This window comes from Streptomyces sp. NPDC047022 (genome assembly GCF_040644155.1).
Lineage (GTDB): Bacteria > Actinomycetota > Actinomycetes > Streptomycetales > Streptomycetaceae > Streptomyces.
In genome coordinates this window covers 1-107128 of sequence record NZ_JBEYVV010000026.1, presented here as the reverse complement: position 1 = coordinate 107128, position 107128 = coordinate 1, and the positions used below count along the sequence as shown (strand labels likewise).

The 107128-nt window shown below is 69.7% G+C and carries 100 protein-coding genes, 5 tRNA genes and 2 pseudogenes; 48 read left to right on the top strand and 59 right to left on the bottom strand.

What is annotated here, in order from left to right:
- Window positions 1-188: 188 nt before the first annotated feature.
- From efeB to ABZ845_RS24035, 6 genes are all read right to left on the bottom strand, one after another.
- Complete coding sequence (gene efeB / locus ABZ845_RS24060) at window positions 189-1619, bottom strand: iron uptake transporter deferrochelatase/peroxidase subunit (RefSeq protein ID WP_360982936.1); 1431 nt, start codon at window positions 1617-1619, stop codon at window positions 189-191.
- Window positions 1620-1627: 8 nt separating this feature from the next.
- Window positions 1628-3733 (bottom strand): copper resistance protein CopC, encoded by a 2106-nt coding sequence (locus ABZ845_RS24055; protein WP_360982961.1) that lies wholly within the window; start codon window positions 3731-3733, stop codon window positions 1628-1630.
- A gap of 103 nt (window positions 3734-3836) precedes the next feature.
- Window positions 3837-4280, bottom strand: a complete 444-nt coding sequence (locus ABZ845_RS24050) for a copper chaperone PCu(A)C (protein ID WP_360982959.1) — start codon at window positions 4278-4280, stop codon at window positions 3837-3839.
- A gap of 50 nt (window positions 4281-4330) precedes the next feature.
- Complete coding sequence (locus ABZ845_RS24045) at window positions 4331-5005, bottom strand: SCO family protein (protein ID WP_360982934.1); 675 nt, start codon at window positions 5003-5005, stop codon at window positions 4331-4333.
- A gap of 101 nt (window positions 5006-5106) precedes the next feature.
- Window positions 5107-5853: a YcnI family protein gene (locus ABZ845_RS24040; protein ID WP_360982932.1), complete on the bottom strand. Its 747-nt coding sequence runs from the start codon at window positions 5851-5853 to the stop codon at window positions 5107-5109.
- A gap of 179 nt (window positions 5854-6032) precedes the next feature.
- Window positions 6033-6872, bottom strand: coding sequence for a hypothetical protein (locus tag ABZ845_RS24035; protein ID WP_360982930.1), 840 nt, complete (start codon window positions 6870-6872; stop codon window positions 6033-6035).
- Window positions 6873-7136: 264 nt separating this feature from the next.
- Between ABZ845_RS24035 and ABZ845_RS24030 the strand changes: the two genes are divergently transcribed.
- Both ABZ845_RS24030 and ABZ845_RS24025 read left to right on the top strand, forming a co-directional pair.
- Entirely contained in the window at window positions 7137-7592 is a 456-nt protein-coding gene (locus ABZ845_RS24030) for an ATP-binding protein (RefSeq protein WP_360982928.1), read from the top strand.
- 196 nt (window positions 7593-7788) lie between these two features.
- On the top strand, window positions 7789-8295 hold the full coding sequence (locus ABZ845_RS24025) for a hypothetical protein (protein WP_360982926.1): 507 nt from the start codon (window positions 7789-7791) through the stop codon (window positions 8293-8295).
- Here ABZ845_RS24025 and ABZ845_RS24020 read toward each other — a convergent pair.
- The 3 genes from ABZ845_RS24020 to ABZ845_RS24010 form a co-directional block, all read right to left on the bottom strand.
- Window positions 8285-8764: a hypothetical protein gene (locus tag ABZ845_RS24020; RefSeq protein ID WP_360982924.1), complete on the bottom strand. Its 480-nt coding sequence runs from the start codon at window positions 8762-8764 to the stop codon at window positions 8285-8287. The two genes, ABZ845_RS24025 and ABZ845_RS24020, sit on opposite strands and share 11 nt — an antisense overlap.
- 86 nt (window positions 8765-8850) lie before the next feature.
- On the bottom strand, window positions 8851-10335 hold the full coding sequence (locus tag ABZ845_RS24015) for an aminopeptidase P family protein (protein WP_360982922.1): 1485 nt from the start codon (window positions 10333-10335) through the stop codon (window positions 8851-8853).
- Between the two features lie 155 nt (window positions 10336-10490).
- Window positions 10491-12008, bottom strand: a complete 1518-nt coding sequence (locus ABZ845_RS24010) for a PP2C family protein-serine/threonine phosphatase (RefSeq protein WP_360982920.1) — start codon at window positions 12006-12008, stop codon at window positions 10491-10493.
- Window positions 12009-12503: 495 nt separating this feature from the next.
- Between ABZ845_RS24010 and ABZ845_RS24005 the strand changes: the two genes are divergently transcribed.
- Entirely contained in the window at window positions 12504-13169 is a 666-nt protein-coding gene (locus ABZ845_RS24005; protein ID WP_360982918.1) for a bifunctional DNA primase/polymerase, read from the top strand.
- A gap of 56 nt (window positions 13170-13225) precedes the next feature.
- The gene (locus tag ABZ845_RS24000) at window positions 13226-13909 is read left to right on the top strand and encodes a hypothetical protein (RefSeq protein ID WP_360982916.1); all 684 of its coding nucleotides are present in this window, start codon (window positions 13226-13228) and stop codon (window positions 13907-13909) included.
- A gap of 297 nt (window positions 13910-14206) precedes the next feature.
- Here the strand turns inward: ABZ845_RS24000 and ABZ845_RS23995 are convergent, their stop codons facing one another.
- The 3 genes from ABZ845_RS23995 to ABZ845_RS23985 form a co-directional block, all read right to left on the bottom strand.
- Window positions 14207-15172, bottom strand: a complete 966-nt coding sequence (locus tag ABZ845_RS23995) for a DUF5926 family protein (protein ID WP_360982914.1) — start codon at window positions 15170-15172, stop codon at window positions 14207-14209.
- 237 nt (window positions 15173-15409) lie between these two features.
- Window positions 15410-15952 carry an ATP-binding protein gene (locus ABZ845_RS23990; RefSeq protein WP_360982912.1) on the bottom strand — a complete coding sequence of 181 codons (543 nt, stop codon included), beginning with the start codon at window positions 15950-15952 and terminating at the stop codon, window positions 15410-15412.
- Window positions 15953-16276: 324 nt separating this feature from the next.
- A complete protein-coding gene (locus tag ABZ845_RS23985) occupies window positions 16277-17086 on the bottom strand; it encodes a glycerophosphodiester phosphodiesterase (RefSeq protein WP_360982910.1) in 810 nt (269 codons plus the stop codon).
- A gap of 292 nt (window positions 17087-17378) precedes the next feature.
- Between ABZ845_RS23985 and ABZ845_RS23980 the strand changes: the two genes are divergently transcribed.
- The gene (locus ABZ845_RS23980) at window positions 17379-18872 is read left to right on the top strand and encodes a trypsin-like peptidase domain-containing protein (protein ID WP_360982908.1); all 1494 of its coding nucleotides are present in this window, start codon (window positions 17379-17381) and stop codon (window positions 18870-18872) included.
- 217 nt (window positions 18873-19089) lie between these two features.
- Window positions 19090-19174 (top strand) — tRNA-Ser (locus tag ABZ845_RS23975).
- 138 nt (window positions 19175-19312) lie between these two features.
- Here ABZ845_RS23975 and ABZ845_RS23970 read toward each other — a convergent pair.
- The 3 genes from ABZ845_RS23970 to ABZ845_RS23960 form a co-directional block, all read right to left on the bottom strand.
- A complete protein-coding gene (locus tag ABZ845_RS23970) occupies window positions 19313-19465 on the bottom strand; it encodes a hypothetical protein (protein WP_360982906.1) in 153 nt (50 codons plus the stop codon).
- The gene (locus ABZ845_RS23965) at window positions 19462-20310 is read right to left on the bottom strand and encodes a hypothetical protein (protein ID WP_360982905.1); all 849 of its coding nucleotides are present in this window, start codon (window positions 20308-20310) and stop codon (window positions 19462-19464) included. The genes ABZ845_RS23970 and ABZ845_RS23965 overlap by 4 nt, the downstream gene beginning before the upstream one ends.
- Window positions 20311-20571: 261 nt before the next feature.
- Window positions 20572-21288 (bottom strand): GntR family transcriptional regulator, encoded by a 717-nt coding sequence (locus ABZ845_RS23960; RefSeq protein WP_360982903.1) that lies wholly within the window; start codon window positions 21286-21288, stop codon window positions 20572-20574.
- Window positions 21289-21344: 56 nt separating this feature from the next.
- Here ABZ845_RS23960 and ABZ845_RS23955 point away from each other — a divergent pair, with 56 nt between their 5' ends.
- Window positions 21345-22166: a methyltransferase domain-containing protein gene (locus ABZ845_RS23955; RefSeq protein ID WP_360982901.1), complete on the top strand. Its 822-nt coding sequence runs from the start codon at window positions 21345-21347 to the stop codon at window positions 22164-22166.
- A 329-nt stretch (window positions 22167-22495) separates the two neighbouring features.
- Window positions 22496-23617 carry a beta-propeller fold lactonase family protein gene (locus ABZ845_RS23950; protein ID WP_360982899.1) on the top strand — a complete coding sequence of 374 codons (1122 nt, stop codon included), beginning with the start codon at window positions 22496-22498 and terminating at the stop codon, window positions 23615-23617.
- Window positions 23618-23646: 29 nt separating this feature from the next.
- Here the strand turns inward: ABZ845_RS23950 and ABZ845_RS23945 are convergent.
- Window positions 23647-23820: pseudogene (locus ABZ845_RS23945) on the bottom strand (site-specific integrase); the annotation flags it as partial.
- Window positions 23821-24346: 526 nt separating this feature from the next.
- On the opposite strand from ABZ845_RS23945, the gene ABZ845_RS23940 reads away from it, so the two are divergent.
- Both ABZ845_RS23940 and ABZ845_RS23935 read left to right on the top strand, forming a co-directional pair.
- Entirely contained in the window at window positions 24347-24652 is a 306-nt protein-coding gene (locus ABZ845_RS23940; protein ID WP_360982897.1) for an SH3 domain-containing protein, read from the top strand.
- Window positions 24653-24895: 243 nt separating this feature from the next.
- Window positions 24896-24982: transfer RNA gene (locus ABZ845_RS23935), tRNA-Ser, on the top strand.
- 140 nt (window positions 24983-25122) lie between these two features.
- On the opposite strand, the gene ABZ845_RS23930 is transcribed toward ABZ845_RS23935, so the two are convergent.
- From ABZ845_RS23930 to ABZ845_RS23915, 4 genes are all read right to left on the bottom strand, one after another.
- Entirely contained in the window at window positions 25123-26268 is a 1146-nt protein-coding gene (locus ABZ845_RS23930; RefSeq protein WP_360982895.1) for a hypothetical protein, read from the bottom strand.
- A gap of 301 nt (window positions 26269-26569) precedes the next feature.
- A complete protein-coding gene (locus ABZ845_RS23925; protein ID WP_360982893.1) occupies window positions 26570-27199 on the bottom strand; it encodes a hypothetical protein in 630 nt (209 codons plus the stop codon).
- A 539-nt stretch (window positions 27200-27738) separates the two neighbouring features.
- Window positions 27739-28071 (bottom strand): hypothetical protein, encoded by a 333-nt coding sequence (locus tag ABZ845_RS23920; protein WP_360982891.1) that lies wholly within the window; start codon window positions 28069-28071, stop codon window positions 27739-27741.
- A 181-nt stretch (window positions 28072-28252) separates the two neighbouring features.
- A complete protein-coding gene (locus ABZ845_RS23915) occupies window positions 28253-29128 on the bottom strand; it encodes a bifunctional DNA primase/polymerase (RefSeq protein ID WP_360982889.1) in 876 nt (291 codons plus the stop codon).
- A 342-nt stretch (window positions 29129-29470) separates the two neighbouring features.
- On the opposite strand from ABZ845_RS23915, the gene ABZ845_RS23910 reads away from it, so the two are divergent.
- From ABZ845_RS23910 to ABZ845_RS23885, 6 genes are all read left to right on the top strand, one after another.
- Window positions 29471-29782 carry a hypothetical protein gene (locus tag ABZ845_RS23910; RefSeq protein ID WP_360982887.1) on the top strand — a complete coding sequence of 104 codons (312 nt, stop codon included), beginning with the start codon at window positions 29471-29473 and terminating at the stop codon, window positions 29780-29782.
- Window positions 29783-29983: 201 nt separating this feature from the next.
- Window positions 29984-30898, top strand: a complete 915-nt coding sequence (locus tag ABZ845_RS23905; protein WP_360982957.1) for a bifunctional MaoC family dehydratase N-terminal/OB-fold nucleic acid binding domain-containing protein — start codon at window positions 29984-29986, stop codon at window positions 30896-30898.
- Between the two features lie 55 nt (window positions 30899-30953).
- Entirely contained in the window at window positions 30954-31355 is a 402-nt protein-coding gene (locus ABZ845_RS23900) for an acyl dehydratase (RefSeq protein ID WP_360982955.1), read from the top strand.
- Window positions 31352-32518, top strand: a complete 1167-nt coding sequence (locus ABZ845_RS23895) for a lipid-transfer protein (RefSeq protein ID WP_360982886.1) — start codon at window positions 31352-31354, stop codon at window positions 32516-32518. Before ABZ845_RS23900 ends, ABZ845_RS23895 begins: the two co-directional genes overlap by 4 nt.
- Window positions 32519-32721: 203 nt before the next feature.
- The gene (locus tag ABZ845_RS23890; RefSeq protein ID WP_360982884.1) at window positions 32722-33276 is read left to right on the top strand and encodes a SigE family RNA polymerase sigma factor; all 555 of its coding nucleotides are present in this window, start codon (window positions 32722-32724) and stop codon (window positions 33274-33276) included.
- A gap of 132 nt (window positions 33277-33408) precedes the next feature.
- Window positions 33409-35064 carry a long-chain fatty acid--CoA ligase gene (locus ABZ845_RS23885; RefSeq protein ID WP_360982882.1) on the top strand — a complete coding sequence of 552 codons (1656 nt, stop codon included), beginning with the start codon at window positions 33409-33411 and terminating at the stop codon, window positions 35062-35064.
- Between the two features lie 118 nt (window positions 35065-35182).
- Here the strand turns inward: ABZ845_RS23885 and ABZ845_RS23880 are convergent, their stop codons facing one another.
- Together ABZ845_RS23880 and ABZ845_RS23875 are read right to left on the bottom strand one after the other, a co-directional pair.
- Complete coding sequence (locus ABZ845_RS23880) at window positions 35183-39352, bottom strand: PAS domain-containing protein (protein ID WP_360982880.1); 4170 nt, start codon at window positions 39350-39352, stop codon at window positions 35183-35185.
- A 186-nt stretch (window positions 39353-39538) separates the two neighbouring features.
- Entirely contained in the window at window positions 39539-40015 is a 477-nt protein-coding gene (locus ABZ845_RS23875; protein ID WP_360982878.1) for an SSI family serine proteinase inhibitor, read from the bottom strand.
- A gap of 296 nt (window positions 40016-40311) precedes the next feature.
- On the opposite strand from ABZ845_RS23875, the gene ABZ845_RS23870 reads away from it, so the two are divergent.
- Window positions 40312-40402 (top strand) — tRNA-Ser (locus tag ABZ845_RS23870).
- 213 nt (window positions 40403-40615) lie between these two features.
- Window positions 40616-40688, top strand: a tRNA-Arg gene (locus ABZ845_RS23865).
- A gap of 100 nt (window positions 40689-40788) precedes the next feature.
- Here the strand turns inward: ABZ845_RS23865 and ABZ845_RS23860 are convergent.
- Window positions 40789-41814, bottom strand: a pseudogene (locus tag ABZ845_RS23860) (site-specific integrase); the annotation flags it as partial.
- Between the two features lie 630 nt (window positions 41815-42444).
- Between ABZ845_RS23860 and ABZ845_RS23855 the strand changes: the two are divergent.
- Complete coding sequence (locus ABZ845_RS23855; RefSeq protein ID WP_360982876.1) at window positions 42445-43530, top strand: hypothetical protein; 1086 nt, start codon at window positions 42445-42447, stop codon at window positions 43528-43530.
- Between the two features lie 515 nt (window positions 43531-44045).
- The gene (locus ABZ845_RS23850; RefSeq protein ID WP_360982874.1) at window positions 44046-44345 is read left to right on the top strand and encodes a hypothetical protein; all 300 of its coding nucleotides are present in this window, start codon (window positions 44046-44048) and stop codon (window positions 44343-44345) included.
- 244 nt (window positions 44346-44589) lie between these two features.
- Here ABZ845_RS23850 and ABZ845_RS23845 read toward each other — a convergent pair whose 3' ends face one another.
- The 6 genes from ABZ845_RS23845 to ABZ845_RS23820 all read right to left on the bottom strand — a co-directional run bounded on the left by ABZ845_RS23845 (window position 44590) and on the right by ABZ845_RS23820 (window position 50565).
- The gene (locus tag ABZ845_RS23845; RefSeq protein ID WP_360982872.1) at window positions 44590-44817 is read right to left on the bottom strand and encodes a hypothetical protein; all 228 of its coding nucleotides are present in this window, start codon (window positions 44815-44817) and stop codon (window positions 44590-44592) included.
- A gap of 144 nt (window positions 44818-44961) precedes the next feature.
- Entirely contained in the window at window positions 44962-46338 is a 1377-nt protein-coding gene (locus tag ABZ845_RS23840) for a hypothetical protein (RefSeq protein WP_360982870.1), read from the bottom strand.
- A 514-nt stretch (window positions 46339-46852) separates the two neighbouring features.
- The gene (locus ABZ845_RS23835) at window positions 46853-47263 is read right to left on the bottom strand and encodes a hypothetical protein (protein ID WP_360982868.1); all 411 of its coding nucleotides are present in this window, start codon (window positions 47261-47263) and stop codon (window positions 46853-46855) included.
- 270 nt (window positions 47264-47533) lie between these two features.
- Window positions 47534-48427 carry a 2-dehydropantoate 2-reductase gene (locus ABZ845_RS23830; RefSeq protein WP_360982866.1) on the bottom strand — a complete coding sequence of 298 codons (894 nt, stop codon included), beginning with the start codon at window positions 48425-48427 and terminating at the stop codon, window positions 47534-47536.
- A gap of 130 nt (window positions 48428-48557) precedes the next feature.
- The gene (locus ABZ845_RS23825) at window positions 48558-49748 is read right to left on the bottom strand and encodes an acyltransferase (RefSeq protein ID WP_360982864.1); all 1191 of its coding nucleotides are present in this window, start codon (window positions 49746-49748) and stop codon (window positions 48558-48560) included.
- A 1-nt stretch (window position 49749) separates the two neighbouring features.
- Entirely contained in the window at window positions 49750-50565 is an 816-nt protein-coding gene (locus tag ABZ845_RS23820; protein WP_360982953.1) for an SGNH hydrolase domain-containing protein, read from the bottom strand.
- 260 nt (window positions 50566-50825) lie between these two features.
- Here ABZ845_RS23820 and ABZ845_RS23815 point away from each other — a divergent pair, with 260 nt between their 5' ends.
- Together ABZ845_RS23815 and ABZ845_RS23810 are read left to right on the top strand one after the other, a co-directional pair.
- On the top strand, window positions 50826-51665 hold the full coding sequence (locus ABZ845_RS23815; RefSeq protein ID WP_360982951.1) for an SGNH hydrolase domain-containing protein: 840 nt from the start codon (window positions 50826-50828) through the stop codon (window positions 51663-51665).
- Window positions 51666-51689: 24 nt separating this feature from the next.
- Window positions 51690-52016 (top strand): hypothetical protein, encoded by a 327-nt coding sequence (locus ABZ845_RS23810; RefSeq protein WP_360982862.1) that lies wholly within the window; start codon window positions 51690-51692, stop codon window positions 52014-52016.
- A 92-nt stretch (window positions 52017-52108) separates the two neighbouring features.
- Here the strand turns inward: ABZ845_RS23810 and ABZ845_RS23805 are convergent, their stop codons facing one another.
- Entirely contained in the window at window positions 52109-52339 is a 231-nt protein-coding gene (locus ABZ845_RS23805) for a DUF397 domain-containing protein (protein WP_360982860.1), read from the bottom strand.
- A 267-nt stretch (window positions 52340-52606) separates the two neighbouring features.
- On the opposite strand from ABZ845_RS23805, the gene ABZ845_RS23800 reads away from it, so the two are divergent.
- The 3 genes from ABZ845_RS23800 to ABZ845_RS23790 all read left to right on the top strand — a co-directional run bounded on the left by ABZ845_RS23800 (window position 52607) and on the right by ABZ845_RS23790 (window position 54505).
- Complete coding sequence (locus ABZ845_RS23800; protein WP_360982858.1) at window positions 52607-53281, top strand: enoyl-CoA hydratase-related protein; 675 nt, start codon at window positions 52607-52609, stop codon at window positions 53279-53281.
- A 75-nt stretch (window positions 53282-53356) separates the two neighbouring features.
- Window positions 53357-53749 carry a VOC family protein gene (locus ABZ845_RS23795; protein ID WP_360982856.1) on the top strand — a complete coding sequence of 131 codons (393 nt, stop codon included), beginning with the start codon at window positions 53357-53359 and terminating at the stop codon, window positions 53747-53749.
- A 45-nt stretch (window positions 53750-53794) separates the two neighbouring features.
- The gene (locus ABZ845_RS23790; RefSeq protein ID WP_360982854.1) at window positions 53795-54505 is read left to right on the top strand and encodes a nucleotidyltransferase domain-containing protein; all 711 of its coding nucleotides are present in this window, start codon (window positions 53795-53797) and stop codon (window positions 54503-54505) included.
- 41 nt (window positions 54506-54546) lie between these two features.
- Here ABZ845_RS23790 and ABZ845_RS23785 read toward each other — a convergent pair whose 3' ends face one another.
- Window positions 54547-55545 carry a trypsin-like serine protease gene (locus ABZ845_RS23785; protein ID WP_360982852.1) on the bottom strand — a complete coding sequence of 333 codons (999 nt, stop codon included), beginning with the start codon at window positions 55543-55545 and terminating at the stop codon, window positions 54547-54549.
- 183 nt (window positions 55546-55728) lie between these two features.
- On the bottom strand, window positions 55729-56754 hold the full coding sequence (locus ABZ845_RS23780; protein ID WP_360982850.1) for a pyridoxal-phosphate dependent enzyme: 1026 nt from the start codon (window positions 56752-56754) through the stop codon (window positions 55729-55731).
- Window positions 56755-56928: 174 nt separating this feature from the next.
- On the opposite strand from ABZ845_RS23780, the gene ABZ845_RS23775 reads away from it, so the two are divergent.
- The 7 genes from ABZ845_RS23775 to ABZ845_RS23745 all read left to right on the top strand — a co-directional run bounded on the left by ABZ845_RS23775 (window position 56929) and on the right by ABZ845_RS23745 (window position 65512).
- The gene (locus ABZ845_RS23775) at window positions 56929-57795 is read left to right on the top strand and encodes a DUF2797 domain-containing protein (protein WP_360982848.1); all 867 of its coding nucleotides are present in this window, start codon (window positions 56929-56931) and stop codon (window positions 57793-57795) included.
- A gap of 69 nt (window positions 57796-57864) precedes the next feature.
- On the top strand, window positions 57865-58257 hold the full coding sequence (locus ABZ845_RS23770; protein WP_360982949.1) for an antibiotic biosynthesis monooxygenase: 393 nt from the start codon (window positions 57865-57867) through the stop codon (window positions 58255-58257).
- Between the two features lie 214 nt (window positions 58258-58471).
- Entirely contained in the window at window positions 58472-59212 is a 741-nt protein-coding gene (locus ABZ845_RS23765; protein ID WP_360982846.1) for a response regulator transcription factor, read from the top strand.
- Window positions 59209-60807 (top strand): HAMP domain-containing sensor histidine kinase, encoded by a 1599-nt coding sequence (locus ABZ845_RS23760; protein ID WP_360982844.1) that lies wholly within the window; start codon window positions 59209-59211, stop codon window positions 60805-60807. Before ABZ845_RS23765 ends, ABZ845_RS23760 begins: the two co-directional genes overlap by 4 nt.
- 14 nt (window positions 60808-60821) lie before the next feature.
- The gene (locus ABZ845_RS23755) at window positions 60822-62222 is read left to right on the top strand and encodes a bifunctional glycosyltransferase family 2/GtrA family protein (protein WP_360982843.1); all 1401 of its coding nucleotides are present in this window, start codon (window positions 60822-60824) and stop codon (window positions 62220-62222) included.
- The gene (locus tag ABZ845_RS23750) at window positions 62219-64471 is read left to right on the top strand and encodes a glycosyltransferase family 39 protein (protein ID WP_360982842.1); all 2253 of its coding nucleotides are present in this window, start codon (window positions 62219-62221) and stop codon (window positions 64469-64471) included. Before ABZ845_RS23755 ends, ABZ845_RS23750 begins: the two co-directional genes overlap by 4 nt.
- A 159-nt stretch (window positions 64472-64630) precedes the next feature.
- Entirely contained in the window at window positions 64631-65512 is an 882-nt protein-coding gene (locus ABZ845_RS23745) for a TetR/AcrR family transcriptional regulator C-terminal domain-containing protein (protein ID WP_360982840.1), read from the top strand.
- Here ABZ845_RS23745 and ABZ845_RS23740 read toward each other — a convergent pair.
- Window positions 65442-65915, bottom strand: a complete 474-nt coding sequence (locus ABZ845_RS23740; RefSeq protein ID WP_360982838.1) for a PPOX class F420-dependent oxidoreductase — start codon at window positions 65913-65915, stop codon at window positions 65442-65444. The genes ABZ845_RS23745 and ABZ845_RS23740 overlap by 71 nt on opposite strands.
- Window positions 65916-66098: 183 nt before the next feature.
- Here ABZ845_RS23740 and ABZ845_RS23735 point away from each other — a divergent pair, with 183 nt between their 5' ends.
- Window positions 66099-66395 (top strand): hypothetical protein, encoded by a 297-nt coding sequence (locus ABZ845_RS23735; RefSeq protein WP_360982836.1) that lies wholly within the window; start codon window positions 66099-66101, stop codon window positions 66393-66395.
- 50 nt (window positions 66396-66445) lie between these two features.
- Here ABZ845_RS23735 and ABZ845_RS23730 read toward each other — a convergent pair whose 3' ends face one another.
- From ABZ845_RS23730 to ABZ845_RS23720, 3 genes are all read right to left on the bottom strand, one after another.
- Entirely contained in the window at window positions 66446-67270 is an 825-nt protein-coding gene (locus ABZ845_RS23730; RefSeq protein WP_360982834.1) for a YceI family protein, read from the bottom strand.
- Window positions 67271-67392: 122 nt separating this feature from the next.
- Window positions 67393-69978: an MFS transporter gene (locus tag ABZ845_RS23725; RefSeq protein ID WP_360982833.1), complete on the bottom strand. Its 2586-nt coding sequence runs from the start codon at window positions 69976-69978 to the stop codon at window positions 67393-67395.
- 22 nt (window positions 69979-70000) lie between these two features.
- Window positions 70001-70525, bottom strand: coding sequence for a MarR family transcriptional regulator (locus ABZ845_RS23720; RefSeq protein WP_360982831.1), 525 nt, complete (start codon window positions 70523-70525; stop codon window positions 70001-70003).
- Window positions 70526-70752: 227 nt separating this feature from the next.
- Here ABZ845_RS23720 and ABZ845_RS23715 point away from each other — a divergent pair, with 227 nt between their 5' ends.
- Window positions 70753-70947 carry a hypothetical protein gene (locus ABZ845_RS23715; protein WP_360982829.1) on the top strand — a complete coding sequence of 65 codons (195 nt, stop codon included), beginning with the start codon at window positions 70753-70755 and terminating at the stop codon, window positions 70945-70947.
- 157 nt (window positions 70948-71104) lie between these two features.
- On the opposite strand, the gene ABZ845_RS23710 is transcribed toward ABZ845_RS23715, so the two are convergent.
- The 9 genes from ABZ845_RS23710 to ABZ845_RS23670 form a co-directional block, all read right to left on the bottom strand.
- Complete coding sequence (locus tag ABZ845_RS23710; RefSeq protein ID WP_360982827.1) at window positions 71105-71821, bottom strand: hypothetical protein; 717 nt, start codon at window positions 71819-71821, stop codon at window positions 71105-71107.
- Between the two features lie 38 nt (window positions 71822-71859).
- Window positions 71860-72771, bottom strand: coding sequence for an RNA polymerase sigma factor SigF (locus ABZ845_RS23705; protein ID WP_360982825.1), 912 nt, complete (start codon window positions 72769-72771; stop codon window positions 71860-71862).
- A gap of 245 nt (window positions 72772-73016) precedes the next feature.
- Window positions 73017-74123 carry a SigB/SigF/SigG family RNA polymerase sigma factor gene (locus ABZ845_RS23700; protein ID WP_360982823.1) on the bottom strand — a complete coding sequence of 369 codons (1107 nt, stop codon included), beginning with the start codon at window positions 74121-74123 and terminating at the stop codon, window positions 73017-73019.
- Between the two features lie 173 nt (window positions 74124-74296).
- Window positions 74297-74608 carry a Dabb family protein gene (locus ABZ845_RS23695; RefSeq protein ID WP_360982821.1) on the bottom strand — a complete coding sequence of 104 codons (312 nt, stop codon included), beginning with the start codon at window positions 74606-74608 and terminating at the stop codon, window positions 74297-74299.
- Between the two features lie 71 nt (window positions 74609-74679).
- Window positions 74680-74856, bottom strand: coding sequence for a hypothetical protein (locus ABZ845_RS23690; RefSeq protein WP_360982819.1), 177 nt, complete (start codon window positions 74854-74856; stop codon window positions 74680-74682).
- A gap of 446 nt (window positions 74857-75302) precedes the next feature.
- Window positions 75303-75387, bottom strand: a tRNA-Ser gene (locus ABZ845_RS23685).
- Between the two features lie 90 nt (window positions 75388-75477).
- Window positions 75478-75906, bottom strand: coding sequence for a tRNA adenosine(34) deaminase TadA (tadA, locus tag ABZ845_RS23680; protein ID WP_360982947.1), 429 nt, complete (start codon window positions 75904-75906; stop codon window positions 75478-75480).
- 77 nt (window positions 75907-75983) lie between these two features.
- Window positions 75984-76517: a hypothetical protein gene (locus ABZ845_RS23675; protein WP_360982945.1), complete on the bottom strand. Its 534-nt coding sequence runs from the start codon at window positions 76515-76517 to the stop codon at window positions 75984-75986.
- A gap of 263 nt (window positions 76518-76780) precedes the next feature.
- The gene (locus tag ABZ845_RS23670; RefSeq protein ID WP_360982817.1) at window positions 76781-76966 is read right to left on the bottom strand and encodes a hypothetical protein; all 186 of its coding nucleotides are present in this window, start codon (window positions 76964-76966) and stop codon (window positions 76781-76783) included.
- 156 nt (window positions 76967-77122) lie between these two features.
- Here ABZ845_RS23670 and upp point away from each other — a divergent pair, with 156 nt between their 5' ends.
- Window positions 77123-77758 carry a uracil phosphoribosyltransferase gene (gene upp, locus ABZ845_RS23665; RefSeq protein WP_360982815.1) on the top strand — a complete coding sequence of 212 codons (636 nt, stop codon included), beginning with the start codon at window positions 77123-77125 and terminating at the stop codon, window positions 77756-77758.
- 259 nt (window positions 77759-78017) lie between these two features.
- On the opposite strand, the gene ABZ845_RS23660 is transcribed toward upp, so the two are convergent.
- From ABZ845_RS23660 to ABZ845_RS23635, 6 genes are all read right to left on the bottom strand, one after another.
- Window positions 78018-78662 carry a LytR C-terminal domain-containing protein gene (locus ABZ845_RS23660; protein WP_360982813.1) on the bottom strand — a complete coding sequence of 215 codons (645 nt, stop codon included), beginning with the start codon at window positions 78660-78662 and terminating at the stop codon, window positions 78018-78020.
- A 153-nt stretch (window positions 78663-78815) separates the two neighbouring features.
- Window positions 78816-79112, bottom strand: coding sequence for a type II toxin-antitoxin system VapB family antitoxin (locus tag ABZ845_RS23655; RefSeq protein ID WP_003986294.1), 297 nt, complete (start codon window positions 79110-79112; stop codon window positions 78816-78818).
- Between the two features lie 645 nt (window positions 79113-79757).
- The gene (locus ABZ845_RS23650; protein ID WP_360982812.1) at window positions 79758-79985 is read right to left on the bottom strand and encodes a hypothetical protein; all 228 of its coding nucleotides are present in this window, start codon (window positions 79983-79985) and stop codon (window positions 79758-79760) included.
- 53 nt (window positions 79986-80038) lie between these two features.
- Complete coding sequence (locus tag ABZ845_RS23645) at window positions 80039-80419, bottom strand: hypothetical protein (protein ID WP_360982810.1); 381 nt, start codon at window positions 80417-80419, stop codon at window positions 80039-80041.
- 93 nt (window positions 80420-80512) lie between these two features.
- The gene (locus ABZ845_RS23640; RefSeq protein ID WP_360982808.1) at window positions 80513-81196 is read right to left on the bottom strand and encodes an HdeD family acid-resistance protein; all 684 of its coding nucleotides are present in this window, start codon (window positions 81194-81196) and stop codon (window positions 80513-80515) included.
- A gap of 101 nt (window positions 81197-81297) precedes the next feature.
- Window positions 81298-81891, bottom strand: a complete 594-nt coding sequence (locus ABZ845_RS23635) for an HhH-GPD-type base excision DNA repair protein (RefSeq protein ID WP_360982806.1) — start codon at window positions 81889-81891, stop codon at window positions 81298-81300.
- A gap of 108 nt (window positions 81892-81999) precedes the next feature.
- Here ABZ845_RS23635 and ABZ845_RS23630 point away from each other — a divergent pair, with 108 nt between their 5' ends.
- On the top strand, window positions 82000-84786 hold the full coding sequence (locus ABZ845_RS23630) for a GNAT family N-acetyltransferase (RefSeq protein ID WP_360982943.1): 2787 nt from the start codon (window positions 82000-82002) through the stop codon (window positions 84784-84786).
- On the opposite strand, the gene ABZ845_RS23625 is transcribed toward ABZ845_RS23630, so the two are convergent.
- Window positions 84760-85659, bottom strand: coding sequence for a PhzF family phenazine biosynthesis isomerase (locus tag ABZ845_RS23625; RefSeq protein ID WP_360982942.1), 900 nt, complete (start codon window positions 85657-85659; stop codon window positions 84760-84762). The genes ABZ845_RS23630 and ABZ845_RS23625 overlap by 27 nt on opposite strands.
- 382 nt (window positions 85660-86041) lie before the next feature.
- Between ABZ845_RS23625 and ABZ845_RS23620 the strand changes: the two genes are divergently transcribed.
- From ABZ845_RS23620 to ABZ845_RS23590, 7 genes are all read left to right on the top strand, one after another.
- Window positions 86042-86524 carry a cupin domain-containing protein gene (locus ABZ845_RS23620; RefSeq protein WP_360982804.1) on the top strand — a complete coding sequence of 161 codons (483 nt, stop codon included), beginning with the start codon at window positions 86042-86044 and terminating at the stop codon, window positions 86522-86524.
- Window positions 86512-87285, top strand: a complete 774-nt coding sequence (locus tag ABZ845_RS23615; RefSeq protein WP_360982802.1) for a glucose 1-dehydrogenase — start codon at window positions 86512-86514, stop codon at window positions 87283-87285. The genes ABZ845_RS23620 and ABZ845_RS23615 overlap by 13 nt, the downstream gene beginning before the upstream one ends.
- Window positions 87286-87480: 195 nt before the next feature.
- Window positions 87481-89343 carry a copper resistance protein CopC gene (locus tag ABZ845_RS23610; RefSeq protein WP_360982940.1) on the top strand — a complete coding sequence of 621 codons (1863 nt, stop codon included), beginning with the start codon at window positions 87481-87483 and terminating at the stop codon, window positions 89341-89343.
- 296 nt (window positions 89344-89639) lie between these two features.
- Window positions 89640-90971: an ABC transporter substrate-binding protein gene (locus ABZ845_RS23605; RefSeq protein WP_360982800.1), complete on the top strand. Its 1332-nt coding sequence runs from the start codon at window positions 89640-89642 to the stop codon at window positions 90969-90971.
- 134 nt (window positions 90972-91105) lie between these two features.
- On the top strand, window positions 91106-92050 hold the full coding sequence (locus tag ABZ845_RS23600; protein WP_360982938.1) for a sugar ABC transporter permease: 945 nt from the start codon (window positions 91106-91108) through the stop codon (window positions 92048-92050).
- The gene (locus tag ABZ845_RS23595; protein WP_360982798.1) at window positions 92047-92940 is read left to right on the top strand and encodes a carbohydrate ABC transporter permease; all 894 of its coding nucleotides are present in this window, start codon (window positions 92047-92049) and stop codon (window positions 92938-92940) included. Before ABZ845_RS23600 ends, ABZ845_RS23595 begins: the two co-directional genes overlap by 4 nt.
- A gap of 300 nt (window positions 92941-93240) precedes the next feature.
- Entirely contained in the window at window positions 93241-94800 is a 1560-nt protein-coding gene (locus ABZ845_RS23590; protein WP_360982796.1) for an FAD-binding oxidoreductase, read from the top strand.
- A 78-nt stretch (window positions 94801-94878) separates the two neighbouring features.
- On the opposite strand, the gene ABZ845_RS23585 is transcribed toward ABZ845_RS23590, so the two are convergent.
- From ABZ845_RS23585 to ABZ845_RS23575, 3 genes are read right to left on the bottom strand one after another with little or no spacing between them, the layout of a single operon-like run.
- Window positions 94879-96117: an ABC transporter permease gene (locus tag ABZ845_RS23585; protein WP_360982794.1), complete on the bottom strand. Its 1239-nt coding sequence runs from the start codon at window positions 96115-96117 to the stop codon at window positions 94879-94881.
- On the bottom strand, window positions 96114-96845 hold the full coding sequence (locus tag ABZ845_RS23580; protein WP_360982792.1) for an ABC transporter ATP-binding protein: 732 nt from the start codon (window positions 96843-96845) through the stop codon (window positions 96114-96116). Before ABZ845_RS23580 ends, ABZ845_RS23585 begins: the two co-directional genes overlap by 4 nt.
- Window positions 96842-98317: a hypothetical protein gene (locus ABZ845_RS23575; protein ID WP_360982790.1), complete on the bottom strand. Its 1476-nt coding sequence runs from the start codon at window positions 98315-98317 to the stop codon at window positions 96842-96844. The genes ABZ845_RS23580 and ABZ845_RS23575 overlap by 4 nt, the downstream gene beginning before the upstream one ends.
- Before the next feature lie 91 nt (window positions 98318-98408).
- Here ABZ845_RS23575 and ABZ845_RS23570 point away from each other — a divergent pair, with 91 nt between their 5' ends.
- Both ABZ845_RS23570 and ABZ845_RS23565 read left to right on the top strand, forming a co-directional pair.
- On the top strand, window positions 98409-99152 hold the full coding sequence (locus ABZ845_RS23570) for a response regulator transcription factor (protein WP_360982788.1): 744 nt from the start codon (window positions 98409-98411) through the stop codon (window positions 99150-99152).
- The gene (locus tag ABZ845_RS23565; protein WP_360982786.1) at window positions 99149-100957 is read left to right on the top strand and encodes a HAMP domain-containing sensor histidine kinase; all 1809 of its coding nucleotides are present in this window, start codon (window positions 99149-99151) and stop codon (window positions 100955-100957) included. Before ABZ845_RS23570 ends, ABZ845_RS23565 begins: the two co-directional genes overlap by 4 nt.
- Window positions 100958-100970: 13 nt before the next feature.
- On the opposite strand, the gene ABZ845_RS23560 is transcribed toward ABZ845_RS23565, so the two are convergent.
- Window positions 100971-101579, bottom strand: a complete 609-nt coding sequence (locus tag ABZ845_RS23560) for a hypothetical protein (RefSeq protein WP_360982784.1) — start codon at window positions 101577-101579, stop codon at window positions 100971-100973.
- Between the two features lie 252 nt (window positions 101580-101831).
- Here ABZ845_RS23560 and ABZ845_RS23555 point away from each other — a divergent pair, with 252 nt between their 5' ends.
- Complete coding sequence (locus tag ABZ845_RS23555; protein ID WP_360982783.1) at window positions 101832-102101, top strand: hypothetical protein; 270 nt, start codon at window positions 101832-101834, stop codon at window positions 102099-102101.
- Window positions 102102-102112: 11 nt separating this feature from the next.
- On the opposite strand, the gene ABZ845_RS23550 is transcribed toward ABZ845_RS23555, so the two are convergent.
- Window positions 102113-102508, bottom strand: a complete 396-nt coding sequence (locus ABZ845_RS23550) for a DUF3592 domain-containing protein (protein WP_360982781.1) — start codon at window positions 102506-102508, stop codon at window positions 102113-102115.
- Between the two features lie 94 nt (window positions 102509-102602).
- Between ABZ845_RS23550 and ABZ845_RS23545 the strand changes: the two genes are divergently transcribed.
- A complete protein-coding gene (locus ABZ845_RS23545) occupies window positions 102603-102743 on the top strand; it encodes a hypothetical protein (protein WP_360982779.1) in 141 nt (46 codons plus the stop codon).
- A 290-nt stretch (window positions 102744-103033) separates the two neighbouring features.
- Here the strand turns inward: ABZ845_RS23545 and ABZ845_RS23540 are convergent, their stop codons facing one another.
- Complete coding sequence (locus tag ABZ845_RS23540) at window positions 103034-103201, bottom strand: hypothetical protein (RefSeq protein ID WP_360982777.1); 168 nt, start codon at window positions 103199-103201, stop codon at window positions 103034-103036.
- Between the two features lie 569 nt (window positions 103202-103770).
- Here ABZ845_RS23540 and ABZ845_RS23535 point away from each other — a divergent pair.
- Window positions 103771-104325: an SMI1/KNR4 family protein gene (locus tag ABZ845_RS23535; protein WP_360982775.1), complete on the top strand. Its 555-nt coding sequence runs from the start codon at window positions 103771-103773 to the stop codon at window positions 104323-104325.
- Between the two features lie 1235 nt (window positions 104326-105560).
- On the opposite strand, the gene ABZ845_RS23530 is transcribed toward ABZ845_RS23535, so the two are convergent.
- Entirely contained in the window at window positions 105561-106925 is a 1365-nt protein-coding gene (locus ABZ845_RS23530; protein ID WP_360982773.1) for a hypothetical protein, read from the bottom strand.
- Window positions 106926-107128: the final 203 nt, after the last annotated feature.

The window sequence follows — 107128 nt, the reverse complement described above, 5'->3', positions numbered from 1 at the left end:
AAGTCGACTGGCACTTCACCACCGACGACGCACGCGTGAAACTGCGCCACCTCTACCCAACCACACGGCAAAATTAAGCCGCGACAATCTACTAGTGGTCCCCGGCCGGAAGCGTTGTGCTCCCAGAGGAAGGGCCCCTTTCCGGGGGACATCCGCGCCAGGGGCGCCGGGGGGTGAGCGCCCGCAGGTCAGCCCTCCAGCAGCCGCTGCCCCACGTACTCCCCTTCCGCCGCGCCGCCCGGCACGGCGAACAGGCCGCTCGCCTCGTGGCGGGTGAACGTCGACAGCGCGTCCCCCCGGTCCAGCTTGCGCTGCACCGGGACGAAGCCGCGCAGCGGGTCCGCCTGCCAGCAGACGAACAGCAGGCCCGCGTCCGGAGCGCCGTCCGCGTCGAAGCCGTCGTGGAAGGAGAACGGGCGGCGCAGCATCGCCGCACCGCCGTTCTGGTCGGGGCGGGTGATGCGCGCGTGCGCGTTCAAAGGGACGACCGGGCTCCCGTCGGGGCCGGTCTTGTCCAGGTCCATCGCGGTCGTCTCGCTGCCGCCGCTGAGCGGTGCCCCGGTGGACTTACGGCGCCCGATGACCTGCTCCTGGGCGGCGACGGAGAGCTTCTCCCAGTCGTCCAGGAGCATGCGGATCCGGCGTACGACGGCGTAGGAGCCGTTCGCCATCCAGCCCGGGTCGCCGGAGGCCGGTACGAAGATCCGCTGGTCGAAGTCGCCATCGGACGGCTTCGGATTGCGGGTGCCGTCGATCTGGCCCATCAGATTGCGGGCCGTCATGGGGTGCGCGGTCGCCCCCGGGGACCGGTTGAAGCCGTTCATCTGCCAGCGCAGCCGGGCCGCGCTCCCGGCGTCCTTCTGGATCGCGCGCAGCGCGTGGAAGGCGACGAGTGCGTCATTGGCGCCGATCTGCACCCACAGATCGCCGTTGCTGCGCGCCTTGTCGAGGCGATCGGAGGAGAAGTCGGGCAGGGGGTCCAGGGCGGCGGGACGCTGCTTCTCCAGGCCTGTACGGGAGAAGAAGCCGTACCCGAAACCGAAGGTGAAGGTCAGGGACGAGGGCCCGGCGTCACGTGCGACGTCGGTGTCGTCGTGCGCCGCGCTCGCGCCCGCCATCAGCCGCTCGGCCGTGGCCGACCAGCGGCGCAGCAGGGCGGCGGCCTCCTTGCGGCCGGTGCCTCCCGCCAGGTCGAAGGCGACGAGATGACCGCGGGACTGGAGGGCGTCGGTGATGCCGGGCTGATGTTTCCCGTGAAACATCGCCCGGTCCGCGCCGAGCGACGTCAGGGGTGCGGTCTTCTCGGAGGGCGCCGCCGCATACCCGGCGGCCCCGCCTGCCGCGCCCAGCGCGAGCCCGGTGGCGCCCGCCGTGGCGAGGAGCCGCCGCCGCGAGACCCGGGCGGTGGCGGTCGCGTCGTCGGAGACGGCGCCCCCGGACACGGTCCCGTCGGGGACGCGCGACTGCCGGGGGGCGCCCTTCGCGACGGTGCGGCCCTTGTCCGGTGTGCCGGCTGCGCTTGTCTTGCTCGCCTTGTCCGTTCTGTTTGTCTTGTTCGCCGTGCTCGTCCGGGGAGGGATGTCCTCGGACGGCGCCTGAGGAGTGGAACGGTCAGCCATGGTGGGGTTCAGCCGATCTTCGCGTTCTTGGTCACGGTCGTTTCATCGATGTCGGACGTCCGCACGGTCACCGCGACCTCCCAGTCGCCCGCCATGGGGATCTGCACACCGGCCGCCGACCAGTGGCCGGTGGCGACGCGGTCCGGCACGACCGGCAGCGGACCGATGGACTTCGCCTTCAGCGTGAGGGCGAGCTTCACCTCGGGGACGTCGAAGGCCTTGCCGTCCGGCCGCACCACATAGACGTGCAGCTCGTCGGCGCCGACGCGGGCCGGGTCGAGGGTGACCTGCACGGTGCCCTTGCCGTCCTGGCCGCCCGTGTCGAAGGGCATCTTCACCGACAGGGGTCCGGACCGCTGGGACGTGGTCGTGCCGATGGCCTTGACGGCCTCCTCCGTGCGCCCGGGTTCGGTGGTCGTCAGGGCGGTGGTGACGGCGAGCACCACGACCGCGATGGCCGCCTCGGCGAGCACGGAGCGGCGCAGCCCCGACCGTACGGGATCGCGGTCCCGCAGCCGCTTGGCCCGCGCGGCGGCCATCGCCGCCTGCTGCCGGGCGAGCTGAGCCGCACGCCCGGAGTCGCCGGACGCCGAGGAGACCGCGGTCCCGGAGCCCCTGGTACCGGCGGACGCAACGCCCTCGGCCGAGGCGTGCGCCGCCACCGTCGCCCGCTCCCTCCCGCTCTGCTCGTCCTTCGCGTCCTCCTCGCCCCTCTCGTCCGTTTCATCGGTTCCGTCCGCATCACGGGCCGTCTCCGCCGCGGTCGGGGCGTCCGCCAGCCGCGCCGTCCAGCGCCGTGAGAACCAGGCGACGCCGATGAGTACGGCGACCAGAGCGACCTTGACGAGCAGCAGTTGTCCGTACGCCGTCCCGGTCAGCGCCGACCAGGAGCCGAGCTGCCGCCAGGACTGGTAGACCCCGGTCGCGACCACGGCGAGGACGCTGCCGAACGCGACGCGTGAGAAACGGCGCACGGCCGCCGGCTCGATCGAAGGCGCCCGGTACAGCGCGACCAGCAGCGTCGTGAGTCCGCCCAGCCAGACGGCGACCGCCAGCAGATGCAGGACGTCGACCGGCATCGCGAGGCCGGTCTGGATCCCGGTGGACGCGTGCTCGGCCATCGCCCAGGTCGCCGCCAGCCCCGCCGCGATGACGGTCCCGCCGATGGCGAGCCCGAAGGTGAGGTCCTTCTTCTCCGCGGCGAGGTCGAGATCTTCCGTTGCCCGTGCAAGACCTTCGGGCTCCGGGCCAGGGCTTTCCGGCTCCGGGCCGATGCCTTCCGGCTCCGGGCCGAGGTCCGCCTTCTCCGCCTCCGGCCCCTCGGCCTCCGGGCCGGCTTCGGCGCCTTCGACGCCCCGCTTCACATACGCGCCGAACATCACCGCGATGAACAGCGCCCCTGCCGCGAGCAGCAGCAGCCGGGAGACCAGCGCCGCGCCCGTCTTGGTCTGGAGGACCTGTCCGAGCAAGGAGAGGTCGAAGATGTCGGCCACCTTCCCCGAGCCGGTGTACGAACCGCGCAGAAGCAGCAGCGCGAGCGTGGCGGAGGTGAGCGCCAGCCACCCCGAGACCACGAGCCGCTGCACCGCCCGCACCCCGGCGCCCCGCTGCCAGCAGGCCAGCACGAAGGCCGCGCCGCCGGTCAGCACGATGAATCCGGCGTAGGACACGTACCGCGCGAACCCGTAGAGCCCGCCGACGACACCGCCGCCCACGGCCTGGCCGGAGGCGCTGACCGAGGTCGCGGACGGGGCGCCGACGGAGAAGGTGAAGGCGCCGGAGACGGGGTGGCTGTCCGCCGAAACCACCTTGTAGGTGACCGTGTAGGTGCCGCGGGACAGTCCCGGGCGTACCTGCACGCCGTACATCGTGCCGGTCAGATTGGATGCCTCACCGGTGTCGACGCGCTGCCCTTTCGGATCGAGGACGCGCAGCGAGCCGTCCGAGAGTGCCACCTTCTCGGAGAAGGTCAGGGTGACCTGGGTGGGTGCCGTGTCGACCACCGATTCCTGAGCGGGGTCGCTGCCCAGCAGCGCGGCGTGCGCGGAGGCGGGGGCGGCCCCGCCGAGCAGCGCACCCGCGACGCCGATGACGCCGAGCAGAAGCGCCAGCAGGGCGCGGGCCGCCCGGGTCCTGAGCGTGCGCGGGGGCGCCGTCCGGGCGGTGCCCTGGACGTGCCCGTCGGGAGCGATGGCCTGCGTCACGGTGATCCCTCTTTCAGTGCCCGGTCTCAGGGTTGTACGTCGGTGACTTCACCGGCATCTCGACCGTGACGGTTCCGGACTTGGCAAAGTGCAGCCGCACAGTGACCTTTTCGCCCTGTTTGGGCTTGTGGGTGAGCTTCTCGAACATGACATGGTTGCCGCCGCTCGCGAAGTCGAGCCTGCCGTCCGCGGGCACGGCGAACGACTTCTCCTCCTCCATCTCGCCGTTCTTGGTGGAGTGCAGCGTGATGTCACCGGCGAGTGAGCTGGTGACGGAGATGAGGGTGTCGGCGCCGCCGGAGTTGGTGACGGTGAAGAACCCGGCCGCCATGTCGTTCGTGACCGGGGCGGGCATGTAGGAGCTGGTGACCTTGAGCCGAGGCTCGGCCGAGGACGATCCGCCCTGCCCGCCGCAGGCCGCGAGGGCGAGGGCCGTGCCTATCGCCGTGGCTGTCATCGCGGCTGTCTTCCTGGACGTCATGGCGGCGGAGCCGCCGGGACGGTGGTTCACGGGTTCTCCCCCTTGATGATCTTGGGGAGGTCCTTGGTGTAGTCGTCGACGGTCGCGCTCTGGGTGTACAGCACATAGCCCCCGTCGTTCTTCGGGGAGAACGCGATGACCTGGCTGCCGTGAGTGGAGACGATCTTGCCGTCCTTCTCCTTCCGCGGCGCCTCGATACTGATGCCAAGGCTCCGGGCACCGGCCTGGATCTTGGTGAAGTCCCCGGTCAGGCCGATGACATCGGGGTCGATCTGCTTGAGCCAGGTGCCGAGGGACGAGGGCGTGTCACGCTCCGGGTCGGTGGTGACGAACACGATGCGCAGCGAGTCCTTCTGCGCCTGGGTCAGCTGCGTGCTCTTGTCCACCTCCTTCTTGGCGACGGCGAGGTTGTTCATGGTCAGGGGGCAGACGTCGGGGCAGTGGGTGTAGCCGAAGTAGATGAGCGTCGGCCTGCCCTTGGTCTCGGCGCGGAGGTCGTACTTCTTGCCGTGGGTATCGGTGAGCACGAGATCCGGCTTCGTGAAGGGCGGATCGAGCACGGTTCCGGCCTTGCCTGCGCCGTTCTCGGCGGAAACCGAGACGACCGGCTTGTCGCCGTTGCCGCCCGATCCGCAGGCGGAGAGGGCCAGCGTGGCGGAGGCGAGGAGGGCCGCCGCGGCGAGCGTCTTCTTCTTTCGCATGGAGAAATGTCCCAGATGTGAGTGCTTCGGTGTGCGCGGGGGCCGCGCGCCGACGGTACGGCGCCGGCGGTCGGCCCCCGCGCGGGCCCGGATCGGACCCGTCAGACCTCGGTGGTGCGTCGGCGGCCGGCCAGCACGCCGTACGCCACACCCGCGGCGCCGACGACGATGCCCACGACGCCGAGCACGCGGGCGGTGGTGTCACTGTCGCCTGAGGAAGCCTGGGCAGTGGTGTCCTTGGGCGCCGAGGCGTCCTCGGCCGGGGTGCCGTGGTGACCGGACCCGGCGTCGGAGGCGCTCGTCAACTGGAGCACGGGGGCCGGGTTGTCCGGCTCTTCCTGGCCGGACTTCTGCGGTTCGATCCAGCGGACGACCTCGTTGTTGGAGTACGTCTGCAGGGCTTTGAAGACCAGCTGGTCGGTGTCCTCGGGCAGCATGCCGATCGACAGCGGGAACTTCTGGAAGTAGCCCGGCTCGATGCCCTTGCCGGTGGTGGTCCACGTGACCTTGGTGACGGCCTGGTCGATCTGCTTGCCGTGCATCGTGATCGGCTTGTCGAGCTTGGACTTGGTGATGTCCACCTTCCAGCCGTCGACCGGCTGGGGCATCACAGAGGCGAGCGGGTGGTCGGCCGGGAGGTTGACCTCGACCTTGGTGGTCGAGGCGTTGTCGCGCTCGTTGGGGACCTTGAAGTCGACGACCGCGAACGAGCCCTTCGCCGCACCGTTCTCCGGCTGCACGGTGACGTGCGCGAAGGCGGGAACGGACAGGACGAGGACGGCCGATGCCGCGGTGGCGCCGACGACGGCGACGCGGGACGCCTTCAGGGAACCCTTGATGGCCTTCATGACTGAGAGCACTCCACTCCGAGTGAGAGTCCGTTGAGGAAGAGGTACGCGTGCGCGGGACGGCCACGGGTGTGGCACATGACGGGCACGCGCGCGTGCCGCACGACGGCGGCAGCTCCTCTGAGAGGTCTCGAAGAGGTCTCGAGGAGGCCCCGAGGACAGTGGAGTCGCGCGTCGTGTCAGGCAGCGAGGAGGTGGAGGGCGGGGGACGGCGGTCCGCGCCGGATCACGGTGTGCTGCAGAGGCGCCGTGCGCGGTGCGGACGGTATGAGGAAAGTGAGGTGCGGGGCGCGCGGCCCCGCTCCCGGTGCCCCGGGAAGCCCGGCCAGCAGGGCGCGTACGAGCGCGAGCGCCGACCGCAGCGAGCGTACGAGCGCCCCTTCCGCGACTCCCTGCGCCGACAGTCGCGTGATCCGCAGCAGCGCCATGTCTCCGTGGCGCAGCACCCATCCGGCGGCCACGGCAGCGAGGACGTGGCCGAGCAGCATCGGCACCGAAGGCAGCAGCGACCACCAGGAACCGGGGGCGGTCGACATGGCGTCCGCCGGGTGGTGCATGGCCGCCAGACCCGTACCGGTGCCGAGCCGCGCGTCGGAGAGGAGCTTCTGGGCCTGTACGGGGGAGATCGTCGCCGCGGTGGCCCCGCACAGGAGGTGGGCGGCCCGTGCCACGAGCGTGGCGTCGGACCCGGACGCCGAGTCCGCCGCCATCCGCATGGCGCCCGCCATCGGCATGGTGCCGGAGTGCTGTCCGAGCCCGAACAGCGTGTGCAGCACGGCCTGGCCCACCGCCAGAACGGCGGCGATGCCCGGCAGCGAGCGCTCCCGCCCCGCGAGCGGGGCCGTCACGGCGAACACACACAGGAACCCGGCGCCCAGCGTCCACAGCGGAATCGTGCCGCAGGAGGCGACCTCGTGCCCCGCCGCGGCCAGCACGACGCAGACCGCGGCGAACACCGCGGCCCGCAGGACCCGGAGTCCGTATCCGGTGCGCGCCGTGCGCGGGTGGGGGGCACTCATGGCGGCCCCATCATCCCACTGGCGTCAACGCCGCCCTGCGGCAGGTCCGGAACGCGGCATTCGCCAATGCTGCGCCGGACACGACCAGTCGGTCGGACAGGCGATCCGGAAGATCACGTTCTGGTGGAGGGCGCATGCCCATACACCGGTCCGGGGTCCGGGCGCATCCCCCGAGTGGGCGGGATCTCGTGCAGGGGGTGATTGCACCTGTGCGGTGGTGGCAATACGTAACGGTATGTCGAGCCGCGGCCAGGAGGCTGGAGCATGAGCATCTGGTGGTCACTCCATCTGCGCCGTGAAGCCGCGAGCGTGCCACTCGCCCGGCGACTGCTTATGGGAACGATGGAGACCGCGGGCGTCGACCCGGACATCTCCTACGATCTCTCCGTCGCCCTCAGCGAGGCCTGCGCCAACGCGGTGGAGCACGGCGGCGGCACGGTGCACGGTGGTGTGTCGGAGGCGTACCGGGTCACGGCCTACCTCGACGGCGAGAAGTGCCGTATCGAGGTCGCCGACTCGGGCCCGGGATTCCCCTGCGGCAGTTCGCGTCCCGTGATCCGTCCGGCTCGCACCGATGCCGAGGGCGGCCGGGGCCTCTGCCTCATCCAGGAACTCGCCGATCACGTCCACATCGGGAACACGCCGGACCGTGGCGGCGCGGTGGTGTGCTTCGACAAGACCCTGAAGTGGAGAAAGGACGCGCCTCTGATGGCGGTGTAGCGCGCGGCGGCGCGCGGGTTCGTGGTGGGGCCGTGAGCGACATGCCCATACCAGGGCCGTCCGGGTATGACACGCACCTCGTTGCCGGTCTGAAGCGGCCGGTGGCGTGACGGTGACCGGACGCTGACATGGGCGCGGCATTTCATGTGACACATGGTCACCTGACCGCCCCACGGATCTCACCAGGAGACGCATCATGCGCCGAATCAAACGTCTGGGTCTGAGCGTGGCCACCGGTCTGGCCGCCGCTCTCTGCTGCGCCCCACTCGCCTCGGCCGCCGCACCCACCGTCGCGGGTCCCCCGCTGACCCGTGACCGTGGAGAGGTCATTCACCTGACGTCGGTGGTGACGCAGGTCACCGGCATCGATCAGCCCCCTCCTGGGCCCAGTCAGGGAGACGAGCTCATCGTCGCGGGAGATCTCTCGCACGGCAGCTTCCAGGTGGGTACGTTCGACGAGACCCTGACCACGACCCGTCTCAATATGGACGGCTCGATCACCGTGCAGGCCGTGATCACCCTCACGCTGCCCGGGGGAAACATCACCGCGCAGGGAGTCTTCATCATCGGCGGCAGCGGACCCACCGACGTCACCCTGGCGATCACGGGAGGCACGGGTGTCTACAGCACCGCCCGGGGCTACATCCACGCGGTGAACACGAGCGCCACCACGTCTCAGGTCTTCATCCACCTCATCCGCTGACCGGCCGGCGCCGGTCCCGTGCCGGGCCGGACCTGTCGAGCTCGCCCACAGCCGCGCGGACGCGGGCGAGCCCCCGCTCGCCCGCGCACCACCAGGACAGCCGGCCGTCGGCCGCACGCGGATGCATGCCGAGGCCGTGCTCCGCGCACAGCGGCCACGCCTGCCGGAGCTGTTCACCGACGGTCTCCTGCGCGGCGTCGGCGACGGCCGCCAGGGCCTGGGCGAGGTCCGCCGCCGAGCCCGGATGCAGGGGATTGCCGTGCCACTCGCCGTCGGACAGAACCACGTAGACGTCCTCAGGCACGTCCACGTCCTCGCGCAGCGAGGTCAGGGCGATCAGCCGGAAAGGCCGCTGCCTGGGCAGGGTCGCCGTCAGATCGGCGTTGAGCAGCGCAAGTGCCTTGTCCCACAAGGGGAATTCGCCGGTCGAGACCTCGCGGGGCGCGAAGCGGCCGAGCGGACTGTCCATGCCGGTCGTCCTGCACCACACACATGAACGGCCGGGCACCCGATCGCGGTGCCCGGCCGTCGTCTCTGTTCGTCCGTCCTGCCGGCTCAGCCCTTCAGGGCCGCCATCCACGCCTCGACCTCGTCGGAGCGCCGGGGAAGGCCCGCCGAGAGGTTCCGGTTGCCGTCCTGCGTGACCAGGATGTCGTCCTCGATGCGCACGCCGATGCCCCGGTACTCCTCCGGGACGGTCAGGTCGTCCGTCTGGAAGTACAGACCCGGCTCGACGGTGAGCACCATGCCCGGCTCCAGGGTGCCGTCCACATACGTCTCGACACGCGCGGCGGCGCAGTCGTGGACGTCCATGCCGAGCATGTGGCCCGTGCCGTGCAGCGTCCAGCGGCGCTGCAGACCCAGCTCCAGGACGCGCTCCACCGGGCCCTCCACCAGGCCCCACTCGACCAGCTTCTCGGCCAGCACGCGCTGGGAGGCGTCGTGGAAGTCGCGGAACTTGGCGCCCGGCTTCACGGCCGCGATACCTGCCTCCTGGGCCTCGTACACGGCGTCGTAGATCTTCTTCTGGATCTCGCTGTAGCTGCCGCTGACGGGCAGCGTGCGCGTGACGTCCGCGGTGTAGTACGTGTGCGTCTCCACGCCGGCGTCCAGCAGGAGCAGGTCGCCGGAGCGGACCGGGCCGTCGTTGCGCACCCAGTGCAGCGTGCAGGCGTGCGGGCCCGCCGCGCAGATGGAGCCGTAGCCGACGTCGTTGCCCTCGACGCGTGCGCGCAGGAAGAAGGTGCCTTCGATGTAGCGCTCGGAGGTGGCCTCCGCCTTGTCGAGGACCTTCACCACGTCCTCGAAGCCGCGCACGGTCGAGTCGACGGCCTTCTGCAGCTCGCCGATCTCGAAGGCGTCCTTGACCAGGCGGGCCTCGGACAGGAAGACGCGCAGCTCCTCGTCGCGCTCGCCGGTGACCTTGTCGTGCAGGGCCGCCTCGACGGACGCGTCATGGCCGCGGACGACCCGGACCGGGCCGGTGGCCTTCGCAAGCCGCTCGGGCAGTTCGCGTACGTCCGAGGCCGGGATGCCGTACAGCTGCTCGGCCTCGGTGAGCGAGTGGCGGCGGCCGACCCACAGCTCGCCCTGGCCGGAGAGCCAGAACTCGCCGTTCTCACGGTTGGAGCGGGGCAGCAGGTACAGCGTCGCCTCATGGCCCTCGGCGGCCGGCTCCAGGACGAGGACGCCGTCCTCGGTCTGGTTGCCGGTCAGGTACGCGTACTCGGTGGAGGCGCGGAAGGCGTACTCGGTGTCGTTCGAGCGCGTCTTCAGGTTGCCCGCGGGGATCACCAGGCGCTCGCCCGGGAAGCGGGCGGAGAGCGCGGCGCGGCGGGCGGCGGTCTCGGCGGCCTGGGCGATCGGGCGCAGGTCGTGCAGCTCGGTGTCCGCCCAGCCGGACTTCATGTTCTCGGCCAGCTCGTCCGACACGCCTGGGTACAGGCCGTTCTTGCGCTGCTTGATCGGCTCTTCGGTCTCCTCCGGGGCCGCTGCGTCAGCAGCGGAATCGGACACGGCCGGCGTGAGCTCGTCCGCCACGGTCATCCTCCTTCACTACGGCACTGGGCCTCGTCCATCGTACGGTCGCACCGGTCGTACTGAAGGGGGCCCACGGCCGGAAGGCCCATTACCGCGGCACTCGCGCCCTCACCCGCCCCACCACCCCGGCCCGACTCCCCGGCTCGCTCCTCGGCTCACTCGAAACGTGCCGCCAGCAGGACCACGTCCTCGGCGCTGTCGGTCCGGTCGAGACCGTCCGGGAGCACCGTCCGCAGGACGTGGTCGGCGACGGCCCCCGGGTCGCCGCGCAGCGGTCTCGGCACGCTCGCGGCCGCCGCGTGCAGGCGGGCGAAGGCACGGTCCACCGGATCCCCGGTGCGTTGCAGCAGTCCGTCGGTGTAGAACAGCACGGTCTCGCCGGCCCCCGCGGTCATCTCGACGCTCGGCGCCTCCCAGCAGGCCAGCATGCCCAGCGGTGCCGACAGCGAGGTCTCCACGAACTCCGTGCGCCGTGGGCCGATCACCAGCGGCGGGCTGTGCCCGGCCCCGGCGAGCGTGAGCTTGCGCAGCGAGGGCTCGCAGTACGCGAACAGGGCGGTGGCGGAGCGCGCCGGCTCGGTGAGCCTCAGCAGCAGCTCCAGATCCGAGAGGACCGCCACCGGGTCCTCGCCCTCCATCACGGCGTACGCGCGCAAACTGGCCCTCAGTCGCCCCATCGCGGCGACGGCACTGGGCCCCGAACCAGTGACGGAGCCGACCGCCAGCCCGAGCGCGGCGTCGGGCAGCGGCAGCGCGTCGTACCAGTCGCCGCCCCCGCGCGGACCGCTGCGGTGCCGTGCGGCGAGCTGGACGCCGGGGACCCGGGGAAGCCGGGTGGGGAGCAGCTCTTCGGAGATGGTGGTCATGCACGTGCGCGTGCGCTCCATCTCGACCATCCGCGCCACGTGCTCCGCCGCATAGCGGATGTAGAGGCCGGCGAGATGGCGCTGACGCTCGGCCGGCTCGGCCGGCTCGTCGTAGAGCCAGACGGCGGCGCCGAGCCGGCCCGCCTTCTCGGTGGCCAGGGGCAGGGTGTAGCTGGCGGCGTAGCCGAGGCGGGCGGCCACCTCACGGTGGCGTGGGTCGAGCCCGTCCTCGGAGAGCAGGTCGGGCTGGGCGATCTCGCGCTCGCCGCCCGGCAGTCCGTCCAGGATCCTTCCGTACGGCATCGAACTGCGCGGCACGGTCTCGATATGACCCAGGTCGGCGCGGGCCAGGCCCAGACCGGTCATGGAGTCGGGGCCGAGGCCGTCGCTGGGTTCCACCACGACGAGTCCGCGGCGGGCGCCCACGAGGGCGGCTCCGGCGTGCAGCAGTTCCTCGAGCGCCGTGGGGAGGGAGTCCGTGCGTGCCAGACGTTCGGTCAGTTCGTGGAGAGTCGTGAGATCCGAGACCCAGCCGGCGAGCCGGTCCTGGAGGAGTGCTCCGGGGTCGGCTGGGGCGGGCGAGGTGGCCGGTGGGACACCCGGGGCGGCAGGTGTCGGCGCGACAGTGTGTGCGGGCAGCGGAACCGTCGAATCGATTCCGGCCACTTTCGGAGGGTGAGGGGCGTTCATGGTGTCCGGCTTCCGGACCGGCGCGTATTGCTCGATAGCATCGCAAACCCCCATGTCAATCTGCGCCGCTAGCAGTGGCTCCACATGTACACGCACTCGTGAGGGGATGTCCAGCATTGTCCTGCGGGGATTCCTGGTGTCCGTGGGGCTCTCCTTACGGTCTTGCGGACTGTCGTACCGAAGAGCAAAGTTGGCTTAAAACAGCCTCGGGTATCCCCATATTGCGGTCGACTGGCCTCGTTCGACGGAGCGTCACAGCGGTCGTGATGGGTACGTACTCGGTAAGGGCCAGGGGTGGTTGGGGGCACCCGGAACCTGGCGCCGGACCCGGGCGTCTTAACCACCGACGATCGACCCCATCCTCCCTTGGTGGAGGCGGCCGGTATGTGCGGGACGGCAAATCGCCAGGTGCCGCCACCCCACGCCATGCCCATGCTCGTGGTGGGCGCAGTAATGGACGCGGACGCAGCCGATGCTCGGCCTATATGGGGTTCCCCTTGTTTCAGTACATGGGTGTGATGCGCCAGCAGGTACGCAGAGTGAAGTGATCGACACATGGTGTGATGTGGTCCTCGGTGTTGCCAGGCGTGCAACGGAAAGGAACGAGCGCTCATGCGCGAGATCCTCGGAAGGCGACGCAGGCTCCTGTCCAGGCGGAACGGCGGGGGGTCTGAGATGATCGGGGCGGCCCTGACCGTCGCGACCGAATGGCAGTGGCCGATTCTCCCGGGCGTGGCGCCGGACCCGCAGGGGCGTGCCCGCTGCGGATGCCCCGACCCGGAATGCACGGTGCCCGGTGCGCACCCCTTCGACCCCGGGCTGCTTGCGGCCACCACCGACGAGCGCATGGTGCGCTGGTGGTGGACCAACCGGCCGTACGCGCCGATCGTGCTGGCCACCGGGGGCGGCGCGCCCTGCGCGGTGAGCCTGCCCGCCCTCGCGGCCTCGCGCGCACTCGCCGCGCTCGACGCACAGGGCATGCGCCTCGGCCCGGTCGTGGCGACGCCGCACCGCTGGGCGATCCTCGTGGCCCCGTACTCCATGGAGCAGTTGGGCGAGCTGCTCTACGCCAAGGACTTCGTCCCCGGGGCGCTGCGCTTCCACGGCGAGGGCGGCTATCTGGCGCTGCCTCCGTCCGCGACCGGCCATGGGGAGGTCCGCTGGGAGCGTGCACCGCTGGCCGGCTCCGCCTCGCCCTGGGTCCCCGACGTGGAGGCGGTCGTGGACATCGTCGTGGAAGTCCTCACTCGTACGGGTGTGAGCGCGCCCGAGTTGTAGGGGTGTCGACCGTGCGGCGAACGCGACGCCCGCGATAGGCCGATATCTTCGTCATCATGCTGATTCGTCCAGGGGGACAGGGGGGACGGGGGCACGGGGAGGCCGCCGAAACCGCCGCGGAAACCGCCCAAGCCACAGCCGAAGCCGCCCAAGCCGCCTCGGCCGCCGCCGCGCAGGCCGGCAGCCGGTCGGATTCCTGCCGGATCCGGTTGCTCGCGCTCATGGGTACGGTGCTGGCGGTGGCCGCGCTGCCGCTGGCCGTCGCGTCCGCGGGGCCGGCCGGTGAAACGGAGCGGGTCGCGATCCGCACGCCGGGGCCCGATGACGGCCGCGTCACCGGCGACGGGCCGCGGGGGGTCTTCGCCCGCTCCCCGCTGTCGCGCTTCGGCCTCGCCACGGCCACCAGCTGTGGTCCCCAACTTTCCTCCACCGACGGCATCGAGGCGCAGACCTGTGTCATGAGGCAGGGGTGGCAGACCTGGGCGCGTACGTACTACCGCAACGTCACCGGCGAGGAGTTGAGCTCCGTGCTGAGCTTCATGGGGCCTGACGGACACAGCGTCCAGATGCGCTGCGCGGTGGCCTCCGCGGACGAACCGGAGACCTGCGAGACGCCTCGGCAGCGGCTGCGGGGCGCGCCGGGAGCGTATTCGGCGGTGGCGGAGTTCGCCGGGGCGGACGGCGACGGACCGCTGCTGCTGCGCTGCGGAAGTGATGTCGCCGGGATGCCCGGGCGATAGCTCGCCGACAACTCGGTGGATCCGTGGGAGAGTTGGCGGAGGCTCCCGCCGCACACCGGGCGGCACGCACACAAAGACCCGGTTGCTGGCGACGGGGGATGCACCAGCAACCGGGCTAATGGAACGGTAACAAGAGATCGGCGGTTCGCAAATTCGATCTCGCCTATTCGGACACGGATTTAACTGTCACAGCGCAGACTTGTGACGGGTGTCACCCGCGACGAGGCCCTTCGATCCGCTGAACGGCCGTTCAGGAGGGGCCCCCGGGTCGGCAGCCGGGAGCCCCCGAGGCGGCGGTCAGGTGAGCGTCACCTGGCGGTTGGTGAGCCCGCCGCGCGCCCGGCGCTCGTCCGCGGTGAGGGGCGCGTCGGACGCGAGGGCGGTCGCGAGGCGCTCGGCGAACTCGGCCGCCGGCTTCTCCACGTCCTCCGCGCTCATCGCGCTCGGCAGGTCCCAGACCGGCACCGTGAGTCCGTGCGCCCGGAATGAGCCGACCAGGCGCGTGCCCTCGCCGAGGCTGGACTGCCCCGCCGCGTGCAGCCGCGCGAGAGCGTCCAGAAGCTGCTCCTCCGGGTGCGGCATGACCCACCGCAGATGGTTCTTCTCGGGGGTCTCGCACCAGTACGCGGCGTCCACGCTGCCCAGCTTCACGGTGGGGATCGCCGCCGCGTTGGCCCGCTCCAGGGAGGCGGCCACGTCCGGCGTCGCGTTCTCGGCGTCCGGGACCCAGAACTCGAAGCCGCTGTGCACGACCGGTTCGAAGACGGCCTCCGGATCCAGCAGGTCCTGCAGCCGCGGGCCGTCGGCGGGCGCGCGGCGCCCCTGGATGGGTGTGCCGGGCTCGGTGACCAGAGCGCGCTCGAGGGTGTCCGCCAGGTCCCGGCTGATGTCGCCCGACGCCGTGTCGTTCTGCAGGCCGAGCAGGATCGAGCCGTCGTCGCGGCGCAGCGCCGGCCAGGCCATCGGCAGGACCGTGGCGAGCGTGACCGACGGGATGCCCTCGGGCAGTCCGCCCCTGAGCTTCAGCTCGACGGTCGCCGCCGGCACCAGTTCGCGCAGCGCCACCCAGTCGCGCTCGCCGGTGAGTCCCTCGAACGGGCGCTGCACCAGCTCGGTCACCGCGTGCGAGGCGGCGCGGCCGTGACAGGCCTTGTAGCGGCGGCCACTGCCGCAGGGGCAGGGCTCGCGGGCGCCGACGACCGGGATCTCAGCATCCGTGAGCTGCGGGCGCTTGGCCTTGGTCTGGGGTCGCTTCTTGGCCATCGTGGGTCGTCTCCCGGGTACGGCTCGTTTCGTATGGCGTGAGCCTAGTCGCTGGCGAGTCGGTCGACGGGATCCTGTGGACAACGCACCGAGTCGTCCCCGAAGGGGGGCGTCGTGCCAGGCGGGTGGCGGTGTCTTCGGCCGACCCGTCCTTGTCGGCGCGCCATGCGGGTGGCGGTGCCCGGGGCGCCTGCCCGGGTGCTCCGGCCGTCCCGTCCCGGGAGGGACGGAACGGTCTCAGTCCACGTCGTCGAACGCGTCCGCGAAGTCCAGGCCGTTCATCTGCGACACGGAGGGCGCTGTGACGCGCGTAGCGAAATCGTCGCGGCGGTGCGCGGATGCGACATCGCCCTGGACGACGACCCAGACCGTGACCTCACCGTGGACGTCGTCCCGAACACCCCAGTCCTTGGCCAGCGCCGTGATGATGTTCAGCCCCCGGCCGCCGCGCGCGGTGACCGACGGGGTCGCCGGCACCGGACGTGTGGGGCCGCCGCCGTCCGTCACCTCGACCGTGATCCGCCCGGAGAGGTCGACGCGCCACGCGGCCCGGACGTCCCCGTCCCCCGCGAGACCGTCGCCCAGGGGCCTGCCGTGCCGGCAGGCATTGCTGAGCAGTTCCGAAAGGATCAGTACGGCATCGTCGATGACCGATTCCGACACGCCACCCGTGCGCAGTTGATCGCGCATCCGATGCCTTGCCTTCCCCACGCCCGCAGGACCATGGGGTACGGCCATGCTCGACGACGTGGGCACCTCCTGTGCCACCACCAACGCCACCCCCGAGACCTCCTTCGCCCCACGCCACGGTGTGAATGCCCCATCGGATTGGACCGGAAACCGACCCCGTACGTGTGCTGACGCACTCGTAATGATCGGACACGGTCCATATGCGCCGGAGCACTCCCCGTAGTCGTATGGCCGAATCCCCGCCCTGGGGCATGTTCTTAGGGCATGGCCCTGTGACGCGGCTGTGATGCGGCCCACGGACATGCCCCTGTGGCAGTCCCTGATGACAGTCCCTATGACATGTCCTTGTGGCATGTCTCACGGTGTGTCCCGGTGGCAGAAGACAAGGGGCCGGGGCACGCACCGCTCAGCGGTTCACCGGCCCAGCTGGCGCAGCACGGCGCGCGGACGGTTGGTGATGATGGCGTCGACGCCCAGCTCGACGCAGAGATCCACGTCCTCCGGCTCGTTCACGGTCCACACGTGCACCTGGTGGCCGGCCTGCTTCAGCCGCTGGATGTACGCCGGGTGACTGCGCACGATCCGCATCGAGGGCCCGGCGATCCGGACACCCGCGGGCAGCCGTCCGTCGCGCAGCCTGAGCGAGAGGAACTGCAGCAGATACACCGTGGGCAGCGTCGGGGACGCGGCCCGCACCCGGTGCAGCGAACGAGCCGAGAAGCTCATGACCCGCACCGAGGAGGCGCCCGGGGACTTCGGGGCGTCCAGGCCGAACCGCTTCAGCAGGAGCAGCAGCCTCTCCTCGACCTGGCCCGCCCAGCGCGTCGGATGCTTCGTCTCGATGGCCAGGTCGATGGGGCGCCCGGCGTCGGCCACGAGTTCGAGCAGGCGCTCCAGGGTGAGGACGGAGGTGTCCCCGGGGTCCTGTGGGCGGCGCTCCCAGTCCGGTTCCTCGTCGCGGCTCTTCCAGGAACCGAAGTCCAGGGCGGCGAGATCGGCGAGCTCCAGGGCGGAGACCGCGCCGCGGCCATTGGAGGTACGGTTGACGCGCCGGTCGTGGACACAGACGAGATGCCCGTCCGCGGTCAGCCGGACGTCGCACTCGAGAGCGTCGGCGCCGTCCTCGATGGCCTTCTTGTACGCGGCCAGGGTGTGCTCGGGGGCCTCTTCGGAGGCGCCTCGGTGGGCGACGACCTGGACCGGGTGCTGTCGTGCATGGGTCACCGCGTCATGGTGCCACCGTTACGGGAAACGTGTGAGGTCGGGAGGCGACGCGACGGCATCGGCTAGGTGTCGGGAATGCATATGTTTGTTCGGGCGTGTCCGATATAAATGATGGACGAGGTCCCCACAGCTGCCGCTTATGGTGCTCTGACGCCCCGTGGGAAAAGCTTGACGGCGTACAAAGGGGCACGCGTAGCTGTAGACGCCCGGCGCCATGCGGGGCGAGTGAGCGTGACCGAGTGCGATCCGTGCGACCCAAGAAGACAGCAGCCGTGGAACGAGGAGAAGAGCTGTGAGCACCGAGAACGAGGGCACTGCAGTACCCCCGGCCCCGTCTGCACCTCCTGTGCCGGTGGACGCTCCCGCTTCCGCGCCGGGCGCCGCTCCCGAAGGGCACGCGCCGACCGCGGGGGCCCAGGGTCCGGACGCGGGGAGCGCTCCGCACACATCGGACTCACCCTACGGGCCCGGAGCCCCGCACCCGGAGGGCGCGCCGACCACGCAGATGCCGTCGGTACCCGCGGGGCAGCAGCCCGGGGCGCCCACGGCCGCCGAGGCGGGCTGGCCGCCGCCGGCGCCGACCATGCCCGCCTACGCGGGCGGCGGCGGTGCCGCGGGCGTCTGGGGTGCCTCGTACCAGCAGCCCGCCCCGAAGCCGAAGAACGGCAGGGGCGGACTGGTCGCGGCGATCCTGGTCGCCGCGCTGGTCGCGGGCGGCGTCGGCGGCGGGATCGGCTACCAGCTGGCCAAGAACACGGACTCCAGCGGCTCCACGACGGTCTCCGCCGCGACCACCGGCGGCGATGTGAAGCACGACAACGGCTCGGTCGCGAGCGTGGCCGCCAGGGCGCTGCCCAGCACGGTGACCATCGAGGCCGAGAGCACGAACGGCCAGGGCGGCACCGGCACGGGCTTCGTCTTCGACAAGCAGGGCCACATCATCACCAACAACCACGTCGTGGCCGACGCGGTCGACGGCGGCAAGCTCACCGCGACGTTCCCGAACGGCAAGAAGTACGACGCCGAGATCATCGGCCACGCGCAGGGCTACGACGTCGCCGTCATCAAGCTCAAGAACGCCCCGTCGGACCTCAAGCCGCTCGCCCTCGGCGACTCGGACAAGATCTCCGTCGGCGATTCGTCGATCGCGATCGGCGCGCCTTTCGGCCTGTCGAACACGGTGACCTCGGGCATCATCAGCGCCAAGCACCGTCCGGTCGCCTCCAGCGACGGCAGCTCCGGCAGCAAGTCGTCCTACATGAGCGCCCTTCAGACGGATGCCTCGATCAACCCGGGCAACTCCGGCGGCCCCCTCCTGGATGCCGAGGGCGCGGTCATCGGCATCAACTCGGCGATCCAGTCGTCCGGCAGCGGCAGCGGCCTGGGCGGAGCCGGCGGCCAGGCCGGCTCGATCGGCCTGGGCTTCGCGATTCCGATCAACCAGGCGAAGTACGTCGCCCAGCAGCTGATCAGCACGGGCAAGCCGGTCTACGCGAAGATCGGCGCCTCCGTGTCGCTGGACGAGACCACCAGCGGGGCGAAGATCACCGATCAGGGCGCGAGCGGTTCCGCCGCGGTCGAGGCGGGGGGCCCCGCGGACAAGGCGGGCCTCAAGCCGGGTGACGTGATCACCAAGCTGGACGACACGGTGATCGACAGCGGTCCGACCCTGATCGGCGAGATCTGGACCCACAAGCCGGGCGACCAGGTCACGATCACCTACCAGCGTGGCGGCGCCACCCACACGACCACGGTCACCCTGGGTTCCCGCGCCGGCGACAACTGACGGGCCTGTTCACCCTCTTCACCCTTGTTCCGTCGCCTCGGACGCCTGCGCTCTCCACTCACTGTGGGGAGCCGTCCGGAGCGACGGGGCCTGAGCCGAGAACTCCCGCGCCGCGCGTGGAGCGCGGCCCGTGGGCCCGGTGCGGACCATGCCCCCCCGGCCGACGCCCGTTCCCGGTACGCTGTACCCGCTCCGCCCCAGGTGGGCAGGGGCGCCAGGTGGGTTGCCCGAGCGGCCTAAGGGAACGGTCTTGAAAACCGTCGTGGCGCGAGTCACCGTGGGTTCAAATCCCACACCCACCGCTTCGCAGGTCAGAAGCTTGCAGGTCAGAAGGGGTGCCACCCTCCGGGGCGGCGCCCCTTCCGCATGCAGCCTGTCTCACCCTGATTCGGCGGTATCCCACCCCTGACCAGTGCGTGCGGCCAACCTGCGGCCAGGAATCAGGCTTCCTCGGCCTCCTCATCGTGCTCTGCCAACCCCCGCTCGATCAACGCGTTCATCTTGGCTTCCTCGCCGTCCAGGACCTTGGCGTAGTACCGCTGGAGCACGGCGACGCTCTGCCCAGCACGGCGGGCCGTCTCGGCCAGGCTCACCCCCGAGCGGAGCCAGAACGACACGCACGCGTGACGCAGGTCGTATGGGATAGCAGCGAGCGGAGAAGCCACCTGCGCCGCCGTAAGCGGGCCTCCTTCCACACCGCGCCATACTCCTGCGATCGGACGGGCCCGCCTCGCACGGCGCTGAACAGCCGCCCTTCAGCCGTGGTGCCGAACACGTCCAGGTGGGCCCGCAGGATGGAAACTAGGACCGGTGGGATGGGTACCGGACGCACCGCCCTGCGTGCCCTGTGCTTCAACTGCCTTTCCTCATAGGGCTTCCCGTCGTCCGTCCAAGCGGACCCCACCTGCGGGCGTGCACCAGAGAGCAGGAGCCGCCCCCACCCCTCCTCGGCCAGTTCGCACTGATCGGCGCTCAGCATGGACACCTCCTCCGGCCGCATGGCGGCGTAGTAGATGCATGCGAAGAACGCGACCAGGTGAGCGCCGCGCGGCCCTTGAGCGCGTACCGCCATCAGCAGAGCCCGTGCCTGGGCCGGGGTGGCGACGCTGCGCACGTCCAGTTCCTCCACAGCCTTGGGCGTCTCCCAGTGCACCCGGTTCAAGGGGTTCCCTGGCAACAACTCGTGTTCCACGGCCAGACGCAGGCAGTTACTCAGCACCGCACGGCGCCGTCGGAAAGTGTTCGCGGCGGCTGGCTTGCCGTCCTGGCGCTTGGCCAGGTGTTCCAGGACCGTGCGCACGCGTTTGGCGTGGTCCAGGTCGACCACGGCCGGCGCGTTCCGCTCGACCCATGTCAGCGCCTTGGCTTCTGCCTCGGGCGGCGTCTGGCCGTGGCGTCCAGCGTTGAAGCCCCACTGATAGAGCGCCCGTCGCAGCACTTCGTCGTCGGGGCGCCCCTTCCCGGACGGGCAAAGAGCCGTGGTGGCAATGGTCAGGCTCTCAGCGATGCTCGCCCGGTGCTTTGCTGCCGCTGTCGGCCACTTCCGCGCGGCATGCGAGCGAGCGTGTGGACCGGTCCAGTCAAGCGATGAATCTGGAGTTGCCGAACAATGCGGCTCATTTCCGCAGGTCAAGGCACTTGACGGTGCATCAAAAAAGCTGGACCGGCGGACCGGTCCAGCTCTGAATGGAGTGCTTTTCTACATCGCGTAGGTGTCCACCTGCTCGAAGAGCGAGGCGGGAGTGACGCCCTCTTCGCAGACCAACGGGTGCCCTTCCTGGTCGTGTGCCGTGTGGAGGAGGACCGCGACCGCGCTCCCTTCTGCAACCCCCAACCGTTCCGCCTCCACCTCGGTGGCCAGGCGCACGGTGGTGACATCCACCCCTTCGACCGGGAACCGTCCGGTCTGCCGACGGACGTAGCGGGTCGTGCCCTCGGCAATCGGGGCGATGTCAGCGAGGCGGGGAGCCGCCTCGCCGATCTCGGGCGGAAACCACGCTTCCACGCAGCTATTGGGGCTCCCATCCGGAAGCTGAAGGACGCGGACGCGTCGGAGCGCCAAGACGCCGGGCGCGAGGCCAAGCGCGTTGGCGACGCGCGTGGGAGGCTCGGCCCAGTCGGGCGTACCGATCCGCAGGAACGGCATCCCGCCCAAGATGCGCGCCGACCCGGCCCGGCGGGCGCCGGCAGGGCGCGCCACGGGTGTCTCCGTGACGACGAAACCGGTCCCCTGCTTGGCCACCACTACGCCGTCGTTGCGGAGCACATCTACGGCTTTGATGGCGGTGGCCCGCGACACGTCCCACTGCTCGGCCAGGTCGCGGCCGGAGGGGATGGTCTCGCCAGGGGCGAATTCACCTGCGGCGATGCGGGTCCGAAGCGATTCGGCGATCTCCTCGTACTTCAGAACAGCCATGGCTTCCTCTACCTCGCGCGCTGGACTGGTCCACCGGTACACACGATACTGCGAGCATGTCGAATCTCGAATTGGCTCCCTCCGTGATGCGGTTCTATGGCGAGACAGTGAACGAAGACAGCCGTCTGCGCAGCTCGGCAGACGGACGGATGGAGCTGGTCAGGACGCAAGAGCTCCTCCGACGCTTCCTGCCCCCTGCGCCAGCCCGTGTACTCGACGTGGGCGGGGGGACCGGGATTCATGCCGAATGGCTTGTGAAGGACGGCTACGACGTCACGCTGGTGGACCCAGTACCCCGCCATGTCGAGAGCGCGTCAGCCGTGTGCTCAGCAGTCGTGGGAGACGCCCGCGATCTACGCGAGCCGGACGACAGCTTCGACGTAGTGCAGCTCCTCGGGCCGCTCTACCACCTGCCTGACCCCGAGGATCGGCGTACGGCGTTGGCGGAAGCCCACCGCGTAGTGAAGCCGGGTGGGCTGGTCGCAGCGGCAGCGATCAACCGTTACGCCTCGCTCTTTGAGCACGTGACCTACTCCCACCTCCACACCGAACGGATCCGCGACTCCGTCTCGAAGATTCTTGAGACAGCCGTCTATGACGGTGTGCGAGGGTTCACCCTGTCCTACTTCCACAGGGCTGAGGAGTTGGTCTCGGAGCTGGTGGCCTCCGGACTGACTGACGTGCAGGTCTTCGGGATCGAGGGGCCTGCATGGTCGCTCGTGAAGACAGCCGAGCAACAGCCGGGTGAGGGTCCTACGGATGAGCTGATCGCTTCCGCTATGGAGGCGGCCCGCATGGCAGAGCCGTACCCGGAATTGCTTGCTGCCAGTTCGCACCTACTGGCCGTGGGCAAGGCCCCACTGAACCTCGACGCCTGACGTCAACGGTGGCGAACATTGACGAACACACGCAGCCGTTCCACGGGCTGTCTGCGCCGCTGTAGGTAGGAGGGCAGGGTGCCTATTGACCACGCACCCGCCAGCGGATCGCAGCCACCCGTGCCCCTTGGATGCTGGGCCTCTCGGGCCCGCGCCGCGGACAGCACCCCGTCCAGCAGACCGGACCAACCGTCAAAAACGTGTCATACCACCATAATCACCCTGCCAATTACTAGGCTCACCCGCGGTCACAGTGAGTGGTCCGCGGTCTGTCGACGGCGCCATCGGCGTGGCCGGCGGCCGCTCCGATTCGTGAGGCGGAGATGCCGGTGATCCGACGCAGGAGCAAGCAGAGTGAGTCCCATCGCGGTCCGGGGCGCGAGAAGCACGGACGTCGACCACGACGGTGGACCTGGGCCTGGACGTGGCTGCGGGCCTGCGTCGCCGGGCTGGCCATGCTGGCGGGAGTGGCCCTGCCTGTCCTGGCCACGTCCCAGGCCTGGGCCACGTCCCCGGCCTATGCCACGTTCCTGGCCGGGGGCTCGTCACGCCAGTTCGCCTACGTCGCCAACTTCGGCGATGACACCGTGTCGGTGATCAACACCAGGACCAACACGGTCGTGGACACCATCCCCGTCGGCGACGAGCCGGAAGGCGTGGCGGTCACCCCGAACGGCAGGTTCGTCTACATCACCAACGAGGGCACGAACGATGTGTCGGTGATCGACACCAGGACCAACACGGTCGTGGACACCATCCCTGTCGGCGACCGCCCGGCCTCAGTCGCGATCACGCCGAACGGCAGGCGCGCCTACGTCGTCAACGAGGACTCGAACACTGTGTCTGTGATCGACACCAGGACCAACACGGTCGTGGCCACCGTCCCCGTCGGCAGCTTGCCGTTGGGTGTGGCGGTCACGCCGAACGGCCGGTTCGTCTACGTCACCAACCAGGATGACAACACTGTGTCTGTGATCGACACCAGGACCAACACGGTCGTGGCCACCGTCCCCGTCGGCAGCTCCCCGACCACGGTCGCGATCACCCCGAACGGCAGGCGCGCCTATGTCACCAACTTCGGCGATGACACCGTGTCGGTGATCGACACCAGGACCAACACGGTCGTGGACACCATCCCCGTCGGCAGTGAGCCGGGCGGCGTGGCGGTCACCCCGAACGGCAGGTATGTCTACGTCACCATCGAGGGCACGAACGAGGTGCAGGTGATCGAAACCAGGACCGACACGGTCGTGGCCACCATCCCCGTCGGCACCCGGCCGCGCCGTTTGGCGATCACCCCGGATGGCAGGCGCGTCTATGTCACCAACACCGACGACGGCACCGTGTCTGTGATCGACACCAGGACCAACACGGTCGTGGACACCATCACCGTCGGCAGTGAGCCGGTGGGTGTGGCGATCACCCCGGGACGAGGGCGAGGGAAGGGCTAGCGATCGTGGTGAGTGCTCCGGTTGCAGCACAGTCCGAGCGTTTCGCCCTGCCGCAATCCGAGGGCCAGTGCCAACATCCACCGGGCGCGGTTCCGGCGCTTGTTGGCTTCGAGCAACAGGCACTGAACCTCTTCCACGGAGTAGGGCTCAACCTCTGATTCGTCCTCTTCCATGCGCGGCGGCTTCGACAACGCGGCGGCATCACCGCGCAGAGCAGCCAGCGGTCACGACAATGCCTCCGGCGGGGGATCGGCCGGCACCGGGGGTGAGGGGCGCTGGCGGGGCTGAGGGCGAGGTGGCTGCGGCGCTGACTGCGGTCGGTGCTTCGCCCCTCATCCGTCAGCGCCGTCGGCGTCCTCTCGGACGCCGCTGCCGGGCCCTGGAAGTTCCTCACGCATCGTCTCCGAGGTGGAGTGGGTCTGAGGGCCTCCGCGCAGGACCCGTGCGGACGCCTGCTGGCTGGCCCCTGCGTCGCTGACGTGGGTGGCGACTCGTTGGAAGCTCTTGGCGCTTCGCGGCCGGAACGCGGCTGCGGTACGGCTTGTTCTACCTCGGTAAGCCCGGTTCACAAGTCTGGCAAGTGAACCGCAAAGCGCGAGGAAAACATGTGCGATAAGTGATCAACGCGGCTGTAGGGTCAAGCTCTTGATGATCATGAGCCTCGGTCGGGGGAGCGCGCTGTTCCTGTTCCGGAGTGCTGAGGCGTGCAGAACGGGGAGAGTTGTGCGAGTGAAAAAGCTTATGGCGGTGGCTGCCACGGCGGCCGCCGTGGTGGTGGGCGGACTGCCATTCGCGACGGCAGCGCAGGCTGCTCAGGTCCCCACGCGGTTCCTGCAGTCGGTGACGCTCAGGGCGAAGCCCACCACTTCGTCGACGGCGCTGGGAGTCATCCCCAAGGGCACGGTCCTCAGCATGACCGACATCGGCTATGTCTTTGGGGGAACGTACACGGCGTGCGGCGCCACCGAGAACGTCTGGTACCCCGCGACCTGGCACGGCGTCAAGGGCTGGGTCGTCGCCGCCTGCGAAACCTGATGTCCCCGGTCGTGCGCGAGACCAGGTGACCACCTGTCCGCAGGTGGTGCCGCTCGATCTGCCGGCGGGCGCGCTGGTGGCTGGGGCGCGGGCGATGAGCCATGGGCCCCCTTCTTCGTCAGTCTGCTGGGACACAGCCCGACAGGCGGGCGGTCAGCGGCATCGGAACAGTCTTCAGGCCGCCCTGCGGCCATCCTCTGGCCAGAGCGCCGCTCCCAAGGCAGACGTCTTGGGGAAAGAGGCAGGTCAGGGATTGTCTGACGAGTGAAGGCCAGGCGGTCTTGAAAACCGTCGTGGCGCGAGTCACCGTGGGTTCAAATCCCACACCCACCGCTTCGCACGTCAGAAACTTGCAGGTCAGAAGGGGTGCCCCTCTCCAGAGCGGCACCCCTTCCGCATACACGGGACGAAGAGGTCGTGGGTTCAGATCCCGCCACCCCGACAGCCCCCCGGCTTTGGTTCGTGTCGGGTCAGCCGACGCAGCCGGTGACGATGACGGGGCTGCCGTCGCAGTTGGTGGGGATGTTGTTCCGGATCCGGGACTGGTTCACGGTGAACTGGGTGTTGGTCCACACGCCGCCCGGTGCCGTGGTGGAGGCGTTGTTGTTCACCTCAGTGTGATCGAGCGTCACCGCACCGCCTTGGTTGTAGATGCCGCCGGCCTGTGAAGGGCCGGAACCGTTCGCACTGTTGCTGTCGACCTTGCTGTCCCGCAGCACCAGGGTGCCGAAGTTGAAGATGCCGCCGCCGTTGCCGTTGCTGGCTCCGACGACGTTGCCGGAGACCTGGGTCTTGATGAGCGTCAGCGAGGCGTTATTCCAGATCCCGCCGCCGACCCGGCCGGTGGTGGTGTTGTTGAGGATCTTGCCGTTGATGAACTGGACGGTCCCCTTGTCGATGTCGATCCCGCCGGCGTCGAGACCCGTGGTGTTGTTCTTGAGGGTGGTGTTGCGGTAGACGGCGTCACCACTGTCGTGGTCGATGCCACCGCCGTGATTGCCGGCGAAGTTGCGGGAGAACACGACGCCGTCGGTGGTGACGGTGCCGTCCGACTGCAGGCCCCCGCCCCTGTTGTCCGCGTTGTTGAAGGTGAACTCGCTGCGGGTGATGTACGCGGTGGCTCCTTGCTTGACAGCGACGCCGCCTCCCTCGAGGCCGGCGGTGTTGTTGTCGAGGGTGGCCTTGTCGAGCTTCAGCATGCCTGGGGCGTCGACGAGGATGCCTCCTCCGTCATCGGGTGCGTTGCCGCCGCGGATCGTGAGGTCGTCGAGCCGGAGGTCACCGGTGGAGGTGACGTGGAAGATGCGGAAGACGCCCGCTGTCGGTCCGTCGCGGACGATGGTGGAGTCGCGGCCCTCGATGGTGAGTTGCTCGTCGATGGGGGGCAGTCCGTCGTCGCCGCTGTAGGCGGTGGTCAGGTGGTAGGTGCAGTGGCGGGCGAGGACGAGCGTGGATCCCGCTGGCGCCGTCGCGATCGCGTTGATCAGGGCCGCGGTGTCGCACGGCACCGAAATCCGGCTTCCGTTTCCTCTTTCCGCGACGGCCGCTACCGCACTCACGCCGTTGACCACCAGCATGGCCAGGACGGCGATGCCGGACAGTGTGGTGTGTCGCATGGCTTTCCTTGAAGTGCAGGGACCGCCGGAGCACAGACAGCCCTCGTGCGTTTCCCGGACACTGGGAGCAAAGCCGCCTCCCCCGCCTCTCCAAGTGAGCCGCAAGTCCTCCTCACCCAGGCACAGCAGCAAATACGCCCAAGCGGCACAGCTCATCGTGCGACAGGCCCGCAAGGCGATGACACATCCCCGGTACACCCTCCCGGCGAGCGTTCAGCCTTCCTCACCGTTCCTCGCCTGTGTCCCGCGGGCCGCGCCGAGCTCTGACGGCGCGGCACCCGGTGTACTGCCGGCACGCTGCTCAACGATTGCAGGTGATCTGAAACAGCTGAGTGACGGAGGCCGAGCCGAGCGCCCATGTCGTGCCGTTCCAGATGGCGTAGGGAGTCGGGGCCATGCCGAGTGCCATCGTGCTCGCGACGCCCATACCGGTGATGGCATTACAGATGGCAGTCTCCTCGGCAGATCCGGCCAGAATGGAGAGACCGTTGAGGAGTGGCTGAGTGCACTGAGTGGTGTTCTGGGTCGTGATGGTGCTTTCACATGTAAGCGTCGCGGAGTGCACGATCTGGGTCCCGAGGAACTGGCCGAAGACCGGTTCGGTACCTCCCGGTCCCGCTGGTCCGGTGGCACCTGTCGCGCCGGTGGGTCCCGTTGGTCCGGTCGCACCTCTTGGCCCGGTCGGTCCGACTCCGCACTTGTCGTGGCTTCCGGGGCCGAAGGCCCCGAGACGGCTCGCGGCCCGCCGGCAGTCATTGCCGCCGACGGCACGCACCGAGGTCGTGGGTGCCGACGGTGAGCTCGGTGGGGCCGCAAGCGCGGGTTCGGCGAAACCAAGCACCACGACGGCCAGCGACGCCGCGGCACCGCCGGCGCGCCACTGCCTGGGCAACGGCCCCATGCCGGTCCGGGTGCGGTTCTCAGCGCTCATGTTGCGTGACTCCTTCGGAGAGGCGAAAAAGCGAACGAGGATTCCCGCTCTCGGGGCCCTTCTGATCAGCTTTTCGCCACGCCGGGCGAGCCGCGCGGCAGACGCGCCGGAAGATCAAACGTCGGTCTATCGGACTGGTACGGACGGGGACTTGGTCACCCTTCTCCGGCAGCCGTGGGCCATGTGTGGGCCAGGGATCCCGGGGTCAGCCGCGAATGGCGACCTGACCAGGGCGGACATACCGCAAGGTCGACGCTCTTGAAGAGGCCGGGCGGCGTCGGCAGGGCTGATCAAGCAGCCGTGGCAGCGGACTCCTGGCTCAGAGGACACGATCATGAGCCAGGGGCGCGCGGCGGGCACGGCGACGACGATGACGGGTCCGCCATGGCACTCGTGCGCCCACCGCCAGGTCGACGGCCTCTGATCAGGTGAAGCGGTCAGGGGCCGTTGTGCTGCGCGATGCCGGCGCGTCGAGCGGGAGCAGTGCCTTCGTCGCGGGCTTTCCAGCCGCTCGTGCTTTTCCTACCGTTCGTGTTCGCCTACTGCTCGTAGGGGTTGAAGCACTTGAGCGCGGACCAGCCGTAGATCACCTTGTGGTCCTTGCGGACCACCTTGCCGTAGATCCAGGCCTTGTCGACCTTGATGTCCTTGTAGCCCTTGTAGTCCACCTTTGTGCCGTACATGGTGTCGCCCTTGTAAGCGACGCCATTGATCTTCGCGCTGGTGTTGGAATTCGCTCGTATGTTGACCGAGCTGCATGTGGCCTTCAGCTTCCACGTGGAAGCCGCCGACGCGGACTCGGCGCTCAGCCCGAGCGCTCCTATCGCGAGGGTGGTAGCGCTCAGTACCGCCACCAGTGATTTCTTCAACATGGTCGTGCTCCTTGTCAGCGGAAAAGGCCGCGGATCGAATCCGGCCTGTAGATCCTGCGCGGGGTTGCGGCCCCGCGTCGTGTCCGCGTGGGCGGACACCGCTGCCTAGTAAACCCCCCTCATGACGCGCGAGTTTGACAGGTGGTCAACAGCATTTCGACAGATCATCAACGACGGTCCGTCAGGGCCGGCGGCCCGTCATCCGTGCCGCAGAGGCGAGCGTCGAGCGGGCCTCGTGGTGGGTGAGGCCGGTGCGGACGGCCGCCTCGGTCAGTGCGGGGGCCAGCTCAAGGCCGATGCCGTTCTCGTACGCACGGCAGGCGGCCCAGAAGAGGCGGGTGTTGCGCTGGCCCTGGTGCGCGGAGAGGACGAACTGGACCAGGCCCTGGCCGTGCCCTCCGGCCGCCGGGGGCGTGGGACGGCGGATGCTCGGCGGCGGGGGCACGAGCAGGCGCAGCAGGGCGGGTGGGCAGGGAGCGGGCGCCAGATGGGCGGTACCGGGCGCCATGCCGTAGAGCCCGTGAGCCGTGCGTGATCCAGGGCCGACGAGATAGCCGCCTGCCCCCCGGATGTCGATGCCGGGGGCCAGTCGGCTCGCGGAGTTGGGGACCACGACATCGGGCGGACCGCTCAGCCATAGATGGCGTCCGCCGCTCGGGGTCAGCACGACCACCGTCTCGGGGATGGTGAACAGATGGCGCAGCGCGAGTTCGCGCAGGGCCGCCGAGGAGTCGGTGCCGGACTTGGTGTCGAGGTCGACGCCGATCAGATGGTGGGGGCGCAGACCGCAGGCGATGCCGTAGCCGGTGGCCCAGGGTGCGGCTGCGAACAGTTCGCGGATACGGCGGGGGTCGGTGGAAGCGTCGTACACCCCGTGCCCGAAGCGACCGCAGGCGCCATGGCATGCCTGGGCCGTCGGATCCGGGTCGTCATGGTGGGGGGAGCGCAGGGCGGGCAGCTTCGTCCGGGACAGCGGGATCACCGCCAGTCCCCGCTCCGCGGCGGACAGGGCGTGGGCCAGGGCCAGGGTGGTGGCCTGCCGGTCGGTGGTGGCCATGGATCCATGTTCGTACGTACGTTCGAAAAAAGGAAGGCCGTTCTCGATGGATCTTGAATGCGGCCCCTGCCGGTCTTCCGGTCCGTGAGAGGGCCCCCTGTCGGGTGGCTCCGGCATGGCGGCCGACGGTGAAATATGCCGAAAGGGGTTTATCGATATTTGCTCACGCTTCAGGGCGAATCACGGCTTCCGGAGTGGTTCGGCGGCGATCCGCTGGGCAACCCTGAAGTCGCGACGTCGCGCATCGTCCGAGGTGGTTGGCCAACTGCCTTGGATCCAGACCCACTTCACGTGCGTTCAGTCCGGCGACCGGGCCGGAAGGCACCGTTCTGGAGGAAACACATGGCAACCATCCGTACCGCCCGCGTCCTCGCCGCTGTCGCGGCCCTGCCTCTCACCGCCGCCCTCTTCACGGGCGTCGCCACGGCGGACAACGGCGCGCTCGCGGACGACGGATCGAACGCGGCGTCCGCGAGCATCACCGGCAGCGGGGTCGGGCACGACAACAGCGGGAATTCCTCCACCACGCAGCAGCAGGCGGTGGGCTACGGCGCCTCGAACCGGAGCAACACCGCCCAGGTGAACCGCTCGGCGTTCACGGCCATCGACCAGAGGAACGAGACCGTGTTCGTCAACTTCACTCACCTGTGGTGAGCACGGGGCCGGTGCGCCGTCTCCGGCCCTGAATGTCTGCGGTGAGTGCTTCCCAGGGTCATCACACGTCCGTGCGGCGGTACTTCGGTACCGCCGCACAGACGTTTTCCGGGCCTTGACAGAGGCACCGAATCTGACGGACATTCAGGAACTGCCAGACGGTCGGCAGACGTTCGGCGGGATGCGGAGGAGGGGGCGGTGATGGAGACGGAGACGGCGATGACGGAGGAGTTCGCCGCGCGTCTGAAGGCGTACGAGGGACGCCCGGCCGCGGCCGGGGGGATCGGCAAGGACCACGTCAACGCGCCGATGATCCGTCACTGGTGCGAGGCGATGGGCGACACCAGCCCCGCGTACACCGGCCCGGACGCGATCGCCCCGCCCACCATGCTCCAGGTGTGGACGATGGGCGGGCTCTCGGGCCACACGGGAGGGCGCGCGGAGGCGTACGACGAGCTGCTCACACTCCTCGACGGCGCCGGATGCACCGCGGTCGTCGCCACCGACTGCGAGCAGGAGTATCTGCGCCCGCTGCGGCCCGGGGACGAGGTCGGGTTCGACGCGGTGATCGAGTCGGTGTCGGACCGGAAGCGTACGAAGCTCGGCACCGGGTACTTCGTGACGACGCGCATGGACGTACGCGTGGACGGCGAGCTGGTGGGGACCCACCGCTTCCGGATCCTCAAGTACGCCCCCGATCACGCGAAGTCCGGCGGCAGAAGGCCCCGCCCCGTGATCAACCGGGACAATGCCGGGTTCTGGGAGGGCGTGGCCCGCCACCGTCTGCTGATACAGCGGTGCGCCGGCTGCGGAACCCTGCGTTTCCCCTGGCTGCCGGGGTGCAACGCCTGCGGCTGCCTGGAGTGGGACACGGTCGAGGCGAGCGGCGAGGGCACGGTCTACTCGTACGTCGTCATGCACCACCCGCCCTTCCCCGCCTTCGACCCCCCGTACGCGGTCGGCGTGATCGAGCTGGCGGAAGGGGTGCGGATCGTCAGCAACGTGATCGGGGTGCCGTACGACAAGGTGCGCATCGGGATGCCCGTACGCCTCACGTTCGAGCGGTACGACGACGAGCTGGAGCTTCCGGTGTTCCGGGCCGGGGACGGAGGCTGACATGGACCTCACCGGGAACCCCGCGGAGCCCGGGAACGCCGCGGACACCGGGGCGGTGCGGGCAGGGGACCAGCTCCCGCCGCTGGAGATCGAGATCACCCGCACGCTGATCGTGGCCGGGGCCATCGCGTCCCGGGACTACCAGGACGTGCACCATGACGCGGACCTCGCCCGCGCCAAGGGCTCTCCCGACATCTTCATGAACATTCTGACGACCAACGGCCTGGTCGGGCGCTATGTCACGGACCACTTCGGCCCGGACGCGACTCTGCGCAAGGTGGCCATACGCCTCGGCGCACCCAACCACCCCGGCGACATGATGGTGTTGACCGGCACGGTCGAGGCGGTCGACGGGAACACGGCGACGGTGCGGGTGGTCGGGGTGAACGGCGTCGGGCGGCATGTCACCGGCACGGTCACGATCACGGTCGGGGTCCCTGGAGGCGATGCCCGATGAGCGCCCGGACGAGGGACGCCCTGGGCGGGCGGGCGGCGGTCGTCGGGATCGGGGCCACCGAGTTCTCCAAGGAGTCGGGGCGCAGCGAGCTGCGCCTGGCCGTGGAGGCGGTGCGGGCGGCGCTGGACGACGCGGGGCTCACGCCCGCCGACGTGGACGGCATGGTCACGTTCACGATGGACAACAATCCCGAGATCACCGTGGCGCAGGCGGCCGGCATGGGCGAGCTGTCCTTCTTCTCCCGGATCCACTACGGGGGCGGAGCGGCCTGCGCGACGGTCCAGCAGGCCGCGCTCGCGGTGGCGACCGGGGTGGCCGAGGTCGTGGTCTGCTACCGCGCGTTCAATGAACGCTCTGGCCGCCGTTTCGGCTCCGGTGTGCAGCGGCGCGAGCCGTCGGCGGAGGGTACGGCGATGGGCTGGTCGCTGCCGTTCGGGCTGCTCACCCCCGCGTCCTGGGTGGCGATGGCGGCCCAGCGCTATCTGCACACCTACGGCCTGACCTCTGAGGCGTTCGGCCAGGTGGCCGTCGTGGACCGCACGTACGCGGCGACGAACCCGGCGGCGTACTTCCACGGCAGGCCCATCACGCTCGCCGACCACGCCGCCTCGCGCTGGATCGTGGAGCCGCTGCGGCTGCTCGACTGCTGCCAGGAGACGGACGGCGCCCAGGCGCTGGTGGTCACCTCGGTGGAGCGGGCACGCGACCTGCCGCACCCGCCCGCCGTGATCACGGCCGCCGCCCAGGGCGCCGGACGCGCCCAGGAGCAGATGACCAGCTTCTACCGGGACGACCTGACCGGACTGCCGGAGATGGGCGTGGTGGCGCGCCAGCTGTGGCGGACGTCGGGGATGGGGCCCGGGGACATCGATGTGGGCATCCTCTACGACCACTTCACCCCGTTCGTGCTGATGCAGCTGGAGGAGTTCGGGTTCTGTGAGCCGGGCGGGGGCGCGGACTTCGTGGCCGCTCGGAGGCTGCCGCTGAACACCCACGGGGGGCAGCTGGGCGAGGCGTATCTGCACGGGATGAACGGGATCGCGGAGGCCGTACGGCAACTGCGCGGCACCGCGGTCAACCAGGTGCCGGGCGCCGCTCGCACCCTGGTCACCGCGGGGACCGGCGTCCCTACCTCCGGGCTCGTCCTGACGGCTGACGGCTGACGGCGGCCGGCCGGCCGCCGGGCCAAGGCCGGTGTGTTACCGGCCGGTGGGCTGTGCGGCGTTCCTCCGACCCTCAGGGGGTGGGGGCGGCCTCGTCCACCTTCAGGAGGTGGGGTCAGCCCCTCGCATACAACCTGAGGGGGATGCTGCTTCGGGACCTGCGGCCGATCCGCGCGGGCGGGGGGCGAACCTAGCGTGGAGCCATGACCACACCCGTCTGCACCAGCGCATCGAACGCCGCTGCACCAGCGAGGCAGACCCTTACCTACCCGTCGTTCGCCTCGTACATGAGGGACCGTCAGCCAGTGCTGCTGCGGACCGCCCGGTCGCTGACCGCGAACCCGAGCGACGCGGAGGACCTGCTGCAGACCGCGCTGACGAAGACGTACGTCGCCTGGGACCGGATCGAGGACCACCGCGCGCTCGACGGCTATGTACGCCGGGCTCTGGTGAACACACGGACGTCGCAGTGGCGCAAGCGCAAGGTCGACGAGTACGTGTGCGACGAACTGCCCGAGCCGGAGGAGCTGCCCGCCGGGGACCCGGCCGAGGCGCAGGCGCTGCACGACGCCATGTGGCGGGCGATCATGAAGCTGCCCGCACGCCAGCGGGCGATGGTGGTCCTGCGGTATTACGAGGACCTGAGCGAGGCCCAGACGGCACAGGTGCTCGGCGTCTCCATAGGCACGGTCAAGTCGGCGGTCTCGCGGGCCCTGGGCAAGCTCCGGGAGGATCCCGAGCTGGAGCCGGTGCGCTGAGCCCGCAGGGGCCCCGGGGGACCCGATGTGGGATCGATCATGCCCGGCCCTAGTGACATACCACTTGGTATGTGCGCAGAATCAGCGGAGCCCTCTACCCACGCGTAGGAACATGTCGCTCCGGAGGATGCCGTGCTGAGCACCATGCAGGATGTACCGCTGACCGTCACCCGCATCCTCCTGCATGGCATGCGGGTGCACGGGTCGTCCAGGATCTCCACCTGGACGGGAGAGGGCGAGCCGCAGCGCCGCAGCTTCGCCGAGGCGGGAGCCCGCGCGGCCCAGCTCGCGCATGCCTTGCGGGACGACCTCGGTGTCCGCGGTGACGACCGGGTCGCGACGCTCATGTGGAACAACGCCGAGCACGTCGAGACGTACTTCGCCGTGCCGTCCATGGGCGCCGTCCTGCACACGCTGAACCTCCGCCTGCCCGCCGAGCAACTGGTGTGGATCGTCAACCACGCCGCCGACAAGGTCGTCATCGTCAACGGCTCGCTGCTCCCGCTGCTCGCGCCGCTGCTGCCGCAGCTGCCGACGGTCGAGCACATCGTCGTCTCGGGCCCCGGCGACCGTGCCCTCCTCGACGGCACGCGCGCACAGGTCCACGAGTACGAGGAACTGATCGCGGGCAAGCCCACGGCCTTCGACTGGCCGGAGCTCGACGAACGCCGGGCCGCCGCCATGTGCTACACCTCCGGCACCACGGGCGACCCCAAGGGCGTGGTGTACAGCCACCGCTCGATCTACCTGCACTCCATGCAGGTCAATATGACGCAGTCCATGGGCCTGACGGACCAGGACACCTCGCTCGTCGTCGTCCCGCAGTTCCACGTCAACGCGTGGGGGCTGCCGCACGCGACCTTTATGACCGGCGTGAACATGCTGATGCCGGACCGCTTCCTGCAGCCCGCCCCGCTCGCCGAGATGATCGAGAGCGAGCGGCCCACGCATGCCGCCGCCGTCCCCACCATCTGGCAGGGCCTGCTCGCCGAGCTGACCGCCAGGCCCCGCGACGTCTCGACCCTCGGCCAGGTCACCATCGGGGGCTCGGCCTGCCCGCCCTCCCTCATGACGGCCTTCGACCGGCTCGGCATGCGGGTCTGCCACGCCTGGGGCATGACGGAGACCTCCCCGCTGGGCACGGTCTCCCGTCCCCCGGCCCACGCCGTCGGCACAGAGGAGGAGTTCGCCTACCGGCTCACCCAGGGGCGCTTCCCCGCGGGCGTAGAGGCCCGCCTCACCGGTCCCGACGGCGCACGGCTGCCCTGGGACGGCGAGTCCGCGGGCGAGCTGGAGGTGCGCGGCCCATGGATCGCAGGGGCGTACTACAACGGCCCCGACGCCGAACCCCTGCGCCCGGCCGACAAGTTCAGCGAGGACGGCTGGCTCAAGACCGGTGACGTCGGCACCATCAGCCCCGATGGCTTCCTCACCCTCACCGACCGGGCCAAGGACGTCATCAAGTCGGGCGGCGAGTGGATCTCCTCGGTGGATCTGGAGAACGCTCTGATGTCCCACCCGGACGTCGCCGAGGCGGCCGTGGTCGCCGTTCCGGACGACAAGTGGGGCGAACGCCCGCTCGCGACCGTCGTGCTGAAGGCGGGCGCCACCGCCGACTTCGCCACCCTGCGCTCCTTCCTCGAAGAGGAGGCCAGGATCGCCAGGTGGCAGCTCCCCGAGCGCTGGACCGTCGTCGAGTCGGTGCCCAAGACGAGCGTCGGCAAGTTCGACAAGAAGGTCCTGCGCCGGCAGTACGCCGCTGGTGAACTGGACGTCACGCACATCTAGGGCCGGTTGCCCCTCGTCGCGGCGCCAGGGCTGCGCGCGGACACGGAGAGATCAGAGAAGGGGTGCTGTTTCACGTGAAACAGCACCCCTTGTGTTATACGTCCCTTCCAAAGGGCGCTCAGTTGGTGCCGATCCGCGCCAGCAGATCCACGATCCGCTCCTGGACCTCGTCGCTCGTCGAGCGCTCCGCCAGGAACAGGACCGTCTCCCCCGAGACCAGCCGCGGCAGCTCCGCCTGGTCGACGGCGGTCGTGTAGACCACGAGCGGGGTGCGGTCGAGCAGCTTGTTGGCACGCAGCCAGTCGACGACTCCGGCCTGACGGCGGTGCACCTGCATCAGGTCCATCACCACCAGGTTCGGCCGCATCTGCGCCGCCAGCGTGACCGCGTCCGCGTCCGAAGCCGCCCGAGCGACCTGCATACCGCGCCGCTCCAGCGCCGCCGTGAGCGCCAGTGCGATCTCCGCGTGCTCCTCGATGAGCAGGACACGCGGCGGATGCTGCTCGGAGTCGCGCGGCGCGAGCGCCTTCAGGAGCACGGCCGGGTCGGCGCCGTACGCCGCCTCGCGCGTCGCCTGTCCGAGTCCCGCCGTGACCAGTACGGGCACCTCGGCGGCCACCGCCGCCTGGCGCAGCGACTGCAGAGCGGTCCGTGTGATCGGGCCGGTGAGCGGGTCCACGAAGAGCGCGGCCGGGAAGGCGGCGATCTGCGCGCTGATCTCCTCACGGGAGTTGACGACGACGGGCCGGTAGCCGCGGTCGCTGAGCGCCTGCTGGGTCGTGGCATCCGGCTCCGGCCACACGAGCAGCCGCCGCGGATTGTCCAGCGGCTCCGGGGGCAGCTCGTCGTCCATCGGCTGGGCCTGGGGCCGGTCGGCGACCTCGATGGCCCCGCCGGGTCCGTCGAGCGGCTCGGGGCCTTCGGCGGCGTTCTCGTCGGGGGCCCCTATGGCGTACGACCGGCCGGCGCCCTCGGTGGCTCCGGTCAGACGCGACTTTCCGGCCAGCGAGGGCTGCGCCGGGAGCGGAGCCGGCGTGGCCGCCGAGGCCGCCGTAGCGACCGTGGCCTGCGGATGCGGGCGGGCCGTCGTCTCGGGGTGCTGGCCCGTGGGCTCGGGCGGTGTGCCCAGCTTGCGGCGGCGACCCGAAGCGCTCGGCTGATGCGGGGGAGGCGTGGCCGACTGAGGGCGGGGCTGGACGGCCCCCGGCTGCGCGCTCTGACGTGCGAAGGGCACGCCCTGCCCGAGCGTCCGCACGCTGAACGCCCGTCCCTGTGTCGAGTTCGGGTCGACGGGCGCGCTCGCCTCGGCGGGCAGCGGCTGGGCGGCCCGAGGCTTGGCGGTACCCGGCCGGGGAGCCCCTGGTGCGGCACCCCGTTCCGGAGGCAGCGGGGTGCCCGCGGAAGGAGTGGACTGCCGAGTGGACTGCTGCGGTATGGGCGTCCCGGTTCCGGGGGTGTCCGCGGAGGCGGGCCAGGCCCCCGGGGGCACCGGAGTGCCGGTGGCGGGGGTGGCCGCGGCAGGTACGCCGCCCGCGGGGGTCCCCTGCGCGGGCACCGGCTGCGGCTGCGTCATGGTCCCCGGGGCGGCGACGGGCTGCCGGGGCAGGGGCTGGGGCGGCACGGTGGCGGGCACCGGCAGTGGCTGCCCGGATCCTCCCTGGCCTCCCGGCGTGTTCTGAGGCCTGAGCCCCTGCGGCGGAACGGCCTGAGCGGCCGTGGCGAGGCCGGGCACGCCTTGTGCGGGCACGGGCTGCGAGGCCTTCCGCGCGGGCGCACCCTGGGGCGGCACCGACGCGGTGGCCGGCACCGGGTGCGGCTGCGGCGGGGTGTGGTCCTCGGCTCGGTCGTGCGGGGCTGGGTCGTGGCGGCCCTCGACGGCCTGGCCGGGGGCGGGGATGCTCCGTTCCGGCACGCGATCCGCTTCGGCGGGCGGCAGCGCGAACACCGTACGGGGAGCGGAATCCGCGGCGGCGGCGCGCTCGTTCGCGGCGGCCAGGGCACGCCGGCGGCGCCCGGTCGGCGTGGCATCGGTGTCGGCGGCCGGATCGCCGCCGGTGTCGTCGTCCGAGGGCTGGGTGGCGGAGGCCGCGGGCAGCGCCGGCGGCAGGGCCTGAGGCTCGGCGTTGCGGCGCGCGCGTCGGCCGGTGGGGGCGACGGGGACACCCCCGGGCGGCACGGTCTCCCCCAGCCCGGCCGCCGGGGCCCCGGCGGCGTGCTCGGCGGCGGTCGTGACCGCACCCTCGGCAACGGCTTCGGCACCGTTCTCGGCCGGGCTCGGGCGTCCGCGCCGCCGTCCCGTGCCACCGGACGCCGGGGCTTCCGGGGCACCGTCACCCGGGGCGGCCGCCGTGAGGGCGGGTGTACCGGCGGCGGGCTCCTCGGCCGAGCGTCGCCTGCGCCGTCCGGTGGGTGCCGCTGCCGCCGTGTCGGATGCGGGCGCGGGGGCGGGCGCGGAGGCGCCGACCTCGCTCTCCAGGAAGGCGTCGACGGACGACCGTCGGGCCCGGCGGCGCCCGCCGCTCTGCTGCTTGGGGGCGGCCTGCTCGACCGGTGCGTTCTCGATCGGAGCGAGCTCGGCGCCGGGCCGGTCCGAGGCCACTGCGACCGCGGGCGCAGCCATGGCACCCGCACCGCCTCCGATCGGCACCTCGAGCACGTATGCGTTGCCGCTCATGCCCGGAACCTCGTGCGTCTGCAGCACACCGCCGTGCGCACGCACGATGCCGCCGACGATCGGCTGGTGCACCGGGTCTCCCCCGGCGTACGGGCCGCGTACCTCGATCCGGACGACCTCGCCTCGCTGGGCTGCCGCCACGACGACGGTGTTGTCCATGTAACCGCCCGCCGTGACGGGCGCGTTGCCCGTGGCATCGACGCCCGCCACGTCCGCGACGAGATGCGCGAGCGCCTGCGCGAGGCGCCGCGGGTCGACCTCGGCCTCGATGGGCGGGGCGTGCACGGCGAACTGCACACGGCCGGGGCCAATGAGTTCGATGGCGCCCTCGACACCGGCGGCGACGACCGCGTCGAGCATCACGGCGGTCCGTACGAGCTCGTCGGCGCCGGAGTCCAGCCGCTGGTAGCCGAGGACGTTGTTCACGAGGGTCGTGATGCGGGAGTAACCGGCCGCGAGGTGATGGAGCACCTGGTTGGCCTCGGGCCACAGCTGGCCGGCGTCGTCCGCCGCCAGCTTGGCCAGCTCACCGCGCAGCTCCTCGATGGGGCCGCGCAGGGACTGGCCGAGCATCGCGAGCAGTTGGTCGTGCCGGGCGGCCAGCGCCTCGTAGCGGTCCTTCTCGCGTTCCCCGAGCGCGGCGTAGCGCTCGTCACCGGCCGCGAGCTCCTCCGTGTGCTTCTCGTGCAGCCCGTCGAGTTCCGCGCTGTGCTTCTCGCCGAGCCGTTCCAGCTCCTGCCCGTGCTCCTCGGCGAGCCGTGCCAGCTCGTCCTCATGCCGCTTCACGGCATCGTCCCGCTCCGCGGTGAGCGACTCGAGCGGGCGCCGGTCCGTGAACGTCAGCACGGCGCCGACGAGCTGCTCCCCGTCGCGCACGGGCGCGGTCGTCAGGTCGACCGGCACCTGGTGCCCGGCCTTGGACCACAGCACCTGACCGCGCACCCGGTGCTTGCGCCCGGAGCGCAGGGTGTCGTGCAGCGGGGATTCCGAGTACGGGAACGGGGCGCCGTCCTCGCGGGAGTGCAGTACGAGGGTGTGCAGCTCCTTGCCGCCCAGGTCACTGGCGCGGTAGCCGAGTATCTGGGCGGCGGCGGGGTTGACCAGCACGATCCGCCCGTCGGTGTCCGTGCCCACCACGCCCTCGGCCGCGGCCCGGAGGATCATCTCGGTCTGGCGCTGGGAGCGGGCGAGTTCGGCCTCTGTGTCGACGGTGCCCGACAGATCGCGGACGACGAGCATCAGCAGCTCGTCGCCGGTGTAGCCGGAGCCGTCGTACGCCTGCCTGCCGTCCTCGAGGTGGGCGCTGGTGACCTCGACCGGGAACTCGCTGCCGTCCGTCCGGCGGGCCGTCATCCGCGTCGGCTTGGTGCGCCCGCTGGAGTCGGTGGAGTCCGGCCGCCGCATCGACCCGGGGATCAGCCGCGAGTCGAAGTGAGGCAGAAGATCCAGAAGGCCGCGGCCCACCAGGGCGGTTCCGGGCGCTTCGAAGGCCTCGAGGGCGATGGTGTTGGCGTTGACGACGGTTCCGTTGGCGTTGACCAGCACCAATGCGTCGGGAAGCGCGTCAAGTATGGCAGCGAGGCGAGCAGCGCCTCGGGATGGCCTGCTGCTCACGAGACGCTTCCTCCCTGTTACCGCACCTTGCCGACCGCGGGGCCATCTTGCCAATCGGCCCGCTGCGTGTCACGCGAGGGAGTCTACGGGCAGTGGCCCGGCCCCGGGCGCCGGATGAGAGGGAGGTCGCACGCGGAAGTGACGCAGAACCTGTGACTGGGCAGGCCGGCGCGCGGAAGCGGCATATCACCCGTGGCGCCACCCCGCGCCGATGGTGGCCCTGCGGGACGGGGTCTGCGAGCGCACGTCCGGCAGCAGCGGGACGAGATTGTCCCAGCGGGCGATCTGGCAGCCGTTGCTGCGGTTGTACCGGGCGTCGACCGGCCGGCCGGCCCAGATGCCGGTGACGCGCGCGGTGGCCGGACCGCCGTACTCCAGCGTGCACAGGCTGCGGGGCGGCACCTTGGCGAACGGGTCCCGGCCCCAGACGGTCCGCTGGTCCAGTGCCTGGCACGCACGAGCCGGGTCCGGGTGGCTGCCACTGCCCGGGTGGCAGCGCAGGACATACGTTCCGTCCGCGGGCCCCGTGTGGCGCACGGTGACGACGAGCCGGTCACCAGGGAAGGGGAGGCGGCCGTGGGCGTACGCGGTGGCGGGCGCCGAGACGGCCGACAGAAGGGCGACGGCGCCGAGGACCATGGCGCGCGAGGTGATCTGGAACATGCCCTGGTTAACGGCGGCACCAGGAGTCGGTTGCGCTCCGGGACCGGTGATCCGCCCGGTCGGCCGAGCAAGAGGTGGACCCGGTGAGTCGGGCGGGACGGACGGGGCGGGTGGGGTGCGACCCCGCCGGCGCTCCGTGGAACCGCGGGACGACGGCGAAGCCCCCGAGGCTCACGGCCCAGTGCTTTGCCCTGTGGCCTTCCCGCCTAGTACCGTAGGGGTCAATTGGTGACAGCCCGCTAGGCTGTGTCATCATCTGCACGCACCAATCGCGCGCTCGCGTGAGAGGTTGTGCTGGAGGCGTCGCCTAGTCCGGTCTATGGCGCCGCACTGCTAATGCGGTTTGGGCCTTAAAGCCCATCGAGGGTTCAAATCCCTCCGCCTCCGCGCTTGATCACCGAAGCCCCGGTCCACGCGACCGGGGCTTCGGCGTTTCCACCCTCGCCCCGGGGCGCCGCGCCCACCGTCCTGCGGTGCGTTTTCCCAGTTCACAAGGGGTGTGCCAAATGGATTTCACATGGCGGCGGCAGTCATGTAATGTTCTTCCTGTCGCCGCGAGCGGGCCGGAAGGGCCGGGAACGGCGAAGAAAAACAAAACAAGCACTCGTAGCTTAACGGATAGAGCATCTGACTACGGATCAGAAGGTTGCAGGTTCGAATCCTGCCGAGTGCACACAGGTCAAAGCCCCCTCGGGATCACTCCGGAGGGGGCTTTGTCGTGCCGTACAGCAGCGAAGTACAGCAACCGTGTCAGCCGGTACCGCCCATGGCAGTCGGGTGTTCCGCAGTGGGATGACCCGGACCCCGGCGCGGCGTGCCCGCAAGCCGAACATGCGGGTGAGGTTGCCTGGTTCGATCGGGGTGCCGTACTTCGTGGTGAAGACCAGACCGGCAGTGTCCTGCCAGAGATCTCCAGCCGCCTTCCGGTCGCCGATCTGCTGAGCGCGACGCAGGCGAAGCGCCTTCAGGCAGAGCGCTGGCACAGGAAGGAAGTCGTCGGATTCCTCGGTCTTGGTCTCACGGTGCAGGATCTGGCGTCCGGCCCGCTGGATCTGATGATCCACATAGAGTTCGCCGGTTTCGAAGTCGATCGACTTCCAGGTCAGGCCAAGCACCTCACCCCGGCGAAGGCCGAGGCAGAGCACGAGCATTCAGGCCGCGAACAGGTGATCGCTGCGAGCGGCGCAGTCGGCCAGGAACCGGCCCGCCTCGGCGACTGACCACGGCTTGATCTTCTTCCGCCGAGGCTTGGGGACCTTGACCAGAGAGGCCACGTTCTTGCTGATCTCCTCCTCCGTCACGGCATGGGTGAGGGCTGCACGGAGATCATCACGAGCCACCTGGACGACACGTCGCGACGGGTGCGCCTCACAGCACTCCCCGATAGCGCAGCAGAGCTGAGCCTCGCGTCGACGCTTAGCGTCCTTGCCTTGAGCACAGCACTGGCACGTGGCCACCAGCTTATTGATCCACTCGCGCACGTCCCGGACCGTGAGCTTGTCGATCCGCTTCGCTCCTAGGTACGGATCGATGTAGAGCCGCACCGAACCCTCGTACGAGACGTATGTCAGGGGCGCGAGGTTCGGCTTCACGATCTCGTTGAGCCAGTAGGAGAGGAAGACAGCGAGGGTACGGTGCCGAGTGGCTACCGGCCCATTCTTCGCCTCGGTGTGCAGCTTGATCCACTTGTCGTGAACCTCGTCGCGGGTCTTGCCGTAGACGTACTTCCGCTTGCGCTTACCGTCCGGGGTGTCGACCCAGACGTACGCGGCGAAGCCGTTCTTGTACGGGTAGATCAAGGCACCCGGCTGCGCTCCGCCTCGCCGGGCGCGCTTCCCGGCTCCGCTCCGGGCGACGCTCCTGCCTCCGGCCCGCTCCGCCCGCGCTGCGCCGACGCGCGCCCACACATCGATAGGGCCAGAGGCCATGAGTCGATCACCGCATAGAGCGGCCCACGGTCAAGACATTGCCTCCGGCGGGGGATCGGCCGACACCGGGAGCAGGGGGCGCCGTAGCCGACCGCGGCTCCATAGTGGCGTGCGCGGGGAGCTCCCATCCCGTACGCCATCGACCCAGGCAAAGCCGAGCAGACGCGGCCCAGGGCGTCAAGGTCGTTCGTACAGCGGCGCGCTCCACCTTGACGCCCTGAACCGCGCCCGCTCCACCGTGTGTGGGTCGACGGCAGACGGGATGGGAGCTGGGGAGTGTGGTGGGTTGAGCAACGAGTGCCCAGCGCGTGACTCCGTGGCGCCAGGCAGGGCCCCTTTGGCGTACTCGTCTGAGTACATACGGGGGAACAGGTGGCACGGCTGCCGCCTGGAAACGAACGGCGGTTCGTAGGTTGCGCACAATCGCCCCCGCGTTTCGGGCATTAGAGGCAGGGGCTTCAAACATGTGCGACCCCATCGCTGGAGAGAAGGCAGACACGCATGTTCACACTCCGGGCTCTTATCGGCGCGGCCCTTACGGTCGCGTCCGTCACTGTGGGCACCACGGCCCCGGCGACCGCCAATTCCGGAGGTGACCACGTCCGGTGCAGCGAGGCGGCCCTCAAGCAGGCGGTCTTCGACGTCAACGCCGCAGGCGGTGGGACACTGAGGCTTGCCAAGCACTGCACCTACACGCTCACCACGCCGGACAACGACTCCAACGGTCTGCCCGTGATCACCACGAAGATCACCATCCTCGGCAACGACAGCACCATCAGACGCGTCTCCGCGACCGACTTCCGCATCTTCCAGATCGACGGACCGAACGGAGACCTCACCCTCAAAGACCTCACCGTCCGGGACGGTCACACGTCGGGCCGGGGCGGCGGCATCTGGCTCCGCGCCAGCGGTGCCAGACTCACACTCGACGCGGTCACGCTCACCAAGAACTTCTCCGACCTTCAAGGCGGAGCGATCGCCAGCGACAACGGTAACGCGGTTACCGTCCGGGCCAGCAAACTCAGTTACAACACGGCGCGCTTCTCAGGCGCCATGGACCTGGAAAGCAGCATTGCAGAAGTCCGAAACAGCGACATCACCGGCAACACCTCTCGCAACAGCATCGGCGGGATCTACAGCAACGGCACCTTGACCCTCGACCACAGCAGGGTGACCGACAACTCCGCCGGACTCTTCGGCGGCGGCATCTACTCCGAGAAGATCGGGGCCGGGACTGCGACGGCGACCCTCAACGACACCGTCGTCCGCGGCAACACAGCGGCCGGCACCAACACCCTTGGTGGCGGTATCTACAACACAGGAGGCAGCACGCTTGTCCTCAACAGAACTCAAGTCTTCGCCAACAGGGTTATCGGCAGCGGCGGCCAGGGCGGTGGTATCGCCAACGACTTCGGCTCCATCGCAACACTCACGGACAGCTCGGTCACCTACAACTTCGCCAACACCGCTCCTGGCGGCATCTTCAACAGCGGCGCCACTACGACGCTGATCTCCACCGTCGTGACGAACAACAACCCCACCAACTGCACCCCCAGCGCCCCGCCGGTGACCGGCTGCGTCAACTGACTCGACCCACACCGGCCCGACGTTCGGCGCCCTCGTAGTGTCGGTACCCTCGCCCTGGTCGACGGGGCCGTTGATCGGAGAGGCCAGCGGCCCGTTCGTCTACTCCCCGATGCAGTGGAGCAGGGCCGAGGAAGCCTCCGCCTATGCGGCGACCCTCGCAGACTCCATGGGGCTTGTCTGCTTCGACCCTCAACAGAACCGGCTCAGACCGTGAAGCTGGAGGCGCGCCGCCGTCTCAGTTTCCGTCTCATTCAGCCCCGTTCACAGCCGTTCAGACGAGACCCCAAGCCAACCCCTCATCGGCAGCCAGCCGACCATGAACACAGGTGAACGACCCTGCACATGGCCCCACGAGCCACCAACAGACTTTGAAGGCGTGTGGGTCGACGGCGGACGGGATGGGAGCTGGGGAAGGTCGTGAGTTCCTGCCGGAACGGCAGTTCAGGGCGGTCTCGGATCCGTGCTCTGTGAGGCCACGGCCGCGATACGGTGCAACCTCCATGAAGGGGGCTGTGATGGAAGAGCAGGTTTGGCAGTTGCGTCGAGGTCATGAGGTCGTCGGTGTCCTCACGCTCGAAGCCGTCGACATGTTCTGGACCGACTGCCGGTTCGAGCCCTCAACTGGCTGGCCAGCCCTCAAGCCGTTCATTGACGCATCGCGGGCTGCATGGGAGCGGAAGGACGAGGACGCGGCCATCGCGGCCGACGAGGCCATCTATGCGCTTGGCCTTGAATTGGTGCCCGAAGGCGGGGGTGAGGTCATCAGAGACTTCCTGCTGAGGATCCACGGCGATACCGCACGCTTCCGGTACTGAGCCGTTGGGCCGGCGGTACAGCAGCGAAGTACAGCAACCCCGGCAACCGGTAGCGCCCCACGCCGACTCTCAGGGGCTTCCCGGCGGCCTGTATGACCGCTGATGACCGATCTCTGTAGAGCTACGGATCAGAAGGTTGCAGGTTCGAATCCTGCCGAGTGCGCACAAGGTCAAAGGCCCGTTGGGATCATGCCAACGGGCCTTTGACATCAGTCGGTGACATCAACGCGCCCGGAGTCGCCTCTCACTGATCGGCGTCCGGCTCCACCTCACCGTCCGATTTGGCGTCGGACCCGTCGAGATCGAGGGCGGCGTCCATCTGCTCGGCCGCTGCCCTCAGCGTCGTGTCCATTACGTGCGCGTAGGTGTCGAGCGTCATCGTGATCGTGCTGTGCCCCAGCGCCTCCATGATCGTGCGCGCGTCGACACCCTGCAGCTCACCCCGGCACATCCCCAGGACCAGGGCGAGCACGTGGAGCGCGTGCAGCCTGTCGTCCGGGGACTCAAAACCCCATGGCCCGGGGACTGCGGCGGTCCTGCCGCAGTCCCCGGCTTGCAGGGCGGTCCGGGGCGGACGGCGGTGAGCCGTCGGCCGGGGGTGTCACCTGTGGCGGTGCTAGCCGTGCCGGCGGTGGGCGCGGCAGTCGGAGAGCTGGAAGGAGGCGATACGGGTGTTCCAGTTTCCGGTGCCATCGGCCGGTTGGTACTGGTTGGTGTACCAGAACGTGCAGTTGTCCACCGGGTCGATCGCCATGGAGGTGTAGTCACCCCAGCGGTTGCTCCCGGTCTGGGAGCCTGCGCCGGTCCACACGGTGGTTTCCTGGAACGTCATCACGTTCCGCGGGTCGCGTGCCAGGCGCCCGGTCACACGGATCGAGGGATGGGTCTGGGAGGACGACTCCGAGTATCCCAGGGCGATGTCGCCCACCTTGTTCTGGGCTGCGGAGCCCATCCACCGGTACGTGGGCCCCGGAGCATAGGTGCTCTGCTGGTGGACGACCGGTTGGCCGTGGCGCAACCGCAGTTCGTACCAGCGCACGCCCACGCCGCCGAGGGCATCGACCGCTTGGTTGAAGACCAATGACTGGTGGTCGCCGAAGTTGCGGTAGGCGAATCGGTACATGGGTGAGTAGGAGAGCGAGTCCAGTTTCTGGTTGGTGCCGGCCTGAGGGACGCACTGGGTGGGATCGGTACTCTGACAGGCCGGGACGTAGGGGGCCACCTTGAGCTCCTTCGGGCCCGTGAAGGTGGTGCGGGCCTGGTTTCTCCAGTCGACGTGGAACCGCCAGTACTGCAGGCTGTCGTCGGTGGGACCGAGGTTGATCAGCAGGTTGGGCTCGCCCCGCGGGGGTGGGGTCTTGCCGTCGAGGTCCGAGCCGAGCGGGATGGTCGATGCCGGAACGGTGTAGCACTGCTGGTCGGCGTCGGCTCCGCGCAGCATCCTGTGCCGGTCCCAGGCGCACACCTCGAAGAGCGTCCCGGCGGCGGTGGCGGCCACGTAGTAGGCGTCCGGCCACACCGCGAACTTCGGGTGGTCGGGGAGGTTCTGATATCCGAATTCGTAGCGGTAGTACTCGCCGGTGGCGTCCGCGGTGCGGGAGACGCCCACGCACAGTCGATTCGTCGTGGTTCCGTCGTCGCTGGCGAACTGGTTGATGATCCAGCGATGAGCCAGGGAGTCCCAGCGGACTTCGGGGTCCCCGAGGAAGTCGCTCTGAGCGGTCTCGCACGGTCCGCCGAACCCGCTGAACAGGGTCTGGGTCGTCAGCGGCCCCAGTAGCGTGGCACCGGATTTGGAGTACACCGCGAGATCGAAGTTGGTGATCTCCACGACCTGACGGGAGCCTACCGAGGCGTTGGGGTCAGGAGGGACACCCCCGGCTTCCCGGATGCCCTCGAAATTGACGCCGAACCGGATCGGGCCCCGGTTGCCCTTGTGGTTCTGCACCACCCGGTCGGGACCCGTGGCCTTGGCGAGGGACGCGTGCGGCACCTTTCCGGGAGATGCGACGTGGGGGGCGCGCCGGAGTCGTCTGGATCCTTGGGCCAGGTCACGCAGCGGTGGCGAGGTGTCGTGGTGTACCGCGGGGCCGGAGTCGGGGGACCGAGTAGCGTGCGCGTGGACGGCCGGCCTGGGTGTGGCTCTGGCGGTGGGCGTGGCGGACCACGCCGAGGAGGCCACCAGCGCCGCTCCCACTGAGGCGACGGCAGCGATCGAACGCAAGGCACGGGCTACGTGCATCAAACCTCCGAACGGGTCGGTGAGCCGACCCGTTCGGCCGCCTGGTGACGGCGTCGTCCGAGGCAGTCCCCAACCGAGTGCGGGGGTGTCGGGACCTCGGGGCGACTCATCTGATTGCGTGGAAAACCTAGTTATCCACCCCGTCCGCTCGACGCGGGGGTGACCGGCGTCGTGTCGAGTGGGACTCAGTCTTTTGGCTGCCTGCATGACGGCCATTTGAGAACAGTGCCGCTGTCCTCACTGATCTCCAGCACTCGTCGCGGCTTCAGGTTCTGCGACGCAAGCTCCGCACGAAGAGCGGCACCGACAAAAGGAGCAGGGCTCCTTCGACGGCCAGGCTGACCAGCCCGAGCGGCTCAGTCCAATTGCCGATGTCATCGCTGTAGTCGGGCAGCCCTGGCCCTCTGGAGAGGATGTAGCCCACCAGGGGGCCGAGGGCGACCCCGACCGCCAGCAGCCATCCCAGTCGTACGACGCCGAGGAGGAGCAGCACCGCGGCGATCACGGCGGCGATCTCCAGGACGTGGTAGGCGACGCCCATGTAGGCGGGATCCCTCGTTGCCGTGATGCCGCCTTGGTCCACGACGTGGATGGCGGCCACCACGAGGCACAGCAGAGCTCCTGCCCACCTGGCCACCCAGGTGGCTTCCGGCACCATGGCAGTGCGGTGTGACATGCGAAGGTACCTTCTCCTTCCTTCAGCGGCGCGTCCTTCCCTCAGGGGCGCGTGCCTGTCGCGTCGTGATCCCCTCTGGGCGGCTCCTGAAGAGGCAACGCACGGCCCCTGTGTCAGCTCCCAGCCTCGGCGGGTGACCGTTCGCTGTCGATCCACGCAGTGCAGACGAGTGAGGTGGAAGGGGTGTCCGTCGCGGACCGAGCTCCTCCCGTCGGGGCGAAGAAGTCATGTCAGACGGGTCTCCGGCCCTTCTGCTCCGGGCGGGGGACGCTACGAAGGGTTCCCCGATGCGCTCACGGCTTCCAGGAGCGCGGTGACGGCCTCGTTGTACGGGGTGGGGATGCCCAGTCGGGCACCCGCCCGTACCACGGCGCCGTTACGGGCGTCGTATTCCAGTTCACGGCCTGCCAGGCGGTCCCACAGCATGCTGCTGCCGGACTCGGGCGGCATCGCTCGCAGCCGGGCGATGACCCGGTCCGCCAGGTCCTCGGGAAGGCGTGCGCCTGACGCGGTGGCGACCTGTCGTGCCTCTTCCACCAGCGCCAGTCCCAACTGGGTGATGCGCGGATTGGCGAAGACCGGCATCCGTTGCATCGTGAGCGCGGTGACGGCGCCGTTCGCCGCGTTCAGACACAGTTTCGACCAGGCCGCGGTGACAAAGTCGCTGGTTGATGTCACCTCGATACCGCTGCCCTGACACAGGGCCGCGAAGTCGGCGCCGTCGTCGTCCTCGGGCACGGTGAGCCGTGGCTGGTCGAACAGCCGGATGTGGCCGCGGCTCCGCGACTCGGCGGAGATCTCCACCACGGCCGGAAGGACGCGGGCGGCGCCGGCCAGCGGCACGACGCGCTCACGGTGTTCCACTCCGTTCTGCAGCACCACGACGCGGGTGCCCGCATCGCACAGCCGGCTGAGCCAGGGCTGCGCCGCGGCCGTCTGGTGAGCCTTGGTCGCCAGTACCACCCACTCCACCGCCGACATCTCGGCGGGGTCGGTGACCTCGGGAACCGAGGCCTCCAGAGCGGACCCGTCGGGCCGCAGGACGCGCAGTCCACCCAACGGCGAACGCACGCAAGCCGTCACCTCCACGCGCCCCGCCGACATCAGACCCGCGGCCACCACGCCGCCCACCGCTCCCACACCCACTACCGCAGCCCGTGTCATGTCCACCGACCCTACCCACACCGAGATCGGAGCGAGACCGCTGAGGGAAGCAGCTGCCGCGGGTGCAGTCGCTGGGGCGGCTCCTCAAGCTCGTGCGGTGACGCGCCCGCACCACGGGGCCTGATCCTCGTCAGTGTGCGTTCGGCCCCGTGACGATCGGGCCGTCGTGGGCGTCCACAGGTGCGGTCACGGGGGCCGCGGTGGTCAGGGCAACCAGGGCACCGCAGACGGCCAGAGCTGGAAGAAGCACACGGGGGCGCCACGACGAGGTTCGAACGGGACGTTCGACCAGCCGGTAGCCGGCCGCGGAGAGCAGGACCGATGCACAGACGGCTACGGGCACCTTCGTCCCCTGGCTCCACTCCGGGTGGTTGACACCGAGGTAGACCCATACCGGCCAGTGCCACAGGTAGAGCCCGTAGCTGCGGTGTCCCAGCCAGAGCAGCGGACGGGACGAGAGTGCCTTGCGGAACAGCTCTCCGTGCGCGACGGCATCGATCAACGCGACTGCCGAGATCCCTGCCAGAGGCAGCTGCCAGGCGTAGAAGGCGGCCGAGCCGATGTCCGCGGTGCACCACAGTAGGCCGAGGACCGCTGCCGCGGGCCAGGAGAGCCGGGAGAACAGACCGGGGCGGAACGCGATGACGGCCCCCAGCAGCAAAGCCCCGGCCCGGGTGTCGGTGCCCAGATAGGCGCGCTCATGGGCGCCGGGGAGGCTGAGGAGGTACGCCAGCAGGTAGCAGACCGCGGCAGCCGCGAGGAGCAGCCTGTCGGGACGGCGGATCCGTCCGGTACCCCAGGCGGTCAGCCCGATCAGCAGGACAGGCCAGAGGAGATAGAACTGCTCCTCGACGGCCAGCGACCACAGATGGTTCAGGGGGGCCTGCTCCTGGGCCACGTCCCAGTAGCCGACGTGTCCCAGGACCGCGTACCAGTTGGATGTGTACGTGAGAGCGGCCAGTGTCTGGGCGTTCACGGTGGGACGGAGTCCCGGAGGATCCTCCAGGAGCATCCACGCCTGGACGCCAGCGACCACGAGCAGGACGGTGGGGAGGAGTCGTTTGGCCCGCCTGAACCAGAAGCTCCCCAGTGAAGGGCGTGGGGTGCGGGCTCGTTCCGCCAGGAGCAGCCGGGTGATGACGAACCCCGAGATGACGAAGAACAGATCGACGCCGAGGAATCCGCCGTCCAGCCCGAGCCCGTAGTGGAAGGCCATGACCGCGGCGACGGCGACGGCCCGTAGGCCGTCGATCGAATCGATTCTCCCGTGCAGTGCCTCCCCTTCAGCTGTGGCCGGACGTTGTCCAAGGGCCGGCGACACCTCAGGCACCACCCCTGGTGAACATCGCATTCAGAGCCCAATTGGCCAGGCGTGCGCGGGCGGGTTTGGTGGGGTGGACGGTGGGGTCGTAGACCTGTGTTCCTGCGAGGACCCGGGGACACCCCTTGTCATTGCACAACTGGCCGCGCAGATCGAGGAGTCGCACACCAGGGTGTTTCGCTGAGGCCTCCCGGAGGACCCGGTTCATCACCAGAGCGGAGGCACGGTACTTCGGATTGCCGACCTGATGCGAAGTCATCAGGTACAAGGGGGTGTTCCGGCTGGTCAGAATGGAGATGGCCTGGTTCAGACGCTCCCGGAATGCCTTCTCATGGGCCGGAGAGGTGAGATCGAGCGGCTCCGCGTCGCCTGCCAGCCGCTGCGGGGTGACATCCCAGAAACCGACTGTCAGCAAGGTGGCATCGGGCTGGTACTTCTTCAGATAGGAGGGCCACTGGACCGGCCACTTGCGACAGGTCTCCGGGGTCTCTTTGCCCACGGGCAGCATGATTCCGCAGCCGCCGAGTCCCGCGTTCACGACGGTGTTGTGAGAGGCACCGACCTCGCTCATGCCCCGGCCGATGCTGGCGGACCAGGAGTCCCCTACCACCAGTACGGTCTTCCCGGTCACTGCGGGGGACAGCGAGGGGGAGCCGAGCGGGGGAACTGCTGTCCCGTAGTGGGGTTCACCCGCACTGGCCGGGCCTGCCTCGGAATGTGCCGCCGCCTTCTTTTCCGCATGGTGTGGAGAGCACCCGCACACCAGCACCGTGACCACTCCTGCGACGCCGAGCCGGCGAATTCTTCGTTGCACCATGATTACCCACCTGAATTCTAGGGAGTCCGACTCGGGAGCAATCGGATTGTCCATCGGGAGATTAGCCATCCGCCGCTACTGCCAGGTTCTGGCGCGCCCGTCGGTGCATCATCCGGAGGAAATCTTCCGGACGGCTTGGGCCGATCCGGTGAAGTACCGTACTGCCGACCCGTGTCGCGCGGTCGCCCGGCTCTCCCCAGGTACGTTCTGAGGTCGCAAATCCGAGTTCCAGGGACCTGTTGACGAAGGGACTGGTGATAATGCCTCTACGCCGAGCGATGAAGGGTCTTTCCCTGTGTCTGGCGGGCGGCATCTCGGGCTGGTCGGGCGGGGTCCCCGGAGTTGTTCAAGAATTCAGGTCTCCGCATTCTGATATTCCCTGCTATGCGGCTCCATGTTTTTTCCCTGAGACGTCCCGGTCTCTGCGTAACACCGGCCTGCCCCCTTGGGGGTCTCCTGCCCTGCTGCCGGGCGCCGAAGGGAAGAAGGTGCTGGTGGTCGGGGATTCCTGGGCAAGGGATGCGGCCACCGGGATCGCTGCGGCCTTCGGTGGAAAGGGGAAGGTCAAGGATGCCTCCGCACTCGCCTGCGGGATCCGTGAGCCGATCAATCCGATGCCGAACAAAAATTGCCCGAAATGGAACGTCGAGTGGCCTTACCTGATGGACAGGGTGCGTCCGGACGCGGTTCTGCTGAGCGTCCAGTGGGATGCGGCCGAGCAGCAGATCGACCGGGGTGGAAAGCCGGTGACGATTCGCGACGGCGAGGCGCGGAGAAGGTTCGTCACCAATCTTGACCGGGCCGTCCGTATCCTCTCCAGAAGGAGGACTCCGGTATATGTGTTCGGGTCTACCTTTGCGCATGTCCCGGGCTCGGTGGCGGTCTTGCTGTCCGGGATTCTCCTGGAATTCAGCAAGAAATATCCGGGGGTGCATTACCTGGATGTCTACCACCAGCTCTGCAATGATTTGAATAAATGCCCGCAGAAGATTTCCGGTGTGTCCGTCTATGGCACCGATGTGCACACCAGCAAGCAAACAAAAGTGCGCCTTGGGAATTGGATTCTCAATTCGATGTTTCATCGGAGGCGGCATGCGTGATAAATATTCGAAAGGCGGGAGTCCATGGAAATGATGGGTGGGGAGGCCGTGCGAGCGGCCGGCCCGGGACTGCTGGCGGCCGTTCTGCTGGCGCTGCCGGTGTCCGCGCACGCGGCTGACGGGGGCTTCTACTGGAGTACCTCCGGACTGGGTGGGCAGGACGGAGCGCTGTCCTCCCCGCAGTCGGGCCGCTGTTACTCCCTGAAGGGGGACAACCCCCCGTTCTATGCGTCGAACTACACCAGCCGGACGGTGCGTTCGTATCAGTCCAAGGGCTGTAAGGGCGAAGTCCAGAGCTCCATCGAGCCCGGCGCCGTGGGGCACGTCTACAAGTATGTGAAGTTCGGGTAGTGCTGGGGCTTCAGCATGATGCGACCACCCCGGCCCGGCCCACTCTCCGGTGCAGCCGGGCCGACGTGGCCCCTGGTCAAATGCGGGATCTTCTAGCCGAACTCGCCCTCGCGGACGCCCTCTCGGAACGCTGCCCATTCCTGCGCGGTGAACCGCAGCGGGGGCAGGTCCGTTCTCCTCGAGTCGCGGATCGCAACGGCTCCGCCACCGAGGTCTGCCACCTCTACGCAGTAAGGACTGGTGGTCATCGTGCTCTTGCTGCTCTTGACCCAGCGCGCATCCGTCAGGTCGAGCGTGTAGAGTTCAGCCTTCTTTTCAGTCATCGGACTATCCCTTCGATGCTCAATCGAGCTTCACTTCCCACCATCACCCCGGCCTATCGGGCGTGCAACTGACAACTGGGCAAGGGCAAGGGGCCGACCCGCGAAGCGCCTTCCGAGTGCGCGGATTCCGGTCGGCGTGACCGCTGCGGTCACGCCGATGGAGGCGGATCGATCATTCCTTTCCGGGGCGGAGAGGCACAGGCTGGATTCATCAGCCCGTCCGACTCCGACCTGGACATGGGGTCGGCACTACCCCGAGGAGCGCATATGCCCAGCCTCGACCGCCTGGACGACAACGTCTTCGTTCTGGATCTCGGAGACGGTGAGAACCGCTTCCACCCCGACTGGCTCGCCTCTGTCAACGCCGCCCTCGACGAGGTGGAGAAGGCGGAAGGACCGCGTGCCCTGGTGACCGCCGCGACGGGCAAGTTCTACTCCAACGGCCTGGACCTGGAGTGGCTGGGTGCCCACGCCGATCAGCAGGAGAGCTACCGCGGCTCCGTCCATGAACTCTTCGCCCGCGTGCTGTCCCTGCCCGTGATCACCGTGGCGGCGCTGCAGGGGCACACGTTCGCCGCCGGTGCGATGTTCTCCCTCGCTCACGACTTCCGTGTCATGCGCGCGGACCGTGGCTTCTGGTGTCTGCCCGAGGCCGACATCAACATCCCCTTCACGCCCGGCATGTCCGCCCTCATCCGGTCCCGGCTGGCACCGCAGACCGCGCACGAGGCCATGGTCACCGGCCGCCGCTACGGCGGGTCGGACGCCGAGGACGCCGCCATCGTCGACCGCGCGGTCGACGAGGATGCCGTGCGGTCCACGGCCGTGAAGATCGCGGAGGCGCAGGTCGGCAAGGCGGGCGACACCCTCGGCACCATCAAGGCACGCATGTACGCCTCGGTCCTGGCCACTCTGCGTAACACCGCCGACCCGCTCGGCTGACGCCGCCGTGCGGACCGCGGGGCCTGGGCCGGATATCCCTGGACGGCGGGAGGCGTCCATGGTCGGGTTGCGCGCATGACTTCCCTGATCCGCCATATCACCGTCGACGCCGCCGATCCCTATGCCCTCGCGGGCTTTTGGGCCCAGGCCCTCGACGGCTCTCTCGGTGACGACGACTTTCCAGGAGATCCGGAAGCCGTGGTCACCTCCGCCGGGGCCACCTTGCTGTTCATCAGGGTCGACGACCGCAAGTCGGTGAAGAACCGCGTGCATCTGGATCTCCAGCCAGGGGACCGCACCCGGGACGAGGAGGTCGAGCGCCTGCTCGCGCTCGGTGCCACGGTTCAGGGCGACCACCGAAGGCCCGATGGGAAGGGGTGGGTGACACTGCACGACCCCGAAGGCAACGAGTTCTGTGTGGAACGCGGCGTGGCGGAGCGGGCGAACGACGCCATCGGCAAGGGGTGAGACAACGCGGCGCCGTACGCCTGCCGACAGGGCGACACTGTCGGCATGGATCATGTGGAGATCGCCAGGGAACTGGTGCGCAACCGCTTCCCCGAGGCCCGGGCCGCCTTCCTGGCCGGCAGCGTGCTGACCCACCGCCGTACGCCTGCGTCAGACCTCGACATCGTGGTGCTGCTCACCGGGCCGCCCGCTCCGTTTCGCGAGAGCCTGGTTCACGAGAACTGGCCGGTGGAACTGTTCGTCCAGACCGAGGTGGACTGGCGTCGCTTCGCCGAGAGGGAGACGGCCGCCAGCAGCTCCCCGCTGCTGGCCATGTGCGCGGAAGGCATGCTGCTGACCGATGCGGACGGGCTCGGAGCCGTACTGCAGGCAGAAGCCCGGGCACGGCTGGCGGCGGGGCCGCCCCCCGCGTCGGCGGCAGAACTGGAAGACCGGCGGTATTTCCTCACCGATGCCCTGGACGACCTGCACGGATGCGCCGACCCGCTGGAGCGGGCGTACCTGGTGGCCGAACTGCTCCAGCAAGCCTCGGAGTTGGCCCTGCTGGCGGGCGGGCACTGGCTCGGCGGCGGCAAGTGGCTCTCACGGCGGCTCGCCGTGGCCGACCCGGGACTGCACAGTCGTCTGGCGGCGGGTGCGGCCGCGGCGATGTCCCCGGCCACCGGTGCGGCAGGCCAGTTCCGGGACGCGGTGAAGGAGGTCCTGGACGCGGTCGGCGGACCGTGCTGGGCCGGGTACACCCGCAGAGGAGACTGACCGGCGTCGATGGCGTTCCCGAGGACCGGTGATCCGCCGCCTCAGGCGTCGCCCGCGGCCCGCAGCGCGGACTGGAAGACCCGCCAGGACGTGTCGTTGAAGGCCGCTCCTGCCGCGGCGTTCTCGCTGTCTCGGCTGAACGTGCCGTGGTTGACGCCGACCAGAGTCAGGCTCCTGCCCTGCTGGATGAACCAGGGGCCGCCGGAGGCACCCTCGCCGAGGTTGGAGCAGGTGCTGGTGCCCCAGATGACCTGCGCCTCGTTGTGGCCGCGGTTGGGTTCCAGCGCCTGGGTGGGCTCGTCGCACACATGGGGGCGGTAGCGGTTGGCCTTGTTCTCCGGGTAGCCGACGATGGTCATCTGCTTGCCGGCCAGTGTCTTGTCGACCTTGCTGGGCACCCAGCCCGCCACGTCGCCGACGCTGCGGCCGTTCTTCTTCTGCAGGACGACGTAGGCGACGTCGTACGCGGTGTGCTCCCAGGAGCCCTCGGCGGCGGAGTACCGGGGGTCGACCAGCACCTTGGCGGAACGGAAGTACTCCCCCAGCTCGGGCGGCCGGCCCGCGTCGAGGCCCGGCCGGAAGAAGACCTCGTGGTCGCCCGCCTTCTCACCGCTGCTCTTCACCACGCAGTGGGCGGCGGTGACGATCACGTCGGGCGAGACCACGGTGGCGCTGCACTGTGTGTAGCGCGGGAGGAACGACGTGCCCCGATAGCCGAAGTCGGTCGCCAGATAGCCGATGGCGCTCTTCTGCAGTCCGGCGCCGCGTCGGCCGCTGCCGCTGTGACGCGGGTTCGTCGCCGTGGCGCCACGAGGGAAGGAATTCACCGTGACCGGGGTCTGGCGGCCGGTCGAACGGCGGCTGTCGTGGTGCCAGGCGGTGGCGGACCGCCCGCCCCGGGGGCTGTCGACGCAGGCGAGCGCCGAACCCGCGCCCAGGACGGTGATCGCCGCGCCGATGGCCGCCGCGATCCTCAGCCGGGTGCCGGTACGCGCGGCCCTGGAGTGGCGGGAACGCTTGGTGGCGCTGGTCTTGCCCATGGTCTTCCCATCGATGAGGATGATCCGCCGCGTCTCACCGCCGGCCGTGCGGGCTTCGCCCTCACCGGTCCCGGAGGCGGTTGGTCCAGGGCGAGCCTAGGAACCGGAACCCCTCCTGCCGAGGATCGAGAACACGCACTGAACCTCTCCTCGACGTCACCTGAGGCCGGGCCGCGAGGGGAGTCATGCGTCCGCGGGCGCATTTCTTGGGCCGTGCGTGTGAAGAAAGATGACCGGACCTCTGCCGAACCGGTGATCCGCCCCCAGCTTCAGAAGCGCGGCGAAGGCCTTGGCCGTGTATACGGGGTCGAGCCGAAGGTTCACCCGGGTGGCGGCGAGGGCTTGCGCGGCCGCGGCCTCCTCGGTGGCGTGTCCGTACCCGGGGCCCATCCATCCCCGCAGGATGAGGAGATCGGCCGGATCGAGGCGGATGGGCGGCAGCGGTGCCCCTCGCCGGCGCAGAAGGCGTGCGCACCGTCCAGCCAGAGCGACGACGGTGGGGGCGTCCAGACGCAGGGTGTGGTTGACGACGATGCCCACGAGTTTTGTCCTGAGCCCCGCCAGTTCCAGGCCGAGCGCCAGCCCTGCCGCGGTTCCCCCGGAGCCGACGGCGGTGACGAGATGGGTGGGACGGGGCAGGTCGTTCTGCCTGATCTGTTCTGCCAGTTCGAGGGCTGCTTCGACATAGCCGAGCGTGCCGACGGGACCGGAGCCTCCCGCGGGGAGGAAGTAGGGCGGACGCCCATGGTGCGTGTGACGGAGGAACAGCCAGGGTGCCGAGGCGACGGTACGGCGCTTGGTGTGGGTGAAGTGCAAGGTGGCGCCGGATTGCCGTAGGCGCTCGAGCTGCGCTCGTACGTCGTCGTCGAGGGGCTGGTCGATCAGGGCGAGCGCGGTGGACATGCCGTGTTCACGGGCGTAGAGCGCCGCGGCCAGACCCCAGTTGGTCGCCAGCCCTCCCACGGTCAGCAGGGTGCCGGCCCGCCTGCGCTTCGCCTCCGGGAGTATCCATTCCAGCTTCCGTACTTTGTTGCCGCCCCAGCCGCCGGTGCCGTACACGCTGTCGTCCTTGCACCACACCTGCGCGGGTATGCCCAGTGTTTCCAGTCGGCGCAGGGGTGTCGGACCGTTTCCCAGCCGGAGATGGGGAAGCGAGTCGATCAGCTCGGGCCATTTCCGATGCAGCAGCGGCATACCCACTTCGCTCACTTCGCCCACTCCAAGGAATCAAGGAATCAGGGAAACAGGGAACCGGAGAGACAGTCGACCGAACGGTCCGAGGGTTTCGCCGGTGCGCCGAGAACTCAAGCAGGGAGCGGGGATCGGGCTCCGTTGATCTTCGGCAGGCAGCGTTGTCAGTGGCACCGCCTAGTCTCGAAAGGGATGACACAGGCGTGGAGATGCACAGGTCTGCGGTGGGGGGACGGTGGGCCCCTGCTGGGCTGGGAAGGCGGGCGGCGCAGTGGTCTTGAACGGGGGAAGCGGGTCGCGTTCGCGGTCGCGGCCGGGGGTGTGCGGACCTGCGTGGGGGCGCGCGGACACGGGTGTCCGGCACGGGCCGAGGTGCCGGGACGCGGTACGGGCGCGCGGTGCGAGGAGTGCGCGCGACTGGACCGGGCGCATTCCGTCGCCGCCGATACCTTCGCCGACGATCCGCGTCCGTATCACGTGTATCTCGCGTGGTTCGGGCCCGGCATGGTCAAGGTCGGGATCACCGCAGTCGAGCGCGGCCCGGCGCGGCTGCTGGAGCAGGGTGCCGTCTCGTTCACCTGGCTTGGACAGGGGCCGCTGATGGCGGCGCGGCGCGCGGAGGAACTGCTGCGGGCCGCGCTGGGCGTGCCGGACCGCATCCCGTACGCCGACAAGCGGGCCGTGCGGACCGCGCTTCCGCCGGAGGGGGAGCGGGTGGCCGAGCTGGCGGAACTGCACGCTCGTGCCGTGGCGCTCGACGGCTGGCCCGAATCGCTGGAACGTGCCCCGTTCCGGGCCCTGGATCACGCCGGGGTGTTCGGGCTCGACGGGCTGCCCCGTGCGGACGGCGTGGTGCGCGAGCTCGTGGCGGGCGGGACGGTGAGCGGGGAGGTGCTGGCCGCCGCCGGGCCCGATCTCCATCTGGCGACCGTGCGCGGGGTCCTCGTGCTGGACACCCGGCTGATGACGGGCTGGGAGCTGACGGCCGCGGAGCGGGACGACGTGACGGTGCCGGTGCGGGAGTCGGGGGATACGGGGGTGCAGGACGGGTTGTTCTGACCGGAAGGTGAAAGGGGGTGGACCGGAAACACGGCAGACCCCATGGTGAGTGCCATGAGCGATCGCAGCATGGCGCCTGACACGCCCCTCGCCGCCCCGGCCACCATCTCCGCCGCCCCTCTCGCCGCCCCTGTTCCGGCTCACGAGCCCCCGTACTACGCGGTCGTCTTCACCTCCACGCGGACCCAGGACGACAGCGGGTACGCGGAGACCGCCGAGCGGATGGAAGACCTGGTGCAGGAGATCCCCGGGTTTCTCGGGATGGATCAGGCCCGTACGCCGGGTGGTCTTTCGATCACCGTCGGATACTTCCGGGACCTGGCCGCCCTCCAGGAGTGGCGGACCGACGCCGAGCACCGTGCGGCCCAGAAGCGCGGGCGCGCCCACTGGTACGAGTCGTACACGCTGCACATCGCCAAGGTCGAGCGCAGCCACTCGTTCCAGCGAACTGCACAGGACTGAGCAAGGGCGGCCCACCCTGTCCACAGGTCGTTCATGGCGGGTGGCCGCCCAGCGGCTCCCCGTCTCCACCCCGTGAGCGCGCTCCCGACCTGGGGCCGGATCGGGCCGTCTCGCGGTCTTCCAAGGAGCCCGCTGAGAGTTGCCTGTGAGATTCTCAGAGAAATCACAGGTTGGTGATAGGGGGCTCTCAGCCCCTCCGGACAAGGTTTCCCGCATGACTACCACCTCGCCCCAGGGGCGTACTGAACTGCTCCGGCCGGACGGCAGCCCCGTCCGCGTGCTGGTGGTGGACGACGAGCTGTCCATCACCGAACTGCTGTCCATGGCCCTTCGCTACGAAGGCTGGCAGATCCGCAGTGCGGGTGACGGGCAGGGCGCGATCCAGGCCGCGCGCGAGTTCCGCCCGGATGCGGTTGTCCTGGACATGATGCTTCCGGACATGGACGGCCTGACCGTCCTCGGACGGCTGCGGCGCGATCTGCCGGACGTGCCGGTCCTCTTCCTCACCGCCAAGGACGCCGTCGAGGACCGGATCGCGGGCCTGACCGCGGGCGGTGACGACTACGTCACCAAGCCGTTCAGCCTCGAGGAGGTCGTGGCCCGGCTGCGCGGGCTGATCCGGCGCTCCGGTGCCGCTGACCGCCGCTCGGACTCCGTCCTGGTCGTCGGGGACCTTACTCTGGACGAGGACAGCCATGAGGTCACTCGGGCCGGTGAGAACATCCACCTCACCGCCACCGAGTTCGAACTGCTCCGCTTCCTGATGCGCAACCCTCGGCGTGTGCTCAGCAAGGCGCAGATCCTCGACCGCGTGTGGTCGTACGACTTCGGAGGACAGGCCAACGTGGTCGAGCTCTACATCTCCTACCTGCGGCGGAAGATCGACGCCGGCCGTGAACCGATGATCCACACCCGGCGCGGCGCCGGCTATCTGATCAAGCCCGCTGTGTCATGAGTGAGCGACGACGGCCGCGCGCCCCGAAGCAGGTACGGCAACCGCGCACGCTGCGGTCGCGGCTCGTCGTCTCGGCGGTGGCACTGATCGCGGTGGTGTGCGCGGTGATGGGCACGGTGACGACGGTCGCGTTGCGGTCCCACCTCTACCAGCAGATGGATCACCAGCTCGAAGACACCGCGGGCGGCGCGGCCGGGCCGCCGCCGAACGCCCCGGCGCCCCGCGATCCGGCCGGCCTACGCTCTCGCCCGACCGACCTCGGTGACTTCGTCACGCGGAGCCCGCAGCCTCCTTCGGGGGGCTTGGTCGCGGCCAAGGTCGACGGTGGCGTCGTCACCGAGGGCAGAGTGAGTGAGACGTCCGACTACGCATTGAGCGACAAGGCACTCACCCCCGCGCAGCTGTCCGCGCTCGGCGCAGTCCCCCGCGACGGGAACAAGCACACGGTCCAACTACCCGGACTGGGCGAGTACCGGGTCCTTTTCGGCGTCGGTCTGAGGGGCGCCTACTACGTCGGTGTTCCCACCAAGCAACTGAACGACAACATCGGCACGCTGGTCATCGTCGAGGCCAGCGTCACCGTCGCCGGTCTCATCGCCGCCGGGATCGCCGGATCCGTGCTCATCGGGGTGGCCCTGCGCCCCCTGCGCAAGGTCGCCGCGACCGCCACCCGGGTCTCCGAGCTGCCGCTCCACAGCGGTGAGGTGACCCTCAACGAGCGCGTCCCGGACTCCGAGACCGATCCGCGCACCGAGGTCGGGCAGGTCGGCGCCGCCCTCAATCGCATGCTCGACCATGTCCACGGTGCCCTGCACGCGCGTCAGCAGAGCGAGACGCGGGTGCGGCAGTTCGTCGCGGACGCCAGCCATGAGCTGCGCACTCCGCTCGCCTCCATCCGCGGATACGCCGAGCTGACCCGCCGGGGACGCGAGGAGACCGGACCCGACACCCGGCACGCCCTGGGGCGGATCGAGTCCGAGGCCGGGCGCATGACCCTGCTCGTAGAGGATCTGCTGCTGCTGGCCCGGCTGGACGCGGGCCGTCCGCTCCAGTTCGAGGAGGTCGACCTCGTACCGCTGGTCGTGGACACCGTCAGCGACGTCCGGGCGGCCGGGAGCGCCCACAACTGGCGCCTCGAACTGCCCGACGAGCCCGCGCTGGTCGCGGCCGACGCGGCACGTGTGCAACAGGTGCTGGTCAACCTGCTCGCCAACGCCCGCACCCACACCCCGCCGGGCACGACCGTCACCGCACGCGTGCAGCGCCGCGGTACATGGCTGTGCGTGGACATCGAGGACAACGGCCAGGGCATCCCGCCCGAGCTGCTGCCGCATGTCTTCGAGCGCTTCGCACGCGGCGACTCGGGGCGTTCCAGGGCCACCGGCTCGACCGGACTCGGGCTCGCCATCGTGCAGGCCGTCGCGACCGCGCACGGCGGCACGGTGAGCGTCGACAGCGTCCCCGGACACACGGTGTTCACCGTGCACCTGCCCGCGATCGCCCCGCAGCCGCACGCGCCCGCCGCCGTGACGAACCGGCCCGAGCACTCACAGGTCCACCACAGCGCCACCACACGGGTGGAACAGGGCACCTGAGAAGAGTCGGTTCCATGCGAACCGACTCTTCTCCCGGCACCCTGCCGGCGCGGGAGCACCTCCCGGCCTCCGGAGCCCGAACCCCTGTCCTGGACGTTGTGATCCCCGTGTACAACGAGGAGACGGACCTCCAGCCTTGTGTGCTGAGGCTGCATGAGCACCTCGAGCGCACCTTCCCGTATGCGTTCCGCATCACGATCGCCGACAACGCGTCGACCGACACCACGCCCGAGGTGGCGGCGCGGCTGGAGCGGCAGATCCCGCAGGTGAGGTACTGCCGGCTGGAACAGAAGGGCCGCGGGCGGGCGCTGCGGACCGTGTGGTCCGCGTCGGACGCGCCGGTGCTTGCGTACATGGATGTGGACCTGTCGACCGATCTCAATGCGCTGCTGCCGCTGGTGGCTCCGTTGATATCGGGTCACTCGGATCTGGCGATCGGTTCCCGGCTGGCACGTTCGTCCCGTGTGGTGCGTGGGCCCAAGCGGGAGTTCATCAGCCGCACGTACAACCTCATTCTGCGTGGTTCGCTGCAGGCCCGGTTCTCGGACGCGCAGTGCGGGTTCAAGGCGATCCGGGCGGATGTGGCGAAGGTGCTGCTGCCGCTGGTGGAGGACACCGGCTGGTTCTTCGACACGGAGATGCTGGTCCTGGCCGAGCGCGCCGGTCTGCGTATTCACGAGGTGCCGGTGGACTGGGTGGACGACCCGGACTCGACGGTGCACATCGCGAAGACGGCGACCGAGGACCTCAAGGGTGTGTGGCGTATCGGGAAGGCGCTGACGACGGGTTCGCTGCCGCTGGACCGGCTGGCGCGGCCGTTCGGCGACGATCCGCGGGACCGCGACATCACCGATGTGCCGCGAGGCCTTGCGCGTCAGCTGCTGGGTTTCTGTGTGGTGGGTGGTCTGTCCACCCTCTTCTATCTGGCGCTTTACAGCCTGTTCAGGGAGTTCGCGGGTTCCCAGACGGCCAACGCGCTCGCGTTGCTGGTGTCCGCGGTGGCCAATACGGCGGCCAACCGCCGGCTGACCTTCGGGGTGCGGGGACGGGGCGGCGCCGTGCGGCATCAGGCGCAGGGCCTGGTGGTCTTCGGTATCGGTCTCGCCCTCACCAGCGGTTCGCTCGCCGCCCTGAACGCGGCGACCACCAACCCCGCGCACTCCACGGAACTGACGGTCCTCATCGCCGCCAACCTCGCGGCGACCGTCCTGCGCTTCCTGCTCTTCAGGGCCTGGGTGTTCGGTGACCAGCGCGACGACTCGCCGATGACGGCGACGACCGCGCGGCCCGCCGGTGCCCACTACGACCGGCCCGCGCCCGTCCGCTCCGAGGCCCCCCGGGCCACGTACGGGGACACGGACCGGTTCTCGGGCCGCCAGGACGCGGACCGCTCCTCCTGGAGGAACTCCCGATGACCTCTGTCCTTGGTCATCCGGGCCGGGAGGAGGGCTCAGGGCCCTCCTCCTGGGGGCCGCCGACGGCCGTGCGGGAGCCGGTGCCGATGCGGGAACGGGCCGCCGTGCGGGAGCCGGCGGCCCCGCCGGCTTCCGTTCGAGGGCCTGGTGAGCCGAAGCGGCCGTCCGCGCGCGGGATCTGGCGCGGCCGTCCGGAAGACCCGCGCTGGGTGCGTCCCGCGTTCCTCGGCCTGTTGCTCGCCACCGCACTGCTGTACCTGTACGGCCTGAGCGCCTCCGGCTACGCGAACTCCTTCTACTCCGCGGCGGTCCAGGCCGGCAGCACGTCCTGGAAGGCGTTCTTCTTCGGCTCGCTGGACGCGGGCAACGCCATCACCGTCGACAAGCCCCCGGCCGCCCTGTGGCCGATGGCACTGTCGGTACGGGTCTTCGGACTCAGTTCATGGGCGATCCTCGTACCCGAGGCGATCATGGGTGTGCTCACGGTCGCCGTCGTGCACGGGGCCGTCAGGCGCCGCTTCAGCCCCGCGGCCGGTCTGATCGCGGTCGCCGTGCTCGCGCTGACCCCTGTCGCGGCGCTGATGTTCCGGTTCAACAACCCGGACGCACTGCTCACGCTGCTGATGGCGCTCACGGTCTACCTCGTCGTACGGGGCCTGGAGGACGGCCGCACCAAGTGGCTGGTGTGGGCGGGCGCCGTGGTCGGACTCGCCTTCCTGACCAAGACCTTGCAGGCCTTCCTGATCCTGCCCGCGCTGGCGATCGTCTACGGCGTCTGCGCCCCGGTGACGCTGCGGAAGCGGCTCGGCCAACTCGCCCTGTCGGCGGTCGCGCTGGTCGTCGCGGGCGGCTGGTGGGTCGCGATCGTCGAGTTGTGGCCCGCGTCCTCGCGCCCGTACACAGGCGGCTCGCAGAACAACTCGTTCCTTGAACTGACCTTCGGTTACAACGGTCTCGGCCGCCTCAACGGCTCCGAGACGGGCAGCGTCGGCGGCGGGAGCGGGGGCCAATGGGGCGCGACCGGCTGGGACCGGATGTTCAACTCCGAGATCGGCGGCCAGATCTCCTGGCTGCTGCCGGCCGCGCTGATCCTGATCGCCGCGGGCCTCGTGCTCTCGCGCGGCGCGCGGCGCACGGACCTGGTCCGTGCCTCGTTCCTGGCCTGGGGCGGCTCGCTGCTGATGACCGCGGTCGTCTTCAGCTATATGGCCGGAATCTTCCACCAGTACTACACGGTGGCCCTGACCCCGTATATCGCCGCACTGACCGGCATGGGCGTCACGGTTCTGTGGGAGGAGCGGTCCAGGACGTGGGCGGCGCTCACCCTGGCGGCCACGGTCACGGCGACCGCGGTCTGGGGCTATGTGCTCCTCGACCGCACGCCCGACTACCTTCCCTGGCTGAGGTGGCTCGTCCTCATCGGTGGTCTCGCCGGTGCCCTCGGCCTGGTGTTCATGGCGCGGCTCGGACGGCAGTTCGCGCTCGCCGCGGTGGGTCTGAGCTTCGTGGCCTCACTCGCGGGCCCGGCCGCGTACACCCTCAGCACCGTGGACCAGGGCCACACCGGGTCGATCGTCACCGCCGGTCCGGCGGGCGCGAGCACGATGGGCGGACGGGGAGGTCCCGGAGGGCCCGGTGGCCCCGGCGGCCCGGGGGGTGCCGGAGGCGGTGTCCCAGGCGGCGGCCCCGGAGCTCCGGGCGGTACGGGCGCCTTCGGCCGCAACACCGCGCCTGGCCAGAACCCTCAGAACGGTCAGAACCCACAGGGCCAGGGACAGGGCCGGAGACAGGGACAGGGCGGCAATCAGCCGGGCGCGTTCCCCGGCCCCGGTGGCGGCGGCCGAAGGGGCGGTGGAGGCGGCATGGGCGGCCTGCTCAACGGCGCCGTCGTCAGCACCGAGGCCGGGAATCTGCTGAAGAAGGACGCGGGTGACTACACCTGGGTCGCCGCTTCGATCGGTTCCCAGAACGCCGCGAGCTACCAGCTCGCCACGGGCGACCCGGTGATGGCGATCGGCGGCTTCAACGGCAGCGACCCGTACCCGACTCTGGCGAAGTTCCAGGAGTATGTGGCACAAGGCAGGATCCACTACTTCATCACGGGCGGTGTCGGCTCCGGAGGCGGCGGCGACAGCAGCGGAGGCTCCGAAGTCTCCTCGCAGATCAGCTCGTGGGTCGAGAAGAACTTCAAGAAGGTGACGGCCGGTTCGGCCACCTTCTACGACCTCACGCACAAGAGCGGCGGCTGACAGGCCGTATCGCTCGCACCGCGTCACCTTCTGGAGTGATGGCCCGGGGCCCGAAGTCCCGGGCCATTACGGCGATTGTGGCCGGACACGTCGTTCCCCGTGCCCCCGCCGGTACGCCTAGCATCGTGACCAGGCCCGGAGCGTCGAGGAAGGTGCGCCATGGTGAAGTCGGCCCAGCGGGCGGGGTGCCCGGCGCGTGCCAGCGTCTGGCTCGAGGACAAGGCACCCCGGAGCGGCGGCAGGCGCGGTGGCGGCGGCCAGCCGTCCGGCCTGGACCGCGACCGCATCACCGCGGCGACCGTACGGCTGCTGGACAGGGAAGGGCTCGTACGGTTCTCCATGCGGCGCCTGGCCGCCGAGCTCAACGTCACGGCGATGTCCGTCTACTGGTACGTGGACACCAAGGACGACCTGCTGGAACTCGCCCTGGACGCGGTCCACGGCGGGATGCGGCTGCCGGTGGCCGGCACGGTTCAGGACTGGCGTACCCAGCTGCGGGAACTCGCCCTTGAGTACCGGGCACTGCTGGTGCGCCACCCCTGGGTGTCGCCGCTGGCCGGGAGGTTCCTCAACATCGGGCCGCACTCCGCCGGCTTCGCCCTCGCCGTGCGGCGGGTGATCGGGCTGACCGGGCTGACGACGCACGGCCAGATGGGAGCCAGATCGGCGGTCTTCCAGTTCGTGTACGGCTTCGGCACGATCGAGGGCCACTTCATCGCCCGCTGCGCCGCGGCGGGGCTGAGCCAGGACGACTACGTCCACCACGCGCTGAGCGCGGTGACGGAGAGCCCCGGCCTCGGGGAGATCGCGCGCCATGCCGCGGACCTCATGGAGGCCCACGGCGGCGACACGGTGGAGGAGATGCGCGACCGGGACTTCACGTTCGCGCTGGAGACGCTGATCGCGGGCATCGAGGCGATGGTCGACCGGGACCCCCCGCGCCGGCCACCCCTGCCGGCCGACCCGGCGGTCAGCCCTCCGGCGACGCAAGCCGGGCCGGGAAGCCGCCCGTCGCCACCGGACCCCACCGAACCGGCGTGATCCGGATGATGGACTTGCCCTGCTTGGCCATCGCCTCCCGGTACTCGTCCCAGTCAGGGTGCTCACCGGCGATATTTCGGTAGTACTCCACGAGCGGCTCGACGGAGCCGGGCGAGTCGATGACCTCGGCCGTGCCGTCGATCTGGACCCAGGGCCCGTTCCACTCGTCGCTGAGCACGATCAGGCTGACCCGCTCATCCCTCTTCGCGTTGCGCGTCTTGGCGCGCTCGGGGTAGGTGGAGACCACGATCCGCCCCGAGTCGTCCACCCCGCAGGTCAGCGGCGACCCCTGGGGGCTCCCGTCGGCCCGGCGTGTCAGCAGGATCGCGCGGTGGCGGGGTCGTACGAAGTCCAGCAACTCATCCAGTGCCACTGTGGTGTTCGTCGCGATGTTCGGTGCCATGACGGCAGGCTAGTGCCCCGACAGGCAGCGTTCGCCCCGTCGTGACGCCCGGCATGGCGCGGTCTGAGTACTGTGCGCACCCGCGATTGAGTACCGGGACCGGTGTGCCGGGCCCGCTGAACGGCGTTGGATCGAGGCATGAACACAACAGCCCACTCTCCGATGCCCCCGGCTCAGGAAGCTGTGGAAAGAGACCGTTCCCGTTTCTGGTCCATGCTGTTCGCCGTCCTCTTCCTGCCGGCGGCCCTGGTTGCCTGGGTGCTGAGCCTGGCCTCCGAGCGTGCGTCGCGCTGCGTGACATACGGGGAGCAGTGCACCGGGGGACTGCCTGCCTGGCTGTTCGACGTGGGCGTCGGACTCGGCGCCGTCGCCTGTGTCATCGCCCTGGCCGCGCCCACCCTGCGGGTGCGGCAGGTGGCGGTCGCCGTCCAGGTCCAACTGGAGTTCGTGGCGCTGGTGGTGATCCTCAGCCACGCGTGAGCAGCCGGACGATTCCTCGGGCGGTGTGACGGCGCTTCGTTCCGCTGCGCCTACGCCCCCTGGGGCAGCGACTCCCCCTGCACCGCCTGGATGTCCAGCTCCACCTTCAGCGTGGTGCCGATCGCGGCGATGCCCGCCTGGAGGACCTGGTTGTAGTTCATCGCGAAGTCCTCGCGCCGCAGTTCCGTCGTCGCGCGGAAGGCGGCACGGGTGCCGCCCCACGGGTCGGCTCCGGTGCCGAGGTAGGAGAGGACCAGGTCGACCGGGCGTACGACGCCGTGCATGCCCAGTTCCCCGTGGACCGTCCAGCGGTCCGGGCCCGCGGCCGTGAGTCCGGCCGAGCGGTAGGTGATCTCCGGGTACCGCTCGATGTCCAGGAAGTCGGGCGACCGCAGGTGGTTGTCGCGCATGCCGTTGCCGGTGTCGACGGACGCGGCGCGGATGACGGCCTCGACGCGGGACTTGGCCACGTCGTCCGGGGCGATCTCGATGCGCCCGGTGAACTCGGTGAAACGGCCGTGCACGCTGGAGATCCCCAGGTGCTGGGCGACCGCGCTCACGGAGGAATGCGCCGGGTCGATGCTCCAGGGGCCGGGCGGGGGCAGGTCGACGCCGCCCTGCCTGGCCAGGGTCACGGTGCCGAGCTCCGCGCGCCCGCCGGCCGTGATGATCGCGCTGGAGGCGGCGGGAGCGTAGCCGACCGCGGTCACGATCACCGTGTAGGCGCCGGGGGTCAGCGTGGTCGTCTCCCGTACGGCCCCGTCCCCGTCGGCCTCGGCGCGCAGCACCTGTGTGCCGGTCATGTCGGTCACGGTGACGACCGCGTGCGACACGGCCCAACCGTCCCGCGTACGGATACGTGCGGTCAGTGCCATCGTGTGGTCTCCCTCTGAATCCTTGAACATCCCCGTAGGAGTTGAAAAATCCGGCTCATGGGGGGTGCGGCGCACCATCGCGTCACCGCTCGGTGCGCGCCCCCCCACGAGCCGGGTCCGGTCTATTCGCCCGGGTGGGCCAGCGCGATGTCGTGGTCGTCGACGCCGCGACCGCCCACCGTCACCGCCGTCGCCACCGGCGGGTAGCCCGTCGCGATGACGGTGTACTCGCCGCTGTTCAGGTCGGTGAAGGCGTACGCCCCGTCCACGCCGGTGGTGGCCGTGCCGACCACGTTGCCCGCCGCGTCCACCAGCGTCACGCGGGCGTCCGCCAGGGGGCCGTGCGGGGCCTGTACGAGGCCCTGGACCTGGGTGCCGGAGTCGAGGTCGACCTCGATCCGGGTGACTCCGGCGGCGCCGATCTCCACGGGCAGCGCGCGCGGCCGGTGTCCGGCGGCGTTCACCGCGAGGGTCACGGAGCCGGGCACCAGCTCGGTGAAGGAGAACTCGCCCTGCTCACCGGTCGTGGCGTTGGCCAGCAGGTCTCCGCGGACATCGGTCACGATCACCATCGCGTCCTTGACCGGCAGCCCGGTCTCGGTGGCCCGGACGACACCGCGCAGCCCGCTGGTGCCGCTGAGCAGGATGTCGTAAGAGACCGGGTCCTCGCCCACGACGACGGTCGAGGCCTGCGGCTGGAAGCCGTCGGCCGCGGCGATCAGGACGTACGAGCCCGTGCCGGGCGCGTCCACCGCGTAGGAACCGTCGGCCGCGGACACCGAGCGGCCCAGCTGCCGTCCCCCGAGGGAGATCAGCGTGACGGCGGCCCGGGGGACGGGAGCGCTCTCGGCGCCGCGGACATGGCCGCGGACCGGGACGCCGCCGCCCTCACCGGCGGGGACCGGCGGGGCCATCGTGGCGACCGCGGACAGCCGCTGGGTGCCGTCGGCCGCGGGCTCCGTGCTCGCCACCGCCGCCCAGCTCGGGACCCGCTCCCCGGTGGCCTCGCCGGCGCTCTCCCCGGCGAAGACGGCCTCCTCCACCTCGAGCGCCGCCACGTCGAGGGCCGTCTCGGCGGCCGTCTCGCCCGCCGTCGGCACGTGCCCGGACTCGGAGGCCGCTGCCTGCTCCAGGCCACCCTTGGTCCTCAGCGGGACCTCCTTGATGAACAGCGTGATCACGAAGGAGAAGAACACCAGGCCGGCGGCGATCAGGAAGATATCGGCGATGCCGTGGCCGTACGCGCTCTGCGTGAGCGTGCGCAGCGGCTCGGGCAGCTTCGCCAGGTCGGGGATGGACCCGTCGGAGTGCATATGGGCGGCGAGCCGGATGTACTTCGGCTGGAGGTCGTAGAGGCCGTCCGTGAAGTAGTGGGTGATCCGGTGGGACAGCACCGCGCCGAGCGCCGAGACGCCCACCGCACCGCCGAGGGACCGGAAGAAGGTGACCGTCGAGCTGGCCGAACCGAGGTCCTTCGGCTCCACCTGGTTCTGCGTGGACAGCACCAGGTTCTGCATCATCATGCCGATGCCGAGACCCATCAGCGCCATGAAGACGGCGACCTTCCAGTACGCCGTGTCGTAGCGGATGGTGCCGAGCAGGCCTAGGCCCGCCGTGACGAACACACCGCCCGCGACCAGCCACGCCTTCCACTTGCCGGTCTTGGTGATGACCTGACCGGAGACCGTGGAGGAGACGAAGAGTCCGCCGATCATCGGGATCGTCAGGACACCGGACATCGTCGGGGACTTGTCCCGCGCCAGCTGGAAGTACTGGGCGAAGAACACCGTGCCGGTGAACATCGCGACACCCACGAAGAGTGAGGCGAGCGACGACAGGGTGATGGTGCGGTTGCGGAACAGGCGCAGCGGGATGATCGGCTCGGCGGCCTTGGACTCGACGAGGACGAAGATCAGTCCGAGGAGGACGGAGCCGCCCACCATCGTGTAGGTCTGCCAGGACAGCCAGGCGTACTTGTCACCGCCGAAGGTCACCCAGATCAGCAGCAGGGACACCGCGGCGGAGATGAAGAGCGCGCCGGCCCAGTCGACCTTCACGCTCCGCTTGGCCACGGGCAGGTGCAGGGTCTTCTGCAGCACGATCAGTGCGACGACGGCGAAGGGGATACCGACGTAGAAGCACCAGCGCCAGCCGAGCCAGGAGGTGTCGGTGATGACACCGCCGATCAGCGGGCCGCCGACCGTGGCGACGGCGAAGGTCGCGCCGAGGTAGCCGGAGTAACGGCCGCGCTCACGCGGGGAGATCATCGCGGCCATGACGATCTGCGCCAGTGCGGACAGACCGCCGACGCCGATGCCCTGGACGACACGGCAGGCGATGAGCATGCCGGGGTTCTGCGACAGGCCCGCGGCCATCGAGCCCAGGACGTAGATGACCAGGGCTATCTGGACGAGGGCCTTCTTGTTGTACAGGTCCGCGAGCTTGCCCCACAGCGGCATGGTGGCGGTCATGGACAGCAGGGCGGCGGTGACGACCCAGGTGTAGGCCTCCTGGCCGCCCCCGAGGTCGCCGATGATGTGCGGCAAGGCGTTCGACACGATCGTGGACGACAGGATCGCCACGAACATGCCGAGGAGAAGCCCGGAGAGGGCCTCCATGATCTGCCGGTGCGTCATCGGAGCGCCGTCCGGGGTGCCTCCCCCGTGCTTGGCGTGGGCCCGCACACCGGCTGGTGTGGTCGTTGCCATGGGCTTCCTTTTCTTACGTCTCTTATGCGGGTGTACGGGTGGTCTCGTCAGCAACGGCCGGCGCTGCGACAGCGAACGCGGTCGCGGTCGCGATCGTGGTCGGCGCGAGCCGGGGTGCGGGGCGGCAGTCGAAGCTCTCCCTGATCCGGGCCATCAACTGGGTCAGCCGGCCGACGTCGTCGTCCGACCAGTCGCTCAGCCGTTCGGCCAGCAGCTCGACGGTGAGCCGGGACAGCTCGTCGAGCTGGTCCTGGCCGGATGCCGTCAGGCGCAGGATGCGGGAGCGTTTGTCCGCCGGGTCGGGGGAGCGCTCGATCCAGCCGCGGTCCGCCGCGTGCGCGACATGGCGGCTGGTGACCGACATGTCGACGGCGAGCAGCTCCGCGAGCTTGCCCATGCGCATGTCTCCATGACGGCCGAGGAGCGTCAGTACGGCGGCGGTGCCGCTCGGGCAGGCGGGCGGCAGGGTGCGCCCGATGTGCCGCTTCACCGCGCCGATGGCGCTGAGCTGGCGGGCCAGCTCCTCGTACTGCGCTTGCGCGGCCATCACACCTCCAGGTTTCGTTGCTTTGGGCAACCATAAACGATTGGTTGCTGCAGGCAAATGAAATCGGGAAGGACTCGAGTAAAAACTTGACAAAGGCAAGCATTGGCATCTGCACATGTGCAGGTGGGGCGGGGCGGCGATGGGGTCCCTCGTCCGCGAAAGCCGCACAAGCTGCTTACCTGACCCCCGCTTGGGGAGTACCGCCCTTTTCGCTAGGGTCTCGGGCCATGGCTAACACCCAGGGCCCCCAGGGCAACCACGACCCCGCCGGCAGCACGCAGATGTTCCGCGCGTTCGTCGACGAGTCCCCGCAGAGCAGGCAGACGCCGTCCGCCACGGCGGGCCCCCGCGTCGGTCTGATCATCGGCGTAGTCGTCGCCGTGGCCATCGTCGCGGCGGTCGCCTGGCTCGCACTGAAGTAAGGCGTCGGCAGGCTCTCCTGCCAGGCTCCTGCTTCCCTTACGTCCACGGGACGGGGACGCCCGTCCCGTGTCTCGGCATGCCGTTTTCGTGTGTCTGGAGGGACGCGCCGGGCGGTGACCGCGCCCGCGCAGTCTCGCGGGACAGGGCCTGCGGGTCCTACTTCCACTGGACGGACACGTCCCGCGTCTCGATGTGCATGCCCAGTGGCACGCGCCACGCGTCGACGCATACCGTCCAGGTCTTACGTACCGACGCCCCGGCGCCGATCGGTGCCGGCAGTGGGTCCGAGGACGTGATCGTCGCCCAGTCGATCCCGAGCCCGCCGATGATGTGCGTGCCGAAGGCCACCGTGCCCGAACGCACCGCGCTGCCGCCGGTGTTGCGGAAGGAGACGGTGACCTGTTCGCACCGGCGCTGGTCGGTGGACCGGCGTGCGGTTCCGCTCACGGTCAGTGCGGCGGGGGCGGGTGAGGTGGAGGGTGCCGCGGAGGGGGAACTCCCGCCACCGGGCGAGGACTTGGCGGGAACGGGGGGTACGGCGCTGTTGTCCGGTACGGGGGGTTCGGGGACTTCGGGGGCACTCTGCCGGGGCGCGGACGAGGCGCTGGAGCCGGCTGCCGGGTTCTGAGCCGGGGACGTCGCACCGCCGGTGGGTTTCGCACCTGGCAGCGGTACCAGCGTGACATCGGCCGTCGGGGCGGCCGCCGTGCCCGACGCGGGAGGGAAGCCGCCCGCCGGTCCCGCCGCGACATAGCCGTCGCGGGCTTCGCCGCCCGTGCACGCGCCCAGGATCCCGCCCAGACATACGACCGCCGTCGAGGCACCGATCAAGGCGCCTCGACGGCCCCGCAACCATGCCGCCGCTCGAAGCATCGCGCCAGTGTGGCTGACGCTTCGTCAATTGAGAACCCTCAGTCCGAGATGAGGCCCTCGCGCAGCTGCGCCAGTGTGCGGGTCAGCAGCCGGGAGACGTGCATCTGCGAGATGCCGACCTCCTCGCCGATCTGCGACTGCGTCATGTTCGCGAAGAAGCGCAGCATGATGATCCGCCGCTCGCGGGGCGGGAGTTTGGCCAGCAGCGGCTTGAGGGACTCGCGGTACTCCACGCCCTCCAGGGCCGAGTCCTCGTAGCCGAGGCGGTCCGCGAGGGAGCCCTCGCCGCCGTCGTCCTCGGGGGCCGGGGAGTCGAGGGAGGAGGCCGTGTAGGCGTTGCCCACGGCGAGGCCGTCGACCACGTCCTCCTCCGACACGCCCAGCACGGCGGCGAGTTCGCCGACCGTCGGCGAGCGGTCGAGCTTCTGCGACAGCTCGTCGCTCGCCTTGGTGAGCGCCAGGCGCAGCTCCTGGAGGCGGCGCGGGACGCGCACCGACCACGACGTGTCCCTGAAGAACCGCTTGATCTCGCCCACGACCGTCGGCATCGCGAACGTCGGGAATTCCACACCGCGTTCGCAGTCGAAGCGGTCGATCGCCTTGATCAGGCCGATCGTGCCGACCTGGACGATGTCCTCCATCGGCTCGTTGCGGCTACGGAAGCGGGCGGCTGCGTAGCGCACCAGCGGGAGGTTCAGCTCGATGAGCGTGTCCCGGACGTAGACGCGCTCCGGGCTGTGCTCGTCGAGTGCGGCGAGCCGCAGGAAGAGGGAGCGGGACAGGGTGCGGGTGTCGATGGCCTCGGGGGACGGGAGGTCCTGGGCCTCGGGTGCCGGAAGAGCCTCGGCGCCCGGAAGGTCCTGAGGGGCCTGAAGGTCCTCGAGCACGTCGGGCGCGGAGTCGCTCTGCAAGAGCGTGAGCACCTTCGAGCTGCCCTGATCTGCGGACATGCCACCCCCTTTGGGTCGCGGGACGGTCGCGGCGGACGCTCCCGTCGGAGGAACGCAGCCTCCACCTGAATACCGGCCGCGAGGCTGCGGCAAACACGCTGCCGGAAGAATGTCACATGTCGGCAACGCGCTGTAGTGACATGTCGACATCCAGGAGGCGAATGCGCCCTGGTTGGAAGGGTTCTGAGGCGATTTCAGAGCGGAACTGCCGGGAGAAGCTCTTGTGGACGATTCGCTCTCAAGAGCTATGCATCGATCCTGTTTGCGGATCTCAGTCGCGCGAAGCTCCTCGCGAGGAGCCTTGACACATGCATCTGGGAGACTCCCAGTTCGGCACTGATCTGCGACTGGGTCAGATTGCTGTAGTAGCGCAGCAGCAGGATCCGCTGTTCCCGCTCCGGAAGTTGGACGAGCAGGTGCCGTACGAGGTCACGGTGTTCGACCCCGTCCAGCGCGGGGTCCTCGTAGCCGAGCCGGTCGAGCAGGCCGGGGAGCCCGTCGCCCTCCTGGGCGGCCTCCAGTGACGTCGCGTGGTACGAGCGGCCCGCCTCGATGCACGACGTCACCTCGTCCTCCGTGATGCGCAGCCGCTCGGCGATCTCCGCCGTGGTGGGCGAACGTCCGTACGCCGTCGTGAGGTCCTCGGTCGCGCTGTTGACCTGTACCCACAGCTCGTGCAGCCTGCGCGGTACATGGACCGTGCGGACGTTGTCGCGGAAGTAGCGCTTGATCTCGCCGACGACGGTCGGCATCGCGAAGGTCGGGAACTGCACGCCCCGTTCGGGGTCGAAGCGGTCGATGGCGTTGATCAGACCGATCGTGCCGACCTGGACGACATCCTCCATCGGCTCGTTGCGCGAGCGGAAGCGGGCGGCGGCATAGCGCACCAGGGGGAGGTTCGCCTCGATGAGCGCCCCCCGCACGCGATGGTGCTCCGTCGTGCCCGGCTCCAGCCTCTGGAGTTCGGCGAAGAGCATCTGGGTGAGGGCGCGGGTGTCGGCGCCGCGGCGCTTGTGGGGGGCGTCGGTCTGGGAGGTTTCGCTGGTTTCGCTGGTTTCGCTGGTTTCGCTGGATTCGCTGGATTCGGCGGGTTGTGCGGGATCGGCGGACTCGGCGGACTCGGCGGACGGAGCTGGTTCGGCCGGCTCGACGGCCTTCTGTGCCTCGGTGTCGGTGGTGGGGGGTTCTTGAGGGTGGGGATGGGCGTCGTCGGCGGAGTTTTCCTGGGCCGGGGCATCGGCCGGGGCGTCGTTCGTGGCGGATTCCTGGGACGGTCCGGAAGCGGGGGCCGAAGCCTCGTCCTGGGGCGGCGCGGTACTGGCCGACACGGTCAACGCCACCTCTTCATCCATCCACGCATCCGTCAATAGTCAATTCACTGTCAAAAGCGGTCATAGCATCACAAGAAATGGACACTGTGTGCAAGCACCGCATAACTCCGTGTTGGGGAGGAGTTGGGCCCTCATTACGCAGGAAAGCCCCCCACCGTTTCCGGTGGGGGGCGCCGCGAGTGGTGTCGCCCGGATTAGCCGGTCGTTGTCGCTCGGATTTCGTAGTCGGCGATCACCCAAGTGGCGAACTCGCGCCACAGGGCGACGCCCGCCTGGTGTGCCGGGTGCTCGAGGTAGCGGCGCAGGGCGTCGGTGTCCTCCACGGCCGAGTTGATCGCATAGTCGTACGCGATGGGCCGGTCCGTGATGTTCCAGGCGCACTCCCAGAAGCGCAGCTCCTCGATCGTGTCGCCGAGCGCCTCGAAGGCGCGTACGCCTTCCACGACACGGGGGTCGTCGCGCTGGACGCCCTCATTGAGCTTGAAGAGGACCAGATGCCGGATCACGGGCGCTCCCAGGGGTTCGACGGCGGTCGACAGCAGCGGTCGACGGCGGTGGCCGCCCGGCCGTGGGAGCCCTATTTGGCCCCGTCGGCGAGCCACGTCATGAAGTGACCGACGGCCTTGGCGGCATTCGAGATGCCCTCGAACCCTATCTGGACGTAGTCGGCGGCCTTGGCAGGGTCGGTGATGATCACGTACAGCACGAAGACCACGACCGCGTACAGCGCGATTTTCTTTCCCTGTACCGCCACCGAGGCCTCCCCCCGTCTTTCCCGCCCCGCTGGGGGCGTTCGCCGGCGGTGAGTCTAACCCGGTCTGGTGTTCGGGGCCCGCAAAAGATCACGTATGCACCAAGTCCTCACGTGGATCTTTCTCTCGCGCATCCCTGCGGCCAACGGCTCAGGGGACAGGACTGTTTGGGGCCAGGCCGCCCGGAGCGGGCGTGCGCGAGTCCGGACGGGCCGGGCGGGCAGGACGACCGGCAAGGACGGGCCGGGCGGGCTGAGCGCGGGCTGAGGCGCGCGATGAGGGCTTCCTGAAGGCCCCAGGAGGGTCGCTTCGGCCAGGAGGCCGCCCCTGAGCCCGGAGGCGGCCCGAGGCCCGCGCGAAGGGCCCGTACACGCGAACGGGGACGGCAGCCGGGACGGAGGCGGACACGCAAGAAAGGGCCCCACCTGGCGGTGGGACCCCTCTACAGCGGTAGCGGAGGGATTTGAACCCTCGGTGACTTGCGCCACACTCGCTTTCGAGGCGAGCTCCTTCGGCCGCTCGGACACGCTACCGAGGGAGACCCTACCCCAAGGTGTGCCATGGTCCGAAATCCGTTTCCAGGCCGTGCCAGGCCCGAGCCAGGTCCTGGCCAGGACCGGGGCTCAGCGGCCCCGGAAGAAGTCCGTGAGTATCCGCGCGCAGTCGTCCGCGAGGACCCCCGGGACGACCTCGGGGCGGTGGTTCAGGCGCCGGTCGCGCACCAGGTCCCACAGCGATCCGACCGCGCCGGCCTTCTCGTCGCGCGCGCCGTAGACCAGCCGGTCCACCCGGGACTGCTGGAGCGCGCCCGCGCACATCGTGCAGGGCTCCAGGGTGACGACGAGCGTGCAGCCGGGCAGCCGCCACTCGCCGAGCGCCGTCGCGGCCCGGCGGAGCGCGAGGATCTCCGCGTGGGCCGAGGGGTCGCCGGTGGCCTCGCGTTCGTTGTGGCCGGTGGCGAGCACCGCCCCGTCCGCGGACAGCACGACGGCGCCGACCGGGACGTCACCGTGCTCGGCGGCCCGCTCGGCCTCTTCCAGGGCGAGCCGCATCGCGGCCCGCCACCGGTCGCGTACCGGATCGGGGGCCTGCGCCCCGTCCTCGGTCACCGGGTGCACCTGGAAACCTCCTAGCGGACGGTCTCCAGGACCTCGGAGGCGCCGAGCGAGTCCGCGATCGTGCTGAGCGCGTCCTCGGCGTCCAGGGCGCGCAACTCTCTCTCGCCGACACCGAGGTCGTCGAGGATCTCGCTGTCGCCCACGGGGCCGTGCGGCATGGAGGCGTCCGCCGTGGTCCCCTCCTCGTCGTCGGAGTCATCGGGTTCACCGTCCTCCGTGCCGTCGAGGTCGAGGGAGTCCAGGTCGGCACTGTCGTCCCCGGGCTCCCTGCCGAGCAGTTCGTCGGTGAGCAGGATCTCGCCGTACGAGCTACGGGCAGCGGCGGCGGCGTCCGAGACGTAGATACGAGGGTCCTCCTCGCCGTCCACGCGGACGACGCCGAACCACGCGTCCTCCTGCTCGATGAGTACGAGCACCGTGTCCTCGTCGACCGAGGCGTCGCGGGCCAAGTCGGTCAGATCCGACAAGGTCTCCACATCGTCGAGCTCTGTGTCGCTCGCTTCCCACCCGTCTTCGGTGCGCGCGAGCAGTGCGGCGAAGTACACCGTGACTCTCCCACTGGTCATAGGCGTGCCGGTTGGGGTTCCCCCCGGCGGAGGTTGCGGGCGGGGGTGCTCTTCCGAGCCCCGCCCACTCGGAATCGTGGCAGAAACAAGGCGCTCAGGGGACGTCTTCCGCTCCCTGTGTCTGGCCGTTTCGAGCCTTGATACGCGCTCCGCCCAGCAGCGCACTCGTTGCCGCCACCTGCGGATCGTACGCGGCCCGGGGCGGTGAGGCCGCATGGCCACCCCCCATGGCGGCCAAGTCACTACCAGCGGAAGGTACGCATGCGCATGGCATGACGCAGGCGTGCGGCCTTGGCGCGCCGGGGCTGTACGCGGTCGCGCAGCTCCCGTGCCTCGGCGAGTTCCCGCAGGAACCGGGCGCGGCGCACCCTGCGCTCGCGGTCCGTCTCCCGCGCCGCGGGCTCCTCTTGGGACTCCCCGTCGAGCATGTGCCCCCCATCCCGGTAGCGTTCTTCTCACTTTCCCTCTGATGGGGGGGTCCGATGCCGCGAAGCGGCGGATCCCGCGCGGACGACCCGCCGGGCGGCCCGGGGCCCGCGGGTGCGGGCGCGGCGGGCAGGGCAACCCCGGTTACTGTTAGGGACATGCGTCTCCATGTCGTCGACCACCCCCTGGTCGCTCACAAGCTCACCACGCTGCGCGACCGGCGCACCGATTCGGCCACCTTCCGTCGGCTCGCCGACGAGCTCGTCACGCTGCTCGCCTACGAGGCCACGCGTGACGTGCGCACCGAGCAGATCGACATCGAGACCCCGGTCGCCTCCACCACCGGAGTCAAGCTGTCCCGCCCCCGCCCGCTGGTCGTGCCCATCCTGCGGGCCGGTCTCGGCATGCTGGACGGCATGGTCCGGCTGCTGCCGACCGCCGAGGTGGGCTTCCTGGGCATGATCCGCGACGAGGAGACGCTCCAGGCCTCCACGTACGCGTCGCGCATGCCGGAGGACCTCTCGGGCCGCCAGGTCTATGTCCTGGACCCGATGCTCGCGACCGGCGGCACGCTCGTCGCGGCGATCCACGAGCTGATCAAGCGCGGCGCGGACGATGTGACGGCCGTGGTGCTGCTCGCCGCCCCGGAGGGCGTCGAGCTCATGGAGCGCGAGCTGGCAGGTACTCCGGTCACGGTGGTGACCGCGGCGGTCGACGATCACCTCAACGAGCACGGCTACATCGTGCCGGGACTGGGCGACGCCGGGGACCGGCTCTACGGCGCGGCCGAGTAGGCGCGGAAGCGGCGCGCCTGAGCGCTCCGCGGGAATTGCGGTTCGTCTCCGCGGGTCCGTCCGCGGGCCCGTCCTGGCCGGCCACGCCCGTGCGGCGGAGCCCCGGGTACCTGCAAGGCCCCGCGCCCGGCCTGATCCAAACGAGAGGCCCTGGGCGCGGAAGAGGGCGGCGCGGAGGGCGTACGGACGGCAGGTGCGGTTCCCGGGCGGGAGCCGCATCCCCGGACCGGGTTCCGTGGCCGTGCCGGAAGCGGCGGCCTCAGCAGCCCTTCTTGCCGTTCTTGCCGCCCGGCGACGCCGACGCGGTCAGGGCCGCCAGTGCCTTGTCGGCGTCCGCCTTGCTGGTCAGCGACGTGAACTTGTCGCCGAGGATCAGGTCGACGGCGTTACTGGTGCGGGACGTGTCGTCGCGGCGCTCGACGCCCGGGAGCTGGGTACCGATGACCGGCAGCGAACCGTCGAGAGAGGTCTTCGCGCCGAACAGCACCGCGACACCCTTGACCTTCTTGTCGAAGTTCTGGGGCGCGTTGCCCACGTCTCCGATGCGGAAGCCTCGTTTCTTCAGCTCGTCCGCGGTGTCCTTGGCGAGGCCGCTGCGCGGCGTGGCGTTGAGGACGTTCACGGTGATCTGGGCGGGGTGCGGCAGGGCCTTGGGGGAGGCCGCGGGCGACGCGCCCACCTTGGTCTTGCAGTCGGCCTTGACACCGGCCGCCGTCGCCTTGCCGCCGCCGGTGAAGACGTCGATGAGTTGCAGGGTTCCCCAGCCGATCAGTCCGATGGCGGCCACGGACGCGATGACGGCGAACACGAGCCGGCCGCGGCGCCGGGGTCGGCGCATCCGCGGGTATTTGTCCCCCGTGATCCGGTACTGGCCGCCCATGCCTGGGGGAGTCAGCATGCTCATGAGGCGCAGCGTAGTGCGCCGAGGCGGCAATGCCTACTAGATGATCATTGGATGCCTCAGACTCCAACCCGAAAGGGTCAAAGGGCGCGCGCGGCCGGCCCTCGCGCTCCCCGGGGGGACCGGTCGGCCGAGGCCGGTCGGGTGCAGCCGGGTTCAGCCGAGTTCGAGGACTCTCGCGTGCAGGACCTGGCGCTGCTGGAGTGCCGCACGGACGGCGCGGTGGAGGCCGTCCTCCAGGTACAGGTCGCCCTGCCACTTCACGACGTGCGCGAAGAGGTCGCCGTAGAACGTCGAGTCCTCGGCGAGCAGGGTCTCCAGGTCGAGCTGCTGCTTGGTCGTCACCAGCTGATCGAGGCGGACCGGGCGCGGCGCGACGTCCGCCCACTGCCGGGTGCTTTCCCGGCCGTGGTCGGGGTACGGCCGGCCGTTTCCGATGCGCTTGAAGATCACACGGAAAGCCTACCGGTCAAGTCGATCCGGGCGCAGCCATGGCGGCGGAGTACGGCAGGGGAAAAGACGCGGTAAACAGTGCCAAAACGGGAGACTGACGGAGATGGAGCTCGGCCGGGGCGCGCCCGGGAGCGCCGCCCCGGGGTGACGGGGCGCGCTCCTGCGCTCGCGCCCTTCCCCGCGCTTGGGCGCCTGCGCGGCCCGGGGCTGCCGGGTCGGCTCCCGCGCGCTTGTGCTCAGGGCCCAGAGCTCCAGAGCTCCAGAGCTCCAGAGCTCCAAGCGCGTCGGGCAGAGTCGGGTGCGGTTCCGTGGCGCCCTGAAGGGGCGCGGGGCCCTGTCGGCAGGCGGCTCCGCCGCGCGGGCGCGGCCTGCCACGACGGGCCCGTGGATGATGCACCGCAATTTCCGCGGAGCGCTTGGTGCTTCAGGGCCTCCACGCTCCGGGGAACCGCGGGGGAGCGTTTCCGGGGCGGGCGGATCCGTGTGGTGCGCGTCCGAGGCATGGGCTGATCCGGTGGCTCGCCGGAGGTCCACGCCATCGGCGGTATCCGCCGCGCCGTCGTTACGTGTACATCTCCACTTGTGCGTCGCCGGGGGCGGTCACCCACTCAGGGTGACCGCCCGGTGTGCGTGCCGCTCGTCCCGCTACCCGTCGTCTCTCCTTCCGGGCGGGACGACGGGCGGACGGCTGTGATCCCGCCCGGCGTCGGGATCCGGTGCGGGGTCCAGGGCGGGGTCCAGGGCGGGATCCAGGTCGGGGTCCGGGGCAGGCTTCGGTGCGGTCTCGGGGTCGGGTTCCTGTCGCGGTTTCGAGCTGCGTGCGGCCTCGGCACGCAGCAGGGCGTGCAGGACCGCGTACGGGTCGATGAGCATGACGATGTCCTCGCGTTGCTGGCAGGGGTGACGGTTCCGGAGAGCCGGTTCTGTCAGCAGCGCAGGACGACGGTGCTCAGGGCGCGCAGGGCAGGGAAGCGAGGCGTCCGCGCGGGGGCGGCGGGAGTCGCGGCATGGGGCCCGGGGCTCCTGGTGACGCTTCGTCCGCAGGGGTGCGGCAGCCGTGGCGCGGGTGCGCGTACGCGCAGACCCGTGGGCCCGGGCACCGCCGCGAGATCGTCGTACTCCTCCGTGTCCCACGCGGAGTACGACGAGCAGACCGCGGCGGTGTCGGCTTCCATCGGCCCCGTGTGCGCGCCGGCCAGGAGCAGCGCGACGAGCACCACGAGCACCCGCAACCGGGCAACGCACCGCCGGGCAACGCACCGGCGGGCGGTGCGCGGGGCGGGCGAAGCGTGGCTCACGGGGCTCACGAGGGTCATCTCCCCATCGCGCACGCACCGTTCATCGTGTCGGCGGCCAAACCGCTCGCTCGGGGTATCTGCCGGGCGCGGGGTTGACGTTGGTCATACAGTGCGCGGAATCTGCTTCGCCCGGCCGCGGATCCGGAACGCCGTGCCGATCTCGACCACGCCGACCACGACCAGCCACCACCCGGCGACCAGGGTGAGCACGGCGATCGACGCGAACGGCGAGACGATCAGCACGACCCCGGCGACGAAGGTGACGACGCCGAGGAACACCTGCCAGCCGCGAGCCGGTACGCCGGGGTCATGGGCGGCGGCCACGGTCTGGGTGATGCCGCGGATCAGCCAGCCGATGCCGATCCACAGGGCGAGCAGCAGGACCGACTCCATGGGGCCGCGGAAGCAGAACAGGCCGAGCAGGATCGACAGGGCGCCGCTGATGAAGGCGAGGACGCGGAGCGAGGTGGTCTTGTGCGTGCCGAATGCGGACGCGAGCTGGAGCATGCCGCTCGCCACGAGATAGATGCCGAAGAGCACCCCGGCGGCCAGCAGGGACGGCCCCGGCCAGATCAGGACCAGGATGCCCAGGATCAGGGACGCGACACCGGTCAGCAGAACGACCTGCCACGCGGTGCGGGCGAGGAGGTGCAGAAACCCCTCGACGGGGGGTTCGGGTTCGACGCCCTCCGGTGCCGGTCCCCGCGTATGCGGGTCACGGGCGGCGTGGACGCGACGGTCGTCGAAGCCGGGTCCCGGGGAGGAGGAACTCGATGCGTCGGTCATGATCCATGCTTGGACCCGGTCCACGCACCCCGCCAGCCGTGTGGTCCAACCGGCTGACACCCAGGACGCTTTGCCGTCTACGGCCGCGCGCAGCCCCCCGCCTACGCCTTCCCGCTCCCGGCCGCCTTCGCCGCCGCCTTCATCTCCTGCTTGAACGCGCGGACCTTCGCCAGGGACGCGGGCCCGGTGATGTCGGCGACGGACCGGAACGACTCGGCCTCGCCGTACGCGCCCGCGGCCTCCCGCCACCCCTGGGGCCGTACGCCCAGCTGCTTGCCGAGCAGGGCGAGGAAGATCTGTGCCTTCTGCTTGCCGAACCCGGGCAGTTCCTCCAGCCGCTTCCTCAGCTCCTGCCCGCTGCCGGCGTCCTTCCAGATCGCCTCGGGGTCCCCGTCGTAGTGCTCGACCAGGTACTGGCACAGCTGCTGGATCCGCTTGGCCATGGAGCCCGGGTAGCGGTGCACCGCGGGCTTCTGCGAGAGCAGCGCGGCGAATGCCTCCGGGGCGTACGCGGCGATCTCGTGCGCGTCGAGGTCGTCCGCGCCGAGCCGCTGGGAGATGGTCCACGGTCCCTTGAACGCCCATTCCATCGGAATCTGCTGGTCCAGCAGCATCCCGGTCAGCGCGGCGAGCGGACTGCGCCCGAGGAGCGCGTCGGCGTCGGGTTCCTGGGCGAGATGAAGGGTGGCGTCCATGCCCCCGATGATCCCGCGCCCTGGGCCGGGCCGCGCGCCGGTACGATTCCCCGGGATTAGTTAGGGAAGGCTAACCTAAATAGAAGGGCCGCCAAGGTGACCACCGCGATCTGCCGCGAGATCTACCGCGATGCCTGGTGCATCCCGCATCTGAGAGCCGCCGACGCGCACGACCTGGCCCGGGTCCAGGGTCACGTCACCGCCCTGGACCGGGCCTGGCAGCTGGAAGTCGAGCGGCACCGTGTCGAGGGCACCTCGGCGTCCTTCCTCGGACCGTCCGCCCTGGCCTGGGACCTGCTCGCACGGAGGGCCCGGCTCGCCGACACCGCCAGGCGCTGTTTCGCCGCACTGGAAGAGCGGGACCCCGAGACCGCGGACTGGGTGCGCGCCTACGCCGAAGGGGTCGACGAGGCACTGGCCGAAGGCGCCCGGCGAGCCCCCGAGTTCACCGGGACGGGTCTCGCCCCCGGCCGCTGGGAGCCCTGGCACCCCCTCGGTATCTGGCTCTCCACCCACATCCTGTTCGCCGGTTTCCCAGCCAAGCTGTGGCGCGAGGAGGCCGCGAGGCGGCTCGGCGAGGACGCCGTGGGCCTGTTCGCCACCGACGGGCCCGGCACATCCGGCAGCAACGGCTGGCTGGTGACCGGCGAGCGCACGGTCACCGGGCGGCCCGTCATCGCCGGGGATCCCCACCGCTTCATCGAGGACCCCGGCGTCTACCAGCAGATCCGGCTCGCGTGCCCGGAGTTCGACGTCGTCGGCCTCGCCGTCCCCGGTGTCCCCGGCATCGCCCACTTCGGCCACGCGGGTCCGGTGGCCTGGGCGATCACCAACGCGATGGCCGACTACCAGGACCTCTACCGCGAACGCCTGCGGCGCACGCCGGACGGCGCTGTGGAAGCCCTGGACCCGGACGGGGTATGGCGTGAGGCGATCCGGCTGGACGAGACGGTCGAGGTCGCCGGGGGCGGTCCGGTCGAGGTGGAGGTGATCGAGACGCCCAGGGGCCCGGTGGTCATCGGCGGTCCCGAAGGCATCGTCAGGGAAGGCACGGTCAGGGAAGGAACTGTGGCCGACGCGGCAGACACGGCCGACGACCATGGCACCCCGGTCGCCATAGCCCTCCGCTACCCGCCCCGGGTCACCGGCGATCTGGGCTTCGGTGCCCTGCTCCCTCTCCTTCGCTCCGGGTGCGTCGCCGACGTGGACCGTGCACTCGACCTCTGGGCCGAGCCCGTCAACGTCGTACTGGCGGCGGACTCGGACGGCAATGCCCTCCACCGCGTCGCGGGCAGGGTGCCGCGCCGCGCCGCGGCCAACCCCACACGGCTGGTTCCCGCCTGGGAGCCCGGACACGAGTGGCGGGGATGGCACGAGATGCCTCGCGCGACCGTGCGGAAGGGTCTCGCCGTGATGGCCAACCAGCGCGGTCCGGCCGGCCCTCTCGGCATCGAGTTCGCACCCGGGCACCGGGCCGCCCGCATCCACGACCTGCTGGATCGCGAACCCACCTGGTCCGCCGGAGGGATGGCGGCGATCCACACGGACACCGAACTCGCCTCCGCCGCTGCTCTGCTGGACCACCTCCGCGCACTCGACGGCCTCAGCGCCTCCGCCGCCGACCTGCGCGAACGCCTGCTGATCTGGGACCGGCACATGGACGCGGACAGCGCTCAGGCGGCGGCCTTCGCGGCGGTACGCGGCGCGGTCGTCCGACGGCTGGCCGCGCAGCCCGCCTTCGGCCCGCTGGCCACCCCGCCCGCGTACCCGGAGATCTTCCTGCCCTGGCTCGCCCTGCTCCCGCGGATCGGCTTCGCCCTCGAACACCTGCTCAGCGCCGAGGAGCTGTACGGGATCGACCGCGCGGCGATCGTGCGCGAGGCACTGGAGGAGGTCGCCGGAAACCCGCCGAAGGGAACCTGGGGGGACACCCACCGGCTGGCCGCCTGGCGGGCCCTCGCACCGATCTCCGGCGACGTTCCGGAGCCGTCCCTGTCCGGCGACCACGACTGCGTCCTGTGCACCTCCGCCGTGCCCGGCCTGAGCGATCTGAGCGCGCGCGGCCCGGCGGCCCGTTACGTCTGGGACCTCGCCCGTCGCGACGACAGCCTCTGGGTGGTTCCCTTCGGGGCCTCGGGCGTCCCGGTCTCGCCCCACCACCATGACCAGCTTCCCTTGTGGCTCAAGGGGGAGCTCGTTCCGGTCGTGACCGACTGGAACCTTCTCAAGAAGGAGACCCCGATGACCCCGATGTCCCCGAGGAGCACAGAGCAGTCGTACGGCGCCGCGCGTGAGGCCGTGTTCGAGGAGACGCTCCAGGGATTCGGCACCGTCCGCATCCTGCGCCTGGATCCACGGGCCGACCTGGACGTCGTACACGCCTGGGTGAGCGAGGAACGCGCCGCCTTCTGGGGCATGATCGAACTGACGAAAAGTCAGGCGGGCGACATCTACGCCCACATGGAGACACTCGAGACCCACCACGCCTTCCTCGCGGTCAAGGACGGCGAACCGGTCGCACTGCTGCAGACCTATGAGCCGGATGCCGACCGGGTCGGGGAGTGCTACACGGTGCGACCCGGCGACATCGGGATCCATGTCCTCCTCGCCCCGGCCGGCCCCGGGGGACCGCGCTCCGGCTGGACGTCGGCCCTGCTGGCCGCCCTCACCTCGTACGTCCTGACCGGCCTCGACCGCCGGCGGATCGTCGTGGACCCCGACGAGCGCAACGAGAAGGCCATGGCCCGCTTCCTCCGCGAGGGCTTCACCGCCGGCCCGGCCGTCACCCTGCCCGAGATAGCCCTGCCTGACGTCCACCTCCCCGAAAAGCGAGCCCGACTGGCCTTCCTCAGCCGCACTCCGCCACGGTCAGCGAATCCGCGTTCCCGTTCCTGATACACGGATCCTTGTGTCGCCGTCCCGCAGGTGAACGGTCAGGGTGCTGGGGCGGCCCATGTCGGCCCCTTGATGGATGGTGAGCACCGCATTGCCGGAGACAAGGCCCAGCTCTCTCGTGTACGCGCCGAAAGCCGCGGCTGCCGCACCGGTCGCCGGGTCCTCGACCACGCCGCCGACGGGGAACGGGTCGCGAGCGTGGAAAACGGTCCCTGTTTCCCGCCACACCAGCTGAACGGTGGTCAGGTCCTTCGCGAGCATGAGGTCCTTCAGACCGGCGAAGTCGTACTCAAGGTCCGCCAGCCGTTCACGCGTCGCCGCGGCCAGAATCAGATGCCGGGCACCTGCGTAGGCGATCCGCGGTTCCAGCGCGGGGTCCAGTTCACTCGTCCGCCAGGAGAGCGCGGCGCAGACCTCCTGCACGAAGCTCTCTTCCACCTTTTCGACATGCGGTTCCACGCTCGTCAGGGTGGCGTTGAGCCGACCGCCCTCGTCCGCGGTCACAGCGACGGGAACAGTTCCTGCTCGCGTCCGGAACTCCAGCTCGCCCGGACCGATCCGCTCTCCGAGCGCGATGGCGGTCGCAATAGTGGCATGCCCGCAAAACGGCACCTCTGCGAGCGGGCTGAAGTAGCGAATGGTGAACGAGCGTGTGGGGTCCGCCTGTTCCGTCCCTGTCGTCAGGGGCGGCGGCGTCAGGAAGGCGGTCTCGCTGTAGCCGACCTCTGCCGCGATCGCTTGCATGTCCTGGATCGACAAACTCGCCGCGTTCAGCACCACTCCGGCAGGGTTGCCACCGTCCGGGGTCTCCGTGAAGGCGGTGTAGCGCAGGATTTCCGTGGGGAAGGCTTCTCCGCCGGGCACTTGCTGCATCAGGCATTCCAATCATGAGAAACGGCTGTACGCGTGCGTGCATGCTGCACATGAGAGCAACTGGACGATGTCGAGCGGCTGTTGTTTCCCAACACGACTGCCCGCGACCGCATTCCGTCCCCGACCGCCCTCCGGCAGCGTGCCGCGCGTCACATCCGGACCGTGTCACATCTCGGCCGCGCAAATCCCACAACGCACCGGCAGTCGACACCGCACCGCAGCCGGCGCGCTCAGGGGCGCGGGGAACCGCGCAAATCCCACAACGCATCCGCAGCCGACACCGCACCGCAGCCCACTCACTCAGGGGCGCGGGGAACTGCGCAAATCTCGCAACGCCCCCGCAGGGACAACGCACGCCCGCCCGCCCCCTACCCTCCCTCCCATGACCCCAGCCGACCTCGTCGCCCACTACGGCATGGAACCCATCCCTCGAGAGGGAGGCCGCTTCCACCGCACCTGGACAGGCCCACAGCGCCCCGACGGCCGCCCCGAGGGCACCGCCATGATCGCCCTGCTGACCGCCGACCCGGACGACTATTCGGCACTGCACCGCCTCCCCTCGGACGAGACCTGGCACTTCTACCTCGGCGATCCACTGGAGCTGCTCCTCCTCGGCCCCGACGCCGCCACCTCCCGCACGGTCCTGCTCGGACCGGACGTCCTCGGCGGCCAGCACGTCCAGTTCACCGTGCCCGCGGGCACCTGGATGGGCGGGAGGGTCGCCGAGGGCGGCGCATGGACGCTCTTCGGCTGCACCATGGCGCCGGGCTTCACCGACGACGGCTACGAGCACGGCGACGTGGCCGAGTTGACCGCGCGCCACCCGGCCGAGGCGGCCCGGATCGCCGGGCTGTGCCGCCCGTGAGCGGGCTGCTTGCGGGGCAGGTCGCCCTGGTGACGGGCGCGGGCGGCGGCATCGGGCGCGGGATCGCGCTGCGGTTCGCCGAGGAGGGCGCGGCGGTCGCGGTCCACTGCCGTACATCGGTGGACGCGGCGCGGGACGTGGCCGGGCGGATCCGCGCCACGGGCGCGCGGGCCGTCGTACTGCGGGCCGACCTCGCCGACGAGGACGCGTGCCGGAACCTGGTCCATGAGGCCGCGCGATGGGGTGGTGGCCGCCTGACGGCACTGGTCAACAACGCGGGGGTACAGCCGCAACAGGAGCTGGCCGGGATGACGGCAGCCGCATGGCGGGCGGTGGTCGACACCAACCTGTCGAGCGTCTTCGCCTGCACCCAGGCGGCGGTGGAGGTCATGCGCGGATCGGGCGGCGGCACCGTCACCCACATCGCCTCCGTCGAGGCCACGCACCCGGCACCGCTGCACGCCCACTACTGCGCGTCCAAGACGGCGGTCGTGATGCACGCCCGGTCGGCGGCCCTCGAGTACGGCCCGGACGGCATCCGGGTCAACACCGTCTCGCCCGGCCTGGTCGACCGGGAGGGCCTGGCGGAGGACTGGCCGGAGGGGGTGGAGCGATGGCGGCGGGCGGCGCCCGCGGGCCGGCTGGGACGCCCGGAGGACATCGGCGACGCCTGCGTGTTCCTGGCCTCTCCGCTCGCCTCCTGGATCACCGGTCACGACCTGGTGGTGGACGGCGGTGTGTCGGCCCGGCCCACGTGGTGACACGGCACCTGGTCATGATGGTGTGAGCACGGCGAACACGGCGTCCGTACCTAACCGGGACCCGGGACGGACCGACACGGGAGACAGGACGTGGGTGGAGGACGCACAGGCGAAAGGAGCGGGAGGAGTCCGTGGGCGGGGGTGCCCGGACACGGACTGCGGCAGATCGCGTTCGCGCTGCTCGTCGTCCCCCTGATGCTGCTCGCGGGCGCCGGTTCCGCCTCCGCGCACGCCGCGCTGAAGGGCACCGACCCGGTCGACGGCAGTGTGCTGAAGTCGGCACCGAAGGCCGTCACCCTCACCTTCTCCGAGTCGGTGGGCCTGCTGGACGATTCCATCCGTGTGTTCGACCCGGGCAACCGGCGGGTCCACACCGGGAAGCAGGAGCACGCGGAGGGCCGGTCGGACACGGCCAGTGTCACCCTCCCCGCGCTCGCGCGGGGCACCTACATCGTGGCCTGGCGCGTGGTGTCCGCGGACAGTCACCCGGTCTCCGGCGCCCTCACCTTCTCCGTGGGCAAGCCCTCCGCGACGACCGCGGTGGTGCCCTCCGACACGGCCCAGGACGCGGCCTCGACAGCCCTGTATGACATCGCGCGTTATGTCGCGTACGGCGGTCTGGCCCTGCTGCTGGGCGTCGCCGTGTTCACGATGGCGACCGGGGCGGGAGCCGGGGCCGCGCGAGGTCTGCTCGTGGGCGGCTGGTGGACGCTGCTTGCGTCCACCCTCGCGTTGTTGCTGCTGCGGGGGCCGTACGAGCGCGGCAGCGGCCCCTCGGCGATCGCCGATCTCACCGTCCTGCGGGAGACGGCGACGAGCCGTCCGGGTCTCGCGCTGCTCGCGCGCGTCGCCCTGCTGGGCGCTGCGGCGCTGTACGCGAGGCGTGCGGGACCGACGCCCGCACAGGGCGGACGGCGGACTCCGCCGCGGGCCGCGGCGGGCCTGTTCTCGCTCGCCCTGGCGCTCACCTGGGCGGTGTCCGAGCATGCCTCCGCGGGTGTTCAGGTCCCGCTCGCGATGACCTCGGCGGTGCTGCACCTGCTGGCGATGGCGGTGTGGCTGGGCGGACTCGCCGCCCTGCTCACGGCGTTGTACCGGACGCCCGACGAACTGCCGGCCGCCGCGGTCACCCGGTTCTCGCGCCTGGCCCTGGCGTCCGTCGTCGTCCTCGTCGCCACCGGCGTCTACCAGTCCTGGCGCGGCCTCGGCTCCCTCGGCGCGCTCACCTCCACGACGTACGGCAGGCTGCTGACCGCCAAGCTGGTCGCGGTCGTCGTGCTGCTGGGGGCGGCGGCGTTCTCGCGCCGCTGGACGGCGCGGCTCGCGGTGCCCACGGCGGAGCCGCTCACGGCGGAGCCGCTCACGGCGGAGCCGCTCACGGCGGAGCCGCTCACGGCGGAGCCGCTCACGGCGGAGCCGCTCACGACGAAGGTGCCCGCGGCGCGGGTGACCGTGCCGGAGCGGGTGCGGGAGACGGTCGGAGCGGCGACGGGGCGGACCGAGGCCGTACCGCGGGACGCCGACGACGCGGGCTCCGGACCGGAGGGACGGACGGCCCCGGACGACCGGGCACCGTACCGCCGGGCCCTGCGCCGCTCGGTGCTGGCGGAGATCACCGTCGGAGTGGTGGTCCTGGTGATCACGACGCTGCTGACGGGCACGCAGCCGGGCCGGGCGGAGAAGGAGGCGGCGGCTGCCCGGACCGCGGCCGACCAGCCCCTCGGCTCCACCACGGAGGTCCCCTTCGACGTGGGCACACCGGGCGGTCGCGGCAAGGTGCAGATCGAACTGACGCCGGGCCGGGTCGGCGAGAACCAGGTGCAGGCGGTGATCTACGGGCCGGACGGCGGTATCGCGATCGTGCCCGAACTGCGCCTGGCCTTCACGTTCGAGCAGCGGGGCATCGGCCCGCTGGACGCCAGGCTGCGGGACCGGGGCGGCTATTGGGCCGCGGACACACTGAACCTGCCGCTCTCGGGCACCTGGACGATGCGGGTGACGGTCCGTACGTCCGAGGTCGACCAGGTCACCGTGTCGAAGAAGGTCCGCATCGGCTGACCGCCCACGGCCGACCCCGCCCGAGCGGGGTGCGGGGCGCCCCGCCACCTGCGCTGAAGTGTTCGTATGTGTCGTATTCGCCTTGCCGAAGAGGCCCTCGCGATCCGCGCCGCCTCCGAGGGGATGGATCAAGGCAGCGCCCATTACGTTTTCCACAACTGCTGACGCAGGTCTTGACGTATGAGCGGACATACGAGTCTCATGGCGCCCACGATGTTCGGTCGAGTTGGTTTCTGGTGGATTCTGACCCCTCTTCGGAGAGGCCACCGTGACCGACCCCTCCCCCAGGAGCCGTCATGCACCGCACCCCCTCCGATCCCTCCGTCTCCGTACCCGTCCCCGCCTCCGGCCCGAGCCGCCGTTCCCTGCTGCGCGGAGCCGGTGGAGCAGTTCTGCTCGCCGGTGCCGGCGTACCCCTGCTGAGCGCCTGCGGCGGCAGCGGCTCGGGCTCCGACCCGAAGACCGTCACCCTGGGCTCCAACGCTTCCGACGCGGTGCCGAAGAAGGCGTTCGAGCAGGTCTACGCGGCCTTCAAGAAGCAGTCCGGCATCACGGTCGCGGTGAACACCAAGGACCACAACACCTTCCAGGAGCAGATCAACTCCTACCTCCAGGGCACGCCTGACGACGTGTTCAACTGGTTCGCCGGTTTCCGCATGCAGTTCTTCGCGGCGAAGAAGCTCGCCACCCCGATCGACGACGTATGGCAGAAGATCGGGGACAACTTCCCCGAAGCGATGAAGAAGCTCAGCAAGGGTGAGGACGGCAAGTACTACTTCGTACCGCTGACCACGTACCCCTGGGCGGTCTTCTACCGCAAGAGCGTCTTCCAGCAGCACGGCTACCAAGTCCCCACGACCTGGGAGCAGTTCACCGCGCTGTGCAAGCAGATGAAGAAGGACGGGCTGGTCCCGATCGCCTTCGGCGACAAGGACCAGTGGCCTGCGATGGGCACCTTCGACCAGATCAACTTCCGCCTCAACGGCTACGACTTCCACGTGCAGTTGATGGCGGGCAAGGCCTCGTGGACCGACGCCAAGGTGAAGGCCGTCTTCGACCACTGGACCGAGATCCTCCCCTACCACCAGGACGGGGCGCTGGGCCGCACCTGGCAGGACGCCGCGCAGACGCTGGTGGCGAAGAAGGCCGGCATGTACCTCCTGGGCAGCTTCGTGGCACAGCAGTTCACCAACCAGGCCGACCTGGACGACCTCGACTTCTTCGCCTTCCCGGAGATCAACTCCGCGTACGGGCAGGACACCGTCGAGGCGCCGACAGACGGCTTCATGGTCAGCAAAGCCCCGAAGAACCACGACGGCGTCGTGAAGCTGCTGGAGTACCTGGGATCCCCCGACGCCGAGCAGACCTACCTCAAGACCGACCCCAGCGTGGTGGCCGCCTCCGCCAAGGCCGACACCTCCTCCTACAGCGCGCTGCAGAAGAAGGCGTTCACGATGATCAGCGGTGCCAAGACCCTGACCCAGTTCATGGACCGCGACAGCCGCCCGGACTTCACCTCCACGGTGATGCAGCCCGCGCTGCAGAAGTTCGTTCAGGACCCCAAGGGCGTCGACAGCCTGCTGTCCTCGATCGAGCGCCAGAAGAAGACGATCTTCGCCTCCGCGTGACCACCGACATGACCGCCGACATGACCCCCGAGACGACCCCCGAGACGACGGCCGGGACGACGGCCGACACGACCCCCGCGACGACAGCCGACGAGTCCGCCGATACGACGACCAAGACCACGGAGGCGGCGGACGTGCCGCCTCCGGGCGCCGCGTCCGCCACCAGGCGGGCGGCGTCCGTGCACGGCCACCGGCGCCTGCTCACCCGCCGCGACCGGATCACGCTCGCCCTGATGGCGGGCGTGCCCACCGTTCTGCATGTGGCCCTCGTCTGGGTCACCGCCCTCGCCTCGATCGCGCTGGCCTTCACCACCTGGGACGGCATCGGCTTCGACTCGATCAAGTGGGTCGGGCTGCAGAACTTCAAGCAGCTGTTCACCGACAACCCGCAGTTCTGGCCCGCCGTCGAGCACAACGTCGTCTGGTTCGTGGTGCTCATCCTCGTCCCGACACCGCTCGGCCTCTTCCTCGCGGTCCAGCTCGACAAGAAGATCCGCTTCAGCCGTGTCTACCAGACGGCGTTCTTCCTTCCGGTCGTCATCTCGATGGCGTGCATCGGGTTCGTCTGGCAGCTCGTCTACAACCCGGACACGGGCCTGATCAACAGCCTCATCGGCGCCAACAAGCCCGGCCACTACATCGACTGGATCGGCGATCCGAAGCTCAACCTCTGGGCCGTCCTCGTCGCCGCCTCCTGGCGGCACACCGGCTACATGATGATCCTTTACCTGGCCGGGCTGAAGAGCGTCGACCCGTCCCTGCGGGAGGCGTCCGCGCTGGACGGGGCGAACGAGTGGCAGACGTTCCGGCACGTCATCTTCCCGACGCTGCGCCCCACCAACACCGTCGTCCTGGTCGTGACCATCATCGAGGCCCTGCGCGCCTTCGACCTGGTGTTCGTCTTCAACAAGGGCGCCCAGGGCACCGAACTGCTGTCGATCCTGGTGACCAACAACATCATCGGGGAGTCGAGCCGTATCGGGTACGGGTCGGCGATCGCGGTGGTGCTGCTGGTGATCTCGCTCGCCGTGATCATCCCCTACCTGGTGGCCACCTTCCGGAAGGAGCGGCGCGCATGACCGCCTCCACCGTCACTGCCCCGCCGAAGCGGCGGCCCCCGGTCCGCCCGGCCCGGATCCTGCTGCACGTCTTCCTCGCCGGCACCGCGCTGGCCTGGCTGGCGCCGCTGCTGTGGGCGGTCTTCTCCGCCCTGCGCCCGTACGGCGAGACCAGCACCAAGGGCTATGTGTCCTGGCCCGACACGCTGAACCTGGACAACTTCACCAACGCGTTCGAGCAGTCGGACATGACGCACTACTTCGGCAACACGCTGCTGATCGCGGTGCCGGCCGTACTGCTCACGCTGTTCCTGTCCTCCTGCGTCGCGTTCTACGTCAGCCGCTTCGACTTCCGCCTCAATCTGGCGCTGCTGCTGGTCTTCACGGCAGGCAACCTGCTGCCGCAGCAGGTCATCATCACCCCGCTGTACCGGCTGTACCTGCTCACCGACCTGCCCGGCATCACGGCGAGCGGCAAGCTGTACGACTCGGCGCTCGGCCTGGTCCTGATCCATGTGGCGTTCCAGTCAGGGTTCTGCGCGTTCGTGCTCAGCAACTACATGCGCTCGCTGCCGCACGAGCTGACCGAGGCCGCACTGGTCGACGGCGCCTCCGTATGGCGGCTGTACTGGCAGATCACGCTGCCGCTGTGCCGTCCGGCGATGGCCGCTCTTGCGACCCTGCTGTCCATCTGGATCTACAACGACTTCTTCTGGGCCCTCGTGCTGATCTCGACCGGCCAGAACATGCCGATCACATCGGCCCTCAACAATCTCTCCGGCCAGTACTTCACCGACCCGAACCTGGTCGCCGCGGGCGCTCTGCTCACCGCCATCCCGACGCTGGTCGTGTACTTCGCGCTCCAGCGGCAGTTCGTGAACGGTCTGACCCTGGGCGCCAGCAAGGGCTGACCGGCACGTACGCGGGCCGGGGACGTGCGCCCCGGCCCCTGTCGGCCTGTCCCGTCACGTCGGACCGGCTCGCACCGGGGGCAGCGCGGCGGCCGGCGGCAATGCGCCGCCAGTGCGTACTTATTTAAAATTCCTCATCATTCGGTGGCCATTCATCCCGGCGAATATGCCGCACCGGTGTGATCGATGAGTGTGTCGGGCGAGGTGGCCGCAGTTCACCTTTGTTACTGTGCGGCCCCAGGAAGCGCCTGTGAAGGGCTGAATATCGGCGTATCCCGGCCGAGAGGATCCGGACGCACCATGCACGACTTTTCTCGTCGCGGCCTGCTCAAAGCAACTGCGGGCGCCGGCGCCGACGCGGTCGTCGTTCCGGGTGTGACGGCCCTGAGCGCCCCGGACGCGATCGCCGCGGACAACGGGCACGGTGGGCACGGAGGGCACGGAGGGCACGGAGGGCACGGAGGACCAGGAGGCGGAAAGTGCGGTCCCGCGCAGCTGACCGGGCGCATCGTCCGTCCCGAGGATCCCGATTACGCGGACGCGAGCCTCGGCTGGGACGAACTCTTCTCGCACCATCCGCTCGTCATCGTGTTCGCCCGGAACACCCAGGACGTGGTCAACGCCCTGGCGTGGGCGAGGCAGAACGACGTCGCGCTGCGGGTACGCAGCGGTCGCCACAGCCTCGAGGGCTGGTCGAACGTCGACAAGGGCATCGTGATCGACATCAGCGAGCTGAAGTCGGTCCACATCGACAGCGATGCGCGGATCGCGACCGTCGGCTCCGGGCTCGACCAGCTGGAAGCGGTGACCACGCTCGCGCGGCAGGACCTCGCGGTGACGACCGGTACGGAGGGCAGCGTAGGCCTGGCCGGTGCGACGCTCGGCGGCGGATTCGGCTTCCTCACCCGCTGGCTCGGCATGGCCTGCGACAACCTTGTGGGAGCCGAGATCGTCATCCCGTCGGGCGCCGGGTGCGCCGAGGTGATCACGGCGGATCCGCACCGCAACTCGGACCTGCTCTGGGCGCTGCGGGGGGCGGGGAACGGCAACTTCGGCATCGTCACCTCGCTCACCTACAAAGTGACACCGCTGAAGAGCGTCGCCTATGTGCGGGCGACGTGGGCAGGGCTGGGGCACCTGAATGAGGTGTTCGACATCTGGCAGCGTACGGCGCCGTTCGCCGACGACCGCCTCGGAACGCAGCTCGAGATCCACAAGAACGAGATCCTGCTGTTCGCGGTTCTCGCCGAGGGAACTCCGGCTCAGGCGCAGCGGATGCTGGCCCCGATTCTGGCCGTCGACAGCCCGAAGGTCCGGACGCAGGAAGGAAACTGGGGCGACATCTACGCGGGATTCCAGATCCCGACCGCGGATGAACCCGCGAACTGGAGGTTCTTCTCGCAGTTCACCAGAAAGCCGTTCCCGGCCGCAGCGATCGACGTGATCTCCTCGTACATGCAGACCGCCCCGACGAGCGACAGCAACTTCTTCACTCAGGCATTCGGCGGGGCGGTCAGGAAAAGCCCCAGCGGAGGCACCGCGTTCCCGCACCGCGACGCGCTCTTCTACTCCGAGCCCGGAGCCGGCTGGGGGAGCCGCAACAGCGGACATCCGGGCGTTCGTGACCCGCTCACCCCGCGGGCCCAGGCGTGGATCGCCGAGTTCAGCCAGGCGTTGCGGCCCTATGCGCACGGTGCCTACGTCAATGTGCCGAACATCGGCATGCAGGACTGGGAAACCGCCTACTGGGGAACCAACGTCGACCGGCTCCGCGAGATCAAGGCGAAGTACGACCCCGACAACGTCTTCCAGTACGAGCAGAGCATCCGCCCCGCGACACCGCCGCACGAGCACGGATGACCTGCCGCCCGGCCCGCGCTCCGCTGGGACCGGAGCGCGGGTCGGGCGGTGGCGGCGGGACGTCGAGTTCCGCGGGTCTCAGGCGGAGGCGAGCGCCTCGGTGGGGGTGAGACGGGACGCCCTGATCGAGGGGTAGACGCCCGCTGTCACTCCGACCAGGATGGCTCCGCCGAAGCCTTCGGCCACCGAGGCGACCGGGATGACCACGGGCCAGTGCTGGTAGGTGACATAGCCGATGGTCGCCAGGATGCCGAGCACCACACCGGCCAGTCCGCCCAGTGCGGACAGGATGACCGACTCGGTCAGGAACTGGTTGCGGATCTGGCCGCGGTGGGCGCCCAGCGCGCGTCGCAGGCCGATCTCCCTGCGGCGTTCGAGGACGGAGATGACCATGGTGTTGGCCACGCCGATGCCGCCGACCAGCAGTGCGACCCCGGCCAGGCCCAGGAAGAGGGCGGAGAAGTTGGCCTCGGCGTCGCGCTTCGCGGCCAGGGCGTCGGACGGTCGGCTGACCTGCACCATGCCCGGTAGCTGCGGGTACACCGTGGCGGGCAGGACGGCTCGGACGGCCTCCATCGCGCTCTCTCTGGCTTTGACGTAGACGACCGTGGGATGCCCGTCGAATTGCAGCTCAGTGCGGGCGGCGTCCCAGCCGACGAGGACGGAGCGGTCGATGTCCGGGGAGAGCGGTGTCGTGGCGAGGATGCCGACGACCGTGAACCAGTGGTTGTTGATGAAGATCTGCGGGCTCGGCTGCCCGGGGCGCAGGGGCTCGATGCCCAGCCGGGTGGCGGCGACCGAGCCGAGAACCGCGGTGGGGAACTTCTCGTTGCTGGGGGTGAGGAAGGTTCCCGAGCTGACGGAAGCGTTCAGCGCGGGGAGGAGGTCGGTTCGGCTCGCCAGAACGGTGAGTCCGGCGTAGTCGTCCGGAGCGATGCGGTCGGACCGGTGGACGGTGGCGTGGGTGTTGGCGACGGCGCTCGCCATCGTCACGGGGCCGATGCGGGCGGCCATGCGGTCCGCATCGGGCAGGAGCAGGACGGGGTGATCCTTTTCGGGCTGGGGCTGCACCTTGAGCATGTTGGTGCCCAGGGCCGTGAGCTGGTTCAGCAGGGCCGCACGGCTGGAGGCCGGGATGCCGGTGACGACGATCATGGTGGCGATGCCGATGGAGATGCCGAGAGCCGACAGGGCGGCCCGCATCTTGCGCGTCCGGACACCGAGCAGGCCCAGTCCGAGGACGTCCAGCGGGCTCAGCCGTACGGGCCTGGTGGCCGCCTCGGCAAGAGCCGCGGGGGCTGAGGAGCTTGAGTTCATGACGGGCTTCCCCCGCGGGTGTCGGCGACGAGGCGGCCGTCGCGAATCTCCACCCGGCGGGGCAGGCGCATGGCGATGTCCGTGTCGTGGGTGATGACCGCGATGGTGGCACCCTCGTGGTTCAGAGTGGTCAGAAGGTCCAGTACGGCCCGGCCGTTGGCGCTGTCCAGCGCGCCGGTGGGCTCGTCGGCCAGCACCAGGGCGGGATTGTGCACCAGTGCGCGTGCGATGGCGACGCGCTGCCTCTCACCGCCGGAGAGCTGGCGGGGCAGATGCCCCGCACGGTGGGCCAGGCCGACCCTGGCCAGCGCCTCCAGGGCGAGCGGGCGGCGTCGGCGGCGTGCCACCCCGGCGTAGAGCAGGCCGGTCGCGACGTTCTCGGCGGCGGTCAGGCCCTCGGTGAGGTGGAACTGCTGGAAGACGAAACCGAGCAGGCGGCCGCGCAGCGCGGAAAGGCGCCGGTCGGAGAAAACCGTCACGTCCTGGCCGCCGATCTCCACGACGCCGTCGGTCGGCCGGTCCAGGGTGCCCATGATGTTGAGCAGCGTGGACTTGCCGGAGCCCGACGGGCCGACGATGGCCAGCAGTTCACCGGTGTCGACGGTCAGGGAGACGTCGTCGAGGGCCTTCACTCCGCCCGCGTACACCATGCTCGCGCTCCGGACCGCCAGAACCGGTCCGGAACCGGTGTGCACCGGCCCGGGACCGGTGGGCGCGGCGACGGTCATGACGTCGTCACCACTTTCATACCCGGGCCGATGCCCTCGCCGGTGATCTCCACCTGGCCCTTGGCGAACAGTCCCGTTTTCACCGCCACCAGACGGCCGTCGGGAAACTGGACGGCGTACCCGCCTCCGCTCAGCGCGAGGAGCGCTCCGACCGGTACGGCGAGCACGCCCTTGCGGGTGTGGGTGCTGAACTGCACCTGGACGGATGCGGAGTTCAGGCGGCTCACTGCGCTGGTGTCGTCCAGCGTGACGGTGACGTTCACGCGGGAGGTTCCGGACGAGGGGTCCCCTGAGCCCGCGTCCCCGGACTGCACCGTCGTGCTGATGGCGGAGACGGTGCCGGGCGTCGTCGAGTTGTCGGGCAGGACGACGGTCACCTTGTCGTTCTGGTTGATCGAGCCGACCTGGGTCGGGTCGACCGGCACGGACACCAACTTGACCGTATTGGTGACCGACAACAGCGTCCCGGTGGCTGCGGCGCCGGGGTGGGCCTGCACCGCGCCGACGCGCACCGCGCCGCTGGTGACGTACACGTCGCCCGGCCCGAGTACACCGGTGGGGGACATGCCGACGTGGGTCTGCCACGCCTTGATGGCCTCGATGAGGGAGTCGGTGAGCACGGCCTCTCCCTGTTTGAGCTGGGTGTGGACCGTGGCGGGAGCCGGGCTCGCCGGGGCGCCCCCGGCCGGCGCACCGCTCGGGGCCGTCCTCGGGGGCACGCTCGTATCGGCCGGTGCCGAAGGCTTCTGTGACGGACCGGCCTGAGCCGTAGGCTTCTGCGACGGACCGGACCGAGCCGAAGACCGGTGCGAGAAGACGGTCTGAGTCGCGGACTGATGCGAGGAACCGGACTGAGCCGAAGGCTTCTGCGGCGCATTGGACTGTGCCGGACCCGTCTGCTGCACCGGTTCGTCGATCCAGGAGCCCGGCGCCAGCTGGGTACCGACGGCGTAACCCAAGGCCTTCAGGTTGTCGGCGATCACCTTCACGTCCCGACCGGCGACGCCCTTGGTGTCGAGCGTACGGAACAGAGGGGTGGAGCCGTAGAGCACGGGCACCGGGCGATCGTCCAGCCGGTACAGGGACTCGCCCCTGGACACCGTGGTGCCCACCCCGGGCAACTGGGTGACCACACCCTCCTTGCCGCCCATGACCGTCACCGACGGGCCGAAGCCGAGCGACCCTTGCAGTGACAACGCGTCGGACAGGTCGGTCCTGACCACGGCGACCGTCGCGTTCCGGGCCGCGCCGTTCGACGTCGCGCCCGTCTGTCGGCCACCGCCGTTGCTCGCGATCAGCCCGACACCGGTCCCGCCCGCCGCGAGAACCGCGACGAGCGCGATGACCAGCCGCTTCTTCCCTCTCTTGCCGCTCCCCTTGTTCCCGGCTTCCGGGTCCTGGAGCTCCGATGGCTCGGCCGGTTCGTATTCGACGCGGTGCTTGCGGACGTGCCGCAACAGATCGGGGGACATGGCGGCCATCGTGGCCAAGCGATATGAGGATGCTGTCAGGTTGACATCAGAAGCGTGTTCGATGTTGAGCGGCGTCTTAGGGTGAGCCTTTGTGTGTGCACATATCCTGGTGGCCGAAGACGACCTCAAGCAGGCCACGGTCATCCGCCGCTACCTTGAGCAGGAGGGCCACACCGTCGTAGTCGTCCACGACGGAGGCTCCGCCATCGATGAGGCACGCCGCCACCGACCCGATCTGCTGGTCCTTGACGTGATGATGCCCGTGATGGACGGACTGCAGGTCTGCCGCGTGCTGCGCCGGGAGTCCGAGCTCGCCATCCTGATGCTCACGGCCCTGGGCACCGAGGAGGATCTCCTGCGGGGGCTGGGGCTGGGGGCCGACGACTTCATGACCAAGCCCTACAGTGCCCGGGAGTTGATGGCCCGCATCCGGACCCTGCTGCGGCGGGCCCGGCGCACGGCCGAGGTCCGGGCTGAGCCGGTGGACGAGACGGTGCTGCACGTCGGTGCCCTCACGATGGACATGGCACGGCATGAGGTCCGGTTCGGTGCGCGGCGGGTCGAGTTGACGGCCGGTGAGTTCCGGGTGCTGTCGGTCATGGCGGCCGCGCCGGACCGTGTCTTCACCCGCCGGCAATTGCTCATGCATACGCGGGGCGCCAACGCCTTCGTCACCGAGCGCACGATCGACGTACACGTCCTCAACCTGCGCAAGAAGATGGAACCCGACCCTCGGCGGCCCGCCTATCTGCTGACCGTTGTCGGTGTCGGGTACAAGCTGACCGACGGCTCGGACGATGTGGACGGCCCGGACGGCCTCCGGGGCGAGCGGTGAGGACCGGCGCCCGCGCGGTCGGAGTCCCACTGCGCAAGAGCCTGCTGACGAGGCTGCTGGCCGCGTCGTTGCTCATAGCCGGGTGCGCCTTGTCGGCCACGGCGTGGCTCGCGGTGCAGACGACGAGCAGTGTGATCCGCGAGCAGAGCGGGCAGGCCCTCACCGACGACGTCGCCGTGTACCAGACGCTGATGGACTACGCGGCCACTCATCCGCGGTGGGACGGCGTCGACCGGACGGTCAGGCAACTTGCCGCACGCACCCACCGCCGTATCACTCTGCGCGATCTCCAGAGCCCCGGGGGCAGGCTGATCGCCGACTCCTCCCCGGGCGCGGCCGGGCCGCACTCGGCTCAGGCGCTCGCGGTCGTGGACCCCCTCCAGACCGACCCCGCGCTGATCCGCGACACGCGGGCGGACCGCATCTATCCCAAGGCGCTCGGCCCGTTCCGGCTGACGCCCGCGGAACACCGGCAGCTCGTCCTCATGGCGAAGAAGGGCGTGGACTGTGTGCGCGAAAAACTGCAGCTCCCCATAGCCGTCGCACTGGTCGACGTCCCCGGCGGGCGCCCCCGGGTCCAGGTCTCCGGAAGCAGCGACTACCAACTGAAGGCATCGCTCGTCTGCCGGCTCTACCAGCTCGACGACCCCACACCGACCGAGTCGACGGCGCTCGCCCATCTCAACACGCTGATCAGCGGCTGTCTGCGGCGCCAGGGCCTGCGCACGGTGAAGCTCGGCCTCGATTTCACCCCCACTCCGCCGCCGGAGGACGGCGCCATCGGCACGGCCACGCAGAACTGCATCGACACCAGCCGCCGCGAACAACTCGCTCCCTACGTCGCACCGGTGGCGCGGGTGTACGTCAGCAGGTCGAGCGGCTCGGCGGCGGTGTGGCGGTTCGACTTCTCCGCGGCCAACGCCGCCCGGATCGTCGGCGTCACCGCGCTGGTACTCGTCGTGACCACGGCGGTGACCGCCGCTGTCGGCCTCCGTATGGTCAGGCCGCTGCGCGCGCTCACCGACGCGGTCCGCCGGCCGGGACAGACGCACGTACCGCTGCCCGTGGCGGCGGACGACGAGATCGGGCGTCTCACGAGGGCGTTCAACGACCTCTCCGCGTACCGCGAACGCATGGAGGAGCAGCGCAAGGCGATGGTCAGTGACATCGCCCATGAGCTGCGGACCCCGCTGACCACCATCCGCGGCTGGCTGGAGGCGACGCAGGACGGCGTCCTGTCGGCCGAGGACGAGGTGACCGCCTCGCTGCTGGAGGAGACCCTGCTCCTCCAGCACATCGTGGACGACCTGCAGGTCCTGGCCGCGTCCGACGCCGGCACGCTCGAACTGCACCTGGAGTACGTGGAGGCGGGCACGATTCTCGAGCATGCCGCCACCGCGTACGGCGGCCATGCCCAGTCGGCGGGGGTCGCCCTGGAAGTGTGCGCCAAGGACGATGTCTGGGTGTTCGCGGACCCGCTGCGTCTGCGGCAGATCGTGGGCAACCTGGTCTCCAACGCTCTGCGGCACACCCCGGCCGGCGGCACGGTGTCCCTGCGCTCCCGGCGGAAGGGCAAGACCGTACTGATCGAGGTCGCCGACACGGGCAGCGGCATCGCTCCGGACGATCTCCCACGGGTGTTCGACCGCTTCTGGCGGGCCGAGCGCTCCCGCAGCCGCCGGACAGGTGGCAGCGGCCTGGGTCTGGCCATCGTGCGTCAACTGGTCGAAGCGCACGAGGGCGAGGTCACGGTGACCAGCACCCTCGGCGCCGGAACGGTCTTCACGCTTCAGCTGCCGACGTGATGCGCCGGGCGGGCTACTCGTGCCCGCCGTACGCCTTGACCTGGCAGGTGCGTATGGCGTCATCGAATCCGGGAAGCGACATCTCATCGCCGCTGACCAACCCCCAGCCGCTCTGCTGGGTGTCCACAACACTCTTGATGCCCTTGCTGTTCATGCAGTTGACCATCTCCCGCGTGTCGTCGGCGAAGTGGGGGTTTTTGTCCGGATCCAGTTCCGGAGGCTGGAGCGGGTCCTTGGAATGGCATTCCTTCTCGCCGGGCCGTGGCTTCCCGCTCTTGGCGGCCTCCACCCACTTCTGCTTGTAGTCCGGCCCTACCAGCTGCTTGAGACAGGAGACATAAGCCTCCTCCATGCGGTTGATCTCGTCCTGGCTGCTGTCCAGCCGGATCTGGGGCCGGCCCGCGTCCGGGTCGGCGGTGCCGGTCTTGGCCGCTGAGCCGGACTTCCCCTGCGTGGGCAGCGAAGCGACGTTCCCGTCGCCGCCTGATGCGCCGTCCGACGTGCCGCCCGAGCCGCCGCATCCGGTGAGGAGGGCGACGGCGGTCGTACCGGCCGTGACGAGCAGGGTGGTCCGCGGAAGGGGACGGGGCCTGGACGCTGTTCGAAAGGTGCGCGTCTTCATGGCGCTCATGGTTCACGAGCGATGTTTGCTTCCTGTCAATGCTCTGTCAGGGAGGTGTCCGGCCCCGACACCCCGAAAGGATCACCGCAAGCTCCAAGGGCAGTGGAGACTGTCAGGAACTTCTCCCCGAGGCGATCAGGAGCCCCAGTGAACGACATGGAATTCTCCGAAGCTGTGGAGACAGTCCTGCGGGACCTCCGGGCACAGTGCGCGGTGCAGCCAGATATACGTTGGGACGACACGATCGGGATCATGCTCTGGGCCCCGGACGGTTCAGGCCAGGGCCTGACACCGCATCCGGACGGCACCGCCGCAGAGTTGCTCGTGCACCTGGCAGATCAGGTCCAGGACTGGGCGGTGGAGGCACTGTGGTCCGAAGGTGCATCGGCGGTATGGCCGCAGTGCCCGACACACCCGGACGCGCATCCCCTGACGGCCACTGTCCGCACGGACGCGGCGGTGTGGGTATGCCCGAAGAGGGGAACGACGGTGGCGCGGATCGGGGAACTGAAGAGCCACTAGAGCGGGCGCGGTCAGTTCTTCAGGGCGAGCAGCACGGCGCCGCCGGCGAAGACCACTGCGCCCAGCAGCATGTACACCGCCGGCCCCATCATGTCCTTCCACATGAGCACCCGTGCCACCTGGGGGTTCCCGCCCTCGTACACCACCTGAACCTCAAGTCCCCTCGCCAGGTTCGCCCCGGTCCCGCTCTCCCGGGGCGAGAACTCCACGCGGTGTCCCTGCTGGTCGACAAAGGCGATGACCGGCACCCAATATTCGTCGTCCCGCGTGTGGTCGACCACGACACCCTGGGTGCGAATACCCGTCCGCCGCAGCCGCCGCACCACGGCAGCCTCCCGCACCGCGAAGCCGAGCAGCAGCAGGGCAACGCCACCGCACACCGCCGCGCCCAACGAATTGCTCACCATCGACCGCCCTTGCCGCTTCGTCCGGCGCTTCGAGTCCTCGCACACGGGAGGACGCAGCACCCCCCCGAGACGGGTTGCCTCGGGCAATGTGTCGTTGATCGACACCACCACCACCGTCGTCGCCACCATCCCCGTCGGCACCGGCCCGAGCGGTATCGCGATCACCGCGGGGAAGGGAAAACCCCACAAGCCCCACAAGCCCGAGAAACCGAAGAAGCCCGGCCACCACAGATGACAGCAAACAGGGCCCCAAGACTCAGGAACGATCCGCATCCGTGATCGAAATCCTGACACGGCGTCTGGCACGACGGCCCTCTTCGTCCCGAAGCGGCTCGGCTGAGTGTGAGACCAAGCCCGAGGAAGATGCGGGTGCGCCGACGTGGGGCGGTCAGGTCGTCTCGTACCGCTGCCGTGCGGGGCCGCCGAGTGCCGCTGCCGTCCGCCGTCGTTGCCCTCAGCGTGCCGTCACTGCCGTCAGCAGCATGGCGACGAAGAGGCCACTGGACAGCCATGGCGCTGGCACAACTACCTCTTGCAGTGCTGGCAGGCCGTGAGCCCTCGCTTCTTGGCCTCGTCCTCGGGCATCGACTTCTGCCCCAGGTGGGTATCTTGCTTTCCGTTCAGCGACGGGCAATCAACGTCAGTGTGGTACTTGGACCGGTAGTCCCCGATGCGTACGTGGACGGTGCTCATGAGCCCTCCTGAGCTGCTACCAAACAAAAGGGCACTGCCGAAGGCGGGCGGTTGCTGTGGTTGCTGTACTTCGCTGCTGTACGGCAACCGGCTCCACATCATCGGTCCTGCCGCCGTCGCCTACGACGCGACCCCCCGGCGCCGGCGACGGCGATGCAGAAAGTGCCGCCTACTGTCATAGGGAGGTTAGAAGCGAAGGGCCTCAGAGGGGGGTGTTCAAGGAAGGCTCGGTCGAACGCAATTCCGATCAGGGCGGCTGTCAGTCCGATCGCCCACAAGAGCAGTACCTGCAACCATGTGCTCCGGGTGCTCAGCCAAGAGGTCATTGGATCATCATGCACCCGACATGCCGCCGACCACAGCCCCCTCCCTTCTGCTTCCCAGCTGCGCGGGGGCGACTGACCGCCCCTGACTTCGCGCCGTATCGCCGGTTCGGAAGACGCAGTACGTGGGTGGAGGTCTGGTGGGCTGGTCAGACGGGCTACTGGGGGCATGTGCGGTTGGCCCCGGTCGGCATGGTTGCTGAACTTCGCTGCTGCACCGCACAGACATCTGCGATCATCATCAGAGTGACCGATGACGAGGTGCTGGCGGCGGTCGAGGCCCGCGTTCAGGCAGGGCGCCCAACGGACCTGCGCGGCAGTCTGCTCACGCCGGCACCCGCATCCGCGGAGGCGCTGGCGGAGGCAGAGCGCATCATCGGTTACCCACTCCCGCCTCTGCTCCGCCGCCTCTACACGGAGGTGGCCAACGGCGGATTCGGTCCCTTCGGCGGCATCGAAGGCCTCCGCGACGGATACACGAGTGACGGGCCAAGCATGCTGGAGATGTATCTCCAGTACGACGAGCCCGATCCGTATCCAGAAGAGCAAGCGCCACCTTCTCCGCCTCACGGGGTGCTGTTGTTCTGCGACCACGGCTGTGCCACGTGGTCCATGCTCGACTGCCGACGCCCGGAGGGGCAGATGTGGTGGTGGGACCAGGGAGAGCGACACAAGTGCGACCTGACGCTCCGTGAATGGCTGAGCATGCGGCTCGAAGGCAAGCTTGAGCACGGCATCGCGGGCGACCTCGCGCTGGAGGACGACGAGTCTTGGTACTGGCCTGAGACCGACGGCCACTGAGCCCATTGCCACGGTGGGTCTCGTGGCAATCTCGGCGGGGTCCTCGACGACCCGGTCAAGCGCCGCTCTCCGGGTCTTGGAGCACCAGTTCGGAAGATCGCGTATGCGGATGCAGCCTGAGCCGGCAAGTCGTCGGCCTGGCGCTTCTCGGGTCGGTGGCCGCTGCTCCCCGCTATTCCCTGCCGCGTCCTGTCTGATCGGGCATGTGAAGGGCACACGTGCCACTCTCGGCCCTGCCACGGCCCTGCCACGGCCCTGCCGGGGACCGTCCCCATTGTCTTCGGCGCCTCCTGCGACAATGCCGCGACAGTGACGGTAGTCATGAGGCAGGGGGAGGACGGCGTGCTTCTCCGTGGGGTGCTTGCACTGATCGCGGGCAGCGCTTTCATCGTGGTGGCCTGTGGCTATCGCGGCGTGGACGTCTGGGTGTGGGACTGGGCAGACGTGACCTTTTCGCCGCGTTACGGGACGCGATGGAGGACGCCCTGGGAGAGCCCTAAACGCATGAGACTGCAGTTCGGATTCATGGGAGTCGGGTTGGTGATCCTCGGACTGGTGACCTTGACGCGCTGACAGCGCGGTAGGAAGCGCGCCCGGCGGAGCGGAGCGCAGCCGGGGCTTGAACCCTGGAGCAAGTTGTAGCTCACTGGCTGACGGCCTTGTGGATCTCGGTGGGCCTGCGATTAGAACGGAGGGTCTTCGCACGTCAGCCTCGTCCGTAACCTCGTTGGCCACTGAGGCAATCCACAGAAGCAGCTCAGCGCGCACGCACCCAGGGAAGGAGCGGCGGTCCTTGTCCACCGTCCGGGTTGTGCGTGGATCCGAAAGGATCGAGGTCACGAACAAGGCCGCGGGCAGGGTCGCCTGGTAGAGCGTGTTTTGGTGGTGCAAGGTGGTGGCGAAGCCCGCCGCCGACGACAGTCCGAACGACTCCGCCGAAGCGCGTTGAGACTGCGAACGTCGAAGGGCCCCACTGCGAACAGTGGGGCCCTTCGACATCGTGCCCGATGAGGCACTGGCGGAGGAAACGAGATTCGAACTCGTGAGGGGTTGCCCCCAACACGCTTTCCAACTGTCCGTGCGGTCATGCAGGGGCGTTCATGGCGGTTCGTGTGGCAGGTCAGACAGGGCGTGCGTACGGGGGCGGACGGTGGCGGCCACTGGTGCACTGGACAAAGACCAGGACAACGAGCGGCTCGAGGCTGAGGTCTCGGGTAAGCCGCGCGGGGGGAGTGTCAGCCGACGCAGCCAGTGGGGATGACGGGGCTGAGAAGGCAGTTCGTGGGAATGTTGCCGGTGATGGTGGAACCGGCGGTGGAAACGAACTGGGTGTCGGTCCACACCCCGCCGGGCGCGGGCGCGATCGGGGCGATGTTGTTGTTCACGCTGGACGTGATGAGAGAGACGGTGCCCCCGGTGTTGTAGAAGCCTGCGGGGGCGGAGCCGGTACCGGTCACCTTGTTGGCGTCGATGTGGGAGCCGGTCACGTTCACGGTGACGCCGTTGGTGGAGTTGGCGGTGTAGAGGCCGCCGCCTTGGGAGTAGCGGCCGGAGGCGAGGTTGCCGGTGAGGGTGGTGCCGTTCTGCAGGGTCAGCGTGGCCGCTCCGTTGAGTCCTTCTGCTGCGATTCCGGCGCCCTGTCCGAAGGCGCCGACGAGCCGGTTGCCGTGGACGGTGGTGTTGTCCAGGGTGAGGGGGCCTCCCTGGACGAAGAGGCCGCCGCCCCGGTTGCTGAGGCCGTCGTTCGTGAAGCCGGTGAGGGTGTTGCCGCTGATCGTGGAGTTCGTGATCGTGCCGCTCCCGGCGCCGTCCGCCTCGAAAACGATTCCGGCCCCGCCCGAGGTGCTGCTGGTGACCCGGTTGTCCGCGATCGTAGTGCCCGTGATGGTCAGCGGACCGGAGACGATGGCGTTGAGGCCGCCCACATTGTGGGTCGCGGTGTTGTGGCTGATGGTGCTGTTCGTGATGGTCGTGGGCTGGTTGGTGGTGGTGGCGATGTTCACGCCGCCGGAGCTGATGTCGGAGCGGTTGCGGGTCACGGTCACCGAGGTCAGGGTGACGGTGACGTTTTGGGTGGCATTGATGCCGCCTCCGGTGCTGCCGGCGTGGTTGTCGCTGATGGTGCCGCCGGTGAGGGAGATTGAGGAACCTCTCGTGGCGAAGATCGCGCCACCGAAGCCGGTGACGGTGTTGCCCTGAAAGTTCACGTTGGTAGTGGTCAGGGTGCCGCTTGCGGGAAGGTCCACCCCGCCGCCATTGCCGGCGCTGCCGTTCATGACGGTGAGGGTGTCCATGGTCAGGGAGGTGGCGCCGACCACGAAGATTCCGAAGTTGGTGGTGGCGTTCGGGTCGCGGCGGATGGTGGCATTGTGACCGTGGATGGTCAAAGCCGCCGTGATCGTGGGGAGGGTACCGTCGGCGTCGGTGAGCGTGTACACGCAGTATGACGTCAGGTCCAGGATGTGGTCGTTGGCGCCGGTGTTGGAGTCGTTGATCGCCTGGATCAGGGCCGTGTCCGAGCAGGCCACCGGCGTATTCGCGTGCGCCGGAGCCGCCGCGACTCCAGCGAGCAGTACTCCCGCCGCCATGCTGATACTCACACTTCGCCGGCTCATGGGCTTTCCTCCGCTGGCTCGTCCGGACCTGTCCGGTCCGCCGATGCGGAACGGCAGCACTCAAGCTAATCAGCGCATAAAGGGATCAAAGCCGACATGCCGCCATGGATGGATAGTCATACGGACGATCCGCGGCGCCCTGGCCCGCAGCAAGACGAAGGCCCCGGACCAACACGGTCCGGGGCCAT

Coding starts and splice junctions, on each gene's coding strand:
- ABZ845_RS24035 (WP_360982930.1), bottom strand. CDS start 6,872: ATGAGTGCCCCCCACCCGCGCACGGCGCGCACCGGATACGGACTCCGG.
- ABZ845_RS23720 (WP_360982831.1), bottom strand. CDS start 70,525: ATGGCCGCGCAAGCGCAGTACGAGGAGCTGGCCCGCCAGCTCAGCGCC.
- ABZ845_RS23925 (WP_360982893.1), bottom strand. CDS start 27,199: ATGAGCGCTGAGAACCGCACCCGGACCGGCATGGGGCCGTTGCCCAGG.
- ABZ845_RS23770 (WP_360982949.1), top strand. CDS start 57,865: ATGGCGCCTGACACGCCCCTCGCCGCCCCGGCCACCATCTCCGCCGCC.
- ABZ845_RS23905 (WP_360982957.1), top strand. CDS start 29,984: ATGGAGACGGAGACGGCGATGACGGAGGAGTTCGCCGCGCGTCTGAAG.
- ABZ845_RS23640 (WP_360982808.1), bottom strand. CDS start 81,196: ATGACCGACGCATCGAGTTCCTCCTCCCCGGGACCCGGCTTCGACGAC.
- ABZ845_RS24020 (WP_360982924.1), bottom strand. CDS start 8,764: ATGGACAGTCCGCTCGGCCGCTTCGCGCCCCGCGAGGTCTCGACCGGC.
- ABZ845_RS23955 (WP_360982901.1), top strand. CDS start 21,345: ATGTCGAATCTCGAATTGGCTCCCTCCGTGATGCGGTTCTATGGCGAG.
- ABZ845_RS23760 (WP_360982844.1), top strand. CDS start 59,209: ATGAGTGAGCGACGACGGCCGCGCGCCCCGAAGCAGGTACGGCAACCG.
- ABZ845_RS23660 (WP_360982813.1), bottom strand. CDS start 78,662: ATGAGCATGCTGACTCCCCCAGGCATGGGCGGCCAGTACCGGATCACG.
- ABZ845_RS23705 (WP_360982825.1), bottom strand. CDS start 72,771: ATGTCCGCAGATCAGGGCAGCTCGAAGGTGCTCACGCTCTTGCAGAGC.
- ABZ845_RS24005 (WP_360982918.1), top strand. CDS start 12,504: ATGCGCGAGATCCTCGGAAGGCGACGCAGGCTCCTGTCCAGGCGGAAC.
- ABZ845_RS23745 (WP_360982840.1), top strand. CDS start 64,631: ATGGTGAAGTCGGCCCAGCGGGCGGGGTGCCCGGCGCGTGCCAGCGTC.
- ABZ845_RS23585 (WP_360982794.1), bottom strand. CDS start 96,117: ATGAACTCAAGCTCCTCAGCCCCCGCGGCTCTTGCCGAGGCGGCCACC.
- ABZ845_RS23960 (WP_360982903.1), bottom strand. CDS start 21,288: ATGGCTGTTCTGAAGTACGAGGAGATCGCCGAATCGCTTCGGACCCGC.
- ABZ845_RS23625 (WP_360982942.1), bottom strand. CDS start 85,659: ATGCAGCAAGTGCCCGGCGGAGAAGCCTTCCCCACGGAAATCCTGCGC.
- ABZ845_RS23890 (WP_360982884.1), top strand. CDS start 32,722: ATGACCACACCCGTCTGCACCAGCGCATCGAACGCCGCTGCACCAGCG.
- ABZ845_RS23610 (WP_360982940.1), top strand. CDS start 87,481: ATGCTGCTCGCGGGCGCCGGTTCCGCCTCCGCGCACGCCGCGCTGAAG.
- ABZ845_RS24040 (WP_360982932.1), bottom strand. CDS start 5,853: ATGAAGGCCATCAAGGGTTCCCTGAAGGCGTCCCGCGTCGCCGTCGTC.
- ABZ845_RS23620 (WP_360982804.1), top strand. CDS start 86,042: ATGACCCCAGCCGACCTCGTCGCCCACTACGGCATGGAACCCATCCCT.
- ABZ845_RS23740 (WP_360982838.1), bottom strand. CDS start 65,915: ATGGCACCGAACATCGCGACGAACACCACAGTGGCACTGGATGAGTTG.
- ABZ845_RS23930 (WP_360982895.1), bottom strand. CDS start 26,268: ATGCGACACACCACACTGTCCGGCATCGCCGTCCTGGCCATGCTGGTG.
- ABZ845_RS23795 (WP_360982856.1), top strand. CDS start 53,357: ATGACTTCCCTGATCCGCCATATCACCGTCGACGCCGCCGATCCCTAT.
- ABZ845_RS23730 (WP_360982834.1), bottom strand. CDS start 67,270: ATGGCACTGACCGCACGTATCCGTACGCGGGACGGTTGGGCCGTGTCG.
- ABZ845_RS23850 (WP_360982874.1), top strand. CDS start 44,046: ATGGAAGAGCAGGTTTGGCAGTTGCGTCGAGGTCATGAGGTCGTCGGT.
- ABZ845_RS23830 (WP_360982866.1), bottom strand. CDS start 48,427: ATGACACGGGCTGCGGTAGTGGGTGTGGGAGCGGTGGGCGGCGTGGTG.
- ABZ845_RS23810 (WP_360982862.1), top strand. CDS start 51,690: ATGGAAATGATGGGTGGGGAGGCCGTGCGAGCGGCCGGCCCGGGACTG.
- ABZ845_RS23755 (WP_360982843.1), top strand. CDS start 60,822: ATGCGAACCGACTCTTCTCCCGGCACCCTGCCGGCGCGGGAGCACCTC.
- ABZ845_RS23785 (WP_360982852.1), bottom strand. CDS start 55,545: ATGGGCAAGACCAGCGCCACCAAGCGTTCCCGCCACTCCAGGGCCGCG.
- ABZ845_RS24000 (WP_360982916.1), top strand. CDS start 13,226: ATGCTGATTCGTCCAGGGGGACAGGGGGGACGGGGGCACGGGGAGGCC.
- tadA (WP_360982947.1), bottom strand. CDS start 75,906: ATGCGGCTCGCCCTGGAAGAGGCCGAGCGGGCCGCCGAGCACGGTGAC.
- ABZ845_RS24030 (WP_360982928.1), top strand. CDS start 7,137: ATGAGCATCTGGTGGTCACTCCATCTGCGCCGTGAAGCCGCGAGCGTG.
- ABZ845_RS23855 (WP_360982876.1), top strand. CDS start 42,445: ATGTTCACACTCCGGGCTCTTATCGGCGCGGCCCTTACGGTCGCGTCC.
- ABZ845_RS23820 (WP_360982953.1), bottom strand. CDS start 50,565: ATGGTGCAACGAAGAATTCGCCGGCTCGGCGTCGCAGGAGTGGTCACG.
- ABZ845_RS23560 (WP_360982784.1), bottom strand. CDS start 101,579: ATGAAGACGCGCACCTTTCGAACAGCGTCCAGGCCCCGTCCCCTTCCG.
- ABZ845_RS23715 (WP_360982829.1), top strand. CDS start 70,753: ATGGCTAACACCCAGGGCCCCCAGGGCAACCACGACCCCGCCGGCAGC.
- ABZ845_RS23750 (WP_360982842.1), top strand. CDS start 62,219: ATGACCTCTGTCCTTGGTCATCCGGGCCGGGAGGAGGGCTCAGGGCCC.
- ABZ845_RS24010 (WP_360982920.1), bottom strand. CDS start 12,008: ATGCTGGACATCCCCTCACGAGTGCGTGTACATGTGGAGCCACTGCTA.
- ABZ845_RS23710 (WP_360982827.1), bottom strand. CDS start 71,821: ATGCTTCGAGCGGCGGCATGGTTGCGGGGCCGTCGAGGCGCCTTGATC.
- ABZ845_RS23725 (WP_360982833.1), bottom strand. CDS start 69,978: ATGGCAACGACCACACCAGCCGGTGTGCGGGCCCACGCCAAGCACGGG.
- ABZ845_RS23765 (WP_360982846.1), top strand. CDS start 58,472: ATGACTACCACCTCGCCCCAGGGGCGTACTGAACTGCTCCGGCCGGAC.
- ABZ845_RS23815 (WP_360982951.1), top strand. CDS start 50,826: ATGCCTCTACGCCGAGCGATGAAGGGTCTTTCCCTGTGTCTGGCGGGC.
- ABZ845_RS23875 (WP_360982878.1), bottom strand. CDS start 40,015: ATGTTCCAGATCACCTCGCGCGCCATGGTCCTCGGCGCCGTCGCCCTT.
- ABZ845_RS23575 (WP_360982790.1), bottom strand. CDS start 98,317: ATGTCCCCCGATCTGTTGCGGCACGTCCGCAAGCACCGCGTCGAATAC.
- ABZ845_RS23605 (WP_360982800.1), top strand. CDS start 89,640: ATGCACCGCACCCCCTCCGATCCCTCCGTCTCCGTACCCGTCCCCGCC.
- ABZ845_RS23790 (WP_360982854.1), top strand. CDS start 53,795: ATGGATCATGTGGAGATCGCCAGGGAACTGGTGCGCAACCGCTTCCCC.
- ABZ845_RS23540 (WP_360982777.1), bottom strand. CDS start 103,201: ATGAGCACCGTCCACGTACGCATCGGGGACTACCGGTCCAAGTACCAC.
- ABZ845_RS23995 (WP_360982914.1), bottom strand. CDS start 15,172: ATGGCCAAGAAGCGACCCCAGACCAAGGCCAAGCGCCCGCAGCTCACG.
- ABZ845_RS23805 (WP_360982860.1), bottom strand. CDS start 52,339: ATGACTGAAAAGAAGGCTGAACTCTACACGCTCGACCTGACGGATGCG.
- ABZ845_RS23580 (WP_360982792.1), bottom strand. CDS start 96,845: ATGACCGTCGCCGCGCCCACCGGTCCCGGGCCGGTGCACACCGGTTCC.
- ABZ845_RS23555 (WP_360982783.1), top strand. CDS start 101,832: ATGCTCTGGGCCCCGGACGGTTCAGGCCAGGGCCTGACACCGCATCCG.
- ABZ845_RS23910 (WP_360982887.1), top strand. CDS start 29,471: ATGGCAACCATCCGTACCGCCCGCGTCCTCGCCGCTGTCGCGGCCCTG.
- ABZ845_RS23650 (WP_360982812.1), bottom strand. CDS start 79,985: ATGCTCATCGACCCGTACGCGGTCCTGCACGCCCTGCTGCGTGCCGAG.
- ABZ845_RS23775 (WP_360982848.1), top strand. CDS start 56,929: ATGACACAGGCGTGGAGATGCACAGGTCTGCGGTGGGGGGACGGTGGG.
- ABZ845_RS24050 (WP_360982959.1), bottom strand. CDS start 4,280: ATGACAGCCACGGCGATAGGCACGGCCCTCGCCCTCGCGGCCTGCGGC.
- ABZ845_RS23670 (WP_360982817.1), bottom strand. CDS start 76,966: ATGCTCGACGGGGAGTCCCAAGAGGAGCCCGCGGCGCGGGAGACGGAC.
- ABZ845_RS23635 (WP_360982806.1), bottom strand. CDS start 81,891: ATGGACGCCACCCTTCATCTCGCCCAGGAACCCGACGCCGACGCGCTC.
- ABZ845_RS24045 (WP_360982934.1), bottom strand. CDS start 5,005: ATGCGAAAGAAGAAGACGCTCGCCGCGGCGGCCCTCCTCGCCTCCGCC.
- ABZ845_RS23835 (WP_360982868.1), bottom strand. CDS start 47,263: ATGTCACACCGCACTGCCATGGTGCCGGAAGCCACCTGGGTGGCCAGG.
- ABZ845_RS23800 (WP_360982858.1), top strand. CDS start 52,607: ATGCCCAGCCTCGACCGCCTGGACGACAACGTCTTCGTTCTGGATCTC.
- ABZ845_RS23550 (WP_360982781.1), bottom strand. CDS start 102,508: ATGGTGAGCAATTCGTTGGGCGCGGCGGTGTGCGGTGGCGTTGCCCTG.
- efeB (WP_360982936.1), bottom strand. CDS start 1,619: ATGGCTGACCGTTCCACTCCTCAGGCGCCGTCCGAGGACATCCCTCCC.
- ABZ845_RS23920 (WP_360982891.1), bottom strand. CDS start 28,071: ATGTTGAAGAAATCACTGGTGGCGGTACTGAGCGCTACCACCCTCGCG.
- ABZ845_RS23915 (WP_360982889.1), bottom strand. CDS start 29,128: ATGGCCACCACCGACCGGCAGGCCACCACCCTGGCCCTGGCCCACGCC.
- ABZ845_RS24025 (WP_360982926.1), top strand. CDS start 7,789: ATGCGCCGAATCAAACGTCTGGGTCTGAGCGTGGCCACCGGTCTGGCC.
- ABZ845_RS23700 (WP_360982823.1), bottom strand. CDS start 74,123: ATGGATGAAGAGGTGGCGTTGACCGTGTCGGCCAGTACCGCGCCGCCC.
- ABZ845_RS23595 (WP_360982798.1), top strand. CDS start 92,047: ATGACCGCCTCCACCGTCACTGCCCCGCCGAAGCGGCGGCCCCCGGTC.
- ABZ845_RS23895 (WP_360982886.1), top strand. CDS start 31,352: ATGAGCGCCCGGACGAGGGACGCCCTGGGCGGGCGGGCGGCGGTCGTC.
- upp (WP_360982815.1), top strand. CDS start 77,123: ATGCGTCTCCATGTCGTCGACCACCCCCTGGTCGCTCACAAGCTCACC.
- ABZ845_RS23590 (WP_360982796.1), top strand. CDS start 93,241: ATGCACGACTTTTCTCGTCGCGGCCTGCTCAAAGCAACTGCGGGCGCC.